Consider the following 86,397-nt stretch of genomic DNA (forward strand, 5'->3'; position numbering starts at 1 on the left):
CACGCAGGGGGTCGCGGGTTCGAGTCCCGTCCGTTCCGCCACTTATTAAAATTAAGCCTGCTATATTAGCGGGCTTAATAGCGAGAAAGATTTAGGGGCGTAGCTCAGTTGGTAGAGCACCGGTCTCCAAAACCGGGTGTCGCGAGTTCGAGTCTCTCCGCCCCTGCCATATATAATCCTTTGCTTAGGCAAAGGATTTTTTTTGCTTGTAATTTTTCCATTCCTCTCTCTTCCTTGCTTTCTGAGCACTCCATCCATGGAGTCAGATCTTTATTCCAGTATGCTGCTTTTCAGGATCTCGCGAATATGCGCTTGTTTATCACTATTTTGTAGCCAAATGGCATACAGAGGACGTGAGAGCGTTACGCTATCGGTCACCGTATGCAGACCACTTTTCTGCTGCGCCCAACTGACGGGTAACCAGGTACAGCCATTCAAGGTACTGAGTTGCTGATAAGCCAGTTCTGCGGAGCTCGTCGTTAACAGTGGCACATCATCGCTACCAATCAGCCCCACTTCGTTTTGCTGGAAATCCGGCCCCCATTCCAGACGCAGGTAGTTCAAATCATTCTTATTTTTCCCTGGGGCGGCACAATAGAGCGCCAGGGTGAAATTACCCAGCAACTGGCAGCTTAATTCATCCATCTTCGGTGATTCAGTTGTGATCAGGAGATCGAGCTGGCGTTCATGCAACTGTTTAACTAATGACTGACGTTGGGCGATCCGCGCCTCGAATTGCAGGTTATAGGGATCTTTGTAGAGAGTCCCCAGCCAGCCGTTCAGTAGACATTCCCACAGCGACGCGCTGGCCCCGATGGAGAATTCGTTATGTCGCGAAGAGTGAGCGACCTCCTTGCGCGCGGCCTGCCAGGTGTTCATCAACGTTTCGGCGTAGGGCAGTAGCTTTTCTCCGGCGGTCGTCAGACGAATGTTATTACGATGGCGGGTGAACAGGTTCACACCAAGTTGATTCTCCAGCTGACGAATACGAAAGCTGACCGCTGACTGCGTCAGGTAAAGTGCCTCTGCTGCCCGCCCAAAGTGACGAGTTCTGCTCACTTCCAGGAAAGTCTTGAGCAATTCCGTATCCACACCGTTCTCCACAAAATTATTTGTCGTCATGATTTAAATGTTTTGTTTGACGCTCTGTCAAGCGTAACTAATACTCCGCGCCATAAATAGCTCGGCCAAAGAATCAGGAGCGTGTAGGATGGCGGAAAGCTTTACGACGACTAATCGTTTTTTCGACAATAAAAATTATCCACGCGGGTTCTCCCGTCATGGTGATTTCACCATCAAAGAGGCGCAACTGCTGGAACGTCATGGTTATGCCTTTAACGAACTGGAACTGGGTAAACGCGAACCTGTTACCGATGATGAAAAACAATTTGTCTCGGTGTGCCGTGGTGAACGTGAGCCGGTAACGGAAGCAGAACGCGTATGGATTAAGTATATGGCACGCATTAAGCGGCCGAAGCGTTTCCATACTCTTTCCGGCGGCAAACCGCAGATGGAAGGCGCTGACGATTACACCGAAAGCGATGACTAAGAAAAAAGGGCGTAAGCCCTTTTTTTACGCCATCATTTTCTGCAGATGGTTTAGCATCCGGTCTATTGCCCGATAGCTGAGCGCCTCCTGCAAATGGCGGCGTTCAATCTCTTCAGCTTCTGCCAGATCGGCAATGGTTCTTGCCACCTTTAACAGACGCTGCCAGGCCCGTATAGAAAGCCCCAGCTGCGTTAACGTCTGTTCCAGCCAAAGCGCATCCTCCTGGCGCAAGTGACAGCAGCTCTTCATTTCACGATTCTCAAGATGCGCATTCAGCTTATTTTGCCTGAGCATTTGACGTTCACGTGCCGCCAGCACACGCTGACGGACCGTCGCACTCGATTCTTCGCCCTGCGTGCCCTGGCTCAGTATCCCCGGCGGCGGGAGCGGGATCTCTAAAGAAAGATCGAAGCGGTCGAGAAAAGGGCCGGACAGGCGCCCAAGGTAGCGCAATGTCTGCTCAGGCGACGCGCGATTATGTTTGCCCTGATAATGCCCGGTAGGGCTTGGGTTCATTGCCGCGATAAGCTGAAAACGCGCCGGATAGTCAATCTTGGCGCGCGATCGTGATATGTGGATCTTGCCTGACTCAATGGGTTCACGCAGCGCGTCCAGCACCCGTCGTTCAAACTCTGGCAGTTCATCAAGAAACAGCACGCCATTATGGGCCAGTGAAATCTCGCCGGGGACAGGTATTGAGCCTCCGCCTACCATCGCTGCCAGCGAGGCGCTATGGTGAGGGGCGCGAAACGGCCTCTGACGCCACCGGGTCTTCGCAGTCTGGAGGTTGACCAGACTTTGAATGGCCGTGCTCTCCAGCGCTTCCTGGTTGCTTAATGGCGGCAAAAGGCCGGGGAGCCGGCAGGCAAGCATTGTTTTGCCGGTACCGGGCGGGCCAATCAGCAGCAGGTTGTGGCCACCGGCCGCCACAATCTCCAGCGCTCGCTTGCCTTGTTGTTGGCCGATAACATCACGTAGATCTTCACAGCGTTCATCAACGGCGGGCACGTCGGCGAGAGGCGGCGAGAGCGATGCTTGCCCTGCGAGAAACGCGCACACCTGTTGCAGATGGTCGGCGACCAGGCAATCGCTGCCGCCGATCAGACCCACCTCAGCCGCATTGTCAGAGGAGACGACAATGCGCCGGCCGGCTTTGATGGCTTCCATTGCGCTGGGGATCGCCCCTGGAACGCCGCGTAAGCCGCCTGTAAGGGCGAGTTCGCCCACGAACTCATATTGATTCAATCGGGTAGTGTTGAGCTGCTCTGAGGCGACGAGAAGCGCGAGAGCGATGGGAAGGTCATATCGCCCGCCCTCTTTGGGCAGATCCGCGGGTGCCAGGTTAATGGTTATTTTCTTCGCAGGGAAAGCGTAGCCGCTGTTGATCAAGGCGCTGCGTACCCGGTCGCGGGCCTCTTTCACGGTGGTCTCCGGTAGCCCGACCATGGTCAAGCCAGGCAGACCGCTGCTGAGATGAACCTCGATAGTAATCAATGGCGCTTCGATACCGAGCGCCGCGCGTGTGTAAACGATGGCGAGCGACATAAAACCTCCTGGACAGAGAAGGATTATGACGAGCCAGCCGTGAAACGGCAGCGGCAATAACACGAAGTTAGAAGCATAAATCCATTATTTTCACGCCATCTCGTTACATTTAGCCGAAAATGGAAGCGTGATCGAAAAAGGTGGTGCATCCGAAACAGAGATGGGCGCTGAGCGTACAGCGTGAAAGAAAACTGAATTTTTTTCATTTCTGATTTTCTTCATATAAAACAATTATTTTTCCTGAAACTGTTAGGCTGCTCAGAAACCAGGATATAAAAAAATCTTGTGTTTTATGTGATGTCTGTGGTACCTCTTTAGGTATTCCTTCGAACAAGAAGCCAGAAAGTACAGAAAATGACAGCCCTTCTACGAGTGATTAGCCTGGTCGTGATTAGCGTGGTGGTGATTATTATCCCACCGTGCGGGGCTGCACTTGGACGAGGAAAGGCTTAAGAATCAAGCCTTAACGAACTAAGACCCCCGCACCGAAAGGTCCGGGGGTTTTTTTATAACTGAAATAACCTAAGCGAGGAGCAGATGATGACTTTTAGCATAAAATTCTGTTTCTCCCGATTTATGACGGGGAACTAACTATGAATGGCGCGCAGTGGGTGGTACATGCTTTGCGGACACAGGGAGTCGACACAGTTTTTGGCTATCCGGGTGGCGCAATTATGCCGGTTTACGATGCACTGTATGACGGCGGCGTGGAGCACCTGCTGTGTCGGCATGAGCAAGGGGCAGCCATGGCGGCTATTGGCTATGCGCGAGCAACCGGGAAAACCGGGGTGTGCATAGCGACGTCCGGCCCGGGCGCGACCAACCTGATCACTGGCCTGGCGGACGCCCTGCTTGATTCCATTCCCATTGTCGCTATCACCGGCCAGGTGGCCGCTCCCTTCATCGGCACGGATGCGTTCCAGGAAGTAGACGTTCTTGGTTTGTCACTGGCCTGTACTAAGCACAGTTTCCTCGTGCAGTCTCTGGATGAGCTGCCGCGGGTTATCGCTGAAGCTTTCCAGGTGGCAAACTCAGGCCGTCCGGGCCCGGTGCTGGTTGATATCCCTAAGGATATTCAGATGGCCCAGGGCGAGCTTGATCCTCATTTCTCTACCGTCGACGATGAGATGGCGTTCCCGCAGGCGGAGGTTGCTCAGGCTCTGCAGATGCTGGCTCAGTCACAGAAGCCGATGATGTATGTTGGCGGCGGGGTAGGTATGGCGCAGGCGGTACCGGCTTTGCGTGAATTCCTGGCGGTAACCCGAATGCCGGCAACCTGCACGCTGAAAGGGCTGGGCGTGGTGGCCGCAGATTATCCGTATTATCTCGGTATGCTGGGCATGCACGGCACTAAGGCGGCCAACCTGGCGGTACAGGAGTGCGATCTGCTGATCGCTGTCGGCGCGCGCTTTGACGATCGTGTGACCGGTAAGCTCAATACCTTCGCTCCGCATGCCAAAGTGATCCACATGGACATCGATCCGGCGGAGCTGAACAAGCTGCGTCAGGCGCACATCGGTCTGACCGGCGATCTGAACCGCTTGCTGCCGGCGCTGCAGCAGCCGTTAGCTATCGATGCCTGGCGCGAGCATAATGCCGCACTGCGCACCGAGCACGCCTGGCGTTACGATCATCCCGGCGAGGCGATCTACGCGCCGCTGCTGCTGAAGCAGCTTTCCGACCGTAAGCCGGCGGATAGCGTCGTGACAACCGACGTTGGCCAGCACCAGATGTGGTCGGCTCAACATATGACCTATACCCGCCCGGAAAACTTTATCACCTCCAGCGGCTTAGGCACGATGGGCTTTGGCCTGCCAGCCGCCGTTGGTGCCCAGGTGGCGCGCCCGGACGATACGGTGATCTGTATCTCCGGTGACGGTTCCTTCATGATGAACGTGCAGGAGCTGGGCACCGTCAAGCGCAAACAATTACCGTTAAAGATCGTGTTACTCGACAACCAGCGGTTAGGGATGGTTCGACAATGGCAGCAGCTGTTTTTCCAGGAACGTTATAGCGAAACCACTCTGACTGATAATCCTGATTTCCTCACGCTGGCCAGCGCCTTCGGTATTCCTGGCCAACACATCACCCGTAAAGACCAGGTTGAAGCGGCACTCGACACCATGCTTTCGAGCCAGGGGCCATACCTGCTTCATGTCTCAATCGACGAACTTGAGAATGTCTGGCCGTTGGTGCCGCCCGGCGCCAGTAATGCAGAAATGCTGGAGAAATTATCATGAAGCAACATCAGGTCGCTTTGCAGGCGCGTTTCAATCCGGAAACCTTAGAGCGCGTGCTGCGCGTGGTCCGCCACCGTGGTTTTCAAATCTGCGCAATGAATATGGAAACCGCGTCGGATGCGCAAAATATAAATATCGAATTGACCGTTGCCAGCCCGCGGCCCGTCGAATTACTGTTTAGTCAATTAAGTAAACTGGTCGACGTCGCCTGCGTCGAGATCCAGCAACCCACATCACAACAAATCCGCGCCTGAGCGCAGAGGAATAAAAAAAATGACGACGAAGAAAGCTGATTACATTTGGTTCAATGGCGAGATGACCCCATGGGGCGAGGCGAAAGTGCACGTCATGTCCCATGCGTTGCACTACGGGACTTCGGTATTCGAAGGCATCCGCTGCTACGACTCGCACAAGGGCCCGGTGGTGTTCCGTCATCGCGAACATATGCAGCGTCTGCATGACTCAGCCAAAATTTATCGTTTCCCGGTCTCGCAGAGCGTTGATGAGCTGATGGAAGCCTGCCGCGAAGTTATCCGTACCAATAAACTGACCAGCGCTTATATTCGTCCGCTGGTGTTTGTTGGCGATGTTGGCATGGGCGTTAACCCGCCGGACGGTTACAAAACCGACGTTATCATCGCGGCGTTCCCGTGGGGCGCCTACCTCGGCGCAGAAGCGCTGGAGCAGGGGATCGATGCGATGGTTTCTTCCTGGAACCGCGCGGCGCCGAACACCATCCCAACCGCGGCGAAAGCGGGCGGCAACTATCTCTCCTCTCTGCTGGTCGGCAGCGAAGCGCGTCGTCACGGTTATCAGGAAGGTATCGCGCTGGATGTTAACGGTTATATCTCCGAAGGTGCAGGCGAAAACCTGTTTGAGGTAAAAGATGGCGTGCTGTTTACTCCGCCGTTCACCTCTTCCGCGCTGCCGGGCATTACCCGCGACGCGATCATCAAACTGGCGAAAGATCTTGGCATCGAAGTGCGCGAGCAGGTGCTGTCCCGTGAATCGCTGTACCTCGCGGATGAAGTGTTCATGTCCGGCACCGCGGCAGAAATCACCCCGGTACGCAGCGTTGACGGCATCCAGGTCGGCGCAGGTCGCCGCGGGCCGGTGACCAAACGCATTCAGGAAGCCTTCTTTGGCCTCTTCACCGGTGAAACAGAAGATAAATGGGGCTGGTTGGATCCGGTAAGTAAGTAATTAAAAATGGGACGGCACGCACCGTCCCATTTAATAAACAGAGATGGGAGTAAAAAGAGCATGCCTAAGTACCGTTCCGCCACCACCACACATGGCCGCAACATGGCGGGCGCCCGCGCGTTGTGGCGCGCAACCGGAATGACCGATGCCGATTTCGGCAAACCGATTATCGCCGTCGTCAACTCCTTTACCCAGTTTGTCCCCGGGCACGTGCACCTGCGCGATCTCGGTAAACTGGTTGCTGAGCAGATTGAAGCGGCAGGCGGTGTCGCCAAAGAATTTAACACCATCGCGGTGGATGATGGGATCGCCATGGGCCACGGGGGTATGCTCTATTCACTGCCATCCCGCGAGCTGATCGCTGACTCGGTCGAGTACATGGTTAACGCCCACTGTGCTGATGCCATGGTCTGTATCTCCAACTGCGACAAAATCACTCCGGGGATGCTGATGGCCTCTCTGCGCCTGAACATTCCGGTGATCTTTGTTTCCGGTGGCCCAATGGAAGCCGGGAAGACCAAGCTGTCAGATAAAATCATCAAGCTCGACCTGGTGGATGCGATGATCCAGGGGGCGGATCCGAAAGTGTCCGACGAACAGAGTAACCAGGTGGAACGTTCCGCTTGTCCGACCTGTGGTTCCTGTTCCGGGATGTTCACCGCGAACTCCATGAACTGCCTGACCGAAGCGCTGGGCCTGTCACAGCCGGGTAACGGCTCGCTGCTGGCGACCCACGCCGATCGTAAGGAGCTGTTCCTGAACGCCGGTAAACGTATCGTGGAGCTGACCAAACGCTACTACGAGCAGGATGACGCTTCCGCCCTGCCGCGCAATATCGCCAGCAAGGCGGCATTTGAAAACGCCATGACCCTCGATATCGCGATGGGCGGTTCAACCAATACCGTACTGCACCTGCTGGCGGCGGCGCAGGAAGCCGAAATCGACTTCACCATGAGCGATATCGACAAACTGTCCCGCAAGGTCCCGCAGCTGTGTAAGGTGGCGCCGAGTACGCAGAAATACCATATGGAAGACGTGCACCGGGCTGGTGGCGTTCTGGGCATTCTGGGCGAGCTGGACCGCGCTGGTTTACTCAACCGCGATGTCAAAAACGTCCTTGGCCTGACGCTGCCGCAGACCCTGGAACAGTACGATGTGATGGTGACCCAGGACGATGCGGTGAAAAAAATGTTCCGCGCCGGCCCGGCCGGGATCCGTACCACTCAGGCATTCTCGCAGGATTGCCGCTGGGATACGCTGGATGACGATCGCGCCGAGGGATGTATCCGTTCTCTGGAACATGCCTACAGTAAAGACGGTGGCCTGGCGGTCCTGTACGGTAACTTTGCTGAAAACGGCTGTATTGTCAAAACCGCCGGTGTGGACGATAGCATCCTGAAATTTACCGGCCCGGCGAAAGTTTATGAAAGCCAGGACGAAGCGGTTGATGCCATCCTCGGCGGCAAAGTCGTGGAAGGCGACGTCGTGGTTATTCGCTATGAAGGGCCGAAAGGCGGGCCGGGGATGCAGGAAATGCTCTATCCGACCACCTTCCTGAAGTCCATGGGTCTTGGCAAAGCGTGCGCGCTGATCACCGATGGCCGTTTCTCCGGCGGCACCTCCGGGCTTTCCATCGGCCACGTATCGCCGGAAGCGGCGAGCGGCGGCAACATCGCGATCATCGAAGATGGCGACATGATTGCTATCGATATTCCGAACCGCGGTATTCAGCTGCAGCTCAGCGATGCCGAAATCGCCGCCCGTCGCGAAGCGCAGGAAGCGCGTGGCGATAAGGCGTGGACGCCGAAAGACCGCGAGCGCCAGGTCTCCTTTGCACTGCGCGCTTATGCCAGCCTCGCGACCAGCGCCGACAAGGGCGCGGTGCGCGATAAATCAAAACTGGGTGGCTAATTATGGCGGACTCACAACCCCTGTCCGGTGCCCCTGAGGGCGCCGAATACCTGAGAGCAGTGCTGCGCGCGCCAGTTTATGAAGCGGTGCAGAAAACGCCGCTGCAAAAAATGGAGAAGCTCTCTTCGCGGCTGGATAACGTTATTCTGGTCAAACGCGAAGATCGCCAGCCGGTACACAGCTTTAAGCTGCGCGGCGCCTACGCGATGATGTCCAGCCTGACGGCGGAACAGAAATCGAATGGGGTGATCACGGCGTCGGCAGGCAACCATGCGCAGGGAGTGGCTTTCTCAGCCTCCCGGCTTGGGGTTAAGGCGCTGATCGTGATGCCGGTAGCGACCGCCGATATCAAAGTCGATGCCGTTCGCGGTTTTGGTGGCGAAGTGCTGCTGCATGGCGCCAACTTTGACGAAGCGAAAGCTCGGGCGATTGAACTGGCGCAGCAGCAGGGCTTCACCTGGGTGCCGCCGTTTGATCACCCGATGGTGATCGCGGGTCAGGGAACCTTGGCGCTGGAGCTGCTGCAGCAGGATGCCCACATCGACCGTGTATTCGTCCCGGTGGGCGGCGGCGGTCTGGCGGCGGGCGTGGCGGTGCTGATCAAGCAGCTGATGCCGCAGATTAAAGTGATAGCGGTAGAAGCGGAAGACTCGGCATGTCTGAAAGCGGCGCTGGATGCCGGCCATCCGGTGGATCTGCCGCGCGTCGGTTTGTTTGCTGAAGGCGTGGCGGTGAAGCGCATCGGCGATGAAACCTTCCGTTTGTGCCAGGAGTATCTGGACGACATCATCACTGTCGACAGCGACGCTATTTGCGCGGCGATGAAAGATCTGTTCGAAGATGTGCGGGCGGTGGCGGAGCCTTCCGGCGCGCTGGCGTTGGCGGGGATGAAGAAATATGTCGCCCAGCACAATATTCGCGGCGAGCGACTGGCTCATATTCTGTCCGGGGCCAACGTTAACTTCCACGGCCTGCGCTACGTGTCTGAGCGCTGCGAGCTCGGGGAACAGCGCGAAGCGCTGCTGGCGGTGACGATCCCGGAAGAGAAGGGCAGCTTTCTGAAGTTTTGCCAGCTGCTGGGCGGGCGCTCGGTGACGGAGTTCAACTACCGCTTTGCTGATGCTAAAGATGCCTGCATTTTTGTCGGGGTACGCCTGAGTCGCGGGCTGGAGGAGCGGAAAGAGATCCTCCAGTTACTGAACGATGGCGGCTACAGCGTCGTTGACCTTTCCGATGACGAAATGGCCAAGCTCCATGTGCGCTATATGGTCGGCGGTCGGCCGTCCAAAGCGCTGCAGGAGCGGCTGTTCAGCTTCGAGTTCCCTGAATCGCCGGGGGCGCTGCTGAAGTTCCTGCACACCCTTGGCACCCACTGGAATATTTCGCTGTTCCACTACCGTAGCCATGGCACCGACTATGGTCGGGTGTTAGCGGCCTTTGAGCTGGGCGAGCACGAGCCGGACTTTGAAACCCGCCTTAATGAACTGGGCTATGAGTGCCACGACGAAACCCATAACCCGGCGTTCCGCTTTTTCCTCGCGGGCTAGTGGTTAGGCAGGATTTTCCAGAAAGCATCAATAAGCGGCTCATGCAGCCGCTTTTTTTGTGCGCAAACGCCCAGCTCAAACGGGGTTTGCTCATCACTGCGCTCCAGAATCATCACCCGGTTGCGTACTGGTTCCGGGCTGTTTTCCAGTACCACCTCCGGTAGCAGCGCCACGCCGCAGCCGAGGGCGACCATCGACACCATCGCTTCGTGTCCCCCGACGGTGGCATAGATCGACGGGTTGCTGATTTTATGGCGTCGAAACCACAGCTCGATGCGCCGACGTACCGGCCCCTGGTCAGCCATGATAAACGGCACTGTCGACCAGTCCGGACGCTCGACGGTCACCTGGTTACGCACCGGGCAGGGAAGCGCCGGGGCAATTAACACCACGGCGAGGTTCTCCAGCATCGAAAACGCCACCGATCCCGGCAGGGTCTCTGGTTTACCGGCAATCGCCAGGTCGGCTTCGCCGGTGACGACCTTCTCCATGGCGTCAGCGGCATCGCCGGTCGATAATTTTATCTCAACCGAAGGATGCGCGGCGCGAAAGCGGTCGAGGATCGGCGGCAGATGGCTATAAGCGGCGGTGACAGAGCAGAAGATATGCAGCTCACCGGAGAGCGACGGTCCCTGCTGATCGATGGCGTGGCGAAGCTGCTGATACTGCAGTAAGGTCTGCTGGGCAAAGGTGCGTAACTCTTCCCCGGCTTCGGTGAGCGTCACCGTGCGATTATCACGCACGAACAGCGGCTGGCCGAGGTCCTCTTCCAGGCGTTGGATCTGCCGCGAAAGGGTCGAAGGACTGACGTGCATGGCCCGCGCGCTGCGGCCAAAATGGCGGCTTTCCGCCAGATGCAGAAAGGTTTTCAGATCGCGTAAATCCACGGCGCGTACTCCCCGATTTTGTGTTTCATAAATTGCAACGTGACGTTGTGAATATATCAATTTCCGCAATAAAATTCCTGTCATATAGTAAGTTCATTCTCGCAAAAGCGAACCGAACAATAAGCACGACAACACAACATCACGAGGTATCACCATGGCTAACTACTTCAACACACTGAATCTGCGCCAGCAGCTGGCACAGCTGGGCAAATGCCGCTTTATGGGGCGCGATGAATTTGCCGATGGCGCAAGCTATCTTCAGGGTAAAAAAGTAGTCATCGTCGGCTGTGGCGCGCAGGGCCTGAACCAGGGTCTGAACATGCGTGATTCCGGCCTGGATATCTCCTATGCGTTGCGTAAAGAAGCGATTGCCGAGAAGCGCGCTTCCTGGCGTAAAGCGACCGAAAACGGCTTCAAAGTCGGTACCTATGAAGAGCTGATCCCGCAGGCCGACCTGGTGGTTAACCTGACGCCGGACAAACAGCACTCTGACGTTGTGCGTTCCGTACAGCCGCTGATGAAAGACGGCGCGGCGCTGGGTTACTCCCACGGCTTCAACATCGTTGAAGTGGGCGAGCAGATCCGCAAAGACATCACCGTGGTGATGGTGGCGCCGAAGTGCCCGGGTACCGAAGTTCGTGAAGAGTACAAACGCGGTTTCGGCGTGCCGACGCTTATCGCCGTCCACCCGGAAAACGATCCGAAAGGCGAAGGCATGGCTATTGCCAAAGCCTGGGCAGCGGCGACCGGCGGCCATCGTGCGGGCGTTCTGGAATCCTCCTTCGTGGCGGAAGTGAAATCTGACCTGATGGGCGAGCAGACCATCCTCTGCGGCATGCTGCAGGCGGGTTCTCTGCTGTGCTTCGACAAGCTGGTGGCGGAAGGTACCGATCCGGCGTATGCGGAAAAACTGATTCAGTTCGGCTGGGAAACCATCACCGAAGCGCTGAAGCAGGGCGGTATTACCCTGATGATGGATCGCCTGTCTAACCCGGCGAAACTGCGCGCTTATGCGCTGTCCGAGCAGCTGAAAGAGATCATGGCGCCGCTGTTCCAGAAACACATGGACGACATCATCTCCGGCGAATTCTCCTCCGGTATGATGGCAGACTGGGCGAACGATGATAAGAAACTGCTGACCTGGCGTGAAGAGACCGGCAAAACTGCTTTCGAAACCGCCCCGCAGTATGAAGGCAAAATCGGCGAGCAGGAGTACTTCGATAAAGGCGTGCTGATGATCGCGATGGTGAAAGCGGGCGTTGAGCTGGCCTTCGAAACCATGGTTGATTCCGGTATCATCGAAGAGTCCGCTTACTATGAATCACTGCACGAGCTGCCGCTGATCGCGAACACTATCGCCCGTAAGCGTCTGTATGAAATGAACGTGGTTATCTCTGATACCGCAGAGTACGGTAACTACCTGTTCTCTTACGCTTGCGTACCGCTGCTGAAAGAGTTCATGACTACCCTGCAGACCGGCGACCTGGGCAAAGCGATTGCTGAAGGCGCGGTAGATAACGCTCAGCTGCGCGATGTGAACGAAGCGATTCGCAGCCACGCTATCGAGCAGGTAGGTAAGAAACTGCGCGGTTATATGACTGATATGAAACGTATCGCGGTAGCCGGCTAATTCCTCGTCGTCTTTCGACTTGCCGATGCGTTGGCTACGGTACGTACACCCCAGTCACATAGTAATCTATGTTCCTGGGGATGTACTTCCTTGCCGCCTTCCGGCAAGCCGAAATCCATAGAGGAATGGATTTGTTTAGTCGGCCTGATAAGCGAAGCGCCATCAGGCAGAAACCCGGAGATTAAGATCCCCGGGTTTTTTATTATTTCCGGTATAGCACTTTGATGATGTGGTAGCCGAACTGGGTATGCAGCGGGCCGGTTGGCTCCAGTTCCGGGCAGGAGAAGACCACTTTATCGAAGGCCGGTACCATCTGGCCCTGGCGGAACTCACCTAAATCACCGCCGCGTTTGCCTGATGGGCAAATGGAGTGCTTCTTCGCCAGCTTACCGAAGTCGGCGCCGTTTTTAATCTGCTCCAGAAGATCCAGAGCCAGTTTCTCTTCTTTAACAAGAATATGCAGTGCTGCTGCTGTTTTTGCCATGATCGTGCCTTGAATAGGTTGAGATAAATCGGGGCGCAATATACCACGCGTCAGCGGCGATAAAGCACCTTAATGATATGGTAGCCAAATTTGGTTTTTACCGGACCGTAGGGCTTGAGAAGTGGGCAGCTAAAGACCGCCTGATCGAATGGGCCGACCATCGCGCCTTGCTGAAACTCCCCCAGATCGCCGCCGTTACGCCCGGACGGGCATTTCGAATAGCGCTTCGCCAGATGATCGAAGCTGATGCCGCGTTCCAGTTTGGCAAGGATCTCCTGGGCCAGTTTCTCTTCTTTGACCAGGATATGCAGGGCTGCTGCGGTCTTTTTCATGGTTCTGCTCTACGGGTTAATCGCGATTTCTTCACTTTACCATCAGTCGGTAAATCTCGGCTCCGCTTTCTGCTACAATCCCCACCCCGTTCGAAGATTGAGCAAGACTCCCATGCGTTTAAACCCTGGCCAACAACAAGCCGTCGAATTCGTTACCGGACCTTGCCTGGTGCTGGCGGGCGCCGGCTCCGGTAAGACCCGCGTGATCACCAATAAAATCGCCCACCTGATCCGCGGCTGCGGCTATCAGGCGCGCCATATCGCGGCCGTGACCTTTACCAATAAAGCCGCGCGCGAGATGAAAGAGCGCGTTGGGCAAACGCTGGGGCGCAAAGAGGCGCGCGGGCTGATGATTTCCACCTTCCACACTCTGGGGCTGGATATCATCAAGCGGGAATACGCCGCGCTGGGCATGAAGTCTAACTTCTCCTTATTCGACGATACTGACCAGGTGGCGCTGCTCAAAGAGCTGACCGAAGGGTTGATCGAAGATGACAAAGTGGTGCTCCAGCAGTTGATCTCGACGATCTCCAACTGGAAAAACGATCTGAAAACCCCGGCGCAGGCCGCCGCGGGTGCGAAAGGCGAACGGGATCGCATCTTCGCCCACTGCTATGGGCTGTACGATGCGCATATGAAGGCCTGCAATGTCCTCGATTTTGACGATCTGATCCTGCTGCCGACGCTGCTGCTGCAGCGCAACGAGGAGGTGCGCGAACGCTGGCAGAATAAGATCCGCTACCTGCTGGTGGATGAGTATCAGGATACCAACACCAGCCAGTATGAGCTGGTGAAGCTGCTGGTGGGCCAGCGTGCGCGTTTTACCGTGGTAGGCGACGATGACCAGTCGATCTACTCGTGGCGCGGCGCGCGGCCGCAGAACCTGGTGCTGCTCAGCCAGGACTTCCCGGCGCTGCAGGTTATCAAGCTTGAGCAGAACTATCGCTCCTCCGGGCGTATTCTGAAAGCCGCTAACATTCTGATCGCCAATAACCCGCACGTTTTTGAAAAGCGGCTGTTCTCTGAGCTGGGATATGGCGCTGAGCTGAAAGTGCTCTCCGCCAACAATGAAGATCATGAAGCGGAGCGCGTGGCCGGGGAGCTGATCGCCCACCACTTCATTAATAAAACCAATTACAAAGACTACGCGATCCTTTATCGCGGCAATCACCAGTCGCGGGTCTTTGAAAAGATGCTGATGCAGAACCGCATCCCGTACAAAATCTCCGGCGGCACGTCGTTCTTCTCGCGCCCGGAAATTAAAGATCTGCTGGCCTATCTGCGCGTGCTGACCAACCCGGACGACGACAGCGCCTTCCTGCGTATCGTGAATACACCGAAGCGCGAGATCGGCCCGGCGACGCTGCAAAAGCTCGGTGAGTGGGCGATGGGCCGCAACAAAGGATTGTTCACCGCCAGCTTTGATATGGGTCTCAGCCAGACGCTGACCGGGCGCGGGTATGAATCACTCACCCGCTTCACCCACTGGCTGCGTGAGATCCAGCAGTTGGCCGAACGCGAGCCGGTTAACGCCGTGCGCGACTTAATCCGCGGAATTGACTACGAATCCTGGCTGTATGAAACCTCGCCCAGCCCGAAGGCCGCAGAAATGCGCATGAAAAACGTCAACCAGCTGTTCACCTGGATGACCGAGATGCTGGAAGGCAGCGAAATCGATGAGCCAATGACCCTGACGCAGGTGGTCACCCGCTTTACGCTGCGCGACATGATGGAGCGCGGTGAATCGGATGAAGAGCTGGATCAGGTGCAGCTGATGACCCTTCATGCCTCAAAAGGGCTGGAGTTCCCGTATGTTTACCTGGTGGGAATGGAAGAGGGATTGCTGCCGCACCAGAGCAGCATCGATGAAGATAACGTCGATGAAGAGCGCCGGTTAGCCTACGTCGGCATCACCCGTGCGCAAAAAGAGCTGACCTTTACGTTGTGCAAGGAACGCCGACAGTATGGTGAGCTGGTGCGCCCGGAGCCAAGCCGTTTCCTGCTCGAGCTCCCGCAGGACGATCTGATATGGGAGCAGGAGCGAAAAGTTATCTCTGCGGAAGAACGTATGCATAAAGGCCAGGCCAACGTCGCGAATATTAAAGCGATGCTGGCGAAGGCGAAAAAAGGCTAACGCCTCAGGCGACAAACTGCTGCCAGGCGGCGGAGAAGGGCATTACCAGCAGCAGTGAGGGCAGCATATTGGCGGTGGGGAAGGCGCGGATCCCGCACAGACGAAAACCAGTCGCCAGCATAATGATGCCGCCGCAGGCGGTGAAGTCGGCGATCATCGCCGGATTGATCAGCGCCATGATAAAGGTTGCCGCGAAAAACAGGATAATGAAGACAATCAGCTGGGGAATAAAGATCACGGTGATGATATACCCCAGCGTAGAGGCGAAAATCGCGGCAGTGAAAAAGTCGAGTATCGACTTGGTCAGCAGAATGGTCGGGTCGCCGGTCATCCCTTCGGTTAAAGCACCGAAGATGCCGGTGCCGCTGGCGCAGAACAGGATCAGCACGGCGATAAACTGATTCATAAAATCTTCCGCACTCACGCTGGCGCTGGCCTGCGCCGGGAAAATGCGCTCAATGGGCGTGCGTAGCGTTGTCCCGGCCCGCTCAATCCATTTTTCAATATTCAGCAGACCGCCGATAATCGTGCCGACAATAATGGCCAGGGCAATGGGTGGCAGATTATGCAATTTATTGACAAAGTGGATGCCCATGCTGATGGAGATCAGACCGGCAATTAGCGGCAAGGTTTTCTTGAAGTGTTCCGGAATAAAGCGATTTAGCGAGGCGCCGGCCAGCGCACCGACGAGAAGCGAGCCGCTACAGACAAATATACCTATTGCCATCATTTATTCTCCCTAATAAAAACAGGGCCTGAATATTCAGGCCCTGAAGTCTGTCTTTAATATTATTGAATGTTAAAGACGCGGCTGGCATTGCCCCAGGCAATTTTATCTTTCAGGCCCGCTTCAAGTTCTAACGGATCAAACCAGTCACAAGCCTGATGAATATCTTCATACGGATAATCGACAGAGAACATCACACGATCGGCGCCCATGACTTCAATGGCATTATTCAGCGAATGGGTATTAAAATGGCCGCTGGTGGTAACAATGAAGTTATTCTGCAGGTAGTGCATTAACGGTTTTTCCGCTTTACCCAGACCGCAGCCGAAACGCTGACGATAGAGGCGGTGCTGAGTGCGCGGCAGCATATGAACCAGCCCTTCGCCGAGGTGGCCCAGTACCAGATTGAGGTTAGGATAACGATCGAACAAACCACTCATCATCAGACGGATAGCATGCACTGCCGTTTCCTGCGCAAAGCCCCACGCGGAGCCGATCAGGCTTTCGTAACCAGTGTAGATGCCGCGCGCAGGCCCTTCCAGCGGTTCGCGAGGATGCAGGTACACCGGTACGTTCAGCTCGTTGACCTTATCCCAGAAAACCAGCATCGATTCGTCATCAAGATACAGGCCATGCTCGCTATCTTTAACGTTGGTATAGCCGTTGATCAGCGCGCCTTTCATGCCTAGTTTCTTCACGGCGCGCTCCAGCTCTTCCGCCGCGGCTTCCGGGTTTTGCAAGGCCAGGGTGGCGAAAGCGCTAAATTTATCCGGATTTGGCTTCACATAATTCTCGACGATAAAATCGTTAGTATCACGAGCAAAAGAGACCGCTTTGGCTTTATCTAAAATAGATTGCGCGCCAGGTGAAGTTAGAGAAAGAATGACGTGGTCAATATGACGCTGCGCCATTTCTTCCAGCTGAATACTGCGATCCAGCAGGCGACGTTCAACGTCTTTCATATATTCTGTACCGTTACGGCCGGCTTCACCGGTTGAATCCCACAGACGGTTATTTTCAGGAGTGGAGACGTGTTCTTCTAAAGCGATTTTTCCGCGCATGATATATTCCTTGCGATATTTGTTAGTATGGCTTGATGCAAGGAGAATAAAAGCTTTCACGTATTGCCAGCAATAAACCAAACGTAATAGGGATTATCAGTAAAACTAATACAGCGGTATATTTCGCGGTTTAGATCGTAATAGATCCGCTCTGCTGAGCGGGATCGGCAAGTGCGGCGATCAGCGAACGTAGCCAGATATGCCCGGGATCGCGGTGCAGCCGCTGATGCCAGACCTGACGGATAGCGATCCTGGCGAGAGTAAAAGGTAGCGGCCAGCTGCGGCAGGGATAGCGGCGAGTGATATGCCGCGCCACCTGTTCCGGGACGACGGCAATCATATCGCTTTCGGCCACCAGCTCGCCGGTACCTAAAAAGCTCGGTAATGTCAGCGCGATCCGCCGGGGCATACTGTGCTCATCAAGCCGCTTATCCATATCGCCGTGGGCAGTCCCCTCCACGCGGATCGCCAGATGCTTTTCCTGCCGCCAGTCTTCGGCACGAAGCTGGGTTCGAATACGTGGGTGATTTTCCGCCGCCAGGCAGACATACGATTGATCGAAGAGATGCTGCTGGTAGACGCTATCCGGAAGCTGCGTCAGGTAGCCGATCGCGAGATCACACTTCCCGGATTCGAGGGCGTTGAGGGTCTGCTCATCCAGATTTTGTACCGTAAAGGTGATCCCGTCTGCCGCCTGCTGCTGGAGCGCAATTTGCAGCAAAGGCAACAGCGTCATTTGACTGATATCGGTCATTCCGATCGTGAAGTTACGCTGGCTCTGCTGGGGAAGAAATTCAGGTTTGACGGCTAAATCGTTATCGGCAAGCTGGAGAAGGGTAAATACCGTCGGGGCGATCGCGTCCGCTCGCGGCGTCGGCATCATCCGCTGTCCCACCCGGACAAACAACGGGTCAGCAAAATGATCCCGTAGTTTTTTCAGCAAAAGGCTGCCGGTGGGTTGGCTGATATTCAGCGCGTCAGCCGCCGGGGAGACATTGCCTAGCCGGTAGAGCGCGGAGAAAAAGCGTAGCGATTTGAAATCCAGTTCTTCCCGCATCCGCCCTCCTGGCTGGATATTATCTTGGCGTATCGCCGCTGGTGACCCGTAGCGTCCAGTGGACGTAGCTTTGCCATTGACACTCCTGATCGACCATTTCCCGGCCAAGCGGATGTTCAGCCAGCCAGTTCTCCGGCAGCGTCAGCGTTAACTGGTCGTCGTGAGCGGCCAACTGAATGGCCGGCAACAAATCGTCGCGCCGCCGGCTGGCAAACAGGATCGCCAGTCGCAGCAGGCGACACAGATGTTCGGCCACTCGCGGCGGGACCGCATTCTGCTGATGAAGCGAAGACAGGTCGATGGCGTTGGTCTGATTCAGGAGCAGCGTGGCAATCAACTTCTTCTGCGCCGGGGTAAAGCCGGGCAGGTCGAGGTTATTGACCAGATAAGCCGCGTGCTGCGGCGCGCGCTTGAAATCCACACTCAGCCCAATTTCATGCAGCGAGCAGGCGCTGAGGAGTAAATCGCGGCTCAGCGGGTCCAGCTCCCAGCTGCCATCCAGCTGACTGAGCAGATGGCTGGCCAGACTGGCGACGCGCTGGGCCTGCTCGGTGTCGATCATAAAACGGCGCTGAATATTGCGCAGGGTGCGGCTGCGGATGTCCTGTTCGACAGAGAGATGCAGCATGCCGTATACCAGACCTTCGCGTAACGCGCCGCCTGCCAGGGTCATACACTGAATATTCAGTTCGCTGAAGATAGCGATCAGGATCGCCAGCCCGCTCGGGAACACCAGCGCCCGCTCAAGGGTTAAGCCTTCGATCTCCAGCTCTTCCAGACGTCCGCACTGGATGGCGCGCTGTTTAAGCTGCTGGAGTTTAGCGAGGGTGATGCGTTCATCCATCCCCTGCGCCATCATAATTTCCTGCAGCGCCTGAACGGTGCCGGAAGCGCCGACGCACACTTTCCATCCGTGATAGCGCAGCACATCGGCGATGGGTAATAACACCTCGCGCGCGGCCGCTTCGGCGAGATCGAAATTCTCTTTCGTCAGGCTACGGTCGGCAAAATAGCGTTCAAGCCAGGTCACACAGCCCATCGACAGACTGAACAGCGAGGTCGTTTGCGCGCCGGTGCCGGTCACCAGTTCGGTGCTGGCGCCGCCGATATCGACCACCAGACGCTGATCGGCGCCGCCGGTGGTGTGGGCGACACCCTGGTAAATCAGGCGCGCTTCTTCTTCGCCGCTGATCACCTGCACTGGCGTGCCGAGGATCTCTTGCGCTTTCGCCAGAAACTCCTCTGCATTGACGGCAAGACGTAGCGTGGCGGTGGCCACGACGCGGATTTGCGTCGGCGGAATATCCTGCAGGCGTTCGGCAAACAGGCGTAAGCACTGCCAGCCGCGCTCCATCGCTTCCGCGGAGAGCGTGTTGTCGCTATTCAGACCGGCGGCCAGACGAACCTTACGCTTAATACGGCTCAGCGTCTGGATGCTGCCCGCCACCTCGCGCACTACCAACATATGGAAACTGTTGGAACCCAAATCAATGGCGGCATACAGCGAGGTGGAGCTCATACTCTTCATCGTTCAGAAGGCTCCCTGGTTGGCGGAGCGTTTAGGCCCGGTCCACATCACTGAGCGGGTTGCCAGAGGAAGGTCGCCCTGGCTGATTCTGAATGATTGAGCGTATGGCATAGATTTCTTAACCTGAACGACGACGATTGCGCGGTGGACCGTTGCGGCGCGGGCCGTTGCCTGGGCGCGCACGGGTCAGACGCAGCGGCTTAGGCAGGTCGGTCATCAGCGCGTCCGGGTTGTACTTACTGACCGGGATCGAGTGACCAATATAGGTTTCGATTGCCGGCAGGTTCAGCGCGTACTCTTCGCAGGCGAGGCTGATAGAGTTGCCGCTGGCGCCAGCGCGGCCGGTGCGGCCGATGCGGTGAACGTAATCTTCGCAGTCGTCCGGCAGATCGTAGTTAAAGACGTGGGTCACGGCCGGAATATGTAAGCCGCGCGCAGCAACGTCAGTTGCGACCAGAATATCGAGATCGCCACGAGTAAATTCGTCGAGAATACGCAGACGCTTTTTCTGCGCCACGTCGCCGGTCAGCAGACCTACACGATGGCCGTCAGCGGCGAGATGACCCCAGATATCTTCACAACGGTGCTTGGTGTTGGCGAAGATGATGGCGCGATCGGGCCACTCTTCTTCCAGCAGCGTCTGCAGCAGGCGCATTTTTTCTTCGTTGGAAGGGTAGAACAGCTCTTCTTTAATACGGTGGCCCGTTTTCTGTTCCGGTTCCACTTCGACATATTCGGCGTTGTTCATCTGCTCGAACGCCAGTTCGCGAACGCGATAAGAAAGAGTCGCGGAGAACAGCATGTTCAGGCGCTGCGTCGCCGGCGGCATGCGGCGGAACAGCCAGCGGATATCTTTAATAAAGCCGAGATCGTACATGCGATCGGCTTCGTCCAGTACGACGACCTGAATGGCGCCGAGGTTAATGTGGTTCTGTTTCGCGTAATCGATCAGACGACCAGTGGTACCGATCAGAATATCGACACCGCTTTCCAGCACTTTCAGCTGCTTGTCGTAGCCGTCGCCGCCGTAAGCCAGACCCAGCTTCAGACCGGTGGCCTGCGCCAGCGGTTCAGCATCCGCGTGGATCTGTACCGCCAGTTCACGCGTTGGTGCCATAATTAGCGCGCGCGGTTGGTTAACCTGGCGATCGGCGATAGCCGGGTGAGAGAGAAGATAATGAAACGTTGACGTCAGGAACGCCATCGTTTTACCGGTACCGGTTTGCGCCTGCCCGGCGACATCGCGGCCTTCCAGCGTCAGCGGAAGGGCGAGGGCCTGAATGGGTGTGCAATTATGAAACCCTTTCTTTTCAAGGGCTTCAATGACTGCCGGGTGCAGGGCGAAGTCGGAAAACTTCTGTTCTGTTAAATGTGTTTTGCTCATAGTGTGGTAGAATATCAGCTAACTATTGCATTAAGAAAGCGTATCCGGTGAAATAACGTCAACCTTTCGTTGGCGGTGTACGAAATTATTCAAGGTACGTCTACGGTAACTGAACGAATCCAGGATAGCTTAGACTACTAAGCGAGTCGGGAGCGATAAATCTGCAGCATGCAGTTCGCGTTCGGGCACCCTGGCGTCAACAGGCGAGTCCATGATGGATTGCGCCAGTTGGCAGCCCAGAGAATTGAGGTATCCTGAAGAATAGCGTGCATAACGTAGCCGCAGCACGTCGTTGATGGCTACGACACCAACACACCAGGCTTATTCCTGTGGAGTTAAATATGAGCGATAAAATTATTCACCTGACTGACGACAGTTTTGACACGGACGTACTCAAGGCTGACGGGCTGACCCTCGTCGATTTCTGGGCAGAGTGGTGTGGTCCGTGCAAAATGATCGCCCCGATTCTGGATGAGATCGCTGAAGAGTATCAGGGCAAACTGACCGTAGCTAAGCTGAACATCGACCAGAACCCGGGCACCGCGCCGAAATACGGCATTCGCGGTATCCCAACCCTGCTGCTGTTCAAAAACGGCGAAGTGGCGGCCACTAAAGTTGGCGCACTGTCCAAGGGTCAGCTGAAAGAGTTCCTCGACGCCAACCTGGCGTAAGCGAATTGCTGGTCCGGCGTCCAGATTCCTATTTTTTGCGGAACTCTGGACGCCCGGCAGGAGTCGTGCTAAGTTAATCCACAGACTTCGTTTTAAACATACCTATTGTTTGAATCTTGTTTTACCCAAAGCGTCCCGCAGACGATGCGCGTGAGGCTAATAATTCCGGGCTTATCACTCATTCCGTCTTGTCGTTTCAGTTCTGCGTTCTTTCCTGTGACCAGGCAACGTACAGACACGAGATGAAGCCGCTAACAGGCATGGATGTTCCTGCCATACCATTCACAACATTAAGTTCGAGATTTACCCCGAGTTTAAGAACCCACACCACTATGAATCTTACCGAATTAAAGAATACGCCGGTTTCTGAGCTGATTACTCTCGGCGAAAATATGGGGCTGGAAAACCTGGCTCGTATGCGTAAGCAGGATATTATTTTTGCCATCCTCAAGCAGCATTCGAAGAGTGGCGAAGATATCTTTGGCGACGGCGTACTGGAGATACTGCAGGATGGATTTGGATTCCTCCGCTCCGCAGACAGCTCCTACCTCGCCGGCCCTGACGACATCTACGTATCCCCCAGCCAAATCCGCCGTTTCAACCTTCGCACTGGTGACACCATTTCCGGTAAGATTCGTCCTCCGAAAGAGGGTGAGCGTTACTTTGCACTGTTGAAAGTTAACGAAGTTAACTACGACAAGCCGGAAAACGCGCGTAACAAGATCCTGTTCGAGAACTTAACGCCGCTGCACGCGAATTCTCGCCTGCGTATGGAACGTGGTAACGGTTCTACCGAAGACTTAACCGCTCGCGTACTGGATCTGGCCTCCCCGATTGGCCGCGGCCAGCGTGGTCTGATTGTCGCGCCGCCGAAAGCCGGTAAAACGATGCTGCTGCAGAACATCGCGCAGAGCATCGCTTACAACCACCCGGACTGCGTGCTGATGGTGCTGCTGATCGACGAACGTCCGGAAGAAGTGACCGAGATGCAGCGTCTGGTGAAAGGTGAAGTGGTTGCTTCCACCTTTGACGAGCCGGCATCCCGCCACGTGCAGGTTGCCGAGATGGTTATCGAGAAAGCAAAACGTCTGGTTGAACACAAGAAAGACGTTATCATCCTGCTCGACTCCATTACTCGTCTGGCGCGAGCCTACAACACCGTGGTACCGGCTTCTGGTAAAGTCCTGACCGGTGGTGTGGACGCCAACGCCCTGCACCGTCCGAAGCGTTTCTTCGGTGCGGCACGTAACGTCGAAGAGGGCGGCAGCCTGACCATCATCGCCACGGCGCTGATTGACACCGGCTCCAAAATGGACGAAGTGATCTACGAAGAGTTTAAAGGCACCGGTAACATGGAGCTGCACCTCTCTCGTAAGATTGCCGAAAAACGCGTCTTCCCGGCTATCGATTACAACCGTTCCGGTACCCGTAAAGAAGAACTGCTCACCACTCAGGAAGAGCTGCAGAAAATGTGGATCCTGCGCAAAATTATTCATCCGATGGGTGAGATCGATGCAATGGAATTCCTCATTAACAAGCTGGCGATGACCAAGACGAATGATGACTTCTTCGATATGATGAAGCGCTCGTAAGGTAAAAAAAGCCAAAAACGCCACGCCTTTGCGTGGCGTTTTCATTTTTGGGTTTGTATGATCCAGAGACAGAGAAAGCGGGACGAAAGTTGTCGTATAATGGCGCCGGATAGCAGGCGGAGACAGCTTTAACAGACTAAAATCTATACAATAAATTTGTAATGTTCTGCTTTTCCCCTTCTGGAGTTGGGGCATCATCGCTATACTTCCCGGATTAACTATGCTGAGAGCACATGCGTTGTGAATTTACTCACTGCTATTACTGAATTAATCAGTATTTTCTTATTCACGACCCTCTTTATTTTTGTCGCGCGGAAAGTGGCAAAAAAGATCGGGTTGGTGGATAAACCAAACTATCGCAAACGGCATCAGGGGTTGATTCCGTTGGTCGGTGGTATCTCAGTTTATGCAGGCATCTGTTTTACTTTCGCCATCGCCGATTATTATATTCCTCACGCCTCGCTGTATCTGGCCTGCGCGGGGGTATTGGTGCTGGTTGGCGCGCTTGACGATCGCTTCGATATCAGCGTGAAAATTCGCGCAGTCATACAGGCTGCGATCGCCGTGATTATGATGATGGCAGGGAATCTGCATCTGAGTAGTCTCGGCTTTATTTTTGGCTCGTGGGAGCTGGTGCTGGGGCCTTTCGGCTTCTTCCTGACGCTGTTTGCCGTGTGGGCTGCCATCAATGCGTTTAACATGGTCGACGGGATCGACGGCCTGCTCGGCGGTCTGTCATCGGTCTCCTTTGCGGCGACTGGGATCATCCTCTGGTTTGATGGTCAGTACAGCCTGGCGATGTGGTGTTTCGCGATGATCGCCGCCATTCTGCCCTATATTCTTCTCAATCTTGGCGCCCTCGGCCGCCGCTATAAAGTCTTTATGGGTGACGCCGGCAGCACGATGATTGGCTTCACCATTATCTGGATCCTGCTGGAAACCACGCAAGGTAAAACACATCCCATTAGCCCGGTGACCGCGCTGTGGATTATCGCTATCCCGTTGATGGACATGGTGGCGATTATGTATCGCCGCCTGCGCAAAGGCATGAGTCCTTTCTCTCCGGACCGTCAGCATATTCATCATTTGATCATGCGCGCCGGCTTTACTTCCCGTCAGGCGTTCGTCCTGATTACCCTGGCCGCCGCCCTGCTGGCGCTGGTTGGCGTCGCGGCGGAATACACCCGCATTGTGCCGGAATGGGTGATGTTAATTCTCTTTTTGGTAGCCTTCTTCCTTTATGGCTACTGTATTAAGCGCGCCTGGAAAGTGGCGCGCCTGGTTAAGCGCATCAGACGCAGAATTCGGCGACACAGCGGCAATAATCCGAAACTAACCAAGTAAAGCTGGGGATGTGATGACTCAACCATTACCGGGAGCACAAGCAGTGAACGTTGAGAACGAGCTGGATATTCGCGGGCTGTTTCGCGCTTTATGGGCAGGAAAAGGCTGGATAGTCGGCGGCGCCGTACTCTTCGCCGCCATCGTGCTGGTATATACCTTTTTTGCTCGCCAGGAGTGGAGCGCCACGGCGATCACCGATCGGCCTACTGTCAATATGTTGGGGGGGTACTATTCCCAGCAGCAGTTCTTACGCAATCTGGACATTAAAGCCGACCTTGCCTCGGTCGATCAGCCTTCCGCCATGGATGAAGCGTATAAAGAGTTCATCATGCAGCTGGCCTCCTGGGATACCCGGCGCGATTTCTGGCTACAAACGGACTACTACAAGCAGCGTCAGTCGGGTAATGCCCGCGCGGATGCGGCGATGCTGGATGACCTGATTAACAATATCCAGTTTATGCCAGGCGATGCGGCCAAGAGCATTAACGACAGCGTCAAACTGACCGCCGAGACCGGGCAGGATGCCAATAATCTGTTGCGTCAGTATGTGGCTTTCGCCAGCCAGCGGGCGGCAGGCCATCTTAATGACGAACTCAAAGGCGCCTGGGCGGCGCGGACCGTGCAAATGAAAGCGCAGGTGAAGCGCCAGGAAGAGGTGGCCGAGGCCATCTTCAACCGTCGGACGCACAGCGTGGAGCAGGCGCTGAAGGTGGCCCAGCAGCACAATATTTCACGCAGCGAAACGGATGTTCCTGCCGATCAGTTGCCGGATTCAGAGCTATTTTTATTGGGCAGGCCGATGCTGCAGGCCAGGCTGGAAAACCTGCAGGCCGTCGGGCCGGAATATGACCTCGATTACGACCAGAACCGCGCCATGCTGAGCACGTTGAACGTCGGTCCAACGTTAGATCCGCGTTTTCAGACTTACCGGTATTTGCGGACGCCGGAAGAACCTGTAAAACGCGATAGCCCGCGCCGTGTATTTCTGATGGTGATGTGGGGGATTGTGGGTGCGCTCATCGGCGCAGGCGTGGCGTTATCACGTCGTCGTGTCCTGTGATTGCGGCCTGTGGTGAAGGGCAGATGACCTTCATCGCCTAATCGAAGAGAATCGATGTGAAAGTACTAACTGTATTTGGCACGAGGCCGGAAGCCATCAAGATGGCGCCTCTGGTCCATGCGCTGGCAAAGGATCCTCATTTTGAGGCGAAAGTATGCGTGACCGCGCAGCATCGGGAGATGCTCGATCAGGTGTTGAAACTTTTCTCTATTGTCCCGGACTACGATCTCAACATCATGAAGCCGGGGCAGGGGCTGACCGAGATCACCTGTCGCATCCTTGAGGGGCTGAAGCCGGTGCTGGAGTCGTTTAAACCCGACGTGGTGCTGGTGCATGGCGATACCACGACCACCATGGCGGCGAGCCTGGCGGCGTTTTATCAGCGGATACCGGTGGGCCACGTAGAGGCCGGCCTGCGCACTGGCGATTTAAGTTCGCCGTGGCCGGAAGAAGGCAACCGTACGTTGACCGGCCATCTGGCGACATACCATTTCGCCCCCACGGAAACCTCGCGGCAGAACCTGCTGCGGGAAAATATTGCCGACAGTCGCATCACGGTCACCGGGAATACGGTCATTGACGCCCTGTTCTGGGTGCGGGATCGGGTTCTGGGTGATGAAGCGCTACGGGAGACCCTGCTGCAGCGCTATCCTTTCATTAGCCACGGTAAAAAGATGATTCTGGTTACCGGCCACCGGCGGGAAAGCTTTGGGCTCGGCTTTGAACAGATCTGCCAGGCGCTGGCGGAGATAGCCCATACCCACCCTGAGGTGCAGATTGTCTATCCGGTTCACCTGAATCCTAACGTCAGCGAGCCGGTGAATCGTATTCTAGGTCATATTGACAATGTGATGTTGATTGAACCGCAGGACTACCTGCCGTTCGTCTGGCTGATGGATCGGGCCTGGCTGATCCTGACCGATTCCGGCGGCATTCAGGAAGAGGCCCCTTCTCTCGGGAAACCGGTACTGGTCATGCGCGATATGACCGAACGTCCGGAAGCGGTGGCCGCTGGCACCGTGTGCCTGGTCGGCACCGACAGCCAGCGCATCGTGGCGGAAGTCACGCGACTGCTGCAGGATGATGCCGCATACCAGGCGATGAGCCGCGCGCATAATCCCTATGGCGATGGTGAAGCATGTCGTCGAATTTTGTCTGCACTTAAAAATAATCAGGTAACGTTATGAGTTTTTCTACCATTTCAGTGATTGGCCTTGGCTATATCGGGCTGCCAACCGCTGCCGCGTTCGCCTCCCGGCAGAAGCGGGTGGTCGGCGTTGATGTTAATCAACATGCCGTGGAGACCATTAACCGTGGAGAGATTCATATCGTGGAGCCGGATCTGGCGAGCGTGGTGAAGACCGCGGTCGAACAGGGTTATTTAAGCGCCACCACCACCCCGGTGGAGGCGGATGCCTACCTGATTGCCGTGCCGACGCCGTTTAAAGATCGCCACGAGCCGGATATGGTGTTTGTCGAGTCGGCCGCTAAATCCATTGCGCCGACGTTAAAGAAAGGGTCACTGGTGATCCTGGAGTCCACCTCGCCGGTGGGTTCGACTGAGCAGATGGCCGGCTGGCTGGCGGAGATGCGCCCGGACCTCAGCTTCCCTCAGCAGGCGGGCGACGCCGCTGACGTGAATATCGCCTACTGCCCGGAGCGGGTATTGCCCGGTCAGGTGATGGTCGAGCTGATTAAAAACGATCGCGTTATCGGCGGCATGTCGCCGGTCTGCTCGGCGCGCGCCAGCGAGCTGTATAAAATCTTCCTCGAAGGCGAATGCGTGGTGACCAACTCGCGTACCGCCGAGATGTGTAAGCTGACGGAAAACAGCTTCCGCGACGTCAACATCGCCTTTGCCAACGAACTGTCGCTGATTTGCGCCGACCAGGGCATTAACGTCTGGGAGCTGATCCGCCTGGCAAACCGCCATCCGCGCGTCAATATCCTGCAGCCGGGCCCGGGCGTCGGCGGCCACTGCATCGCCGTCGACCCGTGGTTTATCGTGGCGCAAAACCCGCAGCAGGCGCGTCTGATCCGCACCGCTCGCGAGGTCAACGACCATAAGCCGGAATGGGTTATCGAACAGGTGAAAGCGCAGGTGGCGGACTGCCTGACTGCCACCAACAAACGGGCCAGCGAACTGACGATCGCCTGTTTTGGCCTCGCTTTTAAACCGAATATTGACGACCTGCGCGAAAGCCCGGCGATGGAAATTGCCGCGCAGATTGCCCGCTGGCACAGCGGCACGACGCAGGTGGTTGAGCCCAACATTCACGCGCTGCCGAAGAAACTCGATGGACTGTGTACGCTGGCGACCCTCGATGCGGCGCTGGCCAGCGCCGATGTGCTGGTGATGCTGGTCGATCATAATGAATTTAAAGCCGTTAGCGGCGATAGCGTCACCCAGGCGTATATCATCGACACCAAAGGAGTGTGGCGGTGAGAACCATTCTGGTCACCGGCGGCGCGGGCTTTATTGGTTCGGCGGTGGTGCGGGAGATTATCCAGCACACCGCCGATCGCGTAGTGGTGGTGGATAAACTGACCTATGCCGGCAATTTAATGTCGCTGGCGCCAGTGGCGCAGGATGCGCGTTTCGCCTTTGAACAGGTGGATATCTGCGACCGCCGCGAGCTGGACCGTATTTTCCGTCAGCATCAACCCGATACGGTGATGCACCTGGCGGCGGAAAGCCACGTCGATCGTTCGATTGACGGCCCGGCGGCGTTTATCGAAACCAATATCGTAGGCACCTATACGCTACTGGAGGCGGCCCGCAGCTGGTGGAATACCCTGGCCACGGAGAAAAAATCGGCGTTCCGTTTTCACCATATCTCGACCGACGAAGTGTATGGCGATCTGCACGGCAGCGAGGATTTCTTTACCGAGACCACGCCCTATGCGCCAAGCAGCCCCTATTCGGCCTCGAAAGCCAGCAGCGACCACCTGGTGCGCGCCTGGCTGCGGACCTATGGCCTGCCGACGCTTATCACCAATTGCTCCAATAACTACGGCCCGTATCACTTCCCCGAGAAGCTGATCCCGCTGACGATCCTCAATGCGCTGGCGGGCAAGCCGCTGCCGGTGTATGGCAATGGGCAGCAGATCCGCGACTGGCTGTACGTGGAAGATCACGCCAGAGCGCTGTATCTGGTGGCGACCCGCGGCGAACCGGGCGAAACTTACAATATCGGCGGTCATAACGAACGTAAAAATATCGAGGTGGTGGAAACCATTTGTCAGCTGCTGGAAGAGCTGGCGCCGCATAAACCGCAAAGCGTGGTGCACTATCACGATCTGATCACCTTCGTAGCCGATCGTCCGGGCCACGATCTGCGCTATGCCATTGATGCCTCGAAGATTGCCCGCGAGCTGGGCTGGACGCCGGCAGAGACCTTTACTTCCGGTATGCGTAAGACCGTGGCGTGGTATCTGGCGAACGAGAGCTGGTGGCGCCAGGTTCAGGATGGAAGCTATCAGGGCGAGCGTCTTGGGCTGCAAGGCTAATCATCTCTGGGGGGAATGATGAAAGGTATTATTCTGGCGGGCGGTTCCGGAACGCGACTGCATCCCATCACCCGTGGCGTATCGAAGCAGTTGTTGCCGATCTACGACAAGCCGATGATCTACTACCCGCTGTCGGTATTAATGCTGGCCGGGATACGTGAGATCCTGATCATCACCACGCCGGACGACCTACGTGATTTCCAGCGCCTGCTCGGCGATGGCTCAGAGTTTGGCATTGCGCTGCACTATGCCGTACAGCCGACGCCGGATGGTTTAGCCCAGGCGTTTATCATCGGCGAAGCCTTTCTTAACGGCGAACCGGCATGTCTGGTGCTAGGCGACAATATTTTCTTCGGCCAGAGCTTTAGCCCGAAGCTGCGCAGCGTGGCTGCCCGCACGGAAGGGGCGACGATTTTTGGCTATCAGGTGATGGATCCTGAGCGCTTTGGCGTGGTGGAGTTTGATGACAACTTCCGCGCGCTGTCACTGGAAGAGAAGCCGAAGCAGCCGAAGTCGAACTGGGCGGTCACCGGTCTCTATTTCTACGATGGCAAGGTGACGGAGTATGCCAAACGGGTCAAGCCGTCCGAGCGCGGCGAGCTGGAAATCACCTCCATCAACCAGATGTACCTTGAGGATGGCGCATTGACCGTCGAGCTCCTCGGGCGCGGTTTTGCCTGGCTGGACACCGGCACGCACGATAGCCTGATCGAGGCCAGCATGTTCGTGCAGACCGTCGAGAAGCGCCAGGGCTTTAAAATCGCCTGTCTGGAAGAGATCGGCTGGCGTAACGGCTGGCTGGACGATGATGGCGTCAAACGCGCCGCGAAGCGGCTGGAAAAAACCGGCTACGGCCAATACCTGCTGGATCTGCTCCGTGCCCGTCCGCGCCAGTATTGATCCCCTGGAGTGGGAGAACCGCTTCTTTGCCGTTAACAGCGCCATCGTTCACTTTGATGAACGTGCGCCGCGGCTGACGCCTGAGGCGCTGGCGGGGTGGTCGCGGGTGCAGGCGAAGGTGGCCGCCAGCGACACCGTCCGGCTGGACGCGCTACAGCAGCTGGGTTTTCAGCTGGTGGAAGGCGAAGTCGATCTGGCGCTACCGGTGGGCAACCCTGCTGATGCGGGCGCCGACGTCGCCGTGGAAGCGGATATTGCGCCGCTGCGCGAGCTGGCGGCACAGGCCTTTGCCATGAGCCGCTTTCGCGCGCCCTGGTACGCTGCCGATGCCAGCGGCCGCTTCTATGCCCAGTGGATTGAAAATGCGGTGCGCAGCACCTTCGATCATCAGTGCCTGATTTACCGCCATCCTGAGGGCGATATTCGCGCCTTTGTCTCTCTGCGCCAGCTCAACGCGACCGAGGCGCGTATTGGCCTTCTGGCCGGGCGCGGCGCCGGGGCGCAACTGATGCAGGCGGCGCAGCACTGGGCTGCCTCGCGCGGACTTTCTACACTGCGGGTGGCGACCCAGATGGGCAACACCGCCGCGCTTAAACGTTATATTCTCAGCGGTGCTAACGTGGAAAGCACCGCCTACTGGCTATACAGGTGACCCCATGATCCCATTTAACGCGCCGCCGGTGGTTGGAACCGAGCTTGATTACATGCAGTCTGCGATGAACAGCGGCAAGCTGTGCGGCGACGGCGGTTTTACGCGCCGCTGCCAGCAGTGGATGGAGCAGCGATTTGGCACGGCAAAAGCGCTGCTGACGCCTTCCTGCACGGCTTCGCTGGAGATGGCCGCGCTGCTGCTGGATATCCAGCCGGGCGACGAAGTGATTATGCCCAGCTATACCTTTGTCTCTACCGCCAACGCCTTTGTGCTGCGTGGGGCGAAAATCGTCTTCGTTGATATCCGCCGCGATACGATGAATATCGATGAAACGCTTATCGAAGCCGCCATCACCGATAAAACCCGGGCGATTGTCCCGGTGCACTATGCCGGCGTAGCCTGCGAGATGGACACCATCATGGCCATTGCCGACAAATACAACCTGTTTGTGGTGGAAGACGCCGCGCAGGGGGTGATGTCTACCTATAAGGGGCGTGCGCTGGGCACCATCGGCCATATCGGCTGCTTCAGCTTCCATGAAACCAAAAACTACACCGCCGGCGGTGAGGGCGGGGCGACGCTTATCAACGATCGCACACTGGTGGAACGCGCGGAGATCATTCGTGAAAAAGGTACCAACCGCAGCCAGTTCTTTCGCGGTCTGGTGGATAAATATACCTGGCGCGATATTGGCTCCAGCTATCTGATGTCCGACCTGCAGGCCGCCTATCTGTGGGCGCAGCTGGAAGCGGCGGAGCGGATCAACCAGCAGCGCCTGGCGCTGTGGCAGAACTATCACGATGCGCTGCTGCCGCTGGCGCGTGCGGGGCGTATCGAACTGCCGACGGTTCCGGCCGACTGTGGGCAAAATGCGCACATGTTCTACATTAAGCTGCGTGATATCGAGGATCGCAGCAGGCTGATCGCCTGGCTGAAAGAGGCGGAGATCCTCGCGGTATTCCATTATATTCCGTTGCACAGCTGCCCGGCCGGAGAACACTTCGGCGAGTTCCACGGTGAAGACCGCTACACCACCCAGGAGAGCGAGCGCCTGGTGCGCCTGCCGCTGTTTTACAATCTCTCTCTGGTGAACCAGCGGACGGTGATTAACTCGCTGCTGAGCTATTTCTCCTGATATGTCGTTAGCAAAAGCCTCACTGTGGACGGCGGCATCGACGCTGGTCAAAATCGGCGCCGGTCTGCTGGTCGTCAAGCTGCTGGCCGTCTCGTTTGGGCCGGCGGGCGTTGGCCAGGCCGGTAACTTCCGGCAGCTGGTCACCGTGCTCGGCGTGCTGGCGGGTGCCGGGATATTTAACGGCGTCACGAAGCTGGTGGCTCAGCATCACGACGATCCCCCACGTCTGAAACAGGTGGTGGGTACCTCGTCGGCTATGGTGCTTGGCTTTTCCACGCTGCTGGCGCTGGTGTTTTTACTGGCGGCGGCGCCGATAAGCCAGGGGCTGTTCGGCCATACGCACTATCAGGGGCTGGTACGCCTGGTGGCGCTGGTGCAGATGGGGATCGCCTGGGCGAACTTCCTGCTGGCGCTGATGAAAGGCTTTCGCGATGCGGCGGGTAACGCCTTCTCGCTGATTGCCGGGAGCCTGATTGGCGTCGCGGCCTATTATGCCTGTTACTACTTCGGGGGTTACCAGGGGGCGCTGTTGGGGTTGGCGTTAGTGCCGGCGCTGGTGGTGATCCCGGCGGGCATCATGCTCTGGCGGCGGGGTAATATACCGCTGAGCGCCCTGCGCCCGCGCTGGGATAACAGTCTGGCGGGACAGCTATCGAAATTTACCCTGATGGCGCTCATAACCTCGGTGACGCTGCCGGTGGCCTATGTAATGATGCGTAATCTGCTGGCGGCGCATTACGGCTGGGAGGCGGTCGGGATTTGGCAGGGGGTGAGCAGCATTTCCGATGCCTACCTGCAGTTTATTACCGCCTCGTTTAGCGTCTATCTGCTGCCGACGCTGTCGCGGCTGAGCGCCAAAACGGATATCACCCGCGAGATTGCCAAATCGCTGAAATTCGTTCTGCCGGCGGTGGCGGCGGCAAGCCTGACGGTCTGGCTACTGCGCGATTTTGCCATCTGGCTGCTGTTTTCCGATCGCTTTACCGCGATGCGTGACCTGTTCGCCTGGCAGCTGGTGGGCGACGTCTTAAAAGTCGGCGCCTATGTCTACGGCTATCTGGTGATCGCCAAAGCGTCGCTACGTTTTTATATTCTGACGGAAATCAGCCAGTTCACGCTGCTGACCGCATTCTCACACTGGCTTATTCCGGCGCACGGCGCAATTGGCGCGGCGCAGGCGTATATGGCCACGTATATTGTTTATTTCGCCCTTTGTAGTGGCGTGTTTTTACTCTGGCGTAAGCGGGCATGACAGCACTGATACATGTACTGGGATCGGATATCCCGCACCACAACCAGACCGTACTGCGGTTCTTTAACGACGAACTGGCCGCCGACCCGCAGGCGCGGAGATTTTTGGTCGTCGGTGATGAGGCTAGAGTGCGTGATGGATATCCGGCACTGGATATCACCTGCTATCGAGGAAAGAAAGCGCTGGCGCAGGCAGTGATTGCCACCGCGAAAGCCAACCGCCAGCAGCGCTTTTTCTTCCACGGCCAGTTTAATACCGGGCTGTGGCTGGCGCTGTTGAGCGGCGGCATCCGCCCGTCACAGTTTAACTGGCATATCTGGGGGGCAGATCTGTATGAAAACTCTGCCAGCCTGAAGTTTCGCCTGTTCTATCCGCTACGCCGCATGGCGCAGGGGCGAGTAGGGCGCGTTTTCGCCACCCGCGGCGATCTCAGCTGGTTCGCTAACCGCCATCCGCGTGTGCCGGGTGAGCTGCTCTACTTCCCGACCCGTATGGATCCGGCGCTGAATACCCTGGCCGATAACGCCCCGCGCAGTGATACCCTGACTATTCTGGTCGGCAACTCCGGGGATCGCAGCAATGAACATATTGCCGCGCTGAAGGCTATCCATCAGCAGTTTGGCGATACGGTGAATGTCATCGTGCCGATGGGTTATCCGGCGAATAACGACGCCTATATCAACGAGGTGCGCGAGGCGGGGGCGGCGCTGTTTAGCCGTGCGCATCTGCAGATCCTCAGCGAGAAGCTTGAATTTAATGATTATCTGGCGCTGCTGCGCCGCTGCGATCTGGGCTATTTTCTGTTTGCCCGCCAGCAGGGGATCGGCACCCTGTGTCTGCTGATTCAGGCGGGCATCCCCTGCGTGCTCAATCGGGAAAACCCGTTCTGGCAGGATATGACCGAGCAGCATGTGCCGGTGCTGTTCACCAGCGACGCGCTGGACGTCAGCGTGGTGCGTGAAGCGCAGCGTCAGCTGGCGAGCGTGGATAAATCTACTATCGCCTTCTTCCGGCCGAACTATATGACGGGCTGGCAGCGGGCGCTACGGTTAGCGGCGGAGGGGCAGGCATGACGTTAATGCAATTTAGCGGGCTGCTGGTGGTCTGGCTGTTGTCGACCCTGTTTATCGCCACCGCCACCTGGTTTGAGTTCCGCCGGGTACGCTTCAACTTCAACGTCTTTTTCTCGTTGTTGTTTCTGCTGACCTTTTTCTTCGGCTTCCCGCTGACCAGTATTCTGGTGTTCCGCTTTGACGTCAGCGTAGCGCCGCCGGAGATTTTGCTGCAGACGCTGCTGATCGCGGTATGCTTCTACGCGATCTACTACGTGACCTATAAAACGCGGTTGCGCCCGGCCTCGCGCGAGGTTGCGCATCGCCCGCTGTTTACCATGAACCGGGTGGAAACCCATCTGGCGTGGGGCATACTGATGGGGCTGGCGCTGCTGTGCGTCGGCATCTTCTTCGCTCACAACGGCTTTCTGCTGTTTAAGCTCAACTCCTACAGCCAGATTTTTTCTGCTGAAGTGTCCGGCGTGGCGTTGAAGCGCTTCTTTTACTTCTTTATTCCGGCGATGCTGGTGGTCTATTTTCTGCGCCAGGATTATAAGGCGTGGATCTTCTTCCTCGTCAGCACCGTGGCCTTTGGTTTGCTGACCTACGCCATCGTCGGCGGGACCCGCGCCAATATCATCATCGCCTTCGCCATCTTTCTGTTCATCGGTATTATTCGCGGCTGGATCAGCTTGTGGATGCTGGCGGCGGCGGGCGTGCTGGGTATTGTCGGCATGTTCTGGCTGGCGCTGAAGCGCTACGGGATGAACGTCAGCGGCGATGAAGCGTTTTATACCTTCCTGTATCTCACGCGCGACACCTTCTCACCGTGGGAAAACCTGGCGCTGCTGCTGCAGAACTACGACAAGATCGATTTCCAGGGGCTGGCGCCGATGATCCGCGATTTCTACGTCTTCATCCCCAGCTGGATGTGGCACGGTCGTCCGACGATGGTGCTCAATACCGCCAACTACTTCACCTGGGAGGTGTTAAACAATCATTCGGGGCTGGCGATTTCGCCGACGCTGATTGGCTCGCTGGTGGTGATGGGCGGCGTCTGGTTTGTGCCGCTGGGCGCTGTGGCGGTAGGGTTGATTATTAAATGGTTCGACTGGCTGTATGAGCTGGGCAACCGGGAGAGCAATCGTTACAAAGCGGCTATCCTGCACAGTTTCTGTTTCGGCGCTATCTTCAACATGATAGTGCTGGCGCGCGAGGGTCTGGATTCGTTCGGCTCCCGCGTGGTGTTTTTCCTCGTGATCTTTGGTATCTGCTTGCTGGCGGCGAAATTGCTGTACTGGTTCCTGGATAGCGTGGGACTGATTCATAAGCGCGTAAAACCGCTTTCGCAACCGCAAGTCTGAGAAGGATAGACATGACTGGGACCATTTCCGCGCCGTTGTACCTGTTAAGAGGGCTGCAGCTCATAGGCTGGCGCGATATGCAGCACGCTCTGGATTATTTGTATGCCGACGGCGCGCTCCGGGAGGGGACGCTGGTGGCCATTAATGCTGAGAAAATGCTGGCCGTAGAAGATAACCCGGAGGTACGGGCGCTGATTGAGGCTGCGGAGTTTAAATATGCGGATGGCATCAGCGTGGTGCGTTCGCTGCGCAAAAAATACCCGCAGGCCCAGGTATCCCGCGTCGCCGGGGCCGATCTCTGGGAAGCGTTAATGCAGCGCGCTGGCGCTGAAGGGACACCGGTGTTTTTGGTTGGTGGTAAACCTGAGGTCCTGACGCAAACGGAGTCCAGGCTGCGTCAGCGCTGGCAGGTGAACATCGTCGGCAGCCAGGACGGTTATTTTACCCCTGAGCAGCGCCAGGCATTGTTCGAACGCATTCGCGACAGCGGGGCGAAAATCGTCACCGTCGCGATGGGGTCGCCGCGCCAGGAGATCTTCATGCGCGACTGCCGGCGCCTGTATCCGCACGCGCTGTATATGGGCGTCGGCGGCACTTACGATGTCTTCACTGGGCACGTCCATCGGGCGCCGAAGTTCTGGCAGGATCTGGGGCTGGAGTGGTTCTATCGCCTGCTTTTGCAGCCGAGCCGCATCAAGAGACAGTTCCGTCTGCTGCGCTATTTACGTTGGCATTATACCGGCAAGCTCTGATATTCCACTGCAACCAGGCGAGTTTGCATACATATTCTGTGTAATCTCTTCACTCGCCTGATACTTTATTTGCCATTTCCGCAAAATTAATTAACCATTCGCAGGCTTCATACGCGCGGGGGAGACCTGCGCGTCGGCAAGGCTATGGTTTCAGTTAATAACAATAACCGGGAGTACCCGGAATACGGCAAACACAAGAGGATATATGACTGAGAAAAAAGCGGAGCTCCAGCGTGGACTGGAGGCCCGGCATATTGAACTGATCGCCCTTGGCGGGACGATTGGCGTGGGGTTGTTTATGGGGGCGGCCAGTACGTTGAAATGGGCCGGGCCTTCCGTGCTGCTGGCGTACATTATCGCTGGCCTGTTCGTCTTTTTCATTATGCGCTCAATGGGCGAAATGCTGTTCCTTGAGCCTGTCACTGGCTCCTTCGCGGTGTATGCGCATCGCTATATGAGCCCCTTCTTCGGCTACCTGACCGCGTGGTCCTACTGGTTTATGTGGATGGCGGTGGGGATCTCGGAGATTACCGCCATCGGGGTCTATGTGCAGTTCTGGTTCCCGGAGATGGCGCAGTGGATCCCGGCGTTAATTGCCGTGGGGCTGGTGGCGCTGGCGAACCTGGCGGCGGTCCGGCTTTACGGTGAAATCGAGTTCTGGTTCGCCATGATTAAAGTGACCACCATTATCGTGATGATCGTCGTCGGGCTGGGCGTCATTTTCTTCGGCTTTGGCAACGGCGGCCACTCCATTGGTTTTGGTAATCTCACCGAACATGGCGGTTTCTTCGCCGGCGGCTGGAAGGGCTTCCTGACGGCGCTGTGTATCGTGGTCGCATCCTATCAGGGCGTAGAGCTTATCGGTATTACCGCGGGTGAAGCGAAAAATCCGCAGGTGACGCTGCGCAGCGCGGTGGGCAAAGTGCTGTGGCGGATCCTGATTTTCTACGTCGGCGCGATTTTCGTTATTGTCACTATCTTCCCGTGGGATCAAATTGGCTCCAACGGCAGCCCGTTCGTACTGACGTTTGCCAAAATCGGGATTACCGCGGCGGCGGGAATTATCAACTTCGTGGTGCTGACGGCGGCGCTTTCCGGCTGCAACAGTGGGATGTACAGCTGTGGACGTATGCTGTACGCCCTGGCGAAGAACCGCCAACTGCCGGCGGCGATCGGTAAGGTATCGCGCAACGGCGTTCCGGCCGTCGGCGTGGCGCTGTCGATTCTGATCCTGCTGGTGGGCTCCTGCCTGAATTACATCATTCCTAATCCGCAGCGGGTGTTTGTCTATGTCTACAGCGCCAGCGTGTTGCCAGGGATGGTGCCATGGTTTGTGATCCTGATCAGCCAGCTGCGTTTCCGTCGCGTGCATCGGGCGGCAATCGCCAGCCATCCGTTCCGTTCGCTGCTGTTTCCGTGGGCCAACTATTTCACCATGGCCTTCCTGATCTGTGTGCTGGTAGGGATGGGTCTGAATGATGAAACCCGGATGTCGCTGTTTGTCGGCATTATTTTCCTGGCCGCCGTCACCCTGATTTATAAGGTGTTTGGCCTCGGAAGACAGGGGCAAGTCAATAATACGGCTGAATAACCGTCAAAACGAACAAAGCATGAGCAAACGATAATTTTCTTTTAAAAGGCACTAGACAGCGGGGTAGGAAGTCCGTATTATCCGACCCCGCAACGGCGCTAAGCGCCCGTAGCTCAGCTGGATAGAGCGCTGCCCTCCGGAGGCAGAGGTCTCAGGTTCGAATCCTGTCGGGCGCACCATTAACCCGGTGCTGGAGCTGCGGTGGTTTTAATACCGCGTAAAAGGTTTGCAGTGGTGGCTATAGCTCAGTTGGTAGAGCCCTGGATTGTGATTCCAGTTGTCGTGGGTTCGAATCCCATTAGCCACCCCATTATTTGATAGAGTTGTGAATTTGCGAAGGTGGCGGAATTGGTAGACGCGCTAGCTTCAGGTGTTAGTGTTCTTACGGACGTGGGGGTTCAAGTCCCCCCCCTCGCACCACGACTTTAACGAATTGAACTAAAAATTCAAAAAGCAGTATTTCGGCGAGTAGCGCAGCTTGGTAGCGCAACTGGTTTGGGACCAGTGGGTCGGAGGTTCGAATCCTCTCTCGCCGACCAATTTTGAACCCCGCTTCGGCGGGGTTTTTTGTTTTCTGCTGCCGTCCGCCATCTCTTATTTCTCTGATCTTGCTGATAAAAAATCTTCTCTTTGCTTAAGAATACGCGTCAGGAAAACTCTCAATTCATCACTGTGGTAGATGCAATTTCCCCGGATCCTGTGCGATAATAACCGGGTAGATGCTCATTCCATCTCTTATGTTCGCCTTCGTGCCTCATAAACTCCGGAATGATGCAGAGCCGTTCTTACGGTGCTTATCGTCCACTGACAGATGTCGCATTTATGCCTCATCAAACACCATGGACATTACGTTGAGTGAAGCACCCAATTTGTTGTCAAACAGACCTGTTTTAACGCCTGCCCTGATTTCAGCGCAGGCGTTTTTTTCTTTCAGGGATCCGTCAACGCGAAGGCGGGGGAGAAGGGCTATCGCCCCGCAGGAGGCGATAGCCATGGCAGGTTACGGCTGAGGATTATTCTGCAGCGTCAGCAGCAGCCCATCGCGGCGCATAGCGGCGGCTTCTTCCGGCTGATGCAGGCGATCCAGGGCATCCGCCAGCCAGGCGTAATCAAAGGCATCCGGACGCTGCTTAAGCGCGGCGCGGAAGGCGATGCTGGCCTCCTGCCATTCGCCGTGCCGCATCAGCGACTGGCCCAGGGTACTCCACAGCAGCGGACGGTCGCCAACGGCTTTGATCTGCTGGCGCAGCACTTTCTCCAGCTGTTCCGGGTTATTGGTCTTCAGACGCGGGATCGGCATCACCAGACGGTCATCATACTGTTTCTTCAGACCATCAATGATAATTTGCTGCGCGGTATCGTGATCGTCGCTCTCGATGAGGCGCTCGGCCATTGCCACCTGCAGCGGCACCAGCGCCCGTGTTTTACGGCTCTGGTTGCGCCACCATTCGCGCAACCCTTCGCTGCCGCCGTCGGCCAGCGCTTTATCCATCAGGCCAACCCAGGCCAGCTGTTCCAGCGCAGCGCGGTGCTCTTCATCGCCGACGTTAGCTTTCGCCATCGACGGAATGATGTCCAGCAGCGACTGCCAGGCGCCGGTGCGGGTGTATGCCTGTTCGGCGAGGCGCAGCACTTCAGGATGACGCGGAGTAATTTCCAGCAGCTTATCGATGCCATGGCGCGCGGCGTGATTTTCATTACGCGCCAGCTGCAGGCGAACGCGGGTGATTTCCACCGGGATCAGGTCATCGCCCGCCAGCTCGGTGGCGCGCTCCAGATGCTGGTTGGCCCGCGCTTCATCGCCGCGCTGCTGGGCCGCTTCCGCCGCCAGCAGATAGTTCACCACCGGTTGTTCGGCGTGATCGGCATTTTTCGCCATCAGCTTCTCAACCTGCTGGTAATCACCTTCCGCCAGCTTGAGAAGCGCCTGCTCGGTTTGCTTACGCGCGCGACGGCGTTTACGGCCGACAAACCAGCCGCGCGTATGCGCCCCGGTGCGGAAAATGCGGCGCAGCAGCCATTCGATGGCGAACAGCACCACCATGGCGAGGATCAGAATGATCACCAGCCCGGTGACGCTGGTCTCGATATTGTAATTATCGGTCTGGATCAGGACGTAGCCCTGATGCCCGGCGATCATCGGGCCAAGCACGATCCCGGCGATCAACAGCGCGAAGAGTAGAAGAATTTTCAGCATGCGTTACTCTCCTTGCGGCGCAGCAGGGGCGGCCGGTGCAGCAGGGGCTGGTGAGGGCGCGCCGCCCGCGTTAACGGCAGGCTGCGCCATCAGGTTGCGCACCCGGGTCTGCATCAGTTTTTCCAGCAACGCCTGGCTCTGCAGCGTTTCCGGCACCGTCATGGTAATGCTTTGCTGACTGAGCTTATCCACCTCGTCGAGGAAGGCTTTGGTGGTGGCGTCATCAGTATCGTAATAGGCGCGTACCCAGGTCGAGACGTTATCCAGCGACTGTTTCCAGGTCTCTTCCTGATGGCGCGGCACTGCCTGCGCGGCGACCAGCAGGCGAGAGCGAATATTTTCCCGCAGATAGATATCCTGATTCGGCGCCAGCAGCGGGACCGCGGTTTCATCGCGGCGGCGCACGGTGATAAAGCTGTCCATAAAGTTCTGCCAGCTTTTCTGCAGATTGACGCGCCATTCGCTGATAGAGCTGGAAAGCTCGTCGCTATCAGAGTCCATCGGCGAATCGTCATCGTTATTATCGGCCAGCCGCAGGTTGTCGATTTGGTTCGCCAGCTGATTCACCTTGAGGATCATGCCGTCGTAGTCCACCTGGCTTACCGCGGAGAGGGTGGTGATGTCGTCGGTGATCGCCCGGCGGGCGCCGATCAGGCTGGGGTCATTCATGTCGGCGAGGCTGGCGTCGGCGCTTTTTAGCAGCGCGGCGGCGGTAGTGACATCCTGATCGCTCCACAGCTTACGTCCCGCCAGCTTGACGAGGAAATCGGCCTGGGCCAGCAGCCAGGTTTTGGCATCGCTGCCCGAAATCACGGCGACTTTCTGCTGCAACTCATCAAGCTGTTTGGTCAGGGTTTCCTGCTCGTGTTTGGCCTGACTCAACTGGTCGGCCTGCTGTTTGATAATGCCTTCCAGTTCGCTCTTTTGGCTCTCCTGCGCTTTTTGCAGTGCCGCAAGCTGGCCTGATAATTCAGCGGTGGTTGCGTTTTGCCGCGTGGCCTGCTGTTTGTTCAGGCCATACAGGCCGATGCCAGCGGCTATCGCAATGGCGATAGCGATCGCGCTGAGCGCCAGGCTGGTTTTGTTACCCGCCTTCTTCTTATCGTTGTTCTCTGGCTGTGGTGTGGTTTCCACGGCCTCCCTGGTCTCTTCAACCACGGCGGATTGATTTTGTTGTTCCGTCATTATGGCTTCCAATGTTGAGAGTTATTGTAATGCGCGTAGCAGCGCATCGTTGTCAGCGTTATCGGCAACCTGAATCTCCTGCCAGCCCAGTTCCCGGGCCTGAAGGGCCAGACGTTCGCTGACAACGACAAGGCGGCAGTGCAGGAGCCACTGTTCGCGATACCATTGCGGTATGAGCGACCACAGCTGCTGCAGCATCTCACCGCTGGTGACCACCAGCGTGGTGACCCCGCGAGACTGCCAGCGCATCGCTTCTTCTGCGCCATCGTAATGTTTTGCACTACGTTGATAACATTCACAAAATGTGACCCTGGCGCCGCGTTCAGCCAGCGTGGCGCCTAAGAGTTCCCGCCCACCATTGCCGCGTAGGATCAGCGCATTTTTCCCGGCAATGTTTTGTAATTCAGGTAATTGTAGCAAGACTTCGCTAATTTCCCGATCTAACGGGTAACGGATGTGCTGCCCGCTGACCGTATGCAGGGCCAGCGCCGTCGTTCGACCAATGGCAAAATAGTGCGGAGAAGTGGGCCAGGGCAGGCCTTGCTGCTGCAGACGGGCATGGGCGAATTCCACCGCATGCTGGGATAGCGCAAACAGCAGGTCGTCGGACCCCAGATGGGCAAGATGGTCGCCCAGCACGGGAAGCTCCCGGCCAGGCGTAAATTCTATCAGCGGAAAGCTCCAGGCCACGCGTCCCATGGCCCGCAGACGGCTGACCAGCGCTTCCCCTTGCGGGAGTGGACGAGTGACCAGGATGCTCATCGTGGGGCTTCTCCATCATAAACTGCCGCGAGAATGTCGCGGGCGCCGTTATCCAGGAGCTCTTCCGCCAGCGAGATGCCGAGCGCTTCGGCCTGCTCTGCTGGCCCGCGCCGTTCGCCGCGTACCATCTGCGAACCATCCGGGGCGCCAACCAGCGCCCGCAGCCACAGTTCGCCGTTGACGAGTTCCGCATAGCTGCCAATTGGCACCTGACAACCGCCTTCGAGGCGGGTGTTCATCGCCCGTTCGGCGCGCACGCGTACCGCGGTTTCCGCATGGTTGAGGGGCGCTAACAGCGCCTGGGTCCATGCATCGTCAAGACGGCATTCGATACCCACCGCGCCCTGGCCGACGGCCGGCAGGGATTGCTCCGGCGACAGCGGCTGGCGAATACGCGCTTCCAGTTTCAGGCGCTTCAACCCGGCGGCGGCAAGGATAATGGCGTCATACTCACCGTTATCCAGTTTACTCAGCCGGGTACCGACGTTACCGCGCAGAGAGCGGATCACCAGGTCTGGACGGGTGGCGGCCAGCTGGCACTGACGGCGTAAACTTGACGTGCCAACGACGCTGCCGGCCGGCAGTTCGTCAATTGAGGCATAGTGATTGGAAACAAACGCGTCGCGCGGATCGTCGCGCTCGCAGATGGTGACCAACCCCAGGCCCTCCGGGAATTCCACCGGGACATCTTTCATCGAATGGACGGCGATATCGGCCCGCCCTTCGAGCATGGCGAGCTCTAACTCTTTCACAAATAAGCCCTTGCCGCCCACCTTTGCCAGGGGCGTATCAAGGATGACATCACCGCGCGTAACCATCGGCACCAGCTCGACGTTCAGTCCTGGATGCGCTTGTTCCAGGCGCGCTTTAACATACTGCGCCTGCCATAGCGCAAGCGGGCTTTGCCGTGTGGCAATTTTCAAAACTTTGTCTAACATGCTTGTTACCGTCATTGTCGACCACTATCCATCCTAACATTGTTGTCTTACGGATGTTAGTTTTCACGGTTTATGTGGGAGATGGCTCCGGCCTTCTCTTTTTTAACCTTTCATGCGCGTGGCGGTTGCCGGAGGCGTAGTGAGGAATTTACAGGTAATAAACGGTGCTACACTTGTATGTAGCGCATCTTTCTTTACGGTCAATGAGCAAGGTGTTAAATTGATCACGTTTTAAACCATTTGTCCGTCCGCTGCTCATCACAACCACACCGACGACGAATGGTGACGGTTTTTGTTGAAATACTGAAATCCTCCGTACTATTGTACTTCGGGTTTTTGAACATCAGGCGATATGTCTTGTACCTCTATATTGAGACACTGAAACAGAGACTGGATGCCATCAACCAATTGCGCGTGGATCGCGCGCTTGCTGCCATGGGACCCGCTTTCCAGCAGGTTTACAGTCTACTGCCAACGTTACTACATTATCATCACCCGCTGATGCCGGGTTACCTTGACGGTAACGTTCCCCGTGGCATTTGCCTCTACACGCCTGATGAAACCCAACGCCACTATCTTGAAGAACTGGAGCTGCATCGCGGCATGCAGACCCAGGAGCCGCCGAAAGGCGAGCTGCCGATCACCGGCGTCTACTCGATGGGCAGTACTTCCTCCGTTGGTCAAAGCTGTTCTTCCGATCTGGATATCTGGGTATGTCACCAGGCCTGGCTGGATAGCGAAGAGCGCCAGCTGCTGCAGCGAAAATGCAGCCTGCTTGAGAGCTGGGCGGCCTCGCTCGGCGTGGAAGTCAGCTTCTTCCTGATCGACGAAAACCGCTTCCGTCATAATGAAAGCGGCAGTCTCGGCGGCGAAGACTGCGGTTCGACTCAGCATATCCTGTTGCTCGATGAGTTCTATCGCACCGCGGTGCGCCTCGCCGGCAAGCGTATTCTGTGGAATATGGTGCCGTGCGATGAAGAAGAGCATTACGATGATTACGTCATGGGGCTGTATGCTCAGGGCGTGCTGACGCCTAACGAATGGCTCGATCTCGGCGGCCTCAGTTCGCTGTCGGCGGAAGAGTACTTCGGCGCCAGCCTGTGGCAGCTGTATAAAAGTATCGACTCCCCCTATAAAGCGGTGCTGAAAACGCTGCTGCTGGAAGCCTACTCCTGGGAATACCCCAATAACCGCCTGTTAGCGAAAGATATCAAACAGCGTCTGCACGACGGCGAGATTGTCTCCTTCGGCCTCGACCCGTACTGCATGATGCTGGAGCGCGTGACTACCTATCTGCAGGCCATCGAAGATGAAACCCGCCTCGACCTGGTGCGCCGCTGCTTCTACCTGAAAGTCTGTGAAAAACTCAGCCGCGAACGCGCCTGCGTCGGCTGGCGTCGCGAAGTCGTCAGCCAGTTGGTGAATGCCTGGGGCTGGGACGAAAAGCGTCTGATGATGCTCGACAACCGCGCCAACTGGAAAATTGATGAAGTGCGCAAGGCGCACAACGAACTGCTCGACGCCATGATGCAGAGCTATCGTAATCTGATCCGCTTCGCGCGGCGCAATAACCTTAGCGTCTCCGCCAGCCCTCAGGATATTGGCGTGCTGACCCGTAAGCTGTATGCGGCCTTTGAAGCGCTGCCGGGGAAAGTCACGCTGGTGAACCCGCAAATTTCGCCGGATCTGTCGGAACCGAACCTGACCTTTATCCACGTGCCGCCGGGCCGTGCCAACCGTACCGGTTGGTATCTGTATAACCGCGCGCCGGATATGGAATCGATCATCAGCCATCAGCCGCTGGAATATAACCGTTATCTTAATAAGCTGGTGGCCTGGGCCTGGTTTAACGGCCTGCTGACCTCACGCACCCGCCTGTTTATTAAGGGCAACGGCATCGTCGATCTGGCGAAGCTGCAGGAGATGGTGGCCGACGTGTCGCACCACTTCCCGCTGCGCCTGCCGGCGCCGACGCCAAAAGCGCTGTACAGCCCGTGCGAAATCCGCCATCTGGCGATTATCGTCAACCTCGAATATGACCCGACCGCGGCCTTCCGCAATCAGGTGGTGCACTTCGACTTCCGTAAACTGGATGTTTTCAGCTTCGGTGAAGAGCAAAAATGTCTGATCGGCAGCGTCGACCTGCTGTATCGCAACTCGTGGAACGAAGTGCGTACGCTGCACTTTAACGGCGAGCAGGCGATGATCGAAGCGCTGAAAACGATCCTCGGCAAAATGCATCAGGACGCCGCGCCGCCGGACAGCGTGGAGGTGTTCTGCTATAGCCAGCACCTGCGCGGCCTGATCCGCACCCGCGTGCAGCAGATGATCTCCGAATGCATCGAACTGCGTCTCTCCAGTACCCGCCAGGATACCGGGCGCTTCAAAGCGCTGCGCGTCTCCGGCCAGACGTGGGGGCTGTTCTTCGAGCGTCTTAACGTTTCGGTGCAGAAGCTGGAAAACGCCATTGAGTTCTACGGCGCTATCTCGCACAACAAGCTTCACGGGTTGTCGGTGCAGGTGGAAACCAATCACGTTAAGCTGCCGGCGGTGGTGGATGGCTTCGCCAGCGAAGGGATTATTCAGTTCTTCTTTGAAGATGCGGATAACAACGACAGCGGCTTTAACATCTATATTCTTGATGAGAGCAACCGTGCCGAGGTCTATCATCACTGCGAGGGCAGTAAAGAGGAGCTGGTGCGCGACGTCAGCCGCTTCTATTCGTCATCGCACGATCGTTTCACCTACGGCTCCAGCTTTATCAACTTCAACCTGCCGCAGTTCTATCAGATTGTCGAGGTAGACGGGCGCACCCAGGTGATCCCCTTCCGCACCCAGGCGATTGCCGCCGCGATACCCACCAGCCAGGACGTTACCGCCTCGCCGGTGCTGCAGCAGCGCTACTCGTAGATTTGGCCCGGATAAGGCGTGAGCCGCTATCCGGAGATATTCCCTGCTGGCGCTGCGCTTAGCAGGGCTACGGTTCTAAGTCGTCGGGTAGCCCGGATAAGGCGCGATGCGCCGCCATCCGGGAAACACGTCATTAACGGAATTTCACCGTCTCACCGGCCTGCTGGCTCGCCGCCTGCTCCAGCAAATCCCAGAAGGTCTCGCCGCTGCGATCGCAGATCCACTCGTCGCCTTTGAGATCAAAATGGTAGCCGCCCTGTTTGGTGGCCAGCCACACCTGGTGCAGCGGCTCCTGACGGTTAATAATGATTTTGCTGCCGTTTTCAAAGCTGATGGTCAGCACGCCGCCGTTGATTTCACAGTCGATGTCGCTATCGCCGTCCCAGTCGTCCAGGCGTTCTTCGATGGTCATCCACAGGCTATCCGCCAGGCGATGGAATTCACTGTCGTTCATGGTTCTATCCTGCTTTTTTGAAGATGGCGGCAGTATAGCGCGAAACAAAAGCGCGCGCAGTCGGATGCTAAACGCTTGCTTTTACGTCTTCTCCTGCGATGATAGAAAGCAGAAAGAATGAATCACGGGCAACTATCAATGAAAAACGTTTTTCCTACGCTTGCCGTTTTGTTTGCGATCTTCAGCCTGACCGGCTGCGGTCTGAAAGGGCCTCTTTATTTCCCGCCGGCGGACAAAACCGCGCCGCCGCCGACCAAACCGGTTAACCCGGGCATTCAGAGCTCAACGCCGGATCGTAACGATCGTGGCGATACCGGTGGTCCGAGCCAGGTCAATTACTAACGATAACGTTCTGTTCCGCGCAACTGGAGTAGATGATGCAGTTCTCTAAAATGCATGGCCTTGGCAACGATTTTATGGTCGTTGACGCGGTAACGCAGAATGTTTTTTTCTCGCCGGAGTTGATTCGCCGCCTGGCAGATCGCCATCTTGGCGTCGGGTTCGATCAGCTGTTGGTCGTCGAGCCGCCCTACGATCCCGATCTGGATTTTCATTACCGGATCTTTAACGCCGACGGCAGCGAAGTGTCGCAGTGCGGCAACGGCGCGCGCTGTTTTGCCCGCTTTGTCCGGCTGAAAGGCCTGACCAATAAACGTGATATTCGCGTGAGTACGGCCAACGGGCGTATGGTATTAAGCGTAACGGAAGACGATCTGGTGCGGGTGAATATGGGCGAGCCTAACTTTGAGCCGTCCCAGGTGCCGTTCCGCGCCAACAAAGCGGAAAAGACCTATATCATGCGTGCCGCCGAGCAGACAGTATTGTGCGGCGTGGTGTCCATGGGGAATCCGCACTGCGTCATCCAGGTGGATGACGTGGATACGGCGGCCGTAGAAACCCTCGGCCCGGTGATGGAAAGCCACGAGCGTTTTCCGGAGCGCGCCAATATCGGCTTTATGCAGGTGGTCGGCCGGTCCCACATCCGTCTGCGCGTCTACGAACGCGGCGCGGGGGAAACCCAGGCCTGCGGCAGCGGCGCCTGCGCCGCTGTGGCGGTGGGGATCCAGCAGGGGCTGCTCGCTGAAACGGTACGCGTGGAATTGCCCGGCGGTCGTCTTGATATCGCCTGGAAAGGCCCGGGCCAGCCGCTGTTTATGACCGGCCCGGCGGCCCATGTCTATGATGGATTTATTCATTTATGAAACCAATCGGGGAAGAACAGCAGGAGGTTACCAGCGCGTTGAACGATCGGGCGGTGGTGGACTATCTGTTGCAACATCCTGAATTTTTTATTCGTAATGCCGCCCAGGTTGAACATATCCGTGTCCCGCATCCGGTCCGCGGTTCGATTTCGCTGGTGGAGTGGCACATGATGCGGGCGCGTAACCATATTCATGTGCTGGAAGAGAATATGTCGCTGCTGATGGAGCAGGCGGTCGCTAATGAAAGCCTGTTCCAGCGCCTGCTGCAGCTGCAAACGCGGCTGGCGGCCGCGGAGAGCCTCGATGATATGCTCAACCGCCTTCATCGCTGGGCTCGCGAGCTGGGGTTAGCTGGCGCCACGGTGCGCCTGTTCCCTGACTGCTGGCGCCTCGGCGCGCCCTCGAAGTTTACCCATTTGGCGTTAAGCCGGCAGGCGTTTGAGCCGATCCGTATTCAACGTCTGGGCCAGGCGCGCCACTATCTTGGGCCGCTGAACGGTCCGGAGCTGCTGGTGGTGCTACCGGAAGCGAAGGCCATTGGATCCGTGGCGATGTCGATGCTGGGCGGCGATAACGCTCCGGGCGTGATGCTCTTTAGCAGCCGCGATGCGCAGCATTATCAGTCAGGGCAGGGGACGCAGTTGCTGCAGGAAATTGCGCAGATGCTCCCTGGCCTGCTGGAGCGCTGGATTGAACGCGCATGACCGACTCTCCGCTTTCCGCCTGCGTCGACCGCTTCCTGCGCTATCTCGGCGTTGAGCGTCAGCTTAGCCCGATTACGCTGACTAACTACCAGCGTCAGTTGGACGCGTTGATCGCCCTGGCGGATGAGGCTGAGCTGAAAAGCTGGCAGCAGTGCGATGCCGCTCAGGTGCGTAGCTTTGCGGTACGCAGCCGCCGTGCGGGTTTAGGACCGGCGAGCCTGGCGCTGCGGCTTTCCGCGCTACGCAGCTTCTTTGACTGGATGGTCAGTCAGGGCGAACTGGCCGCTAACCCGGCGAAGGGGATTGCGGCGCCGAAAATTCCCCGCCACTTGCCGAAAAATATCGATGTCGATGATGTAAATCGGCTGCTGGATATCGACCTCAACGATCCGCTCGCGGTGCGCGACCGGGCGATGCTGGAAGTGATGTACGGTGCAGGTCTGCGTCTGTCTGAGCTGGTCAACCTTGATATTAAGCACCTCGACCTCGAAAGCGGTGAGGTTTGGGTGATGGGCAAAGGCAGCAAAGAACGCCGTTTACCGATCGGTCGCAACGCGGTGACGTGGATTGAGCACTGGCTGGATTTGCGCGGCCTGTTCGGTACTGATGACGACGCGCTGTTTTTGTCGAAGCTGGGTAAACGCATTTCGGCGCGCAACGTGCAGAAGCGATTTGCCGAGTGGGGGATTAAGCAGGGGCTGAACAGCCATGTGCACCCGCACAAGCTGCGCCACTCCTTTGCTACCCATATGCTGGAGTCCAGTGGCGATCTGCGCGGCGTGCAGGAGCTGTTGGGCCATGCTAACCTCTCCACCACTCAAATCTATACCCATCTTGACTTTCAACACCTTGCCTCGGTGTACGATGCCGCGCATCCGCGCGCTAAACGGGGGAAATAATGCGTTTTTACCGACCTCTGGGCCAGATTTCCGCACTGACGTTTGACCTGGACGACACCCTATATGATAACCGCCCGGTGATTGACCGGACGATGCACGAGTCGCTGGCCTTTGTGCGCAATTACCATCCGTCGCTCAGCCAGTTCGATGCCCATGAGCTTAACCAACTGCGTCAGACGCTGCTGGCATCTGAGCCGGAGATCTACCACGACGTGACCGTCTGGCGCCATCGTGCGCTGGAGCTCGGCATGCGTAACGCTGGGCTCTCCGCCGAAGCGGCAAAAGCCGGCGCCGATGCGGCGATGGAAAACTTCGCCCACTGGCGCAGCCGGGTCGATGTTCCGCAGGAGACCCACGATACGCTGGCGAAGCTGGCACAGAAGTGGCCGCTGGTGGCCATTACCAATGGCAACGCCCGCCCCGAGCTGTTCGGCCTGAGCGACTATTTCCGCTTCGTGCTGCGCGCGGGTCCGGATGGTCGTTCCAAGCCGTTTGCCGATATGTATCACCTGGCGGCGGCGCGTCTGAATTTACCGCTCGGGCACATTCTGCACGTCGGCGATGATCTGACGACCGACGTCGCCGGTTCGCTGCGCTGTGGGATGCAGGCCTGCTGGATCAAACCGCAAGGTGCGGACCTGATGCACACCGCGGACAGCCGCCTGCTGCCGCATATTGAAATTTCACGGTTGGCATCTCTGACCTCGCTGATATAATCACCAGTCACTCTGTATATATTAACAGGGGTTCATGGAACCCCTTCTCTTCCGGCGGTGCCAATGGACGTTTCTTACCTGCTCGACAGCCTTAATGACAAACAGCGTGAAGCCGTAGCGGCCTCGCGCACCAATATGCTGGTTCTGGCAGGGGCGGGCAGTGGTAAGACGCGCGTTCTGGTGCACCGTATCGCCTGGCTGCTGAGCGTGGAGAACTGCTCGCCGTACTCGATTATGGCGGTGACCTTTACCAACAAAGCGGCGGCGGAGATGCGCCACCGTATCGGCCAGCTGATGGGCACTACCCAGGGCGGCATGTGGGTAGGCACCTTCCACGGCCTCGCGCACCGCCTGCTGCGTGCGCATCATCTGGACGCCAACCTGCCGCAGGATTTCCAAATCCTCGACAGCGAAGACCAGCTCCGTCTGCTGAAGCGTCTGATTAAGGCGATGAACCTCGATGAGAAGCAATGGCCGCCGCGTCAGGCGATGTGGTACATCAACAGCCAGAAAGATGAAGGGCTGCGCCCGCATCACATTCAGAGCTACGGCAACCCGGTCGAGCAGACCTGGCAGAAGGTCTATCAGGCCTACCAGGAGGCCTGCGACCGCGCCGGGCTGGTGGATTTCGCCGAGCTGCTGCTGCGCGCGCACGAGCTGTGGCTGAACAAGCCGCATATCCTGCAGCACTATCGTGAGCGTTTCACCAATATCCTTGTCGATGAATTCCAGGACACCAACAACATCCAGTACGCCTGGATCCGCCTGCTGGCGGGCGATACCGGCAAAGTGATGATCGTCGGCGATGATGACCAGTCGATTTATGGCTGGCGCGGCGCGCAGGTCGAGAACATTCAGCGCTTCCTCAACGACTTCCCCGGCGCGGAAACTATTCGCCTGGAGCAGAACTATCGTTCAACCAGCAATATTCTTAGCGCTGCCAACGCCCTGATTGAAAACAACAACGGGCGCCTGGGCAAAAAGCTGTGGACCGACGGTGCCGACGGCGAGCCGATTTCGCTGTACTGCGCCTTCAACGATCTCGACGAAGCGCGCTTCGTGGTGAACCGCATTAAAACCTGGCAGGAGAACGGCGGCGCGCTGGAGCAATGCGCCATTCTCTATCGCAGTAACGCCCAGTCGCGCGTGCTGGAAGAGGCGCTCCTGCAGGCCAGCATGCCGTACCGTATCTACGGCGGTATGCGCTTCTTCGAACGTCAGGAAATCAAAGATGCGCTCTCTTACCTGCGCCTGATTGCCAACCGTAACGACGATGCCGCCTTTGAGCGGGTGGTCAATACGCCGACCCGCGGCATCGGCGATCGCACGCTGGACGTGGTGCGCCAGACCTCGCGCGATCGTCAGCTGACGCTGTGGCAGGCCTGCCGCGAGCTGCTGAAAGAGAAAGTGCTGGCTGGCCGTGCCGCCAGCGCTCTGCAGCGCTTTATGGAGTTGATTGACGCGCTGGCGCAGGAAACCGCCGATATGCCGCTACATGTTCAGACCGATCGGGTGATTAAAGACTCCGGGCTGCGCGCGATGTACGAGCAGGAGAAAGGCGAGAAGGGCCAGACCCGTATTGAAAACTTAGAGGAACTGGTGACGGCGACGCGCCAGTTCAGCTACAACGAAGAAGATGAAGACCTGATGCCGCTGCAGGCGTTCCTCTCTCACGCCGCGCTGGAGGCGGGCGAGGGGCAGGCGGACACCTGGCAGGACGCGGTTCAGCTGATGACCCTGCACTCGGCGAAAGGGCTGGAATTCCCGCAGGTGTTCATCGTCGGCGTCGAGGAGGGGATGTTCCCGAGCCAGATGGCCCTTGATGAAGGCGGCCGCCTGGAAGAGGAGCGTCGTCTGGCCTACGTTGGCGTAACGCGCGCCATGCAGAAGCTGACGCTGACCTACGCCGAAACCCGCCGCCTGTACGGCAAAGAGGTTTACCATCGCCCGTCGCGCTTTATTGGAGAACTGCCGCAGGAGTGCGTAGAAGAAGTGCGTCTGCGGGCCACGGTGAGCCGTCCGGTAAACCACCAGCGACTGGGGGCGCCGATTGCCGAGAGCGATACCGGCTACAAGTTAGGTCAGCGGGTGCGTCATCCGAAGTTTGGCGAAGGCACTATCGTCAACCTCGAAGGCAGCGGCGAGCACAGCCGGCTGCAGGTGGCTTTTCAGGGCCAGGGAATCAAATGGCTGGTGGCGGCTTACGCGCGGCTTGAGACGGTGTAACTTTAAGAAAAATATCATTATTTTGTAATATTCTGCTACCTTTATACGTTAAGGCGCCTGATTTGCGCTTTCGCGTTCCGTTGCGTGTTGACGCCGATTTTGCGCTGGCGTAACATGCGCGCACGATTACGCTAAGAGGACATTCGCCTTGGACACACCCAGTAGATGCTGGCTCAACTTCCTGTCATTCAGGAACAACTCCTAAGGCTATCCTCTTATGCTGATAGCCTTAGCGGTTGTCAGCGACCTGCCCTATTCCCGTCGCGCTGAGTCAGGCTTAATGGTCTGAAACCCAATTTGTTTCTGTGTGCCCACCGAACTGTCCGATAATTTTTTTGCATTGGGAGTCCCGGTCATGCTGAGCGCATTTCAACTGGAAAACAATCGTTTAACGCGCCTGGAAGCCGATGAGATCAAGCACCTCGCCAGCTCGGTGTGGGTCGATCTGGTCGAGCCTGACGACGATGAGCGAAGCCGCGTGCAGACGGAACTGGGTCAGAACCTGGCGACGCGCCCGGAACTGGAAGATATCGAAGCCTCCGCGCGTTTCTTTGAAGATGAAGACGGGTTACACATCCACTCGTTCTTCTTTTTTGAAGATGCGGAAGATCACGCCGGCAACTCTACCGTGGCGTTTACCATCCGCGAAGGCCGCCTGTTCACGCTGCGCGAGCGCGAACTGCCCGCTTTCCGCCTGTACCGTATGCGCGTGCGCAACCAGACGCTGGTCGACGGTAACGCCTACGAACTGCTGCTCGACCTGTTCGAAACCAAAATCGAGCAGCTGGCGGATGAAATTGAAAATATCTACAGCGACCTGGAAAAGCTGAGCCGCGTGATTATGGAAGGCCATCAGGGCGACGAGTACGATGAAGCGCTGTCGACGCTGGCGGAACTGGAAGATATCGGCTGGAAGGTCCGCCTCTGTCTGATGGATACCCAGCGCGCGCTGAACTTCCTGGTGCGTAAGGCGCGCCTGCCGGCGGGCCAGCTGGAACAGGCGCGGGAGATCCTGCGCGATATCGAATCCCTGCTGCCGCACAACGAATCGCTGTTCCAGAAGGTGAACTTCCTGATGCAGGCGGCGATGGGCTTCATCAACATCGAGCAGAACCGCATCATCAAGATCTTCTCGGTGGTGTCGGTGGTATTCCTGCCGCCAACCCTGGTGGCGTCCAGCTACGGGATGAACTTTGAATTTATGCCGGAGCTGCACTGGAGCTTCGGCTACCCGGGGGCGATCGTCTTTATGATGCTGGCCGGCCTGGCGCCATATCTCTACTTCAAGCGTAAAAACTGGCTGTAAAAAAAGGGAGCGGCGGCTCCCTTTTTTACTGGCAGAGGCCGGCTTAGCCTCTGCGCAGCCGGCGCTGGGTATACAGCGCATCGACGATAAATACCGCCAGCGCGACCCAGATAAAGCCGAAGGTCACCATTTTATCCTTGCCCGGCACTTCGCCGTAGAACGTCACCGCCAGCAGGAACATCAGCGTTGGGCCGATGTACTGGAAAAAGCCCAGCGTGGAGAGCCGCAGGCGCGTTGCCGCGCCAGTGAAGCACAGCAGGGGAATGGTCGTGACCACGCCCGCGGCCATCAGCAGCAGATTGAGCGACCAGGGGTTCTCCCCCATATGGCTGGTCGGGCTATCAGTGATGCCAAACAGCCAGATTGCCGCCACCGGCAGTAGCCACAGCGTTTCCACCAGCATGCCGGTCTGCGCGTCGACAGCGATTTTCTTCCGCACCAGGCCGTAAAAGGCAAAACTGAAGGCCAGCCCAAGGCCGATTATCGGCAGCGAACCAAAGGTCCACAGCTGGACCAACACGCCGCAAAAGGCGAGGATCACCGCCAGCCACTGCAGGCGACGGAAGCGTTCGCCGAGGAAAATCATCCCCAACAGAATATTTACCAGCGGGTTGATAAAGTAGCCGAGGCTGGCTTCCAGCATATGGTGGTTATTCACCGCCCAGATGAACAACAGCCAGTTACCGCCGACCAGCACTGCCGAGAGCGCCAGCAGGAAGATCTTGCGCGGCGTCTTCAGCAGCTTTTTCACCTGCGGCCACTGGCGGCTGACGCTGATGAGCGCCACTATGAAGAAGAAGGACCAGATCACGCGATGGGTCAGAATTTCATCGGCGGGAACATAGTAGATAAGTTTGAAGTACGCTGGCGCGATACCCCAGATAAAGTAGGCGGCGAGGGCCAGAATGATCCCCAACCGCGTCTGTTTCGCATCCATCGGTAAAATCCATTGCCAAAGAGAGTGATGTTACTCGATTTTGGCCAATCAACCCACCATATAGGTGGCCGTTGCGCTGGCAATATAGACCTGAGCTTCGTTATGCAGTTCCACGCGGGCTACCGCCACTTTATTGCCGGCGCGCAGCAGAGTGCTGGTGGCGGTAAACCGTTCGCCACGGCCCGGACGCAGGTAGTCTACGCGCAGGTCGATGGTTCCCATGCGGGAGAGGCGTTGGCGCAGCTCTTCTTCGTTGATGGTGTCATGGCGGGTGAGGGTGCTGCCGACGCAGACCAGGCCAGCGGCGACGTCCAGCGCGGAGGCGATCACTCCGCCATGCAAAATACTCTGCGCCCAGTTGCCGACCATCATCGGCTGATTATTAAAGCTGAGCTGGGCAAACGCCTTTTCATAGCGCTCCAGTTCGAGACCGAGGGCACGGTTAAACGGCATGTGATAGACGAAAATCTCCCCCACCAGTTTCAGCGCTGCTTCGGCAGTAAGTTCAGACATAACACCGGTTCCATTCGTTAACAAAATGTTGATTTTATGCTTCTAAAATATTGATTTCCACTTTCGGAGCGGATTAGGGGGCAGGTGATTAATAAACAGGTAGAATGGCTTCAGGTTAAACAAAAATAAAAACTATTTATCAGGAGACCAGCATGCGTATCTCTTTGGCCTGCCTGGTGGCGCTGTGCGCGCTACCGGCCGGTGTTATGGCGCAGGATGCGTCGGTTCACGACAAACCGGCAGTGCGCGGCAGCATTATCGCCAACCTGCTCCAGGACCATGATAATCCTTTCCTGCTCTATCCTTATGAGAGCAACTATTTGCTCTACACATGGACCAGCGACCTCAATAAAGAGGCGATCCGCAGCTATGACTGGGCCGAAAATGCCCGTAAAGATGAAGTGAAATTTCAGCTGAGTCTGGCGTTCCCGCTGTGGCGCGGCATCCTGGGCGATAATTCGCTGCTCGGCGCATCGTACACCCAGAAATCCTGGTGGCAGCTCTCCAACAGCAAAGAGTCGGCGCCGTTTCGCGAAACCAATTACGAACCCCAGCTGTTTTTGGGCTTTGCGACCGACTACCAGTTTGCCGGCTGGACGCTGCGTGACATCGAGATGGGGTATAACCACGACTCGAATGGTCGTTCCGACCCCACCTCGCGCAGCTGGAACCGGCTTTACGCCCGCCTGATGGCGCAAAACGGCAACTGGCTGGTGGAAGTGAAGCCCTGGTATGTGGTGGGCAACACCGATGATAACCCGGATATCACCAAATATATGGGCTATTACCGGCTGAAGGTGGGCTACCAGCTGGGAGAGGCGATCCTGAGCGCGCAGGGGCAATATAACTGGAACACCGGCTATGGCGGGGCGGAGCTCGGCGTGAGCTATCCCATTACCAAACATGTTCGCGCCTATACGCAGATCTACAGCGGTTACGGCGAATCGCTTATCGACTACAACTTTAATCAAACGCGCGTCGGCGTCGGGCTAATGCTCAACGATCTGTTTTAATCGTTGCACTCTGGCTCACAGGCGCTGAAAATAGCGCCTGTTTTCTTTTCAGGCAAATGGGGTCAACGTGGCACAGGCGGAAGTATTAAATCAGGAATCGCTGGCGAAGCAGGTTTTACAAGAGACCTTCGGCTACCAGCAGTTCCGTCCTGGCCAGGAAACGATTATCGAGACGGTGCTTGAGGGCCGGGACTGCCTGGTGGTCATGCCGACCGGTGGCGGTAAGTCGCTGTGCTATCAGGTGCCGGCGCTGGTCATGGGCGGTCTGACGGTCGTGGTCTCACCCCTGATCTCGCTGATGAAAGACCAGGTCGATCAACTGCTGGCCAACGGCGTGGCGGCGGCTTGTCTGAACTCGACGCAAAGCCGCGAGCAGCAGCAGGAAGTGATGGCCGGCTGTCGCAGCGGGCAGGTTCGTCTGCTGTATATCGCGCCGGAACGGTTGATGCTGGATAACTTTCTTGAGCATCTGGCGAACTGGAACCTGGCGATGCTGGCGGTAGACGAAGCGCACTGTATCTCCCAGTGGGGCCATGACTTCCGTCCGGAATATGCCGCGCTGGGCCAGCTGCGCCAGCGGATGCCGAAGATCCCGTTTATGGCGTTGACCGCCACCGCCGATGACACCACCCGCCGTGATATCGTCCGTCTGCTCGGGCTTAACGATCCGCTGATTCAGGTCAGCAGCTTCGACCGGCCGAACATCCGCTATATGCTGATGGAGAAATTCAAACCGCTCGACCAGTTGATGCGCTACGTTCAGGATCAGCGTGGCAAATCGGGCATCATCTACTGCAACAGCCGCTCGAAAGTGGAAGATACCGCCGCGCGTCTGCAGAGCCGCGGCATCAGCGCGGCGGCTTACCATGCTGGTCTGGAAAACGCCGTTCGCGCCGACGTGCAGGAGAAATTCCAGCGCGACGATCTGCAGATCGTGGTGGCGACGGTGGCCTTCGGGATGGGTATCAACAAGCCGAACGTCCGCTTTGTGGTGCACTTCGATATCCCGCGCAATATTGAATCTTACTACCAGGAAACCGGCCGCGCCGGGCGTGATGGCCTGCCGGCGGAAGCGATGCTGTTTTACGATCCGGCGGATATGGCGTGGCTGCGCCGCTGTCTGGAAGAAAAGCCCGCCGGACCGCTACAGGATATCGAGCGGCATAAGCTGAATGCGATGGGGGCGTTTGCCGAAGCGCAAACCTGTCGTCGTCTGGTGCTGCTGAACTACTTTGGCGAAGGGCGCCAGGAGCCGTGCGGCAACTGCGATATCTGTCTTGACCCACCAAAGCAGTACGATGGCTTAATGGATGCGCGCAAGGCGCTGTCAACGATTTACCGGGTGAATCAACGTTTCGGGATGGGTTACGTGGTGGAGGTCCTGCGCGGGGCCAACAACCAGCGCATCCGTGACATGGGCCACGAGAAGCTGCCGGTTTACGGTATCGGCCGGGAGCAGAGTCACGAGCACTGGGTGAGCGTGATCCGCCAACTGATTCACCTTGGGCTGGTGACGCAGAATATCGCCCAGCACTCCGCACTGCAGCTGACCGAAGCCGCACGACCGGTGCTGCGCGGCGAGGTGCCGCTGCAGCTTGCCGTACCGCGTATCGTGGCGCTGAAGCCGAAGGCGATGCAGAAATCCTTTGGCGGCAATTATGACCGCAAGCTGTTTGCCAAGCTGCGCAAATTGCGTAAAGCGATCGCCGACGAAGAGAATATCCCGCCATACGTGGTCTTCAACGACGCGACGCTGATCGAGATGGCGGAACAGTCGCCACTCACCGCCGGCGAGATGCTCAGCGTCAACGGCGTGGGGACGCGTAAACTTGAGCGCTTCGGTAAAGAATTCATGGCATTGATACGCGCTCATGTCGATGGTGATGATGAGTAGTCAGCCGCGGGAAAAGGTGCCAGAATAGTTTCCCTCTTCACTATTTTCCTGCGAGTTAACTATGCTGATGCTTTTCCTCACCGTGGCGCTGGTGCATATCATTGCGCTGATGAGCCCGGGGCCGGACTTTTTCTTTGTCTCACAAACGGCCATCAGCCGCTCGCGCAGAGAGGCGATGATGGGTGTGCTGGGGATCACCTGCGGCGTAATGATCTGGGCGGGGGTTGCCCTGCTCGGCCTGAACCTGATCCTCGCGCAGATGGCGTGGCTGCATAACATCATCATGGTCGGTGGCGGCCTGTATCTGTGCTGGATGGGCTACCAGATGCTGCGCGGCGCGCTGAAAAAAGAGGCGGTGGCCTCGGCGGAGCCGCAGGTGGAGCTGGCCCGCAGCGGACGCAGCTTCGTGAAGGGACTGCTGACCAATCTGGCGAATCCGAAAGCGATCATCTACTTCGGCTCGGTGTTCTCGCTGTTCGTGGGTGACAGCGTCGGCGCTGGTGCGCGCTGGGGTATTTTCCTGCTGATTATCGTCGAGACGCTGGCCTGGTTTATGGTGGTTGCCAGCCTGTTCGCCCTGCCGGGGATGCGCCGCGGCTATCAGCGGATGGCGAAGTGGATCGATGGTATCGCCGGTACGCTGTTTGCGGGCTTCGGCATCCACCTGATTATCTCGCGTTAACCGGTATGCTGTTTCCCACCCGGCTGTTTCCGGGTGGGAAAGTGTCAGTGGCGAAGCCGCTGCAGCTCATCCTCAGCCAGACCGGTCATTTCCATAATAGCTGCGTCATCAATACCGCGTTTGCGCATCGCTTCGGCAACCTGCAGCAAGGCCTGGTGTTTACCTTCTTTTATGCCTTGCTGTACGCCTTCCTTGATGCCTTTCTCCATACCTTCTGCAAGCCATGTTTCCGCCAGCGTCATCAGTAATCCTCCATGCTGCGGCACGCGCTGTGCCAGTCCGTACAAGAGTGTCCGAGTATCCTCGGCATCTCCTGCCTGAGCCATATAGTTTACCAATACGGTGATTTGTTGTCCGCTCATCTGCTCCAGCAGTAAGAGATGGGTCAACTTATCCAGCAATTGCGCCATATCGCGCTGGCGGATGTGCTTTTGCACCAGCGTCAGGGCTGCCATGCTGCGGTGCTGCATGATGTCGTCGTCGGGGATCACCGTGATATCGACCAGCGGAAACGCCCCGCTATAGAGCTGGCGGGCGGTCTCAGGATCGGCAAAATTATCCAGCCAGCGCATCGACCAGGGATAGGGGCTGCGTCGTCCCTGATAAAAGAGAATAGGGATAACCAGAGGCAGCGTTTTATGGCCGCTCTCCAGGTGCCGCTGCATGGCGGCGACAGCATAGCGCATTAAGCGAAAGGCCATCAGCTTATCAGGTGCGCTCTGGTGTTCGATCAGAACATGGACATAGCCCGCACCGCGGGTGGTTTCCAGCGAATAAAGGATATCGCTGTAGTAAGGCCTGAGATCGTCTTCGAGAAAGCTGCCGGATTCCAGACGCAGGGTATCCAGTTTGCAGATCTGTATTAACGACGAAGGCAGGTGGAGCTCGATAAAATCGCGCGCCGTCTCTACCCGCGAGAGAAAGGTTTTAAATACCGCATCATGAGGAGTCGCCGTTTCCGCCATTGCCGTTCATCCGTGAATCACGTATCTGGCGGCATCCTGACACGGTGGGTTCAACGCCGACAGCGGGTAAAAAAATTAATTACCCGCTTTGCGTGTCGGCTCGTGCAGAGAGTGCGCGTTTTTCGCCCGGCAAACCTCTCTTTGCGAGCGAGATTCCATGATTCAGGCGTGACGGGCGGAGGCGAGCAGCGCCCCGACCAGCATAAACAGCGACCCAAAGACTTTGTTCAGCGCCTTCATCTGCTTTGGCCCTTTGATCCATGCGGAAATGCGCTGCGCCAGGGTCGCATAGCCAATCATCACAATGATATCGACGACAATGGTGGTGACGCCCAGAACAAGATACTGCATCACCTGCGGCTGGTGCGGCAGGATAAACTGCGGAAACAGGGCGGCCAGAAACACAATGCTTTTGGGGTTGGTTAGATTCACGAACACCGCGCGCTGGAACAGTTTGCCGCGCGTCTGCGCCTTCGCCAGAGTATTCAGGTCGATCGCCCCCGCCGCCCGCCATTGCTGGATCCCCAGCCAGATAAGATAAGCCGCGCCGGCCCATTTCAGCACTTCAAAGGCCAGCACCGAGCGGGAGAAAAGGGTGCCGAGACCAACACCAACCAGCACGATATGAATAACCAGCCCGGTCTGCAAACCGGCAATCGACGCCGCCGCGCCGCGGTAACCGTGGTTAATGGAGGTGGTCATGGTATTAATCGCTCCGGAACCTGGTGACAGGCTGAGAATGATTGATGTCAGCAGGTAGGCGAACCACCACTCAATGGTCATGAGAAACTCCCTGATTGTCTGTTTTTATGCCACAATACGCTATTGTGTCAGCATTGTGTGATACAGGGCAAAAAAACGATTTTCAGCGGTTAACAGGGGTGTAAACCCGATGTTTGGGCAGAAAAAGGACTGGGAAACACGAGAAAACGCGTTTGCGGCCTTTAGCATGGGGCCGCTGACGGATTTCTGGCGACAGCGCGAAGAGGCTGAATTTAAAGGCGTCGATGATGTGCCGGTACGCTTTGTTCGCTTCTGCGCGCAAAATAACGATCGTCTGGTGCTGATTTGCCCCGGGCGCATTGAAAGCTACGTGAAGTATGCCGAAGTCGCCTACGATCTCTTTCACAGCGGCTTTGACGTGATGATTATTGACCATCGCGGCCAGGGACGCTCGGGCCGCCTGCTCTCTGATACCCACCGCGGACACGTCGTCAACTTCAGCGACTATGTCGATGACCTGGCGGCGCTCTGGCAGCAGCAGGTGGTCCCCGGACACTGGCGAAAACGGTTTATCCTCGCTCACTCTATGGGCGGGGCGATTGCCACGCTTTTTCTGCAACGTTACCAGGCGCATTGCGATGCGATTGCGCTCTGCGCGCCGATGTTCGGGATTATCATTCGATTACCGGACTGGATGGTGCGCCATATTCTCGACTGGGCTGAGGGCCATCAGCGCATTCGCGAAGAGTATGCCATCGGCACCGGGCGCTGGCGGGCGCTGCCTTTTGCCGTTAACGTGCTGACGCACAGTCGACAACGCTATCGTCGCAACCTGCGCTTCTATGCCGATGAACCGCGACTGCAGGTTGGCGGCCCGACCTGGCACTGGGTGCGTGAGGGCATGCTGGCCGGCGACGAAGTGCTGGCGAATGTGGAAAAAGACACCGCCCCGACGCTGCTTTTACAGGCAGAGGAGGAGCGGGTGGTCGATAATCTGATGCACGACCGCTATTGTGAATTACGGGCCGCTGCCGGCCATCCCTGTGAGGGCGGTAAACCGCTCGTCATTGAAGGGGCATATCATGAGATCCTTTTTGAAAAGGACGCTATGCGCTCAGTCGCGCTCAATGCCATCGTCGAGTTTTTCAATCGACATACTTAATCCGACGATAACGCTCGTCGCCCTGCTTAGAGGTTAACTTTTTTATGTACCAGGTTGTTGCGTCTGATTTAGACGGCACGCTGCTTTCCCCCGACCATTTCCTGACCCCGTATGCCAAAGAGACGCTGAAATTGCTCACCGCCCGTGGGATCAATTTCGTCTTCGCCACCGGCCGTCACTACATCGACGTCGGGCAGATCCGCGATAATCTCGGCATCCGGTCGTACATGATCACCTCTAACGGCGCCCGGGTTCACGATAGCGATGGTCAGCAAATCTTTGCCCATAACCTCGATCGCGATATTGCCGCCGACCTGTTTGAGATCGTGCGTAACGACCCAAAAATCGTCACTAACGTCTATCGGGAAGACGAGTGGTATATGAACCGCCATCGTCCGGAAGAGATGCGCTTCTTCAAGGAGGCGGTGTTTAACTACAAGCTGTATGAGCCGGGCGAACTGGATCCGCAGGGGATCAGCAAAGTATTCTTTACCTGCGAGGATCACGAGCATCTGCTGCCGCTGGAGCAGGCGATGAACGCCCGCTGGGGCGATCGCGTGAACGTCAGCTTCTCCACCTTAACCTGCCTGGAAGTTATGGCGGGTGGGGTATCGAAGGGGCATGCGCTGGAGGCGGTGGCGAAAATGCTCGGTTACACTCTTGCCGATTGCATCGCCTTCGGCGACGGTATGAACGACGCTGAGATGCTGTCGATGGCCGGCAAGGGCTGCATCATGGCCAACGCCCATCAACGGCTGAAGGATCTGCATCCGGAACTGGAAGTGATCGGCAGTAACGCCGACGATGCGGTCCCGCACTACCTGCGTAAGCTATACCTCGACTGAAAAAGATTGACGACTGGCGAATAACTGTCCAGTCGTCAACCTGACTCTTCGCTACAATGCCTGTTCTTTATCCAACGAGACGACCATTGTGGCGCTGTTAATTATCACCACTATCCTGTGGGCCTTTTCTTTTAGCCTGATTGGCGAATACCTGGCCGGTAGCGTCGACAGCTATTTTTCGGTGCTGATGCGTGTGGGCCTGGCGGCGCTGGTGTTCCTGCCTTTCCTGCGCACGCGCGGCCAGTCTCCGCGCACGATCGTGCTCTATATGCTGGTGGGCGCGATGCAGCTTGGCATCATGTATCTGCTGGCTTTCCGCGCCTATCTCTATCTGACGGTTTCGGAATTTCTGCTGTTTACCGTGTTTACCCCGCTGTATATCACGCTGATCTACGACCTGCTCAGCGGACGTAAGCTGCGCTGGGGCTATCTGCTGAGTGCTGCGCTGGCGGTGCTGGGGGCGGCGATTATCCGCTATGACAAAGTCAGCGATCATTTCTGGACCGGGCTGTTACTGGTGCAGTTGTCAAACCTCTGCTTCGCTATCGGCATGGTGGGTTACAAGCGCCTGATGGAGGTACGTCCGATGCCGCAGCACAATGCCTTTGCCTGGTTTTATGTCGGGGCCTTTATCGTGGCGGTGGCAGCGTGGTTTATGCTGGGCAACCCCCAGAAGCTGCCGACCACCACGCTGCAGTGGAGCGTGCTGGTGTGGCTCGGCGTGGTGGCTTCCGGGCTGGGTTACTTTATGTGGAACTATGGCGCCACGCAGGTGGATGCCGGCACGCTGGGGATCATGAATAACGTCCATGTCCCCGCGGGTCTACTGGTAAACCTCGCCATCTGGCAGGAGCAGCCGCACTGGCCGAGCTTTATTAGCGGAGCGTTGGTGATCCTGGCCTCGCTGTGGGTCCATCGCCGCTGGGTCGCTCCGCACTCCGGACAAACGGCAGGTGATCGCAGGCGTGGTTCCGCGCAGAGCGAATAAACGCTTCGGTGACCGGTTGACGCTGTTCGCCATCGCGGACGGCCGCGTACAACCGGCTCCATAATCCCTCACCCAGGGTTTTGGTGACCACCAGGCCCTGGCGTTCAAAGCTTTCCACCACCCAGTGCGGCAGCGCGGCGATGCCCATCCTTGCGGCCACCATCTGGATCAGCAACAGCGTGTTATCGACGCTTTTCAGCTGGGGACTGATGCCGGCCGGCTGCAGGAAATGGCGCCAGATGTCGAGGCGCCCGCGCTGCACGGGATAAATCAGCAGTGTTTCCGCGGCCAGGTCCTCTGGCGTAATCAGCGTCTTCATGGCTAACGGGTGCTCGGGCGCCAGCACCAGACGCACCTCATAATCAAACATCGGCGAGTAGTGCAGACCGCTGCGCGGCAGGATATCGGAGGTCATCACCAGATCCAGTTCGCCCTGCTGCAGCGCAGGCTGCGGGTCGAAGGTCACTCCGGAATGGAAGTCGACCTCCACGTGCGGCCAGCGGGCGCGGAAATTCTCCAGCGCCGGCGTCAGCCACTGAATACAGCTGTGACATTCGATAGCCAGCCGCAGCCGGGTCTGCTGTGGTTCGTTACAGTCCTGCAGGGCGCGAGCGATCTGCGGTAGCACCTGATTGGCCAACTGCAGCAGAATTTCCCCTTGCGGCGTGAAGCGTAGTGGCTGGCTTTTACGCACAAACAAACGGAAGCCAAGGCGCTGTTCCAGATCGCTGAACTGGTGAGACAAGGCGGACTGGGTCTGGTGCAAGGCCGCTGCCGCACCCGCCAGTGAACCGCTGTTCCGCAACGCTTGCAGCGTTTTCAGATGTTTAATTTCGATCATGAAAGTCCTTCACTTCGCCATGAGCAATTTGCGCTTGAGGAATATACAGTAACTGCCAATTATGGATGTGTAAACATCTGGATGGCTAAAACCCTTCGTCTTTTGAATTTATGGTGCGTTGGCTGCCTCGCTTACCCCAGTCACTTACTTCAGTAAGCTCCTGGGGATGCGCATCGTTGCCGCCTTCCTGCAAGCCGAACTATTTAGAGTTTTTCTTCAGATTCAATGAAATAAGAGAGGAACAAAAATGACAATTATTAACCACACCCTCGGTTTTCCTCGCGTTGGCCTGCGCCGCGAGCTGAAAAAAGCGCAAGAGAGCTACTGGGCGGGCAACGCCACTCGCGAGGAACTGATGACAGTAGGCCGTGAGCTGCGTGCCCGCCACTGGGAGCAGCAGAAACAGGCGGGCGTTGATCTGCTGCCGGTGGGGGATTTCGCCTGGTACGACCATGTTCTGACTACCAGCCTGCTGCTTGGCAACGTGCCGGCTCGTCATCAGAACAAAGACGGCTCTGTCGATATCGACACCCTGTTCCGCATTGGCCGCGGCCGCGCGCCGACTGGCGAACCGGCCGCCGCTGCGGAAATGACCAAATGGTTTAACACCAACTATCACTACATGGTGCCGGAGTTCGTGAAGGGCCAGCAGTTCAAACTGACCTGGACCCAACTGCTGGATGAAGTAGACGAAGCGCTGGCGCTGGGCCACAAGATCAAGCCCGTGCTGCTGGGGCCGGTAACGTACCTGTGGCTGGGTAAAGTGAAAGGTGAACCGTTTGACCGTCTGAGCCTGCTGAATGACATCCTGCCGGTTTACCAGCAGGTGCTGGCCGAACTGGCGAAGCGCGGCATCGAGTGGGTGCAGATTGATGAACCGGCGCTGGTGCTGGAGCTGCCGCCAGCGTGGCTGGAGGCCTTTAAACCGGCTTATGACGCCCTGCAGGGCCAGGTGAAACTGCTGCTGACCACCTATTTTGAAGGCATTAGTGACAATCTCGCGACCATTGCTGCGCTACCGGTCCAGGGGCTGCACGTCGATCTGGTGCACGGCAAAGATGATGTTGCCGAACTGCACAACCGCCTGCCGGCCGACTGGCTGCTGTCTGCGGGTCTGATCAATGGGCGCAACGTTTGGCGCGCCGATCTCACTGAAAAATATGCGCAAATTAAAGACCTCGTCGGTAAGCGCGAGCTATGGGTCGCGTCATCCTGTTCTCTGCTGCATAGCCCGATCGATCTGAGCGTGGAGACGCGCCTTGATGCGGAAGTGAAGAGCTGGTTTGCCTTCGCGCTGCAGAAATGCGGCGAGCTGGCGCTACTGCGCGATGCGCTGAACAGCGGCGATACGGCGGCGATTACCGAGTGGAGCGCGCCAATCCAGGCCCGTCGCCATTCGACCCGCGTGCACAACGCGGAAGTGGAAAAACGGCTGGCGGCGATCACCGCTCAGGACAGCCAGCGTGCCAGCCCCTATGAGGTTCGCGCGCAGGCACAGCGCCAGCGCTTTAACCTGCCGAAATGGCCGACCACCACCATCGGGTCATTCCCGCAAACGACGGAGATCCGCGGTCTGCGCCTGGACTTCAAAAAGGGCAACCTTGACGCCAGTCATTATCGGACGGGGATTGCGGAACATATTAAGCAGGCGATCGTCGAGCAGGAGCGGTTAGGTTTAGACGTACTGGTGCACGGAGAAGCCGAGCGGAACGACATGGTGGAATACTTCGGTGAACATCTGGACGGTTTTATCTTCACGCAAAACGGCTGGGTGCAGAGCTATGGTTCCCGTTGCGTGAAGCCGCCGGTGGTGATCGGCGACGTCAGCCGTCCGCAGGCGATCACCGTCGACTGGGCGAAGTACGCGCAGTCGCTGACCGACAAGCCAGTGAAAGGGATGCTTACTGGACCGGTGACCATTCTGTGCTGGTCCTTCCCGCGGGAAGATGTCAGCCGTGAAACCATCGCGAAACAGATTGCGCTGGCCCTGCGTGATGAAGTGGCGGATCTGGAGGCGGCGGGGATCGGCATCATCCAGATTGATGAGCCGGCGCTGCGCGAAGGGTTACCGCTCAAGCGCAGCGACTGGGATGCCTATCTGCAGTGGGGTGTGGAAGCCTTCCGCCTTAATGCTGCGGTTGCCAAAGACGACACTCAGATCCACACCCACATGTGCTATTGCGAGTTCAACGACATCATGGACTCCATTGCCGCGCTGGATGCCGACGTGATCACCATTGAAACCTCACGGTCCGATATGGAGCTGCTGGAGTCGTTCGAAGCGTTCGAGTATCCCAATGAGATCGGGCCGGGGGTATATGATATTCACTCGCCGAACGTGCCGAGCGTGGAGTGGATTGAAGCGTTGCTGGCAAAAGCCGCGCAGCGTATCCCGGCGGAGCGGCTGTGGGTTAACCCGGACTGCGGCCTGAAAACTCGCGGCTGGCCGGAAACCCGCGCCGCGCTGGCGAATATGGTGCAAGCGGCGCAGAACCTGCGCCAGTCCGCCTGATCGTTACGCAAAAAATCAAAAAGGAGGCATTTGCCTCCTTTTTTCATGCATTGGGTGATTATGCTTTTTTACCGCCATACTGAGCAAACCACGCGAGCATTCGCTGCCATCCGTCTTTGGCTGACTCTTCATGATAGCTGGCGCGATAGTCGGCGTTAAAGGCATGATCGGCTTCGGGATAGACCACGATTTCCGCTGTGGCGTTGGCCGCCCGCAGCGCCTGACGCATGGTCTCGATGGTGTCCTGTGGAATACTGGCGTCTTTAGCGCCGTACAGACCAAGCACCGGGGCGTTGAGATCGACCGCGATATCTACCGGATGCTTCGGTGAATTCAGCGATTTTTCTCCCACCAGCTTGCCGTACCAGGCCACGCCTGCCTTCAGCTGCGGGTTATGCGCGGCATACAGCCAGGTAATGCGTCCGCCCCAGCAGAAGCCGGTGATTAGCAGACGATGGGCATCGCCGCCGTGGCGCGCCGCCCAGCTGGCGACATGGTCGAGATCCGCCAGCACCTGCGCGTCCGGCACCTTGGTAACCAGCTCTTTGAACAGGGTCGGGATATCGTGGTACTCATTCGGATCGCCCTGACGGAAGTACAATTCAGGCGCAATAGCCAGATAGCCTTCCTGCGCCAGGCGGCGACAAAGATCGCGAATATGCTCATGCACGCCGAAAATTTCCTGTACCACGATAACGATCGGCAGCGGACCGTCGGCATTTTTCGGGCGGGCGTGGTAGGCCGGCATGTTTTCACCCTGAGAGGGAATAGACGTCTCTCCGGCGATAATATGCTCTTCCGGCGTATGAACGGCGGTGGCGGCGTGTGGTGAAGCTGCAGGTGCGAATCCAGGTTGCTTGGTGGTGGTCATGGTATTCTCCGTACCCTTATTTATTAGCGCATCAATAACTATAGACCCTTTACCTTTAGTTCGGGCGGTAATAAAGCACAGTGCCTGAAAGCGGCTATCTTTTGTTCTGTGACGATGAATATAACTTGTTAATGTGATGTGTATCACTATTTACTGAAAAACAACTGCAATCATTATTGGTCTTGGTGACTATCATCACAAAATGTTGCCAGGGGCTTCTGTACAGTACCGTTTTGCTTCTGCTGATAATTCGACCCACAGAGGAGTTTTTTATGTCCAAGTCTGATGTTTTTCATCTCGGCCTCACCAAGAACGATTTACAAGGGGCTACGCTGGCTATCGTCCCTGGCGATCCGGAGCGTGTGGAAAAGATCGCCGCGCTGATGGATAAGCCGGTTAAGCTGGCATCCCACCGCGAATTTACCTCCTGGCGCGCGGAGCTGGACGGCAAGCCGGTGATCGTCTGCTCCACCGGCATCGGCGGCCCGTCGACTTCTATCGCCGTGGAAGAGCTCGCGCAGCTGGGCGTGCGTACCTTCCTGCGTATCGGCACCACCGGCGCGATTCAACCGCACATTAACGTTGGCGATGTGCTGGTTACGACCGCTTCCGTTCGCCTGGACGGCGCCAGCCTGCACTTCGCGCCGATGGAATTCCCGGCCGTCGCAGACTTCGCCTGCACCACCGCGCTGGTGGAAGCGGCGAAATCTATTGGTGCCACCACCCATATCGGCGTGACCGCCTCTTCGGATACCTTTTACCCAGGCCAGGAGCGTTACGACACCTTCTCCGGCCGCGTGGTGAGCCGCTTCAAGGGCTCAATGGAAGAGTGGCAGGCAATGGGCGTGATGAACTATGAAATGGAATCGGCCACGCTGCTGACCATGTGCGCCAGCCAGGGCCTGCGTGCCGGGATGGTCGCCGGGGTTATTGTGAACCGTACCCAGCAAGAGATCCCTAACGCCGAAACCATGAAGCAAACCGAAAGCCACGCGGTCAAAATCGTCGTGGAAGCGGCGCGTCGTCTGCTGTAATTCAACCCCTTCTCTGTCAGGCCGGATCCTCCGGCCTTTCTTTTTTGCGTTGCTCCTCGCAGGAAATCCCTTTTAAACTGGACGTTTGTACAGCACAATTCTATTTTGTGCCATCAGGTTATCGCAGGGGGCGTCGTGGATCTCTCAATCATTATCAGCGCGGTTATCGCACTGGCTGCCGGGTTAATGGTCGGCTGGCTGGCAACCAAAGCGCGCGCCGACCAAATCCGGGCCGATCTCATTGAGGAGCGGCGAGAGCTGGATATTGAGCTGAGCGCCGCCCGTCAGCAGCTGGTGCAGGAGGCCCACTGGCGTGAGGAGTGCGAGCTGCTGAACAATGAGCTGCGCAGTCTGCGGGATATCAATACCTCGCTGGAGGCCGATCTGCGTGAGGTCACCACCCGGCTCGAATCCACCCAGCTGCATGCGGAAGATAAGATCCGTCAGATGGTTAACAGCGAGCAGCGCCTGAGCGAGCAGTTTGAAAACCTCGCCAACCGCATTTTCGAACACAGCAACCGGCGCGTCGATGAGCAAAACCGCCAGAGTCTGCATGGTCTGCTGACCCCGCTGCGCGAACAGCTCGACGGGTTCCGCCGCCAGGTGCAGGAGAGCTTTGGCCAGGAGGCGCGGGAAAGGCACACCCTGGCGCATGAGATCCGCAATCTTCAGCAGCTGAACGCGCAGATGGCGCAGGAGGCACTGAACCTGACGAAAGCGCTGAAAGGTGATAACAAAACCCAGGGCAACTGGGGGGAAGTGGTCTTAACCCGCGTGCTGGAGGCCTCCGGCCTGCGCGAAGGCTATGAGTACCAGACCCAGGTCAGTATCGAGACCGATAACCGCTCGCGGATGCAGCCGGACGTCATTGTCCGCCTGCCGCAGGGCAAGGACGTGGTGATAGACGCCAAAATGACCCTGGTCGCCTATGAGCGCTATTTCAACGCCGAAGACGACTACACCCGCGAAGTCGCGCTGCAGGAACATCTTGCCTCGGTGCGAAACCATATTCGCCTGCTGGGACGCAAGGATTATCAACAACTGCCGGGGCTGCGCTCTCTCGACTACGTGCTGATGTTTATTCCCGTCGAGCCGGCGTTCCTGGTGGCCATCGACCGTCAGCCCGAGCTCATCAGCGAGGCGTTGCAAAATAATATCATGCTGGTCAGCCCGACGACGCTGCTGGTAGCCCTGCGTACTATCGCCAATCTGTGGCGCTATGAGCATCAGAGCCGCAACGCGCAGAAGATCGCCGAGCGGGCGGGGCGCCTTTACGACAAAATGCGCCTGTTTGTGGATGATATGTCCGCCATCGGCCAGAGTCTGGATAAGGCGCAAGAGAACTATCGCCAGGCGATGAAAAAGCTCGCTTCCGGGCGCGGGAATCTGCTGGCCCAGGCGGAAGCCTTTCGCGGCCTGGGGGTGGAGGTGAAGCGCGGGATAAATCCTGATTTAGTCGAACAAGCCACTGCCCAGGACGATGAATATCGTCTCGAAGACGAGGATAACCTCCCGGAAAATGACGCATTTTCAGCCGACTCTGCCGAGGCGTTACATAATCGGGAGGCGGCTCCGCCACGTTGAAACGTATGGGAAATGCGCTGAATCTGATACACTCAGTGAACATTTTCTTGAAAAGCAAGCAGGCATAGAGATGGTTGAGGATTCACAAGAAACGACGCACTTTGGCTTTCAGACGGTCGCTAAAGAGCAGAAACAGGACATGGTGGCGCATGTATTCCATTCTGTCGCGGCAAAGTATGATGTGATGAACGACTTGATGTCGTTTGGTATCCATCGTTTGTGGAAGCGTTTCACCATCGACTGCAGCGGCGTACGTCGCGGGCAGACCGTGCTGGATCTGGCAGGGGGGACCGGCGATTTGACAGCCAAGTTCTCCCGTCTGGTAGGAGAAACCGGCCGCGTCATGCTTGCTGATATCAATGATTCCATGCTCAAAATGGGCCGCGAAAAGCTGCGTAATATCGGCATCGTGGGCAACGTTGAGTATGTTCAGGCCAACGCGGAAGCCCTGCCGTTTGCTGATAACACCTTTGACTGCATCACCATTTCTTTCGGTCTGCGTAACGTTACCGATAAAGAAAAAGCGCTGCGTTCGATGTACCGCGTGCTGAAGCCGGGCGGACGTCTGCTGGTGCTGGAGTTTTCTAAACCGATTATCGAACCGCTGAGCAAAGCCTACGACGCTTACTCCTTCCATATCCTGCCGAAGGTGGGGGAACTGGTGGCAAAAGACGGCGACAGCTATCGCTACCTGGCAGAATCTATCCGTATGCACCCGGATCAGGAAACCCTGAAAGGGATGATGCAGGATGCAGGTTTTGAAAGTGTCGACTACCACAACCTGACGGCGGGTATCGTTGCCTTGCATCGCGGTTACAAGTTCTGACAGGAGGGACGCTATGCCTTTCACACCCCTGGTGACCGCTAGCATTGAGACGGCGCTGAATACTTTTCTCTGGCGTGACAAGGCGCTAAAACCCGCTCGTCAGCGCCTGCTGGGTAAGGTATTGCGAGTTCAACTGCAGGACTTCTCCACCCCGATCGTACTGGCGTTCAGCGAACGCCAGGTTGATGTCCTGAGCGCCTGGGAGGGAGAGGCCGACTGCACTGTGATTACCCGGCTCAGCGTGCTGCCCAAACTGCGTAATCGTCAGCAGCTCACGGCGCTTATCCGTAGCGGAGATCTGGAAGTGCAGGGCGATCTGCAGGTGGTGCAGAATATGGTCTCCCTGTGCGATCTGGCGGAGTTCGATCCCGCTGAACTGCTGGCGCCTTATACTGGCGATATCGTGGCTGAAGGCGTTGGCAAAGTCCTCCGCGGCGGCGCTCAGTTTTTACTGAAAGGCGCGCAGCGCCAGCAGCGCTATGTCGCAGAAGCGATCACTGAAGAGTGGCGACTGGCACCGGGGCCGCTGGAGCTGGCATGGTTTGCGGAAGAAACGACGGCTATTGAACGCGCGCTGGCCGCACTGGAAAAACGGCTGGAAACGCTGGAGGGCAAATGACGCCAGGAGAATTACGGCGCCTGTATTTCATCATCCACACCTTTTTGAGCTACGGGCTCGATGAGCTCATCCCCAAAATTCGTCTCACGCTGCCGCTGCGTATCTGGCGGCGGATGCTGTTCTGGATGCCAAATCGTCATCAAGACCAACCCCTTGGCACTCGTCTGCGCCTGGCGCTTCAGGAGCTGGGGCCGGTGTGGATTAAATTTGGCCAGATGCTTTCCACCCGCCGGGATCTCTTCCCGCCGCATATTGCCGATCAGCTGGCGCTGTTGCAGGACCGCGTAGCGCCCTTTGAAGGAAAGCTCGCGCAGCAGCAGATAGAGAAAGCGATGGGGGGCCTGCCGGTGGAAGCCTGGTTTGATGATTTCTCCGTAGAGCCGTTAGCCTCGGCGTCCATCGCCCAGGTGCATACCGCACGTCTGAAAGAGAATGGCAAAGAGGTGGTGATCAAGGTTATCCGCCCGGATATTTTGCCGATCATTAAAGCGGACATGAAGCTCATCTACCGCCTGGCGCGCTGGGTACCGCGTCTGCTGCCTGACGGCCGCCGTCTGCGCCCGCAGGAGGTGGTTCGCGAATATGAAAAAACGCTGCTGGACGAGCTGAACCTGTTGCGGGAATCCGCCAACGCCATTCAGCTGCGGCGTAATTTCGAAGATAGTCCGATGCTGTACGTGCCGGAGGTGTACCCCGACTACTGCAGCGAAAGCATGATGGTGATGGAGCGCATCTACGGTATCCCGGTGTCCGACGTGGAGGCGCTGGAGGCCCAGGGGACCAACATGCAGCTGCTGGCGGAGCGGGGCGTGCAGGTCTTCTTTACCCAGGTGTTCCGCGACAGCTTCTTTCATGCCGATATGCACCCTGGCAACATATTCGTCAGCTACGAGCACCCGGAAGATCCGCAGTATATCGGCATCGACTGCGGTATTGTCGGCTCGCTGAACAAAGAAGATAAGCGCTATCTGGCGGAAAACTTTATCGCCTTCTTTAACCGCGATTATCGTAAGGTGGCTGAGCTGCACGTCGATTCCGGTTGGGTACCGCCCGATACGAATGTCGAAGAGTTTGAGTTCGCGATCCGCACGGTCTGCGAGCCGATCTTTGAGAAGCCGCTGGCGGAGATCTCCTTCGGCCACGTGCTGCTTAATCTGTTCAATACCGCGCGGCGTTTCAATATGGAAGTCCAGCCGCAGCTCGTTTTACTACAGAAGACATTACTTTACGTAGAAGGGGTAGGCCGGCAGCTCTATCCTCAGTTAGACTTGTGGAAAACGGCGAAGCCTTTCCTCGAGTCGTGGATCAAAGATCAGGTCGGCATTCCGGCGCTGGTGCGCGCGTTTAAAGACAAAGCGCCGTTCTGGATCGAAAGAATGCCTGAAATACCTGAGCTGGTGTATCAGAGCCTGCAGCAGAGCAAACAGCTGCAGACCAGCGTCGATACCATCGTGCGGGATATGCATGTGCGTCATGTGCGCCAGGGCCAATCCCGTTATCTGTTTGGTATAGGCGCGGTTTTATTGCTCAGTGGTACGCTGCTCTTTATCCATCGCCCTGAGTGGGGAATGATGCCCGGCTGGTTGATGGCCGGCGGTGTGGTGACCTGGCTGATTGGCTGGCGGAAAACCCACTGATCGGTTCGCCTCTTCATGACGCAGGCTTATTTGCGCAAAATCATGCCGGCGGCCTGACGAAGAGGCGGCTCGCAGGATGGCGTGTATAATGCGTCCACATAATTCATCATCTGTCATAGGGGAACGTGTATGGGTGGTATCAGTATTTGGCAGTTATTAATTGTTGTCGTCATCGTAGTTCTGCTTTTTGGGACGAAGAAGCTGAGCTCACTGGGGTCAGACTTAGGGGCATCTATCAAAGGCTTTAAAAAAGCCATGAGTGATGATGATAAACCCGAAAAGTCGGCGCCAGACGCAGATTTCACGGCGAAAACCATCGCCGATAAACAGGATGATGCAAAAAAAGACGAGACAAAACGCCACGACAAAGAGCAGGTGTAACTCGTGTTCGATATTGGTTTTAGTGAACTACTGCTGGTGTTTGTGATTGGCCTCATTGTTCTGGGGCCACAGCGGCTTCCCGTCGCGGTTAAAACGGTGGTTGGCTGGATCCGTACGCTACGCTCGCTGGCGACCACGGTACAAAATGAGCTGGCCCAGGAGCTAAAACTGCAGGAGTTCCAGGAGAGCCTCAAGAAGGTGGAAAAGGCCAGCCTGAATAACCTGACGCCTGAGCTGAAAGCCTCCATGGATGAACTGCGCGAGGCCGCGGAGTCGATGAAGCGCTCCTATAGCGCCCACGATCCTGAAAAGGCCAGCGACGAAGCCAATACCATCCTTAATCCGGTGGTGAAAGGCAGTGAAGCGCAGCGCCAGGACGTCACGCCGGCGACGGCAGAACATCAGGCCAGCGCTCCGGCTCATGCGCCGGGTCCCGTCGTCGATGAGCAACCCGCTTCACCGGCTGAACTTCCGGCAGAGAAAACATCCGCTACGGCGGCAGCCCCTCATTCTTCCCCCGCATCGAGTGATAAACCGTAAACATGGGCGTAGACGATACACAACCGCTAATTTCGCATCTGATTGAGCTGCGCAAGCGTCTGCTCAACAGCATCATTGCTATTCTGGTGATCTTCCTGGCGCTGGTCTATTTCGCCAATGATATCTACCAGCTGGTCTCGGCCCCGCTTATCAGCAAGATGCCGGTGGGCGCGACGATGATCGCTACTGATGTCGCTTCACCTTTCTTTACGCCGATAAAGCTGACCTTCATGGTGTCGGTGATCCTGTCAGTGCCGATTATTCTTTACCAGGTATGGGCCTTCGTCGCGCCGGCGCTGTATAAGCACGAGCGCCGGCTGGTGGTGCCTTTACTGGTATCCAGTACGCTGCTGTTCTATATCGGCATGGCTTTCGCTTATTTTGTCGTGTTTCCGCTGGCGTTCGGCTTCCTGACCCATGCTGCCCCAGAGGGGGTGCTGGTCTCGACCGATATCCGCAGCTATCTCGACTTCGTGATGGCGCTGTTTATGGCTTTCGGGGTCTCTTTTGAGGTACCGGTCGCCATTGTGCTGCTCTGCTGGATGGGCGTTACCACGCCGGAAGAGCTGCGCAAAAAACGGCCGTATGTGCTGGTGGGCGCCTTCGTGGTGGGTATGCTGCTGACACCGCCGGACGTATTCTCGCAGACGCTGCTGGCCATTCCGATGTACTGTCTGTTTGAAGTCGGGGTGTTCTTCGCCCGCTTCTACACCGGGAAGCGCCTGACGCGTGATGACGACGCTGCGGCCGAAGCTGAAGCCGCGGAGCACAGAGAAGAGTAATACCGCCAACCGCCCGTCAGGGCGGTTGGCATATGGGAGCGATCATGTTTGATATCGGCGTTAATCTCACCAGTTCGCAGTTTTCCCGCGACCATGATGAGGTGGTGGCGCGCGCCCGGGCGGCGGGGGTTCACGGCATGCTGCTGACCGGCACAAATTTGCCGGAGAGCCAGCAGGCCCAGAGAATGGCGAGCCATTATTCCGGTTGCTGGTCCACGGCAGGGGTTCATCCCCATGACGGCAGCAGCTGGTCGCCAGCGGTCGCCGAGGCGATTTATACCCTCGCCCGCGAGCCACAGGTGGTGGCGATAGGTGAGTGCGGTCTGGATTTCAACCGTAATTTCTCCACGCCGCAGGAGCAGGAGGCAGCGTTCAGCGCCCAACTGGCGCTGGCCGCTGAGCTGTCGATGCCGGTGTTTTTACACTGCCGCGACGCCCACGACCGGTTTCTGGCGTTGCTTAAACCCTGGCTTGAGAAGATCCCGGGCGCGGTGCTGCACTGCTTTACCGGCAGCCGCAGCGAGGTGCAGGAATGCCTGGATCTGGGCCTGTTTATCGGTATTACCGGTTGGGTATGCGATGAGCGGCGGGGACTGGAGCTGCGCGAGCTGCTGCCGGCGATCCCGGCGGAACGTCTGCTGCTGGAGACCGATGCGCCTTATCTGCTGCCTCGCGACCTCAAGCCGAGACCGGCCTCGCGGCGTAACGAGCCCGCGTATTTGCCGCATATCCTGGCCAGCGTCGCGAGCTGGCGGGGCGAAGAGACGCAATGGCTGGAGGCGCAAACGGACGCAAACGTCAGGACGCTGTTTGGCATCGACGTTAACGGCGTTTAGATTTTCTGGAAGTCGGTATTTTTAACGCTCTGCAGGACTTGCTTATTCAGCAGGTTTAACAGCAACATAGAACGAGCTTCGCCGTCCGGCTCGGTGAAGATAGCCTGTAAGCCTTCGAACGCGCCGTCGGTGATTAGCACGCTATCGCCCTCATGCGGCGTTTCCGGGTCGGTAATGCCTTCTGGTTTGTAGATAGAGAGCTGATGAATCACCGCCGAGGGAACGACAGCGGGCAGGGCGCCAAAGCGCACGAAGTTGTTAACCCCGCGGGTGGCGCTGATGGTAGTGGTATGAATCACCTCTGGATCGAACTCAATAAACAGGTAGTTCGGGAACAGCGGTTCGCTGACCATGGTGCGTTTACCGCGAATGATTTTTTCCAGCGCAATCGTCGGCATCAGGCAGTTAACTGACTGACGTTCCAGATGTTCCTGGGCTCGTTGTAGCTGCCCACGTTTGCAATACAGTAAGTACCAGGCTTGCATAATGACTCATTCCACTTCTAATAACGGCAAGCATAACAAATGGCTGGTGTAATCGCGAAAGCCATTATAATTGAAATCCAAATTTCAGCGTTCTTTCACGCTAATTTAACAAAATTACAGCATCGCGCCGTCGAACACCGTATAATTAGCCGCCTGTAGAGAGGTCAATAACACTTTCATGAAATACCACGATCTTCGCGACTTTCTGACACTCCTGGAACAACAGGGCGAACTAAAACGTATCACTCTGCCGGTCGATCCTCACCTGGAAATCACCGAAATTGCCGACCGGACCCTGCGTGCCGGTGGCCCGGCGCTGCTGTTTGAAAACCCGAAAGGCTACTCAATGCCGGTGCTGTGCAATCTGTTTGGCACGCCGCGTCGTGTGGCGCTAGGGATGGGCCAGGAAGACGTCAGTTCGCTACGGGAAGTCGGGAAGCTATTGGCCTTTCTGAAAGAGCCGGAGCCGCCAAAAGGCTTCCGCGATCTGTTTGATAAGCTGCCGCAGTTCAAGCAAGTGCTGAATATGCCGACCAAACGCCTGCGCGGTGCGCCCTGCCAACAAAAAATCATCCAGGGCGATGACGTCGACCTGAATAAAATCCCGATTATGACCTGCTGGCCGGAAGATGCCGCGCCGCTGATCACCTGGGGGCTGACGGTGACCCGCGGGCCGCACAAAGAGCGGCAGAACCTGGGAATTTATCGCCAGCAGCTGATCGGTAAAAATAAACTCATCATGCGTTGGTTATCCCACCGCGGCGGCGCGCTCGATTTCCAGGAGTGGTGCGCGGCGCATCCCGGCGAGCGCTTCCCGGTTTCCGTGGCGCTTGGCGCCGATCCGGCGACCATACTTGGCGCGGTGACGCCGGTGCCCGATACCCTGTCGGAATATGCTTTCGCAGGCTTGCTGCGCGGCACCAAGACCGAAGTGGTGAAGTGCGTTTCCAATGACCTTGAAGTGCCGGCCAGCGCGGAAATTGTGCTCGAAGGTTACATTGAAGCCGGGGAGATGGCGCCGGAAGGCCCGTATGGCGATCATACTGGCTACTACAATGAAGTGGATAGCTTCCCGGTGTTTACGGTAACCCACATTACCCAGCGCGAAGACGCGATTTATCATTCGACCTATACCGGTCGTCCGCCGGATGAACCTGCGGTGCTGGGCGTGGCGCTGAACGAAGTCTTTGTGCCGATTCTGCAAAAGCAGTTCCCGGAAATCGTCGACTTTTATCTGCCGCCGGAAGGGTGTTCCTATCGCCTGGCGGTGGTGACCATGAAAAAACAGTACGCGGGCCATGCCAAGCGCGTGATGATGGGCGTCTGGTCATTCCTGCGCCAGTTCATGTATACCAAATTCGTGATCGTATGCGATGACGACGTCAACGCACGCGACTGGAACGACGTGATTTGGGCGATTACTACCCGTATGGACCCGGCTCGTGATACGGTACTGGTAGAAAATACGCCAATAGATTATCTGGATTTTGCCTCGCCGGTTTCCGGCCTGGGTTCAAAAATGGGGCTGGATGCCACAAATAAATGGCCTGGCGAAACCCAGCGTGAATGGGGTCGTCCAATCAAAAAAGATCCTCAGGTGACGGCGCGCATCGACGCCATCTGGGATGAACTGGCCATCTTTAAATAACAGTAAGCGGGGCTAACGCCGCTGTTTTGCTCTATAGACCCGACAGAGGGGACGCATGACAACCTTAAGCTGTAAAGTGACCTCAGTGGAGGCGATTACCGATACCGTGTATCGCGTTCGATTAGTACCGGAAGCGGCATTCTCTTTCCGCGCTGGCCAGTATCTGATGGTGGTAATGGACGAGCGCGATAAGCGTCCGTTCTCTATGGCTTCCACGCCGTCAGAGCACGAGTTTATCGAGCTGCATATCGGTGCTTCTGAACTTAATCTGTATGCGATGGCGGTGATGGATCGCATTCTGAAAGAGCGTGAAATTGAGGTTGATATTCCGCATGGCGAAGCGTGGCTGCGCGATGACGAAGATCGCCCGCTGATTCTGATCGCCGGCGGCACCGGTTTCTCTTATGTGCGTTCTATTCTGTTAACCGCACTGGCGCGTAACCCGGATCGCGATATCGCCATTTATTGGGGCGGCCGCGAGGCTAAGCATCTGTACGATCTGGCCGAGCTGGAAGCGTTAAGTATCAAACATCCGAATCTGCGCATCGAGCCGGTGGTCGAGCAACCGGAAGAAGGGTGGCGCGGTCGTTCCGGTACGGTACTGACTGCCGTGCTGCAGGATTACGGCACGCTGGCCGAGCATGATATCTACATTGCCGGTCGTTTTGAGATGGCCAAGATTGCCCGCGACCTGTTCTGCAACGAACGCGGCGCGCGCGAAGATCGCCTGTTTGGCGACGCGTTTGCCTTTATCTGAAAATAAAAAACCCGCCCCTGACAGGCGGGAAGAACGGCAACTAAACCTGCTCTCTTCGCCATTGCTGCCTGCTTCTGGTCGCAATGGCGTTGAGATAACCCTTCGATTAAATCCGCTCAAACACAGTGGCAATACCCTGACCTAAACCGATACACATGGTCGCCAGACCGAACTGAGCGTCTTTGCGTTCCATCTGATTGATCAACGTGGTGCTAATGCGCGCCCCGGAGCAGCCCAGCGGATGTCCGAGCGCGATCGCGCCGCCGTTGAGGTTGATCTTCTCGTCAATCTGCTCCATTAAGCCCAGATCTTTAATACACGGCAGGATCTGCGCGGCAAACGCTTCATTCATTTCAAAGACGTCGATATCGCTGGTGGATAAGCCCGCTTTTTTCAGCGCCAGCTTTGAGGCCGGAACCGGGCCATAACCCATAATGGACGGATCGCAGCCGACCACCGCCATCGAACGGACGCGAGCGCGCGGCTTCAGCCCCAGCTCGCGGGCGCGGCTTTCGCTCATCAGCAGCATTGCCGCCGCGCCGTCGGAAAGGGCGGAAGAGGTACCTGCCGTTACCGTGCCGGTCACCGGATCAAATGCCGGTCTCAGCGCCGCCAGCGCTTCAACGGTGGTTTCCGGGCGGATCACTTCGTCATAGTTAAAAGACTTCAGTACGCCATCGGCATCGTGGCCACCGGTCGGGATAATCTCGGCTTTGAAGGCGCCTGATTGCGTCGCCGCCCAGGCGCGAGCGTGAGAGCGTGCGGCGAACTGATCCTGCATTTCGCGGCTGATGCCGTGCAGACGCGCCAGCATTTCCGCGGTCAGCCCCATCATGCCGGCGGCTTTCGCCACATTACGGCTGAGGCCCGGATGGAAATCGACACCGTGGCTCATTGGCACATGGCCCATGTGCTCAACGCCGCCAATCAGGCAGACGCTGGCATCGCCGGTCATGATCATACGGGCCGCATCGTGCAGCGCCTGCATGGAGGAACCGCACAGACGGTTAACCGTCGTCGCCGGTACCGAGTGCGGGATTTCTGCCAGCAGCGCGGCGTTACGCGCAATGTTGAAACCCTGCTCCAGCGTTTGTTGCACGCAGCCCCAGTAAATATCGTCAATCGCGCTCGCCTCAAGCGACGGGTTACGCGAAAGCAGGCTACGCATCAGGTGCGCGGAGAGGTCTTCCGCACGCACGTTGCGAAAGGCGCCGCCCTTCGAACGGCCCATCGGGGTGCGAATTGCATCGACAATGACAACCTGTTCCATTGTGACTCCTTAAGCCGTTTTCAGAGCGCCAACCGGACGGGCTGGCTCTACCTGGGGATAATACGCTTCGTTATGGCGCGCTTTGTCACGCAGACCGGCTGGCACTTCATACAGCGGGCCAAGGTGCTGGTATTGCTGTGCCATATCGAGATACTTCGCGCTGCCGATGGTGTCCAGCCAGCGGAATGCGCCGCCGTGGAACGGAGGGAAGCCCAGGCCGTATACCAGCGCCATATCCGCTTCCGCCGGGCTGGCGATAATGCCTTCTTCCAGGCAGCGGACGACTTCGTTAACCATCGGGATCATCATGCGGGCGATAATCTCTTCATCGCTGAAATCGCGCTTCGGCTGGCTGACGTCGGCCAGCAGGCTGTCGACGGCAGCGTCTTCTTCTTTCTTCGGCTTACCTTTGCTGTCTTCTTTATAACGCCAGAAACCGAGGCCGTTCTTCTGGCCGAAACGGTTGGCGTCAAACAGGGCGTCGATGGCGTCGCGATAATCTTTCTGCATCCGCTGCGGGAAGCCCGCCGCCATCACGGCCTGAGCATGGTGGGCGGTATCGATGCCGACAACATCCAGCAGATAGGCCGGGCCCATTGGCCAGCCAAACTGTTTTTCCATCACTTTGTCGACCTTGCGGAAATCCGCCCCGTCGCGCAGCAGCTGGCTGAAGCCGGCGAAGTAGGGGAACAGCACGCGGTTGACGAAGAAGCCGGGACAATCATTCACCACGATTGGCGTCTTGCCCATTTTGCTGGCCCAGGCCACAACTTTGGCAATGGTCTTATCCGAGGTTTTTTCGCCGCGGATCACTTCAACCAGCGGCATGCGATGCACCGGGTTAAAGAAGTGCATACCGCAGAAGTTTTCCGGGCGTTGCAGAACGCTGGCCAGTTCGCTGATGGGGATTGTTGAGGTGTTGGATGCCAGCACGGTATCCGGGCGCACTTTTGCCTCGGTTTCGGCCAGCACCGCTTTCTTCACTTTCGGGTTTTCGACCACCGCTTCAACAACCACGTCGACGCGATCAAAACCGCTGTATTCCAGGGTTGGCTGAATGGTGCTGATCACTCCGGCCAGCTTCAGACCGTCGATTTTGCCGCGTTCCAGCTGTTTATTCAGCAGTTTCGCCGCTTCGGTCATGCCCAGGGTCAGCGATTTGTCGCTAATGTCTTTCATCACCACCGGCACGCCTTTCCAGGCCGACTGGTATGCGATACCGCCGCCCATAATGCCAGCGCCCAGGACAGCAGCATGCTTCGGCGTCTCGACATCTTTGGTCAACTTTTTCGCTTTCGCTTTGACGTACTGGTCGTTCAGGAAGATACCAACCAGCGCGCGGGCCTCATTGGTATGGGCCAGCGGGACAAAGCTTTTATTTTCCAGCACCAGGGCTTCTTCACGACCAAGACGTGCGGCGGCTTCAATGGTTTTCACCGCGGTGATCGGCGCCGGGTAATGTTTCCCGGCCGTTTGCGAGACCATGCCTTTGGCAATCGTGAAGCTCATGGTAGCTTCAATTTTGCTGAGCTTCAGCGGCTCTAGTTTCGGCTGACGTTTTGCTTTCCAGTCCAGATCGCCATTAATCGCCTGACGCAGGATCGCCAGCGCGCCGTCACGCAGTTTTTCCGCTGCGACCACACCATCCACCAGGCCGATTTTCAGCGCCTGATCGGCGCCGACGTCTTTCCCGGCGGCAATAATTTCCAGCGCGCTATCGGCGCCGAGCAAGCGTGGCAGACGCACAGAACCGCCGAAGCCCGGCATAATGCCAAGCTTGGTTTCCGGCAGACCGATACGCAGATCCGGCGTCGCCAGGCGGTAATCGGTCGCCAGGACGCATTCACAACCGCCGCCCAGCGCGTAACCATTGACGGCAGAGATCGTCGGGACGGGAAGATCTTCCAGACGATTGAAAACGCTGTTAGCAAAATGCAACCACTGGCTTAACTGCTCCTCAGGGACCAGGAACAGCGAGAGGAATTCGGTGATATCCGCGCCGACGATAAACGCCGCTTTTTCAGAGCGCAGCAGCAGACCTTTGAGATCGTTTTGTTTTTCCAGTACGTCCAGCGCGTGACCGAGGCTGGCTACGGTTGCGGTATCAAGCTTGTTGACCGAACCTGGGGCATCGAACACCAGTTCGGCGATGCCATCTTCCAGCCAGTCGAGGTACAGGGTGTCGCCTTTGTAGAGCATGTCAGTCTCCTGAATCCAGCAATATGATCTGGTCATACCAGATGAAACGGAGTGTGGAATTTATGTTAAAGAATTGCAAATTACTCTTTAAATAATTGCTGGTCGGATCACATCCGGCGGAAATCACCCGCACGCAGGGTGATGTGCTAAGATGCGGAGTATCACGATCCCATAAAAGCAAAGGATGAAAGATGGAATCCCTGTCCGCGCTCTATAAAAATCATATTGTTACCCTACAAGAACGTACCCGCGACGTGCTGGCCCGTTTTCAGATGGATGCGCTGCTGATTCACTCCGGTGAGCTGGTTAACGTCTTCCTTGACGACCACCCGTACCCGTTCAAGGTCAATCCGCAGTTCAAAGCCTGGGTGCCAGTGACGCAGGTGCCTAACTGCTGGCTGCTGGTGGATGGCGTTAACAAACCGAAGCTGTGGTTCTATCTGCCGGTCGATTACTGGCACAACGTCGAGCCGCTACCGACCGCATTCTGGACCGAAGAAGTTGACGTCATTGCTCTGCCGAAGGCCGATGGCATCGGCAGCCAGCTACCTGCCGCTCGCGGTAATATCGGTTATATTGGGCCGGTACCGGAGCGCGCGCTGGGGCTGGGTATCGCTGCGGATAAGATCAACCCGAAAGGGGTTATCGATTACCTGCACTACTATCGGGCTTACAAAACGGATTACGAGCTGGCCTGTATGCGTGAAGCGCAGAAATCGGCGGTCAATGGTCATCGCGCGGCCTATGAAGCTTTCCAGTCCGGGATGAGCGAATTCGATATCAACCAGGCCTATCTCACCGCCACTGGTCACCGCGATACCGACGTGCCTTACAGCAACATTGTCGCGCTGAATGAGCATGCCTCCGTCCTGCACTACACCAAACTGGATCATCGCGCCCCGGCGGAGATGCGCAGCTTCCTGCTCGACGCTGGCGCAGAATATAACGGCTATGCCGCGGATCTGACGCGAACCTGGGCGGCGCACGGCGACAACGACTTTGCCCATCTGATCAAAGACGTTAATGACGAGCAGCTGGCGCTGATTAGCACCATGAAGGCCGGGACTCGTTATGTTGATTACCATATCCAGTTCCATCAGCGCATCGCAAAGCTACTGCGTAAACACCAGTTGGTTACCGACATAAGCGAAGAGGCGATGGTGGAGAATGACCTGACCGGGCCGTTTATGCCGCACGGGATTGGCCATCCGCTGGGTCTGCAGGTCCATGATGTCGCTGGCTTTATGCAGGATGACACCGGTACGCATCTGGCGGCGCCGTCGAAATACCCGTATCTGCGCTGCACCCGTATTATCGAGCCGCGCATGGTGCTGACTATTGAACCCGGCATCTACTTCATCGAGTCGTTACTGGCGCCGTGGCGTGAAGGCCCGTTCAGCAAGCACTTCAACTGGCAGAAAATTGACGCCATGAAGCCGTTTGGCGGGATCCGTATCGAAGATAACGTGGTGGTTCACGAAAACAGCATTGAAAATATGACGCGCGATCTGAAGCTGGCGTAATGGAAAGCTGGTTAATCCCGGCGGCGCCGGTTACCGTCGTTGAGGAGATTAAAAAAAGCCGTTTTATCACGCTGTTGGCGCATACCGACGGCGTGGCGGCGGCAAAAGCGTTTGTCGAGTCCGTCAGAGCGGATCACCCTGATGCCCGCCACCACTGCGTGGCGTGGGTCGCCGGGCCGCCTGATGATTCGCAACAGCTGGGGTTTTCTGACGATGGCGAACCGGCGGGGACGGCGGGTAAACCGATGCTGGCGCAACTGATGGGGTGCGGCGTGGGTGAGATAACCGCTGTCGTCGTGCGCTACTACGGTGGTATCCTGCTGGGCACTGGCGGCCTGGTGAAAGCCTATGGCGGCGGTGTTCATCAGGCGCTGGCGCAGCTGACGACGCAGCGCAAGACACCGTTAACAGCATATACTTTGCAATGTGAGTATGGGCAACTGGCCGGTATCGAAGCGCTGCTCGCCCAATTCTCCGGGAAGGTAGTCGAAAGCGAATATCTGGCGTCGGTTCGGCTGCGCGTGGCGCTTCCCCGGGCCGAAGTGGCGGCTTTTTCAGCAAAACTGGCTGATTTTAGTCGCGGTTCATTGCAATTACTGAAGATTGACGAATAATCCCCTCTGTTTTTTTGCCTATCAAAGGAAGCGCCAGAGATGCATTTTCGCGCCATAACCCGAATCGTTGGACTGTTGGTCATCTTATTTTCGGGGACGATGATCGTTCCGGGATTAGTGGCCCTGATATATCGCGATGGCGCGGGGCGGGCCTTCACGCAAACCTTTTTTGTTGCGCTGGCGATTGGCTCCATGCTGTGGTGGCCGAATCGTAAACAAAAAGGCGAACTGAAATCCCGCGAAGGGTTTCTGATTGTGGTGCTGTTCTGGACCGTGCTGGGGAGCGTGGGGGCCTTGCCCTTTATTTTCGCCGAGCAGCCGAACCTGACGGTGACCGATGCCTTCTTCGAGTCATTTTCCGGCCTGACGACGACCGGAGCGACCACCCTGGTTGGTTTGGACTCATTACCTCATGCAATCCTCTTTTACCGGCAGATGCTGCAATGGTTCGGCGGCATGGGGATCATTGTGCTGGCGGTGGCGATTCTGCCTATCCTCGGCGTAGGGGGGATGCAGCTCTACCGCGCGGAAATGCCCGGTCCGTTGAAAGACAACAAGATGCGCCCGCGTATCGCCGAGACGGCGAAGACGCTGTGGCTTATCTATGTGTTATTGACGATAGCCTGCGCATTGGCGCTCTGGTTTGCCGGTATGCCGGCGTTCGATGCGATTGGGCACAGCTTTGCCACTATCGCCATCGGCGGTTTCTCGACTCACGATGCCAGCGTCGGCTATTTCAATAGCCCGATGATTAACTCTATCATCGCGATCTTTTTGCTGATCTCTGGCTGTAACTACGGTCTGCATTTTTCGTTATTGAGCGGACGCAGCCTGAAGGTGTACTGGCGCGACCCAGAATTTCGCATGTTCATTGGCGTCCAGTTGACGCTGGTCATCATCTGTACGCTGGTGCTATGGCTCCATAACGTGTATGGGTCGGTGCTGACGACGCTGAATCAGGCATTTTTCCAGGTGGTGTCGATGGCGACCACCGCGGGATTCACTACCGATAGCATTGCGCGCTGGCCGCTATTCCTGCCGGTGTTGCTGCTCTGCTCCGCATTTATCGGCGGCTGTGCCGGTTCCACGGGCGGTGGCTTAAAGGTGATCCGTATCCTGTTGCTGTTTAAGCAGGGCAACCGTGAGCTTAAGCGTCTGGTACACCCGAATGCGGTTTATAGCATCAAGTTAGGTAACCGCGCCTTGCCGGAACGTATTCTTGAAGCCGTGTGGGGGTTCTTCTCCGCCTATGCGCTGGTCTTTATCATTAGTATGTTGGCTATTATCGCCACCGGGGTGGATGATTTCTCTGCCTTCGCCTCCGTGGTGGCGACGTTGAACAACCTCGGGCCTGGGCTTGGCGTTGTCGCGGACAACTTTGCCACTATGAACCCGGTCGCGAAATGGATCCTGATTGCTAATATGCTGTTTGGTCGTCTGGAAGTGTTCACCTTACTGGTGCTCTTTACTCCCACTTTCTGGCGCGAATAACAGGAGTGCTCGTGAAAACTTTAATACTCTTCTCCACCCGCGACGGGCAGACCCGTGAAATCGCTTCGTTTCTGGCCTCCGAGCTGAAAGAGCTGGGCATCGACGCGGACACCTTGAACCTGAACCGTACCGATGTCGTCGAATGGCATCACTACGATCGGGTGGTCATCGGCGCGTCGATTCGCTACGGGCACTTTCATCCGGCGGTGGACCGCTTTGTGAAAAAGCATCTGGCATCATTGCAGGCGCTGCCGGGAGCATTCTTCTCTGTTAACCTGGTGGCGCGTAAACCCGAGAAGCGCACGCCGCAGACCAACAGCTATACGCGTAAGTTTCTGCTGAACTCGCCGTGGCAGCCGCAGAGCTGCGCGGTATTTGCCGGCGCGCTGCGCTACCCGCGCTACAGCTGGTACGATCGGTTTATGATCCGCCTGATTATGAAAATGACCGGGGGGGAAACGGATACCCGCAAAGAAGTGGTCTATACCGACTGGCAACAGGTATCCCGGTTTGCTCGGGAAATCGCACAAATGGCGCGCAAATAGCGCGTAAAACTCGCGTTGTGATGGAAAATCGAGCGAACGAAAAGTTTTTTTGAATTTCCCCTTGTCACCTCAGAATTACTCCCTATA

Annotated in this window: 81 protein-coding genes and 5 tRNA genes; 62 read left to right on the top strand and 24 right to left on the bottom strand. The window is 57.1% G+C overall.

Translation table 11 applies throughout. The features are described from left to right. The first annotated feature begins 93 nt into the window (after positions 1–93). Positions 94–169: transfer RNA gene (locus AS136_RS23770), tRNA-Trp, on the top strand. A 101-nt stretch (positions 170–270) separates the two neighbouring features. On the opposite strand, the gene hdfR is transcribed toward AS136_RS23770, so the two are convergent. Beyond that, entirely contained in the window at positions 271–1,092 is an 822-nt protein-coding gene (gene hdfR, locus AS136_RS23775; protein WP_012543255.1) for an HTH-type transcriptional regulator HdfR, read from the bottom strand. Positions 1,093–1,210: 118 nt separating this feature from the next. Here hdfR and AS136_RS23780 point away from each other — a divergent pair, with 118 nt between their 5' ends. Beyond that, entirely contained in the window at positions 1,211–1,549 is a 339-nt protein-coding gene (locus AS136_RS23780) for a MaoP family protein (protein ID WP_004886877.1), read from the top strand. A gap of 24 nt (positions 1,550–1,573) precedes the next feature. Here the strand turns inward: AS136_RS23780 and AS136_RS23785 are convergent, their stop codons facing one another. Continuing rightward, positions 1,574–3,094, bottom strand: coding sequence for a YifB family Mg chelatase-like AAA ATPase (locus AS136_RS23785; RefSeq protein WP_012969207.1), 1,521 nt, complete (start codon positions 3,092–3,094; stop codon positions 1,574–1,576). A 354-nt stretch (positions 3,095–3,448) separates the two neighbouring features. On the opposite strand from AS136_RS23785, the gene ilvL reads away from it, so the two are divergent. From ilvL to ilvA, 7 genes are all read left to right on the top strand, one after another. Further along, the gene (gene ilvL, locus AS136_RS27510; protein WP_001311244.1) at positions 3,449–3,547 is read left to right on the top strand and encodes an ilv operon leader peptide; all 99 of its coding nucleotides are present in this window, start codon (positions 3,449–3,451) and stop codon (positions 3,545–3,547) included. 87 nt (positions 3,548–3,634) lie between these two features. Continuing rightward, entirely contained in the window at positions 3,635–3,685 is a 51-nt protein-coding gene (gene ilvX, locus AS136_RS29420; protein WP_175426296.1) for a peptide IlvX, read from the top strand. A 2-nt stretch (positions 3,686–3,687) separates the two neighbouring features. Further along, positions 3,688–5,334: an acetolactate synthase 2 catalytic subunit gene (gene ilvG / locus AS136_RS23790; protein WP_023323436.1), complete on the top strand. Its 1,647-nt coding sequence runs from the start codon at positions 3,688–3,690 to the stop codon at positions 5,332–5,334. After that, positions 5,331–5,588 (top strand): acetolactate synthase 2 small subunit, encoded by a 258-nt coding sequence (gene ilvM, locus AS136_RS23795; protein ID WP_008807981.1) that lies wholly within the window; start codon positions 5,331–5,333, stop codon positions 5,586–5,588. The genes ilvG and ilvM overlap by 4 nt, the downstream gene beginning before the upstream one ends. 19 nt (positions 5,589–5,607) lie before the next feature. Continuing rightward, the gene (locus AS136_RS23800; protein WP_008807980.1) at positions 5,608–6,537 is read left to right on the top strand and encodes a branched-chain amino acid transaminase; all 930 of its coding nucleotides are present in this window, start codon (positions 5,608–5,610) and stop codon (positions 6,535–6,537) included. A gap of 60 nt (positions 6,538–6,597) precedes the next feature. After that, positions 6,598–8,448, top strand: coding sequence for a dihydroxy-acid dehydratase (gene ilvD, locus AS136_RS23805; protein ID WP_008807979.1), 1,851 nt, complete (start codon positions 6,598–6,600; stop codon positions 8,446–8,448). A gap of 2 nt (positions 8,449–8,450) precedes the next feature. Then, positions 8,451–9,995 carry a threonine ammonia-lyase, biosynthetic gene (gene ilvA, locus AS136_RS23810; protein WP_008807978.1) on the top strand — a complete coding sequence of 515 codons (1,545 nt, stop codon included), beginning with the start codon at positions 8,451–8,453 and terminating at the stop codon, positions 9,993–9,995. On the opposite strand, the gene ilvY is transcribed toward ilvA, so the two are convergent. Beyond that, on the bottom strand, positions 9,992–10,882 hold the full coding sequence (ilvY, locus tag AS136_RS23815; RefSeq protein ID WP_012543253.1) for an HTH-type transcriptional activator IlvY: 891 nt from the start codon (positions 10,880–10,882) through the stop codon (positions 9,992–9,994). The two genes, ilvA and ilvY, sit on opposite strands and share 4 nt — an antisense overlap. Before the next feature lie 154 nt (positions 10,883–11,036). On the opposite strand from ilvY, the gene ilvC reads away from it, so the two are divergent. Beyond that, positions 11,037–12,512: a ketol-acid reductoisomerase gene (gene ilvC / locus AS136_RS23820; protein WP_008807976.1), complete on the top strand. Its 1,476-nt coding sequence runs from the start codon at positions 11,037–11,039 to the stop codon at positions 12,510–12,512. A gap of 202 nt (positions 12,513–12,714) precedes the next feature. Here ilvC and ppiC (AS136_RS23825) read toward each other — a convergent pair whose 3' ends face one another. Both ppiC (AS136_RS23825) and ppiC (AS136_RS23830) read right to left on the bottom strand, forming a co-directional pair. Further along, positions 12,715–12,996: a peptidylprolyl isomerase PpiC gene (gene ppiC, locus AS136_RS23825; RefSeq protein WP_004107616.1), complete on the bottom strand. Its 282-nt coding sequence runs from the start codon at positions 12,994–12,996 to the stop codon at positions 12,715–12,717. Between the two features lie 50 nt (positions 12,997–13,046). Continuing rightward, positions 13,047–13,328: a peptidylprolyl isomerase PpiC gene (ppiC, locus tag AS136_RS23830; RefSeq protein WP_004886860.1), complete on the bottom strand. Its 282-nt coding sequence runs from the start codon at positions 13,326–13,328 to the stop codon at positions 13,047–13,049. Positions 13,329–13,440: 112 nt separating this feature from the next. On the opposite strand from ppiC (AS136_RS23830), the gene rep reads away from it, so the two are divergent. Then, positions 13,441–15,462 carry a DNA helicase Rep gene (gene rep / locus AS136_RS23835; RefSeq protein ID WP_012969206.1) on the top strand — a complete coding sequence of 674 codons (2,022 nt, stop codon included), beginning with the start codon at positions 13,441–13,443 and terminating at the stop codon, positions 15,460–15,462. A gap of 4 nt (positions 15,463–15,466) precedes the next feature. On the opposite strand, the gene AS136_RS23840 is transcribed toward rep, so the two are convergent. The 5 genes from AS136_RS23840 to rhlB form a co-directional block, all read right to left on the bottom strand. Continuing rightward, entirely contained in the window at positions 15,467–16,189 is a 723-nt protein-coding gene (locus AS136_RS23840; protein WP_012969205.1) for a DUF554 domain-containing protein, read from the bottom strand. A 62-nt stretch (positions 16,190–16,251) separates the two neighbouring features. Next, positions 16,252–17,250 (bottom strand): amidohydrolase family protein, encoded by a 999-nt coding sequence (locus AS136_RS23845; protein WP_008807971.1) that lies wholly within the window; start codon positions 17,248–17,250, stop codon positions 16,252–16,254. A 130-nt stretch (positions 17,251–17,380) separates the two neighbouring features. After that, positions 17,381–18,307, bottom strand: coding sequence for a LysR family transcriptional regulator (locus AS136_RS23850; RefSeq protein WP_032732154.1), 927 nt, complete (start codon positions 18,305–18,307; stop codon positions 17,381–17,383). Positions 18,308–18,326: 19 nt separating this feature from the next. Continuing rightward, positions 18,327–19,835, bottom strand: coding sequence for a guanosine-5'-triphosphate,3'-diphosphate diphosphatase (gene gppA, locus AS136_RS23855; protein ID WP_012969202.1), 1,509 nt, complete (start codon positions 19,833–19,835; stop codon positions 18,327–18,329). Between the two features lie 118 nt (positions 19,836–19,953). Continuing rightward, positions 19,954–21,219, bottom strand: coding sequence for an ATP-dependent RNA helicase RhlB (gene rhlB, locus AS136_RS23860; RefSeq protein ID WP_008807968.1), 1,266 nt, complete (start codon positions 21,217–21,219; stop codon positions 19,954–19,956). 341 nt (positions 21,220–21,560) lie between these two features. Here rhlB and trxA point away from each other — a divergent pair, with 341 nt between their 5' ends. The 20 genes from trxA (at position 21,561) to AS136_RS23955 (ending at position 38,633) form a co-directional block, all read left to right on the top strand. Next, positions 21,561–21,890: a thioredoxin TrxA gene (gene trxA / locus AS136_RS23865; RefSeq protein WP_002883224.1), complete on the top strand. Its 330-nt coding sequence runs from the start codon at positions 21,561–21,563 to the stop codon at positions 21,888–21,890. A gap of 144 nt (positions 21,891–22,034) precedes the next feature. Further along, on the top strand, positions 22,035–22,136 hold the full coding sequence (locus AS136_RS29425) for a rho operon leader peptide (RefSeq protein ID WP_049245627.1): 102 nt from the start codon (positions 22,035–22,037) through the stop codon (positions 22,134–22,136). 86 nt (positions 22,137–22,222) lie between these two features. Further along, positions 22,223–23,482 carry a transcription termination factor Rho gene (gene rho / locus AS136_RS23870; protein WP_002883293.1) on the top strand — a complete coding sequence of 420 codons (1,260 nt, stop codon included), beginning with the start codon at positions 22,223–22,225 and terminating at the stop codon, positions 23,480–23,482. Positions 23,483–23,722: 240 nt separating this feature from the next. After that, complete coding sequence (wecA, locus tag AS136_RS23875; RefSeq protein WP_004886849.1) at positions 23,723–24,826, top strand: UDP-N-acetylglucosamine--undecaprenyl-phosphate N-acetylglucosaminephosphotransferase; 1,104 nt, start codon at positions 23,723–23,725, stop codon at positions 24,824–24,826. Between the two features lie 13 nt (positions 24,827–24,839). Then, positions 24,840–25,886, top strand: a complete 1,047-nt coding sequence (gene wzzE, locus AS136_RS23880; protein WP_002883296.1) for an ECA polysaccharide chain length modulation protein — start codon at positions 24,840–24,842, stop codon at positions 25,884–25,886. 56 nt (positions 25,887–25,942) lie between these two features. Next, entirely contained in the window at positions 25,943–27,073 is a 1,131-nt protein-coding gene (gene wecB, locus AS136_RS23885) for a non-hydrolyzing UDP-N-acetylglucosamine 2-epimerase (protein ID WP_008807966.1), read from the top strand. Continuing rightward, positions 27,070–28,332 (top strand): UDP-N-acetyl-D-mannosamine dehydrogenase, encoded by a 1,263-nt coding sequence (gene wecC, locus AS136_RS23890; RefSeq protein WP_012543247.1) that lies wholly within the window; start codon positions 27,070–27,072, stop codon positions 28,330–28,332. Before wecB ends, wecC begins: the two co-directional genes overlap by 4 nt. Further along, the gene (gene rffG / locus AS136_RS23895) at positions 28,329–29,396 is read left to right on the top strand and encodes a dTDP-glucose 4,6-dehydratase (RefSeq protein ID WP_023323437.1); all 1,068 of its coding nucleotides are present in this window, start codon (positions 28,329–28,331) and stop codon (positions 29,394–29,396) included. The genes wecC and rffG overlap by 4 nt, the downstream gene beginning before the upstream one ends. A gap of 18 nt (positions 29,397–29,414) precedes the next feature. Then, positions 29,415–30,296 (top strand): glucose-1-phosphate thymidylyltransferase RfbA, encoded by an 882-nt coding sequence (rfbA, locus tag AS136_RS23900; protein WP_002883307.1) that lies wholly within the window; start codon positions 29,415–29,417, stop codon positions 30,294–30,296. Next, entirely contained in the window at positions 30,274–30,948 is a 675-nt protein-coding gene (gene rffC, locus AS136_RS23905; protein ID WP_023323438.1) for a dTDP-4-amino-4,6-dideoxy-D-galactose acyltransferase, read from the top strand. The genes rfbA and rffC overlap by 23 nt, the downstream gene beginning before the upstream one ends. Before the next feature lie 4 nt (positions 30,949–30,952). Continuing rightward, on the top strand, positions 30,953–32,083 hold the full coding sequence (gene rffA / locus AS136_RS23910; RefSeq protein WP_012543244.1) for a dTDP-4-amino-4,6-dideoxygalactose transaminase: 1,131 nt from the start codon (positions 30,953–30,955) through the stop codon (positions 32,081–32,083). 1 nt (position 32,084) lies between these two features. Continuing rightward, entirely contained in the window at positions 32,085–33,335 is a 1,251-nt protein-coding gene (wzxE, locus tag AS136_RS23915; RefSeq protein ID WP_008807961.1) for a lipid III flippase WzxE, read from the top strand. After that, the gene (locus AS136_RS23920) at positions 33,332–34,408 is read left to right on the top strand and encodes a TDP-N-acetylfucosamine:lipid II N-acetylfucosaminyltransferase (RefSeq protein ID WP_023323439.1); all 1,077 of its coding nucleotides are present in this window, start codon (positions 33,332–33,334) and stop codon (positions 34,406–34,408) included. Before wzxE ends, AS136_RS23920 begins: the two co-directional genes overlap by 4 nt. Then, positions 34,405–35,751 (top strand): ECA oligosaccharide polymerase, encoded by a 1,347-nt coding sequence (gene wzyE, locus AS136_RS23925; RefSeq protein ID WP_004886822.1) that lies wholly within the window; start codon positions 34,405–34,407, stop codon positions 35,749–35,751. Before AS136_RS23920 ends, wzyE begins: the two co-directional genes overlap by 4 nt. An 11-nt stretch (positions 35,752–35,762) precedes the next feature. Further along, positions 35,763–36,503: a lipopolysaccharide N-acetylmannosaminouronosyltransferase gene (wecG, locus tag AS136_RS23930; RefSeq protein WP_012969197.1), complete on the top strand. Its 741-nt coding sequence runs from the start codon at positions 35,763–35,765 to the stop codon at positions 36,501–36,503. A 205-nt stretch (positions 36,504–36,708) separates the two neighbouring features. Beyond that, a complete protein-coding gene (thrP, locus tag AS136_RS23935; protein WP_012969196.1) occupies positions 36,709–38,094 on the top strand; it encodes a bifunctional threonine/serine APC transporter ThrP in 1,386 nt (461 codons plus the stop codon). Between the two features lie 102 nt (positions 38,095–38,196). Continuing rightward, a tRNA-Arg gene (locus AS136_RS23940) sits at positions 38,197–38,273 on the top strand. Positions 38,274–38,328: 55 nt separating this feature from the next. Continuing rightward, a tRNA-His gene (locus tag AS136_RS23945) sits at positions 38,329–38,404 on the top strand. 23 nt (positions 38,405–38,427) lie between these two features. Beyond that, positions 38,428–38,514 (top strand) — tRNA-Leu (locus tag AS136_RS23950). Positions 38,515–38,556: 42 nt separating this feature from the next. Then, positions 38,557–38,633, top strand: a tRNA-Pro gene (locus AS136_RS23955). 461 nt (positions 38,634–39,094) lie between these two features. Here the strand turns inward: AS136_RS23955 and hemY are convergent. From hemY to hemC, 4 genes are read right to left on the bottom strand one after another with little or no spacing between them, the layout of a single operon-like run. Continuing rightward, on the bottom strand, positions 39,095–40,291 hold the full coding sequence (gene hemY, locus AS136_RS23960) for a protoheme IX biogenesis protein HemY (RefSeq protein ID WP_008807956.1): 1,197 nt from the start codon (positions 40,289–40,291) through the stop codon (positions 39,095–39,097). A 3-nt stretch (positions 40,292–40,294) separates the two neighbouring features. Beyond that, the gene (gene hemX / locus AS136_RS23965; protein ID WP_023323440.1) at positions 40,295–41,476 is read right to left on the bottom strand and encodes a uroporphyrinogen-III C-methyltransferase; all 1,182 of its coding nucleotides are present in this window, start codon (positions 41,474–41,476) and stop codon (positions 40,295–40,297) included. Positions 41,477–41,497: 21 nt separating this feature from the next. Beyond that, positions 41,498–42,238 carry a uroporphyrinogen-III synthase gene (gene hemD, locus AS136_RS23970; RefSeq protein WP_008807954.1) on the bottom strand — a complete coding sequence of 247 codons (741 nt, stop codon included), beginning with the start codon at positions 42,236–42,238 and terminating at the stop codon, positions 41,498–41,500. Further along, entirely contained in the window at positions 42,235–43,176 is a 942-nt protein-coding gene (gene hemC, locus AS136_RS23975) for a hydroxymethylbilane synthase (protein WP_008807953.1), read from the bottom strand. Before hemC ends, hemD begins: the two co-directional genes overlap by 4 nt. A gap of 357 nt (positions 43,177–43,533) precedes the next feature. Between hemC and cyaA the strand changes: the two genes are divergently transcribed. After that, entirely contained in the window at positions 43,534–46,086 is a 2,553-nt protein-coding gene (gene cyaA, locus AS136_RS23980; RefSeq protein WP_002883383.1) for a class I adenylate cyclase, read from the top strand. Positions 46,087–46,219: 133 nt separating this feature from the next. On the opposite strand, the gene cyaY is transcribed toward cyaA, so the two are convergent. Then, entirely contained in the window at positions 46,220–46,540 is a 321-nt protein-coding gene (gene cyaY, locus AS136_RS23985; RefSeq protein WP_002883389.1) for an iron donor protein CyaY, read from the bottom strand. A gap of 138 nt (positions 46,541–46,678) precedes the next feature. Between cyaY and lptM the strand changes: the two genes are divergently transcribed. The 8 genes from lptM to corA all read left to right on the top strand — a co-directional run bounded on the left by lptM (position 46,679) and on the right by corA (position 53,593). Then, the gene (gene lptM, locus AS136_RS23990) at positions 46,679–46,882 is read left to right on the top strand and encodes an LPS translocon maturation chaperone LptM (RefSeq protein WP_004886794.1); all 204 of its coding nucleotides are present in this window, start codon (positions 46,679–46,681) and stop codon (positions 46,880–46,882) included. Positions 46,883–46,917: 35 nt separating this feature from the next. Continuing rightward, entirely contained in the window at positions 46,918–47,742 is an 825-nt protein-coding gene (dapF, locus tag AS136_RS23995; protein WP_002883394.1) for a diaminopimelate epimerase, read from the top strand. After that, entirely contained in the window at positions 47,739–48,446 is a 708-nt protein-coding gene (locus tag AS136_RS24000; protein WP_008807952.1) for a DUF484 domain-containing protein, read from the top strand. Before dapF ends, AS136_RS24000 begins: the two co-directional genes overlap by 4 nt. After that, positions 48,443–49,345: a tyrosine recombinase XerC gene (gene xerC, locus AS136_RS24005; protein ID WP_023323441.1), complete on the top strand. Its 903-nt coding sequence runs from the start codon at positions 48,443–48,445 to the stop codon at positions 49,343–49,345. The genes AS136_RS24000 and xerC overlap by 4 nt, the downstream gene beginning before the upstream one ends. Continuing rightward, positions 49,345–50,061 (top strand): 5-amino-6-(5-phospho-D-ribitylamino)uracil phosphatase YigB, encoded by a 717-nt coding sequence (yigB, locus tag AS136_RS24010; protein ID WP_012969191.1) that lies wholly within the window; start codon positions 49,345–49,347, stop codon positions 50,059–50,061. The genes xerC and yigB overlap by 1 nt, the downstream gene beginning before the upstream one ends. 63 nt (positions 50,062–50,124) lie before the next feature. Continuing rightward, positions 50,125–52,287: a DNA helicase II gene (gene uvrD, locus AS136_RS24015; protein WP_012543235.1), complete on the top strand. Its 2,163-nt coding sequence runs from the start codon at positions 50,125–50,127 to the stop codon at positions 52,285–52,287. A 148-nt stretch (positions 52,288–52,435) separates the two neighbouring features. Continuing rightward, on the top strand, positions 52,436–52,492 hold the full coding sequence (gene ysgD / locus AS136_RS29430; protein WP_349815745.1) for a YsgD/CorL family protein: 57 nt from the start codon (positions 52,436–52,438) through the stop codon (positions 52,490–52,492). A gap of 150 nt (positions 52,493–52,642) precedes the next feature. Then, positions 52,643–53,593, top strand: coding sequence for a magnesium/cobalt transporter CorA (gene corA, locus AS136_RS24020; protein WP_012543234.1), 951 nt, complete (start codon positions 52,643–52,645; stop codon positions 53,591–53,593). Positions 53,594–53,636: 43 nt separating this feature from the next. On the opposite strand, the gene rarD is transcribed toward corA, so the two are convergent. Together rarD and yigI are read right to left on the bottom strand one after the other, a co-directional pair. After that, positions 53,637–54,530: an EamA family transporter RarD gene (rarD, locus tag AS136_RS24025; protein ID WP_063267049.1), complete on the bottom strand. Its 894-nt coding sequence runs from the start codon at positions 54,528–54,530 to the stop codon at positions 53,637–53,639. 48 nt (positions 54,531–54,578) lie between these two features. Beyond that, a complete protein-coding gene (yigI, locus tag AS136_RS24030; protein WP_002883404.1) occupies positions 54,579–55,043 on the bottom strand; it encodes an acyl-CoA thioesterase YigI in 465 nt (154 codons plus the stop codon). Positions 55,044–55,195: 152 nt separating this feature from the next. Between yigI and pldA the strand changes: the two genes are divergently transcribed. The 3 genes from pldA to rhtC all read left to right on the top strand — a co-directional run bounded on the left by pldA (position 55,196) and on the right by rhtC (position 58,632). Further along, positions 55,196–56,056 (top strand): phospholipase A, encoded by an 861-nt coding sequence (gene pldA / locus AS136_RS24035; RefSeq protein WP_002883408.1) that lies wholly within the window; start codon positions 55,196–55,198, stop codon positions 56,054–56,056. A gap of 67 nt (positions 56,057–56,123) precedes the next feature. Continuing rightward, complete coding sequence (recQ, locus tag AS136_RS24040; protein WP_023296874.1) at positions 56,124–57,950, top strand: ATP-dependent DNA helicase RecQ; 1,827 nt, start codon at positions 56,124–56,126, stop codon at positions 57,948–57,950. A gap of 61 nt (positions 57,951–58,011) precedes the next feature. Beyond that, entirely contained in the window at positions 58,012–58,632 is a 621-nt protein-coding gene (gene rhtC, locus AS136_RS24045) for a threonine export protein RhtC (protein ID WP_008807945.1), read from the top strand. A gap of 44 nt (positions 58,633–58,676) precedes the next feature. Here the strand turns inward: rhtC and AS136_RS24050 are convergent, their stop codons facing one another. Together AS136_RS24050 and rhtB are read right to left on the bottom strand one after the other, a co-directional pair. Beyond that, positions 58,677–59,597: an Rpn family recombination-promoting nuclease/putative transposase gene (locus AS136_RS24050; protein ID WP_023323442.1), complete on the bottom strand. Its 921-nt coding sequence runs from the start codon at positions 59,595–59,597 to the stop codon at positions 58,677–58,679. Between the two features lie 162 nt (positions 59,598–59,759). Further along, positions 59,760–60,380 carry a homoserine/homoserine lactone efflux protein gene (gene rhtB, locus AS136_RS24055; protein WP_008807943.1) on the bottom strand — a complete coding sequence of 207 codons (621 nt, stop codon included), beginning with the start codon at positions 60,378–60,380 and terminating at the stop codon, positions 59,760–59,762. Between the two features lie 109 nt (positions 60,381–60,489). On the opposite strand from rhtB, the gene pldB reads away from it, so the two are divergent. The 3 genes from pldB (at position 60,490) to AS136_RS24070 (ending at position 63,315) form a co-directional block, all read left to right on the top strand. Beyond that, positions 60,490–61,482: a lysophospholipase L2 gene (pldB, locus tag AS136_RS24060; protein ID WP_008807942.1), complete on the top strand. Its 993-nt coding sequence runs from the start codon at positions 60,490–60,492 to the stop codon at positions 61,480–61,482. A gap of 44 nt (positions 61,483–61,526) precedes the next feature. Further along, the gene (gene yigL, locus AS136_RS24065; protein ID WP_008807941.1) at positions 61,527–62,327 is read left to right on the top strand and encodes a sugar/pyridoxal phosphate phosphatase YigL; all 801 of its coding nucleotides are present in this window, start codon (positions 61,527–61,529) and stop codon (positions 62,325–62,327) included. 88 nt (positions 62,328–62,415) lie between these two features. Further along, on the top strand, positions 62,416–63,315 hold the full coding sequence (locus tag AS136_RS24070) for a carboxylate/amino acid/amine transporter (protein ID WP_008807940.1): 900 nt from the start codon (positions 62,416–62,418) through the stop codon (positions 63,313–63,315). Here AS136_RS24070 and metR read toward each other — a convergent pair. Then, positions 63,203–64,156 carry an HTH-type transcriptional regulator MetR gene (gene metR / locus AS136_RS24075; RefSeq protein ID WP_023296876.1) on the bottom strand — a complete coding sequence of 318 codons (954 nt, stop codon included), beginning with the start codon at positions 64,154–64,156 and terminating at the stop codon, positions 63,203–63,205. The genes AS136_RS24070 and metR overlap by 113 nt on opposite strands. 247 nt (positions 64,157–64,403) lie before the next feature. Here metR and metE point away from each other — a divergent pair, with 247 nt between their 5' ends. Then, complete coding sequence (metE, locus tag AS136_RS24080; protein ID WP_023323443.1) at positions 64,404–66,668, top strand: 5-methyltetrahydropteroyltriglutamate--homocysteine S-methyltransferase; 2,265 nt, start codon at positions 64,404–64,406, stop codon at positions 66,666–66,668. Positions 66,669–66,726: 58 nt separating this feature from the next. Here the strand turns inward: metE and AS136_RS24085 are convergent, their stop codons facing one another. Continuing rightward, a complete protein-coding gene (locus AS136_RS24085) occupies positions 66,727–67,539 on the bottom strand; it encodes a dienelactone hydrolase family protein (RefSeq protein WP_008807937.1) in 813 nt (270 codons plus the stop codon). 272 nt (positions 67,540–67,811) lie between these two features. Between AS136_RS24085 and udp the strand changes: the two genes are divergently transcribed. The 9 genes from udp to tatD all read left to right on the top strand — a co-directional run bounded on the left by udp (position 67,812) and on the right by tatD (position 75,778). Further along, the gene (gene udp / locus AS136_RS24090) at positions 67,812–68,573 is read left to right on the top strand and encodes a uridine phosphorylase (RefSeq protein WP_002883419.1); all 762 of its coding nucleotides are present in this window, start codon (positions 67,812–67,814) and stop codon (positions 68,571–68,573) included. 135 nt (positions 68,574–68,708) lie between these two features. Continuing rightward, positions 68,709–70,157, top strand: coding sequence for a DNA recombination protein RmuC (rmuC, locus tag AS136_RS24095; RefSeq protein ID WP_023323444.1), 1,449 nt, complete (start codon positions 68,709–68,711; stop codon positions 70,155–70,157). A gap of 70 nt (positions 70,158–70,227) precedes the next feature. Further along, positions 70,228–70,983, top strand: a complete 756-nt coding sequence (gene ubiE, locus AS136_RS24100) for a bifunctional demethylmenaquinone methyltransferase/2-methoxy-6-polyprenyl-1,4-benzoquinol methylase UbiE (RefSeq protein WP_008807935.1) — start codon at positions 70,228–70,230, stop codon at positions 70,981–70,983. Between the two features lie 13 nt (positions 70,984–70,996). Next, on the top strand, positions 70,997–71,602 hold the full coding sequence (gene ubiJ / locus AS136_RS24105; RefSeq protein ID WP_008807934.1) for a ubiquinone biosynthesis protein UbiJ: 606 nt from the start codon (positions 70,997–70,999) through the stop codon (positions 71,600–71,602). Then, the gene (gene ubiB, locus AS136_RS24110) at positions 71,599–73,239 is read left to right on the top strand and encodes a ubiquinone biosynthesis regulatory protein kinase UbiB (RefSeq protein ID WP_008807933.1); all 1,641 of its coding nucleotides are present in this window, start codon (positions 71,599–71,601) and stop codon (positions 73,237–73,239) included. Before ubiJ ends, ubiB begins: the two co-directional genes overlap by 4 nt. 129 nt (positions 73,240–73,368) lie before the next feature. Further along, positions 73,369–73,620, top strand: a complete 252-nt coding sequence (tatA, locus tag AS136_RS24115; protein ID WP_002883425.1) for a Sec-independent protein translocase subunit TatA — start codon at positions 73,369–73,371, stop codon at positions 73,618–73,620. A 3-nt stretch (positions 73,621–73,623) separates the two neighbouring features. Further along, the gene (gene tatB / locus AS136_RS24120; RefSeq protein ID WP_023323445.1) at positions 73,624–74,160 is read left to right on the top strand and encodes a Sec-independent protein translocase protein TatB; all 537 of its coding nucleotides are present in this window, start codon (positions 73,624–73,626) and stop codon (positions 74,158–74,160) included. Positions 74,161–74,162: 2 nt separating this feature from the next. Next, on the top strand, positions 74,163–74,942 hold the full coding sequence (gene tatC / locus AS136_RS24125) for a Sec-independent protein translocase subunit TatC (RefSeq protein ID WP_004886745.1): 780 nt from the start codon (positions 74,163–74,165) through the stop codon (positions 74,940–74,942). Between the two features lie 32 nt (positions 74,943–74,974). Beyond that, a complete protein-coding gene (tatD, locus tag AS136_RS24130; protein WP_162493294.1) occupies positions 74,975–75,778 on the top strand; it encodes a 3'-5' ssDNA/RNA exonuclease TatD in 804 nt (267 codons plus the stop codon). Here tatD and rfaH read toward each other — a convergent pair. Continuing rightward, on the bottom strand, positions 75,775–76,263 hold the full coding sequence (rfaH, locus tag AS136_RS24135; protein ID WP_008807930.1) for a transcription/translation regulatory transformer protein RfaH: 489 nt from the start codon (positions 76,261–76,263) through the stop codon (positions 75,775–75,777). The genes tatD and rfaH overlap by 4 nt on opposite strands. A gap of 178 nt (positions 76,264–76,441) precedes the next feature. On the opposite strand from rfaH, the gene ubiD reads away from it, so the two are divergent. Continuing rightward, a complete protein-coding gene (gene ubiD / locus AS136_RS24140; protein ID WP_008807929.1) occupies positions 76,442–77,911 on the top strand; it encodes a 4-hydroxy-3-polyprenylbenzoate decarboxylase in 1,470 nt (489 codons plus the stop codon). Between the two features lie 55 nt (positions 77,912–77,966). Next, positions 77,967–78,668 carry an NAD(P)H-flavin reductase gene (gene fre / locus AS136_RS24145; RefSeq protein WP_008807928.1) on the top strand — a complete coding sequence of 234 codons (702 nt, stop codon included), beginning with the start codon at positions 77,967–77,969 and terminating at the stop codon, positions 78,666–78,668. Between the two features lie 106 nt (positions 78,669–78,774). Here fre and fadA read toward each other — a convergent pair whose 3' ends face one another. Both fadA and fadB read right to left on the bottom strand, forming a co-directional pair. Beyond that, a complete protein-coding gene (gene fadA, locus AS136_RS24150) occupies positions 78,775–79,938 on the bottom strand; it encodes an acetyl-CoA C-acyltransferase FadA (RefSeq protein WP_008807927.1) in 1,164 nt (387 codons plus the stop codon). Positions 79,939–79,947: 9 nt separating this feature from the next. Then, positions 79,948–82,137, bottom strand: coding sequence for a fatty acid oxidation complex subunit alpha FadB (gene fadB / locus AS136_RS24155; protein WP_063267050.1), 2,190 nt, complete (start codon positions 82,135–82,137; stop codon positions 79,948–79,950). A 191-nt stretch (positions 82,138–82,328) separates the two neighbouring features. On the opposite strand from fadB, the gene pepQ reads away from it, so the two are divergent. From pepQ to hemG, 4 genes are read left to right on the top strand one after another with little or no spacing between them, the layout of a single operon-like run. Then, positions 82,329–83,660 carry a Xaa-Pro dipeptidase gene (gene pepQ, locus AS136_RS24160; protein ID WP_012969182.1) on the top strand — a complete coding sequence of 444 codons (1,332 nt, stop codon included), beginning with the start codon at positions 82,329–82,331 and terminating at the stop codon, positions 83,658–83,660. Then, entirely contained in the window at positions 83,660–84,274 is a 615-nt protein-coding gene (locus AS136_RS24165) for an IMPACT family protein (RefSeq protein WP_008807924.1), read from the top strand. The genes pepQ and AS136_RS24165 overlap by 1 nt, the downstream gene beginning before the upstream one ends. A 39-nt stretch (positions 84,275–84,313) precedes the next feature. Then, on the top strand, positions 84,314–85,765 hold the full coding sequence (trkH, locus tag AS136_RS24170) for a Trk system potassium transporter TrkH (protein ID WP_008807923.1): 1,452 nt from the start codon (positions 84,314–84,316) through the stop codon (positions 85,763–85,765). A gap of 11 nt (positions 85,766–85,776) precedes the next feature. After that, positions 85,777–86,310: a menaquinone-dependent protoporphyrinogen IX dehydrogenase gene (gene hemG / locus AS136_RS24175; RefSeq protein WP_012543216.1), complete on the top strand. Its 534-nt coding sequence runs from the start codon at positions 85,777–85,779 to the stop codon at positions 86,308–86,310. Positions 86,311–86,397 lie beyond the last annotated feature (87 nt).

It is taken from the genome of Klebsiella sp. D5A, assembly GCF_001620885.1.
Lineage (GTDB): Bacteria > Pseudomonadota > Gammaproteobacteria > Enterobacterales > Enterobacteriaceae > Klebsiella > Klebsiella variicola.

Excerpts from the sequence above, each read along its gene's own strand:
- hemX (WP_023323440.1), bottom strand. The coding sequence starts at position 41,476 with ATGACGGAACAACAAAATCAATCCGCCGTGGTTGAAGAGACCAGGGAG.
- wzyE (WP_004886822.1), top strand. The coding sequence starts at position 34,405 with ATGACGTTAATGCAATTTAGCGGGCTGCTGGTGGTCTGGCTGTTGTCG.
- AS136_RS24165 (WP_008807924.1), top strand. The coding sequence starts at position 83,660 with ATGGAAAGCTGGTTAATCCCGGCGGCGCCGGTTACCGTCGTTGAGGAG.
- ppiC (WP_004886860.1), bottom strand. The coding sequence starts at position 13,328 with ATGAAAAAGACCGCAGCAGCCCTGCATATCCTGGTCAAAGAAGAGAAA.
- rhtB (WP_008807943.1), bottom strand. The coding sequence starts at position 60,380 with ATGACCATTGAGTGGTGGTTCGCCTACCTGCTGACATCAATCATTCTC.
- AS136_RS24050 (WP_023323442.1), bottom strand. The coding sequence starts at position 59,597 with ATGGCGGAAACGGCGACTCCTCATGATGCGGTATTTAAAACCTTTCTC.
- wecG (WP_012969197.1), top strand. The coding sequence starts at position 35,763 with ATGACTGGGACCATTTCCGCGCCGTTGTACCTGTTAAGAGGGCTGCAG.
- ilvC (WP_008807976.1), top strand. The coding sequence starts at position 11,037 with ATGGCTAACTACTTCAACACACTGAATCTGCGCCAGCAGCTGGCACAG.
- corA (WP_012543234.1), top strand. The coding sequence starts at position 52,643 with ATGCTGAGCGCATTTCAACTGGAAAACAATCGTTTAACGCGCCTGGAA.
- pldB (WP_008807942.1), top strand. The coding sequence starts at position 60,490 with ATGTTTGGGCAGAAAAAGGACTGGGAAACACGAGAAAACGCGTTTGCG.
- ubiJ (WP_008807934.1), top strand. The coding sequence starts at position 70,997 with ATGCCTTTCACACCCCTGGTGACCGCTAGCATTGAGACGGCGCTGAAT.
- ubiB (WP_008807933.1), top strand. The coding sequence starts at position 71,599 with ATGACGCCAGGAGAATTACGGCGCCTGTATTTCATCATCCACACCTTT.
- ilvM (WP_008807981.1), top strand. The coding sequence starts at position 5,331 with ATGAAGCAACATCAGGTCGCTTTGCAGGCGCGTTTCAATCCGGAAACC.
- fre (WP_008807928.1), top strand. The coding sequence starts at position 77,967 with ATGACAACCTTAAGCTGTAAAGTGACCTCAGTGGAGGCGATTACCGAT.
- fadA (WP_008807927.1), bottom strand. The coding sequence starts at position 79,938 with ATGGAACAGGTTGTCATTGTCGATGCAATTCGCACCCCGATGGGCCGT.
- wzxE (WP_008807961.1), top strand. The coding sequence starts at position 32,085 with ATGTCGTTAGCAAAAGCCTCACTGTGGACGGCGGCATCGACGCTGGTC.
- lptM (WP_004886794.1), top strand. The coding sequence starts at position 46,679 with ATGAAAAACGTTTTTCCTACGCTTGCCGTTTTGTTTGCGATCTTCAGC.
- AS136_RS29425 (WP_049245627.1), top strand. The coding sequence starts at position 22,035 with ATGCGCGTGAGGCTAATAATTCCGGGCTTATCACTCATTCCGTCTTGT.
- gppA (WP_012969202.1), bottom strand. The coding sequence starts at position 19,835 with ATGAAGAGTATGAGCTCCACCTCGCTGTATGCCGCCATTGATTTGGGT.
- metE (WP_023323443.1), top strand. The coding sequence starts at position 64,404 with ATGACAATTATTAACCACACCCTCGGTTTTCCTCGCGTTGGCCTGCGC.
- thrP (WP_012969196.1), top strand. The coding sequence starts at position 36,709 with ATGACTGAGAAAAAAGCGGAGCTCCAGCGTGGACTGGAGGCCCGGCAT.
- trkH (WP_008807923.1), top strand. The coding sequence starts at position 84,314 with ATGCATTTTCGCGCCATAACCCGAATCGTTGGACTGTTGGTCATCTTA.
- rffA (WP_012543244.1), top strand. The coding sequence starts at position 30,953 with ATGATCCCATTTAACGCGCCGCCGGTGGTTGGAACCGAGCTTGATTAC.
- rhtC (WP_008807945.1), top strand. The coding sequence starts at position 58,012 with ATGCTGATGCTTTTCCTCACCGTGGCGCTGGTGCATATCATTGCGCTG.
- pepQ (WP_012969182.1), top strand. The coding sequence starts at position 82,329 with ATGGAATCCCTGTCCGCGCTCTATAAAAATCATATTGTTACCCTACAA.
- pldA (WP_002883408.1), top strand. The coding sequence starts at position 55,196 with ATGCGTATCTCTTTGGCCTGCCTGGTGGCGCTGTGCGCGCTACCGGCC.
- ubiD (WP_008807929.1), top strand. The coding sequence starts at position 76,442 with ATGAAATACCACGATCTTCGCGACTTTCTGACACTCCTGGAACAACAG.
- tatC (WP_004886745.1), top strand. The coding sequence starts at position 74,163 with ATGGGCGTAGACGATACACAACCGCTAATTTCGCATCTGATTGAGCTG.
- cyaY (WP_002883389.1), bottom strand. The coding sequence starts at position 46,540 with ATGAACGACAGTGAATTCCATCGCCTGGCGGATAGCCTGTGGATGACC.
- AS136_RS23840 (WP_012969205.1), bottom strand. The coding sequence starts at position 16,189 with ATGGCAATAGGTATATTTGTCTGTAGCGGCTCGCTTCTCGTCGGTGCG.
- ilvG (WP_023323436.1), top strand. The coding sequence starts at position 3,688 with ATGAATGGCGCGCAGTGGGTGGTACATGCTTTGCGGACACAGGGAGTC.
- AS136_RS24000 (WP_008807952.1), top strand. The coding sequence starts at position 47,739 with ATGAAACCAATCGGGGAAGAACAGCAGGAGGTTACCAGCGCGTTGAAC.
- tatD (WP_162493294.1), top strand. The coding sequence starts at position 74,975 with ATGGGAGCGATCATGTTTGATATCGGCGTTAATCTCACCAGTTCGCAG.
- dapF (WP_002883394.1), top strand. The coding sequence starts at position 46,918 with ATGCAGTTCTCTAAAATGCATGGCCTTGGCAACGATTTTATGGTCGTT.
- AS136_RS24085 (WP_008807937.1), bottom strand. The coding sequence starts at position 67,539 with ATGACCACCACCAAGCAACCTGGATTCGCACCTGCAGCTTCACCACAC.
- ilvL (WP_001311244.1), top strand. The coding sequence starts at position 3,449 with ATGACAGCCCTTCTACGAGTGATTAGCCTGGTCGTGATTAGCGTGGTG.
- ppiC (WP_004107616.1), bottom strand. The coding sequence starts at position 12,996 with ATGGCAAAAACAGCAGCAGCACTGCATATTCTTGTTAAAGAAGAGAAA.
- ilvA (WP_008807978.1), top strand. The coding sequence starts at position 8,451 with ATGGCGGACTCACAACCCCTGTCCGGTGCCCCTGAGGGCGCCGAATAC.
- hemD (WP_008807954.1), bottom strand. The coding sequence starts at position 42,238 with ATGAGCATCCTGGTCACTCGTCCACTCCCGCAAGGGGAAGCGCTGGTC.
- yigL (WP_008807941.1), top strand. The coding sequence starts at position 61,527 with ATGTACCAGGTTGTTGCGTCTGATTTAGACGGCACGCTGCTTTCCCCC.
- hemY (WP_008807956.1), bottom strand. The coding sequence starts at position 40,291 with ATGCTGAAAATTCTTCTACTCTTCGCGCTGTTGATCGCCGGGATCGTG.
- hemC (WP_008807953.1), bottom strand. The coding sequence starts at position 43,176 with ATGTTAGACAAAGTTTTGAAAATTGCCACACGGCAAAGCCCGCTTGCG.
- trxA (WP_002883224.1), top strand. The coding sequence starts at position 21,561 with ATGAGCGATAAAATTATTCACCTGACTGACGACAGTTTTGACACGGAC.
- metR (WP_023296876.1), bottom strand. The coding sequence starts at position 64,156 with ATGATCGAAATTAAACATCTGAAAACGCTGCAAGCGTTGCGGAACAGC.
- rhlB (WP_008807968.1), bottom strand. The coding sequence starts at position 21,219 with ATGAGCAAAACACATTTAACAGAACAGAAGTTTTCCGACTTCGCCCTG.
- AS136_RS23800 (WP_008807980.1), top strand. The coding sequence starts at position 5,608 with ATGACGACGAAGAAAGCTGATTACATTTGGTTCAATGGCGAGATGACC.
- fadB (WP_063267050.1), bottom strand. The coding sequence starts at position 82,137 with ATGCTCTACAAAGGCGACACCCTGTACCTCGACTGGCTGGAAGATGGC.
- xerC (WP_023323441.1), top strand. The coding sequence starts at position 48,443 with ATGACCGACTCTCCGCTTTCCGCCTGCGTCGACCGCTTCCTGCGCTAT.
- udp (WP_002883419.1), top strand. The coding sequence starts at position 67,812 with ATGTCCAAGTCTGATGTTTTTCATCTCGGCCTCACCAAGAACGATTTA.
- yigB (WP_012969191.1), top strand. The coding sequence starts at position 49,345 with ATGCGTTTTTACCGACCTCTGGGCCAGATTTCCGCACTGACGTTTGAC.
- AS136_RS23850 (WP_032732154.1), bottom strand. The coding sequence starts at position 18,307 with ATGCGGGAAGAACTGGATTTCAAATCGCTACGCTTTTTCTCCGCGCTC.
- tatA (WP_002883425.1), top strand. The coding sequence starts at position 73,369 with ATGGGTGGTATCAGTATTTGGCAGTTATTAATTGTTGTCGTCATCGTA.
- rfbA (WP_002883307.1), top strand. The coding sequence starts at position 29,415 with ATGAAAGGTATTATTCTGGCGGGCGGTTCCGGAACGCGACTGCATCCC.
- rep (WP_012969206.1), top strand. The coding sequence starts at position 13,441 with ATGCGTTTAAACCCTGGCCAACAACAAGCCGTCGAATTCGTTACCGGA.
- AS136_RS23845 (WP_008807971.1), bottom strand. The coding sequence starts at position 17,250 with ATGCGCGGAAAAATCGCTTTAGAAGAACACGTCTCCACTCCTGAAAAT.
- wzzE (WP_002883296.1), top strand. The coding sequence starts at position 24,840 with ATGACTCAACCATTACCGGGAGCACAAGCAGTGAACGTTGAGAACGAG.
- rho (WP_002883293.1), top strand. The coding sequence starts at position 22,223 with ATGAATCTTACCGAATTAAAGAATACGCCGGTTTCTGAGCTGATTACT.
- wecC (WP_012543247.1), top strand. The coding sequence starts at position 27,070 with ATGAGTTTTTCTACCATTTCAGTGATTGGCCTTGGCTATATCGGGCTG.
- rfaH (WP_008807930.1), bottom strand. The coding sequence starts at position 76,263 with ATGCAAGCCTGGTACTTACTGTATTGCAAACGTGGGCAGCTACAACGA.
- AS136_RS23780 (WP_004886877.1), top strand. The coding sequence starts at position 1,211 with ATGGCGGAAAGCTTTACGACGACTAATCGTTTTTTCGACAATAAAAAT.
- rarD (WP_063267049.1), bottom strand. The coding sequence starts at position 54,530 with ATGGATGCGAAACAGACGCGGTTGGGGATCATTCTGGCCCTCGCCGCC.
- ilvD (WP_008807979.1), top strand. The coding sequence starts at position 6,598 with ATGCCTAAGTACCGTTCCGCCACCACCACACATGGCCGCAACATGGCG.
- AS136_RS23785 (WP_012969207.1), bottom strand. The coding sequence starts at position 3,094 with ATGTCGCTCGCCATCGTTTACACACGCGCGGCGCTCGGTATCGAAGCG.
- ubiE (WP_008807935.1), top strand. The coding sequence starts at position 70,228 with ATGGTTGAGGATTCACAAGAAACGACGCACTTTGGCTTTCAGACGGTC.
- yigI (WP_002883404.1), bottom strand. The coding sequence starts at position 55,043 with ATGTCTGAACTTACTGCCGAAGCAGCGCTGAAACTGGTGGGGGAGATT.
- uvrD (WP_012543235.1), top strand. The coding sequence starts at position 50,125 with ATGGACGTTTCTTACCTGCTCGACAGCCTTAATGACAAACAGCGTGAA.
- AS136_RS23920 (WP_023323439.1), top strand. The coding sequence starts at position 33,332 with ATGACAGCACTGATACATGTACTGGGATCGGATATCCCGCACCACAAC.